The sequence below is a fragment of the Streptomyces sp. CBMA152 genome, from assembly GCF_014596475.1.
GTDB lineage: Bacteria > Actinomycetota > Actinomycetes > Streptomycetales > Streptomycetaceae > Streptomyces.
On record NZ_MECJ01000004.1, the window covers coordinates 1 to 113,831 of the forward strand.

The 113,831-nt window shown below is 71.8% G+C and carries 100 protein-coding genes, 1 tRNA gene and 2 pseudogenes; 56 read left to right on the top strand and 47 right to left on the bottom strand.

The features are described from left to right. The 7 genes and pseudogenes from BG418_RS04445 to BG418_RS04475 all read left to right on the top strand — a co-directional run. Window positions 1-523: pseudogene (locus BG418_RS04445) on the top strand (hypothetical protein); the annotation flags it as partial. A 46-nt stretch (window positions 524-569) separates the two neighbouring features. Further along, window positions 570-1,097: an HAD family phosphatase gene (locus BG418_RS04450; RefSeq protein WP_188272354.1), complete on the top strand. Its 528-nt coding sequence runs from the start codon at window positions 570-572 to the stop codon at window positions 1,095-1,097. 118 nt (window positions 1,098-1,215) lie between these two features. Then, window positions 1,216-2,058, top strand: coding sequence for a nitrilase-related carbon-nitrogen hydrolase (locus BG418_RS04455; protein WP_188272355.1), 843 nt, complete (start codon window positions 1,216-1,218; stop codon window positions 2,056-2,058). Then, window positions 2,055-3,335, top strand: a complete 1,281-nt coding sequence (locus BG418_RS04460) for an aspartate aminotransferase family protein (RefSeq protein ID WP_188272356.1) — start codon at window positions 2,055-2,057, stop codon at window positions 3,333-3,335. Before BG418_RS04455 ends, BG418_RS04460 begins: the two co-directional genes overlap by 4 nt. Before the next feature lie 136 nt (window positions 3,336-3,471). Further along, window positions 3,472-4,875, top strand: coding sequence for a dihydropyrimidinase (gene hydA, locus BG418_RS04465; protein WP_188272357.1), 1,404 nt, complete (start codon window positions 3,472-3,474; stop codon window positions 4,873-4,875). 19 nt (window positions 4,876-4,894) lie between these two features. Then, window positions 4,895-5,893 (top strand): TIGR03842 family LLM class F420-dependent oxidoreductase, encoded by a 999-nt coding sequence (locus BG418_RS04470; protein WP_188272358.1) that lies wholly within the window; start codon window positions 4,895-4,897, stop codon window positions 5,891-5,893. 131 nt (window positions 5,894-6,024) lie between these two features. Beyond that, complete coding sequence (locus tag BG418_RS04475) at window positions 6,025-7,545, top strand: NCS1 family nucleobase:cation symporter-1 (RefSeq protein WP_188272359.1); 1,521 nt, start codon at window positions 6,025-6,027, stop codon at window positions 7,543-7,545. Window positions 7,546-7,633: 88 nt separating this feature from the next. Here BG418_RS04475 and BG418_RS04480 read toward each other — a convergent pair whose 3' ends face one another. Next, the gene (locus tag BG418_RS04480) at window positions 7,634-8,689 is read right to left on the bottom strand and encodes a biotin/lipoate A/B protein ligase family protein (protein WP_188272360.1); all 1,056 of its coding nucleotides are present in this window, start codon (window positions 8,687-8,689) and stop codon (window positions 7,634-7,636) included. Between the two features lie 84 nt (window positions 8,690-8,773). Here BG418_RS04480 and BG418_RS04485 point away from each other — a divergent pair, with 84 nt between their 5' ends. From BG418_RS04485 to BG418_RS04510, 6 genes are all read left to right on the top strand, one after another. Further along, window positions 8,774-10,615: a gamma-glutamyltransferase family protein gene (locus BG418_RS04485; protein WP_188272361.1), complete on the top strand. Its 1,842-nt coding sequence runs from the start codon at window positions 8,774-8,776 to the stop codon at window positions 10,613-10,615. A gap of 136 nt (window positions 10,616-10,751) precedes the next feature. Then, window positions 10,752-11,588 (top strand): inositol monophosphatase family protein, encoded by an 837-nt coding sequence (locus BG418_RS04490; RefSeq protein WP_188272362.1) that lies wholly within the window; start codon window positions 10,752-10,754, stop codon window positions 11,586-11,588. Between the two features lie 242 nt (window positions 11,589-11,830). Then, window positions 11,831-13,255 (top strand): NAD(P)/FAD-dependent oxidoreductase, encoded by a 1,425-nt coding sequence (locus BG418_RS04495; RefSeq protein WP_188272363.1) that lies wholly within the window; start codon window positions 11,831-11,833, stop codon window positions 13,253-13,255. Then, window positions 13,252-13,782 carry an O-acetyl-ADP-ribose deacetylase gene (locus BG418_RS04500; RefSeq protein WP_188272364.1) on the top strand — a complete coding sequence of 177 codons (531 nt, stop codon included), beginning with the start codon at window positions 13,252-13,254 and terminating at the stop codon, window positions 13,780-13,782. The genes BG418_RS04495 and BG418_RS04500 overlap by 4 nt, the downstream gene beginning before the upstream one ends. Window positions 13,783-13,865: 83 nt before the next feature. Then, window positions 13,866-15,335, top strand: coding sequence for an AlkA N-terminal domain-containing protein (locus tag BG418_RS04505; RefSeq protein ID WP_188272502.1), 1,470 nt, complete (start codon window positions 13,866-13,868; stop codon window positions 15,333-15,335). A gap of 12 nt (window positions 15,336-15,347) precedes the next feature. After that, entirely contained in the window at window positions 15,348-15,845 is a 498-nt protein-coding gene (locus tag BG418_RS04510; RefSeq protein ID WP_188272365.1) for a methylated-DNA--[protein]-cysteine S-methyltransferase, read from the top strand. Window positions 15,846-15,935: 90 nt separating this feature from the next. Here the strand turns inward: BG418_RS04510 and BG418_RS04515 are convergent, their stop codons facing one another. The 4 genes from BG418_RS04515 to BG418_RS04530 form a co-directional block, all read right to left on the bottom strand. After that, window positions 15,936-17,111 (bottom strand): trypsin-like peptidase domain-containing protein, encoded by a 1,176-nt coding sequence (locus tag BG418_RS04515; RefSeq protein WP_188272366.1) that lies wholly within the window; start codon window positions 17,109-17,111, stop codon window positions 15,936-15,938. A 3-nt stretch (window positions 17,112-17,114) separates the two neighbouring features. Continuing rightward, a complete protein-coding gene (locus BG418_RS04520) occupies window positions 17,115-17,492 on the bottom strand; it encodes a CU044_2847 family protein (RefSeq protein WP_188272367.1) in 378 nt (125 codons plus the stop codon). A 55-nt stretch (window positions 17,493-17,547) separates the two neighbouring features. Beyond that, window positions 17,548-18,039 carry an NUDIX domain-containing protein gene (locus tag BG418_RS04525; RefSeq protein ID WP_188272368.1) on the bottom strand — a complete coding sequence of 164 codons (492 nt, stop codon included), beginning with the start codon at window positions 18,037-18,039 and terminating at the stop codon, window positions 17,548-17,550. A 174-nt stretch (window positions 18,040-18,213) separates the two neighbouring features. Further along, complete coding sequence (locus tag BG418_RS04530; RefSeq protein WP_188272369.1) at window positions 18,214-19,905, bottom strand: BCCT family transporter; 1,692 nt, start codon at window positions 19,903-19,905, stop codon at window positions 18,214-18,216. Window positions 19,906-20,048: 143 nt separating this feature from the next. On the opposite strand from BG418_RS04530, the gene BG418_RS04535 reads away from it, so the two are divergent. Continuing rightward, entirely contained in the window at window positions 20,049-21,203 is a 1,155-nt protein-coding gene (locus BG418_RS04535; RefSeq protein ID WP_188272370.1) for a glycerate kinase, read from the top strand. A gap of 213 nt (window positions 21,204-21,416) precedes the next feature. Here the strand turns inward: BG418_RS04535 and pssA are convergent, their stop codons facing one another. From pssA to BG418_RS04580, 9 genes are all read right to left on the bottom strand, one after another. Beyond that, window positions 21,417-22,271 (bottom strand): CDP-diacylglycerol--serine O-phosphatidyltransferase, encoded by an 855-nt coding sequence (gene pssA, locus BG418_RS04540; RefSeq protein ID WP_188272371.1) that lies wholly within the window; start codon window positions 22,269-22,271, stop codon window positions 21,417-21,419. Beyond that, on the bottom strand, window positions 22,258-22,914 hold the full coding sequence (locus BG418_RS04545) for a phosphatidylserine decarboxylase (RefSeq protein WP_188272372.1): 657 nt from the start codon (window positions 22,912-22,914) through the stop codon (window positions 22,258-22,260). Before BG418_RS04545 ends, pssA begins: the two co-directional genes overlap by 14 nt. A gap of 172 nt (window positions 22,915-23,086) precedes the next feature. Next, window positions 23,087-24,292 carry an acyl-CoA dehydrogenase family protein gene (locus tag BG418_RS04550; RefSeq protein WP_188272373.1) on the bottom strand — a complete coding sequence of 402 codons (1,206 nt, stop codon included), beginning with the start codon at window positions 24,290-24,292 and terminating at the stop codon, window positions 23,087-23,089. Between the two features lie 2 nt (window positions 24,293-24,294). Further along, a complete protein-coding gene (locus tag BG418_RS04555; RefSeq protein ID WP_188272374.1) occupies window positions 24,295-24,807 on the bottom strand; it encodes a MaoC family dehydratase in 513 nt (170 codons plus the stop codon). A gap of 4 nt (window positions 24,808-24,811) precedes the next feature. Further along, on the bottom strand, window positions 24,812-25,777 hold the full coding sequence (locus tag BG418_RS04560; protein WP_188272375.1) for a CoA ester lyase: 966 nt from the start codon (window positions 25,775-25,777) through the stop codon (window positions 24,812-24,814). After that, on the bottom strand, window positions 25,774-27,786 hold the full coding sequence (locus tag BG418_RS04565; RefSeq protein WP_188272376.1) for a protein meaA: 2,013 nt from the start codon (window positions 27,784-27,786) through the stop codon (window positions 25,774-25,776). The genes BG418_RS04560 and BG418_RS04565 overlap by 4 nt, the downstream gene beginning before the upstream one ends. Before the next feature lie 14 nt (window positions 27,787-27,800). Beyond that, complete coding sequence (gene ccrA / locus BG418_RS04570; RefSeq protein WP_188272377.1) at window positions 27,801-29,138, bottom strand: crotonyl-CoA carboxylase/reductase; 1,338 nt, start codon at window positions 29,136-29,138, stop codon at window positions 27,801-27,803. Between the two features lie 402 nt (window positions 29,139-29,540). Next, window positions 29,541-30,359 (bottom strand): TetR family transcriptional regulator, encoded by an 819-nt coding sequence (locus tag BG418_RS04575; protein WP_188272378.1) that lies wholly within the window; start codon window positions 30,357-30,359, stop codon window positions 29,541-29,543. Between the two features lie 115 nt (window positions 30,360-30,474). Continuing rightward, the gene (locus tag BG418_RS04580) at window positions 30,475-32,256 is read right to left on the bottom strand and encodes a 3-hydroxyacyl-CoA dehydrogenase family protein (protein WP_188272379.1); all 1,782 of its coding nucleotides are present in this window, start codon (window positions 32,254-32,256) and stop codon (window positions 30,475-30,477) included. A 360-nt stretch (window positions 32,257-32,616) separates the two neighbouring features. Between BG418_RS04580 and BG418_RS04585 the strand changes: the two genes are divergently transcribed. Then, window positions 32,617-33,192, top strand: coding sequence for an adenylosuccinate lyase (locus BG418_RS04585; RefSeq protein WP_188272380.1), 576 nt, complete (start codon window positions 32,617-32,619; stop codon window positions 33,190-33,192). Here BG418_RS04585 and BG418_RS04590 read toward each other — a convergent pair. Genes BG418_RS04590 through BG418_RS04600 form a run of 3 tightly spaced genes read right to left on the bottom strand, consistent with a single transcriptional unit; the run spans window position 33,141 to window position 35,199 of the window. Then, window positions 33,141-33,713: a GNAT family N-acetyltransferase gene (locus BG418_RS04590; protein WP_398997553.1), complete on the bottom strand. Its 573-nt coding sequence runs from the start codon at window positions 33,711-33,713 to the stop codon at window positions 33,141-33,143. The genes BG418_RS04585 and BG418_RS04590 overlap by 52 nt on opposite strands. After that, window positions 33,710-34,111, bottom strand: coding sequence for a RidA family protein (locus BG418_RS04595; protein ID WP_188272381.1), 402 nt, complete (start codon window positions 34,109-34,111; stop codon window positions 33,710-33,712). The genes BG418_RS04590 and BG418_RS04595 overlap by 4 nt, the downstream gene beginning before the upstream one ends. Before the next feature lie 47 nt (window positions 34,112-34,158). Beyond that, the gene (locus tag BG418_RS04600; protein ID WP_188272382.1) at window positions 34,159-35,199 is read right to left on the bottom strand and encodes an Rv2578c family radical SAM protein; all 1,041 of its coding nucleotides are present in this window, start codon (window positions 35,197-35,199) and stop codon (window positions 34,159-34,161) included. Between the two features lie 174 nt (window positions 35,200-35,373). On the opposite strand from BG418_RS04600, the gene BG418_RS04605 reads away from it, so the two are divergent. The 8 genes from BG418_RS04605 (at window position 35,374) to BG418_RS04640 (ending at window position 47,067) form a co-directional block, all read left to right on the top strand. Beyond that, window positions 35,374-35,817: an SRPBCC family protein gene (locus BG418_RS04605; protein ID WP_188272383.1), complete on the top strand. Its 444-nt coding sequence runs from the start codon at window positions 35,374-35,376 to the stop codon at window positions 35,815-35,817. 208 nt (window positions 35,818-36,025) lie between these two features. Then, window positions 36,026-38,497 carry an MFS transporter gene (locus BG418_RS04610; RefSeq protein ID WP_188272504.1) on the top strand — a complete coding sequence of 824 codons (2,472 nt, stop codon included), beginning with the start codon at window positions 36,026-36,028 and terminating at the stop codon, window positions 38,495-38,497. Window positions 38,498-38,630: 133 nt separating this feature from the next. Next, window positions 38,631-41,072 carry a SpoIIE family protein phosphatase gene (locus BG418_RS04615; protein WP_188272384.1) on the top strand — a complete coding sequence of 814 codons (2,442 nt, stop codon included), beginning with the start codon at window positions 38,631-38,633 and terminating at the stop codon, window positions 41,070-41,072. 104 nt (window positions 41,073-41,176) lie between these two features. Beyond that, window positions 41,177-41,902: a class I SAM-dependent methyltransferase gene (locus BG418_RS04620; protein WP_188272385.1), complete on the top strand. Its 726-nt coding sequence runs from the start codon at window positions 41,177-41,179 to the stop codon at window positions 41,900-41,902. Window positions 41,903-41,965: 63 nt separating this feature from the next. Continuing rightward, a complete protein-coding gene (locus BG418_RS04625) occupies window positions 41,966-42,799 on the top strand; it encodes a M55 family metallopeptidase (protein WP_188272386.1) in 834 nt (277 codons plus the stop codon). Next, window positions 42,792-44,117: a M20/M25/M40 family metallo-hydrolase gene (locus BG418_RS04630; protein ID WP_188272387.1), complete on the top strand. Its 1,326-nt coding sequence runs from the start codon at window positions 42,792-42,794 to the stop codon at window positions 44,115-44,117. Before BG418_RS04625 ends, BG418_RS04630 begins: the two co-directional genes overlap by 8 nt. Before the next feature lie 14 nt (window positions 44,118-44,131). Further along, window positions 44,132-46,114, top strand: coding sequence for a prolyl oligopeptidase family serine peptidase (locus BG418_RS04635; RefSeq protein WP_188272388.1), 1,983 nt, complete (start codon window positions 44,132-44,134; stop codon window positions 46,112-46,114). After that, on the top strand, window positions 46,111-47,067 hold the full coding sequence (locus BG418_RS04640) for an LD-carboxypeptidase (RefSeq protein ID WP_398997560.1): 957 nt from the start codon (window positions 46,111-46,113) through the stop codon (window positions 47,065-47,067). Before BG418_RS04635 ends, BG418_RS04640 begins: the two co-directional genes overlap by 4 nt. Window positions 47,068-47,088: 21 nt before the next feature. Here BG418_RS04640 and BG418_RS04645 read toward each other — a convergent pair whose 3' ends face one another. Next, the gene (locus BG418_RS04645; protein ID WP_188272389.1) at window positions 47,089-48,180 is read right to left on the bottom strand and encodes an adenosine deaminase; all 1,092 of its coding nucleotides are present in this window, start codon (window positions 48,178-48,180) and stop codon (window positions 47,089-47,091) included. Window positions 48,181-48,333: 153 nt separating this feature from the next. Next, window positions 48,334-49,074 (bottom strand): GntR family transcriptional regulator, encoded by a 741-nt coding sequence (locus BG418_RS04650; RefSeq protein WP_188272390.1) that lies wholly within the window; start codon window positions 49,072-49,074, stop codon window positions 48,334-48,336. A gap of 178 nt (window positions 49,075-49,252) precedes the next feature. Here BG418_RS04650 and BG418_RS04655 point away from each other — a divergent pair, with 178 nt between their 5' ends. The 4 genes from BG418_RS04655 to BG418_RS04670 all read left to right on the top strand — a co-directional run bounded on the left by BG418_RS04655 (window position 49,253) and on the right by BG418_RS04670 (window position 52,815). Then, window positions 49,253-49,501: a lipopolysaccharide assembly protein LapA domain-containing protein gene (locus tag BG418_RS04655; RefSeq protein WP_188272391.1), complete on the top strand. Its 249-nt coding sequence runs from the start codon at window positions 49,253-49,255 to the stop codon at window positions 49,499-49,501. 75 nt (window positions 49,502-49,576) lie between these two features. Beyond that, complete coding sequence (locus BG418_RS04660; RefSeq protein ID WP_188272392.1) at window positions 49,577-50,014, top strand: YdeI/OmpD-associated family protein; 438 nt, start codon at window positions 49,577-49,579, stop codon at window positions 50,012-50,014. A 124-nt stretch (window positions 50,015-50,138) separates the two neighbouring features. Continuing rightward, window positions 50,139-50,705: a GNAT family N-acetyltransferase gene (locus BG418_RS04665; protein ID WP_188272393.1), complete on the top strand. Its 567-nt coding sequence runs from the start codon at window positions 50,139-50,141 to the stop codon at window positions 50,703-50,705. A gap of 145 nt (window positions 50,706-50,850) precedes the next feature. After that, entirely contained in the window at window positions 50,851-52,815 is a 1,965-nt protein-coding gene (locus tag BG418_RS04670; protein WP_188272394.1) for a DUF5107 domain-containing protein, read from the top strand. Window positions 52,816-52,837: 22 nt separating this feature from the next. Here BG418_RS04670 and BG418_RS04675 read toward each other — a convergent pair whose 3' ends face one another. Both BG418_RS04675 and BG418_RS04680 read right to left on the bottom strand, forming a co-directional pair. Then, window positions 52,838-53,188 (bottom strand): VOC family protein, encoded by a 351-nt coding sequence (locus tag BG418_RS04675; RefSeq protein ID WP_188272395.1) that lies wholly within the window; start codon window positions 53,186-53,188, stop codon window positions 52,838-52,840. 115 nt (window positions 53,189-53,303) lie between these two features. Next, window positions 53,304-54,146: a methyltransferase domain-containing protein gene (locus tag BG418_RS04680; RefSeq protein WP_188272396.1), complete on the bottom strand. Its 843-nt coding sequence runs from the start codon at window positions 54,144-54,146 to the stop codon at window positions 53,304-53,306. 257 nt (window positions 54,147-54,403) lie between these two features. On the opposite strand from BG418_RS04680, the gene BG418_RS04685 reads away from it, so the two are divergent. Continuing rightward, window positions 54,404-55,165 carry an MBL fold metallo-hydrolase gene (locus BG418_RS04685; protein ID WP_188272397.1) on the top strand — a complete coding sequence of 254 codons (762 nt, stop codon included), beginning with the start codon at window positions 54,404-54,406 and terminating at the stop codon, window positions 55,163-55,165. 120 nt (window positions 55,166-55,285) lie between these two features. Here BG418_RS04685 and BG418_RS04690 read toward each other — a convergent pair whose 3' ends face one another. Beyond that, window positions 55,286-56,791 (bottom strand): bifunctional phosphatase PAP2/diacylglycerol kinase family protein, encoded by a 1,506-nt coding sequence (locus BG418_RS04690; RefSeq protein WP_188272398.1) that lies wholly within the window; start codon window positions 56,789-56,791, stop codon window positions 55,286-55,288. Window positions 56,792-57,020: 229 nt separating this feature from the next. On the opposite strand from BG418_RS04690, the gene BG418_RS04695 reads away from it, so the two are divergent. Next, window positions 57,021-57,608, top strand: coding sequence for a TIGR03086 family metal-binding protein (locus tag BG418_RS04695; protein ID WP_188272399.1), 588 nt, complete (start codon window positions 57,021-57,023; stop codon window positions 57,606-57,608). A 26-nt stretch (window positions 57,609-57,634) separates the two neighbouring features. Here BG418_RS04695 and BG418_RS04700 read toward each other — a convergent pair whose 3' ends face one another. Next, the gene (locus tag BG418_RS04700) at window positions 57,635-58,111 is read right to left on the bottom strand and encodes a CBS domain-containing protein (protein ID WP_188272400.1); all 477 of its coding nucleotides are present in this window, start codon (window positions 58,109-58,111) and stop codon (window positions 57,635-57,637) included. A gap of 259 nt (window positions 58,112-58,370) precedes the next feature. Here BG418_RS04700 and BG418_RS04705 point away from each other — a divergent pair, with 259 nt between their 5' ends. Continuing rightward, window positions 58,371-59,207 carry an RNA polymerase sigma factor SigF gene (locus BG418_RS04705; RefSeq protein ID WP_188272401.1) on the top strand — a complete coding sequence of 279 codons (837 nt, stop codon included), beginning with the start codon at window positions 58,371-58,373 and terminating at the stop codon, window positions 59,205-59,207. Here the strand turns inward: BG418_RS04705 and BG418_RS04710 are convergent. Next, window positions 59,116-60,318: a PAS domain-containing protein gene (locus BG418_RS04710; protein ID WP_188272402.1), complete on the bottom strand. Its 1,203-nt coding sequence runs from the start codon at window positions 60,316-60,318 to the stop codon at window positions 59,116-59,118. The genes BG418_RS04705 and BG418_RS04710 overlap by 92 nt on opposite strands. 71 nt (window positions 60,319-60,389) lie before the next feature. Here BG418_RS04710 and BG418_RS04715 point away from each other — a divergent pair, with 71 nt between their 5' ends. From BG418_RS04715 to BG418_RS04725, 3 genes are all read left to right on the top strand, one after another. After that, window positions 60,390-61,103: an ANTAR domain-containing response regulator gene (locus BG418_RS04715; RefSeq protein WP_188272403.1), complete on the top strand. Its 714-nt coding sequence runs from the start codon at window positions 60,390-60,392 to the stop codon at window positions 61,101-61,103. 114 nt (window positions 61,104-61,217) lie between these two features. Beyond that, window positions 61,218-62,432: an aminotransferase class I/II-fold pyridoxal phosphate-dependent enzyme gene (locus BG418_RS04720; RefSeq protein WP_188272404.1), complete on the top strand. Its 1,215-nt coding sequence runs from the start codon at window positions 61,218-61,220 to the stop codon at window positions 62,430-62,432. A 43-nt stretch (window positions 62,433-62,475) separates the two neighbouring features. Next, window positions 62,476-63,516: an MBL fold metallo-hydrolase gene (locus tag BG418_RS04725; RefSeq protein WP_188272405.1), complete on the top strand. Its 1,041-nt coding sequence runs from the start codon at window positions 62,476-62,478 to the stop codon at window positions 63,514-63,516. 72 nt (window positions 63,517-63,588) lie between these two features. On the opposite strand, the gene BG418_RS04730 is transcribed toward BG418_RS04725, so the two are convergent. Together BG418_RS04730 and BG418_RS04735 are read right to left on the bottom strand one after the other, a co-directional pair. Next, on the bottom strand, window positions 63,589-64,230 hold the full coding sequence (locus tag BG418_RS04730) for a DedA family protein (RefSeq protein ID WP_188272506.1): 642 nt from the start codon (window positions 64,228-64,230) through the stop codon (window positions 63,589-63,591). A gap of 11 nt (window positions 64,231-64,241) precedes the next feature. After that, window positions 64,242-65,012, bottom strand: a complete 771-nt coding sequence (locus BG418_RS04735) for an MBL fold metallo-hydrolase (RefSeq protein WP_188272406.1) — start codon at window positions 65,010-65,012, stop codon at window positions 64,242-64,244. A 268-nt stretch (window positions 65,013-65,280) separates the two neighbouring features. Between BG418_RS04735 and BG418_RS04740 the strand changes: the two genes are divergently transcribed. The 4 genes from BG418_RS04740 to BG418_RS04755 all read left to right on the top strand — a co-directional run bounded on the left by BG418_RS04740 (window position 65,281) and on the right by BG418_RS04755 (window position 71,093). Continuing rightward, window positions 65,281-65,685 carry a hypothetical protein gene (locus BG418_RS04740; protein ID WP_188272407.1) on the top strand — a complete coding sequence of 135 codons (405 nt, stop codon included), beginning with the start codon at window positions 65,281-65,283 and terminating at the stop codon, window positions 65,683-65,685. 160 nt (window positions 65,686-65,845) lie between these two features. Beyond that, the gene (locus BG418_RS04745) at window positions 65,846-67,957 is read left to right on the top strand and encodes a phage holin family protein (protein ID WP_188272507.1); all 2,112 of its coding nucleotides are present in this window, start codon (window positions 65,846-65,848) and stop codon (window positions 67,955-67,957) included. A gap of 66 nt (window positions 67,958-68,023) precedes the next feature. Then, on the top strand, window positions 68,024-69,409 hold the full coding sequence (locus BG418_RS04750; protein WP_188272408.1) for an amino acid permease: 1,386 nt from the start codon (window positions 68,024-68,026) through the stop codon (window positions 69,407-69,409). 91 nt (window positions 69,410-69,500) lie between these two features. Beyond that, window positions 69,501-71,093: an alpha/beta hydrolase gene (locus BG418_RS04755; RefSeq protein WP_188272409.1), complete on the top strand. Its 1,593-nt coding sequence runs from the start codon at window positions 69,501-69,503 to the stop codon at window positions 71,091-71,093. Window positions 71,094-71,108: 15 nt separating this feature from the next. On the opposite strand, the gene BG418_RS04760 is transcribed toward BG418_RS04755, so the two are convergent. Both BG418_RS04760 and BG418_RS04765 read right to left on the bottom strand, forming a co-directional pair. Next, the gene (locus BG418_RS04760; RefSeq protein WP_188272410.1) at window positions 71,109-72,182 is read right to left on the bottom strand and encodes a type III polyketide synthase; all 1,074 of its coding nucleotides are present in this window, start codon (window positions 72,180-72,182) and stop codon (window positions 71,109-71,111) included. 280 nt (window positions 72,183-72,462) lie between these two features. Beyond that, complete coding sequence (locus BG418_RS04765) at window positions 72,463-75,372, bottom strand: glycoside hydrolase family 2 TIM barrel-domain containing protein (RefSeq protein WP_188272411.1); 2,910 nt, start codon at window positions 75,370-75,372, stop codon at window positions 72,463-72,465. 207 nt (window positions 75,373-75,579) lie between these two features. On the opposite strand from BG418_RS04765, the gene BG418_RS04770 reads away from it, so the two are divergent. Beyond that, a complete protein-coding gene (locus BG418_RS04770) occupies window positions 75,580-75,960 on the top strand; it encodes a nuclear transport factor 2 family protein (RefSeq protein WP_188272412.1) in 381 nt (126 codons plus the stop codon). A gap of 37 nt (window positions 75,961-75,997) precedes the next feature. Here BG418_RS04770 and BG418_RS04775 read toward each other — a convergent pair whose 3' ends face one another. Together BG418_RS04775 and BG418_RS04780 are read right to left on the bottom strand one after the other, a co-directional pair. Continuing rightward, window positions 75,998-76,801 (bottom strand): helix-turn-helix domain-containing protein, encoded by an 804-nt coding sequence (locus BG418_RS04775; RefSeq protein ID WP_188272413.1) that lies wholly within the window; start codon window positions 76,799-76,801, stop codon window positions 75,998-76,000. A gap of 2 nt (window positions 76,802-76,803) precedes the next feature. Continuing rightward, window positions 76,804-78,273 carry a glycosyltransferase 87 family protein gene (locus BG418_RS04780; protein ID WP_398997577.1) on the bottom strand — a complete coding sequence of 490 codons (1,470 nt, stop codon included), beginning with the start codon at window positions 78,271-78,273 and terminating at the stop codon, window positions 76,804-76,806. A gap of 113 nt (window positions 78,274-78,386) precedes the next feature. Between BG418_RS04780 and BG418_RS04785 the strand changes: the two genes are divergently transcribed. Together BG418_RS04785 and BG418_RS04790 are read left to right on the top strand one after the other, a co-directional pair. Then, entirely contained in the window at window positions 78,387-79,547 is a 1,161-nt protein-coding gene (locus BG418_RS04785) for a molybdopterin-dependent oxidoreductase (RefSeq protein ID WP_188272414.1), read from the top strand. Continuing rightward, entirely contained in the window at window positions 79,547-80,101 is a 555-nt protein-coding gene (locus BG418_RS04790; protein WP_188272415.1) for a hypothetical protein, read from the top strand. The genes BG418_RS04785 and BG418_RS04790 overlap by 1 nt, the downstream gene beginning before the upstream one ends. On the opposite strand, the gene BG418_RS04795 is transcribed toward BG418_RS04790, so the two are convergent. Further along, window positions 80,098-80,931 carry a TrmB family transcriptional regulator gene (locus tag BG418_RS04795; RefSeq protein ID WP_188272416.1) on the bottom strand — a complete coding sequence of 278 codons (834 nt, stop codon included), beginning with the start codon at window positions 80,929-80,931 and terminating at the stop codon, window positions 80,098-80,100. The two genes, BG418_RS04790 and BG418_RS04795, sit on opposite strands and share 4 nt — an antisense overlap. Window positions 80,932-81,180: 249 nt before the next feature. Between BG418_RS04795 and BG418_RS04800 the strand changes: the two genes are divergently transcribed. Then, window positions 81,181-83,217 (top strand): putative Ig domain-containing protein, encoded by a 2,037-nt coding sequence (locus BG418_RS04800; RefSeq protein WP_188272417.1) that lies wholly within the window; start codon window positions 81,181-81,183, stop codon window positions 83,215-83,217. A 72-nt stretch (window positions 83,218-83,289) separates the two neighbouring features. On the opposite strand, the gene BG418_RS04805 is transcribed toward BG418_RS04800, so the two are convergent. Genes BG418_RS04805 through BG418_RS04815 form a run of 3 tightly spaced genes read right to left on the bottom strand, consistent with a single transcriptional unit; the run spans window position 83,290 to window position 85,336 of the window. Continuing rightward, the gene (locus BG418_RS04805) at window positions 83,290-83,967 is read right to left on the bottom strand and encodes a methyltransferase domain-containing protein (protein ID WP_188272418.1); all 678 of its coding nucleotides are present in this window, start codon (window positions 83,965-83,967) and stop codon (window positions 83,290-83,292) included. Further along, window positions 83,964-84,629, bottom strand: coding sequence for a DUF2064 domain-containing protein (locus BG418_RS04810; protein WP_317453504.1), 666 nt, complete (start codon window positions 84,627-84,629; stop codon window positions 83,964-83,966). The genes BG418_RS04805 and BG418_RS04810 overlap by 4 nt, the downstream gene beginning before the upstream one ends. Then, window positions 84,626-85,336, bottom strand: a complete 711-nt coding sequence (locus tag BG418_RS04815; RefSeq protein ID WP_188272419.1) for a glycosyltransferase family 2 protein — start codon at window positions 85,334-85,336, stop codon at window positions 84,626-84,628. Before BG418_RS04815 ends, BG418_RS04810 begins: the two co-directional genes overlap by 4 nt. A gap of 125 nt (window positions 85,337-85,461) precedes the next feature. Between BG418_RS04815 and BG418_RS04820 the strand changes: the two genes are divergently transcribed. Together BG418_RS04820 and BG418_RS04825 are read left to right on the top strand one after the other, a co-directional pair. Beyond that, window positions 85,462-86,226: a response regulator transcription factor gene (locus BG418_RS04820; RefSeq protein WP_188272420.1), complete on the top strand. Its 765-nt coding sequence runs from the start codon at window positions 85,462-85,464 to the stop codon at window positions 86,224-86,226. A gap of 1 nt (window position 86,227) precedes the next feature. Next, window positions 86,228-87,340, top strand: coding sequence for a sensor histidine kinase KdpD (locus BG418_RS04825; RefSeq protein ID WP_188272421.1), 1,113 nt, complete (start codon window positions 86,228-86,230; stop codon window positions 87,338-87,340). A gap of 36 nt (window positions 87,341-87,376) precedes the next feature. On the opposite strand, the gene BG418_RS04830 is transcribed toward BG418_RS04825, so the two are convergent. Continuing rightward, window positions 87,377-88,396 carry an NAD(P)-dependent oxidoreductase gene (locus tag BG418_RS04830; protein WP_188272422.1) on the bottom strand — a complete coding sequence of 340 codons (1,020 nt, stop codon included), beginning with the start codon at window positions 88,394-88,396 and terminating at the stop codon, window positions 87,377-87,379. A 78-nt stretch (window positions 88,397-88,474) separates the two neighbouring features. Between BG418_RS04830 and BG418_RS04835 the strand changes: the two genes are divergently transcribed. After that, window positions 88,475-88,786, top strand: a complete 312-nt coding sequence (locus tag BG418_RS04835) for a 4a-hydroxytetrahydrobiopterin dehydratase (protein ID WP_188272423.1) — start codon at window positions 88,475-88,477, stop codon at window positions 88,784-88,786. A 22-nt stretch (window positions 88,787-88,808) separates the two neighbouring features. Here BG418_RS04835 and BG418_RS04840 read toward each other — a convergent pair whose 3' ends face one another. Both BG418_RS04840 and BG418_RS04845 read right to left on the bottom strand, forming a co-directional pair. Continuing rightward, complete coding sequence (locus BG418_RS04840) at window positions 88,809-89,687, bottom strand: sigma-70 family RNA polymerase sigma factor (RefSeq protein ID WP_188272424.1); 879 nt, start codon at window positions 89,685-89,687, stop codon at window positions 88,809-88,811. A 203-nt stretch (window positions 89,688-89,890) separates the two neighbouring features. Continuing rightward, complete coding sequence (locus BG418_RS04845) at window positions 89,891-90,769, bottom strand: NmrA family NAD(P)-binding protein (RefSeq protein WP_188272425.1); 879 nt, start codon at window positions 90,767-90,769, stop codon at window positions 89,891-89,893. A gap of 97 nt (window positions 90,770-90,866) precedes the next feature. Between BG418_RS04845 and BG418_RS04850 the strand changes: the two genes are divergently transcribed. Then, window positions 90,867-91,853, top strand: a complete 987-nt coding sequence (locus BG418_RS04850) for an AraC family transcriptional regulator (RefSeq protein WP_188272426.1) — start codon at window positions 90,867-90,869, stop codon at window positions 91,851-91,853. Continuing rightward, on the top strand, window positions 91,850-92,794 hold the full coding sequence (locus tag BG418_RS04855) for a trans-aconitate 2-methyltransferase (RefSeq protein WP_188272427.1): 945 nt from the start codon (window positions 91,850-91,852) through the stop codon (window positions 92,792-92,794). Before BG418_RS04850 ends, BG418_RS04855 begins: the two co-directional genes overlap by 4 nt. An 83-nt stretch (window positions 92,795-92,877) precedes the next feature. Here the strand turns inward: BG418_RS04855 and BG418_RS04860 are convergent, their stop codons facing one another. Continuing rightward, window positions 92,878-93,720 carry an aldo/keto reductase gene (locus tag BG418_RS04860; RefSeq protein WP_188272428.1) on the bottom strand — a complete coding sequence of 281 codons (843 nt, stop codon included), beginning with the start codon at window positions 93,718-93,720 and terminating at the stop codon, window positions 92,878-92,880. A gap of 251 nt (window positions 93,721-93,971) precedes the next feature. Here BG418_RS04860 and BG418_RS04865 point away from each other — a divergent pair, with 251 nt between their 5' ends. The 3 genes from BG418_RS04865 to BG418_RS04875 all read left to right on the top strand — a co-directional run bounded on the left by BG418_RS04865 (window position 93,972) and on the right by BG418_RS04875 (window position 97,155). Next, window positions 93,972-95,213 (top strand): glycoside hydrolase family 105 protein, encoded by a 1,242-nt coding sequence (locus tag BG418_RS04865; protein ID WP_188272429.1) that lies wholly within the window; start codon window positions 93,972-93,974, stop codon window positions 95,211-95,213. Next, window positions 95,210-95,989: a Tat pathway signal sequence domain protein gene (locus BG418_RS04870; protein ID WP_188272430.1), complete on the top strand. Its 780-nt coding sequence runs from the start codon at window positions 95,210-95,212 to the stop codon at window positions 95,987-95,989. Before BG418_RS04865 ends, BG418_RS04870 begins: the two co-directional genes overlap by 4 nt. Before the next feature lie 164 nt (window positions 95,990-96,153). Continuing rightward, complete coding sequence (locus BG418_RS04875) at window positions 96,154-97,155, top strand: chitinase (RefSeq protein ID WP_188272431.1); 1,002 nt, start codon at window positions 96,154-96,156, stop codon at window positions 97,153-97,155. Window positions 97,156-97,198: 43 nt separating this feature from the next. Here BG418_RS04875 and BG418_RS04880 read toward each other — a convergent pair whose 3' ends face one another. Together BG418_RS04880 and BG418_RS04885 are read right to left on the bottom strand one after the other, a co-directional pair. Then, window positions 97,199-98,998, bottom strand: coding sequence for a long-chain fatty acid--CoA ligase (locus BG418_RS04880; RefSeq protein WP_188272432.1), 1,800 nt, complete (start codon window positions 98,996-98,998; stop codon window positions 97,199-97,201). A gap of 242 nt (window positions 98,999-99,240) precedes the next feature. Further along, window positions 99,241-100,725 carry a DHA2 family efflux MFS transporter permease subunit gene (locus tag BG418_RS04885; protein ID WP_188272433.1) on the bottom strand — a complete coding sequence of 495 codons (1,485 nt, stop codon included), beginning with the start codon at window positions 100,723-100,725 and terminating at the stop codon, window positions 99,241-99,243. A gap of 114 nt (window positions 100,726-100,839) precedes the next feature. Between BG418_RS04885 and BG418_RS04890 the strand changes: the two genes are divergently transcribed. Further along, window positions 100,840-101,817, top strand: coding sequence for an Lrp/AsnC family transcriptional regulator (locus BG418_RS04890; protein WP_188272434.1), 978 nt, complete (start codon window positions 100,840-100,842; stop codon window positions 101,815-101,817). On the opposite strand, the gene BG418_RS04895 is transcribed toward BG418_RS04890, so the two are convergent. Next, window positions 101,792-102,661, bottom strand: a complete 870-nt coding sequence (locus BG418_RS04895; protein WP_317453505.1) for a LysR substrate-binding domain-containing protein — start codon at window positions 102,659-102,661, stop codon at window positions 101,792-101,794. The genes BG418_RS04890 and BG418_RS04895 overlap by 26 nt on opposite strands. Before the next feature lie 169 nt (window positions 102,662-102,830). Between BG418_RS04895 and BG418_RS04900 the strand changes: the two genes are divergently transcribed. Continuing rightward, window positions 102,831-103,850 carry a bile acid:sodium symporter family protein gene (locus tag BG418_RS04900; protein ID WP_188272436.1) on the top strand — a complete coding sequence of 340 codons (1,020 nt, stop codon included), beginning with the start codon at window positions 102,831-102,833 and terminating at the stop codon, window positions 103,848-103,850. 4 nt (window positions 103,851-103,854) lie between these two features. Here BG418_RS04900 and BG418_RS04905 read toward each other — a convergent pair whose 3' ends face one another. Next, on the bottom strand, window positions 103,855-104,787 hold the full coding sequence (locus tag BG418_RS04905) for a zinc-binding dehydrogenase (RefSeq protein WP_188272437.1): 933 nt from the start codon (window positions 104,785-104,787) through the stop codon (window positions 103,855-103,857). A gap of 96 nt (window positions 104,788-104,883) precedes the next feature. Between BG418_RS04905 and BG418_RS04910 the strand changes: the two genes are divergently transcribed. Further along, a complete protein-coding gene (locus BG418_RS04910) occupies window positions 104,884-105,351 on the top strand; it encodes a MarR family winged helix-turn-helix transcriptional regulator (protein ID WP_188272438.1) in 468 nt (155 codons plus the stop codon). A 67-nt stretch (window positions 105,352-105,418) separates the two neighbouring features. Here BG418_RS04910 and fdhD read toward each other — a convergent pair whose 3' ends face one another. Together fdhD and BG418_RS04920 are read right to left on the bottom strand one after the other, a co-directional pair. Next, entirely contained in the window at window positions 105,419-106,267 is an 849-nt protein-coding gene (fdhD, locus tag BG418_RS04915; RefSeq protein WP_188272439.1) for a formate dehydrogenase accessory sulfurtransferase FdhD, read from the bottom strand. Between the two features lie 7 nt (window positions 106,268-106,274). Beyond that, a pseudogene (locus BG418_RS04920) lies at window positions 106,275-106,478 on the bottom strand (Fe-S-binding domain-containing protein); the annotation flags it as partial. A gap of 156 nt (window positions 106,479-106,634) precedes the next feature. On the opposite strand from BG418_RS04920, the gene BG418_RS04925 reads away from it, so the two are divergent. Continuing rightward, window positions 106,635-107,573, top strand: a complete 939-nt coding sequence (locus BG418_RS04925; protein WP_188272510.1) for a beta-ketoacyl-ACP synthase III — start codon at window positions 106,635-106,637, stop codon at window positions 107,571-107,573. 126 nt (window positions 107,574-107,699) lie between these two features. After that, window positions 107,700-108,377 carry a GntR family transcriptional regulator gene (locus BG418_RS04930; RefSeq protein ID WP_188272440.1) on the top strand — a complete coding sequence of 226 codons (678 nt, stop codon included), beginning with the start codon at window positions 107,700-107,702 and terminating at the stop codon, window positions 108,375-108,377. Between the two features lie 16 nt (window positions 108,378-108,393). On the opposite strand, the gene BG418_RS04935 is transcribed toward BG418_RS04930, so the two are convergent. Further along, entirely contained in the window at window positions 108,394-109,617 is a 1,224-nt protein-coding gene (locus BG418_RS04935; RefSeq protein WP_188272441.1) for a low temperature requirement protein A, read from the bottom strand. Between the two features lie 462 nt (window positions 109,618-110,079). Between BG418_RS04935 and BG418_RS04940 the strand changes: the two genes are divergently transcribed. Further along, window positions 110,080-111,615, top strand: coding sequence for an aldehyde dehydrogenase family protein (locus BG418_RS04940; protein ID WP_188272442.1), 1,536 nt, complete (start codon window positions 110,080-110,082; stop codon window positions 111,613-111,615). Between the two features lie 11 nt (window positions 111,616-111,626). On the opposite strand, the gene BG418_RS04945 is transcribed toward BG418_RS04940, so the two are convergent. After that, on the bottom strand, window positions 111,627-112,082 hold the full coding sequence (locus BG418_RS04945) for a peroxiredoxin (RefSeq protein WP_188272443.1): 456 nt from the start codon (window positions 112,080-112,082) through the stop codon (window positions 111,627-111,629). 118 nt (window positions 112,083-112,200) lie between these two features. Continuing rightward, window positions 112,201-113,472 carry a DUF2254 domain-containing protein gene (locus tag BG418_RS04950; RefSeq protein ID WP_188272511.1) on the bottom strand — a complete coding sequence of 424 codons (1,272 nt, stop codon included), beginning with the start codon at window positions 113,470-113,472 and terminating at the stop codon, window positions 112,201-112,203. A 246-nt stretch (window positions 113,473-113,718) separates the two neighbouring features. Here BG418_RS04950 and BG418_RS04955 point away from each other — a divergent pair. Continuing rightward, a tRNA-Leu gene (locus BG418_RS04955) sits at window positions 113,719-113,803 on the top strand. The last annotated feature ends 28 nt before the right edge of the window (window positions 113,804-113,831 follow it).

Sequence of the window (113,831 nt, forward strand, 5' to 3'; positions counted from 1 at the left end):
GTCGGTGGGCGCGGCCGTCGCCCGGCTGGTGCGGCTGCGACGCCAGGGCCGTACCGGCGAGGCGCACGCCGTGCTGTGCGAGGCCGCCGCCGGCCCCGCCGATCTGCTGCCGGTGTTCGCCACCGAGTTGCACCGCGCCGGACTCGCCGCCGACTGGGCCACCCTGCTGTGGGAGGCCGCCTCGCTGCCGCCGGACCGGCTGGCCGAGGCCGCCGGGACACTGGCGGCGGCCGGTCAGTCGGCCGACTGCCATCGGCTGCTGCGCCAGGGCGTGGCCCGGCCCGCCGAGCAGATCGCGGACGCGGTGCTCGCCCTGCGTGATGCCGGGCGGGGCGTGGAGGCGGACACGCTGCTGAGCGTCTTCGTCCGGGTGCGCACCCCCGAGGACGCGGCGCACTTGGCGGCGCACGCCCCCGACAAGCTCGCGCCGCTGCTGCTCGCGGCCGCCTCGGAGGTCTCGGACGGGCGGCGACGGGACGTGGTCCATGCGTTCCGGGTGGCCAGAATTGCAACAGAACGTTGAAATTCCGGGATTGAGGGGGGCGTGCGGCTGGGCAGGGTCCGTAGCAATGGACATAGGACCCCGCACACTTCAGCCGAGCACGCCTCCGTCGCCCGCGCCTCGGTCGCGTACGCCCACCGTCGCCGCGTTCTTCGACGTCGAGGGCACGTTACTGGCGCTGTCCGCGCTCGACCCGGACGGGAAGGGCCCGCCACTGGGCCGGCTCTGGCACGCGCCGGTCCTGGCCGCCCTGCACGACCACGCGGCCCGGGGCCACCTTCTCGTCCTGGTGACCCCGTCGCCCGCCGAGGCGGTGGCGCCGCTCGCCGGTCACCTAGGGGTGGACGCGGTGCTCTGTTCCCGGCCAAGAGCGCCGATGCGCGGGCAGGGCAAGGGGTACGCGGCGCGCGCCCTGTTGCGCGAGCGCGCCATCCTCGCCGCCGGCTGCTACGCGTACGCCGACGAGGCGGCCGACCTTCCGCTCCTCGCCGAGGTGGGCCATCCGGTGGTCGTCGGCGACGACCCGGTGCTGCTGAGGCACGCCCGGCGCGGCAACTGGGCCCGGCTGCCCGCCCCCGTACCGAGGGAAACGTGATCGACTTCGTGGCGTAACGGCGATGGTCTTGCCACGGTGCGTGACGGGCTTTACCGTCTCTCCACACGCAATCTACGCGTGTCGATGCCTGGCTGACGGCCCGTCTAAGGAGCAGCTCATGGCCACTGTTGTCCGCGCCGCACTGGTCCAGGCCAGTTGGACCGGCGATACCGAATCCATGATCGCCAAACATGAGGAACACGCCCGCGAGGCGGCTCGGCAGGGCGCGAAGATCATCGGTTTCCAAGAGGTCTTCAACGCCCCGTACTTCTGTCAGGTGCAGGAGCCCGAGCACTACCGCTGGGCGGAGGCGGTGCCGGACGGGCCGACCGTGCGGCGCATGCAGGAGCTGGCGCGCGAGACCGGGATGGTGATCGTCGTCCCCGTCTTCGAGATCGAGGACGCCGGTTTCTACTACAACACCGCCGCCGTGATCGACGCGGACGGCAGCTATCTCGGCAAGTACCGCAAGCACCACATCCCCCAGGTGAAGGGGTTCTGGGAGAAGTACTACTTCAAACCGGGCAACCTCGGATGGCCGGTCTTCGACACCGCCGTCGGCCGGGTCGGTGTCTACATCTGCTACGACCGTCACTTCCCGGAGGGCTGGCGGCAGTTGGGACTCAACGGTGCCCAGCTCGTCTACAACCCGTCGGCTACCTCGCGTGGACTTTCGGCCTATCTCTGGCAGCTGGAACAGCCCGCCTCGGCCGTCGCCAACGAGTACTTCGTCGCCGCGATCAACCGGGTCGGCCGCGAGGAGTACGGCGACAACGACTTCTACGGCACCAGCTACTTCGTCGACCCGCGTGGCCAGTTCGTCGGTGAGAAGGCCAGCGACAAGGAGGAGGAACTCCTGGTCAGGGACCTCGACTTCGGGCTGATCGACGAGGTCCGCCAGCAGTGGGCGTTCTACCGCGACCGGCGCCCCGACGCGTACGAAGGGCTGGTGAAGCCGTGACCGCGCTCTTCGACCGCCATCGCGCGGTCATGCCCGAGTGGCTGGCGCTCTACTACCGCCACCCGATCGAGATCACCCACGGCGAGGGCCGTCACGTCTGGGACTCCGCGGGCAACCGCTATCTGGACTTCTTCGGCGGCATCCTCACCACGATGACCGCCCACGCGCTCCCCGAGGTCACCAAGGCCGTCGCCGAGCAGGCCGGGCGGATCATCCACTCCTCCACGCTCTACCTCAACCGCCCGATGGTGGAGCTCGCCGAGCGGATCGCCCACCTCTCCGGCATCCCGGACGCGCGCGTCTTCTTCACCACGTCGGGCACCGAGGCCAACGACACCGCCCTGCTGCTCGCCACCGCCTATCGCGGCTCCAACCAGATCCTGGCGATGCGCAACAGCTACCACGGCCGCTCGTTCAGCGCGGTCGGCATCACCGGCAACCACTCCTGGTCGCCCACCAGCCTCTCACCGCTCCAGACCCTGTACGTGCACGGGGGAGTGCGATCGCGCGGCCCCTACGCGGAGTTGAGTGACCGTCAGTTCATCAACGCGTGCGTGGCCGACCTGGAGGACCTGCTCGGCCACACCCGCGACGTCGCCGCCCTCATCGCCGAACCCGTCCAGGGCGTCGGCGGCTTCACCTCACCGCCCGACGGGCTCTACGCCGCCTTCCGCGAAGTCCTCGACCGGCACGGCATCCTGTGGATCAGCGACGAGGTGCAGACCGGCTGGGGCCGTACCGGCGACCACTTCTGGGGCTGGCAGGCGCACGCGCAGAACGGCGCGCCGGACATCCTCACCTTCGCCAAGGGCATCGGCAACGGCATGTCCATCGGCGGTGTGGTGGCGAGTGCCCGCATCATGAACTGCCTGGACTCCAACTCCATTTCGACCTTCGGCGGCTCCCCGGTCACCATGGCCGCGGGCCTCGCCAACCTCTCCTACCTCCTCGAACACGACCTCCAGGGCAACGCCCGCCGGGTCGGCGGACTGCTCCTCGAACGCCTGCGGGCCGTCGGCGCCCAGCTCCCCCTCGTACGCGAGGTGCGCGGGCGGGGTCTGATGGCGGGCATCGAACTGGTCAAGCCCGGCACGGACGACGCCCACCCGGAGGCGGCGGCCGCCGTATTGGAAGCGGCCCGCGAGGGCGGCCTCCTCCTCGGCAAGGGCGGCGGCCACAACACCAGCGTGCTGCGCATCGCCCCACCGATGACGCTGACGGTGGCGGAGGCGGAGGAGGGCGCGGCGATCTTGGAAAGGGCGCTGCGAAGCGTGTAGGGCCTGCGGCTCCGTAGGTGCCCAGCCCCCTTTTTTTATAGGGGCGCGGGGAACTGCGCGACCAGCCACAGCGGATCCGCAGACGAAAACCGCGCCCCCGAGCGGAGCGCGTCGTACGTGTACGAAGGGACAGCCCATGAGTACCCGCACACTCATCCGCGGCGGCCTGGTGATCACCGCCGCCGACGAAACACACGCAGACGTACTGATCGAGGACGGCCGCATCGCGGCCCTCGCCGCGCACGGCTCAAGCCCGGCGCAGAGCTGGACCGCCGACCGTACGATCGACGCGACCGGCAAGTACGTCATCCCGGGCGGCGTCGACGCCCACACCCATATGGAGCTCCCCTTCGGCGGGACCTTCGCCTCCGACACCTTCGAGACCGGCACCCGGGCCGCGGCCTGGGGCGGCACCACCACGATCGTGGACTTCGCCGTGCAGTCGCCGGGCCACGCGCTGCGCGAGGGCCTGGACGCCTGGTACGCCAAGGCCGACGGCCAGTGCGCCATCGACTACGGCTTCCACATGATCCTCTCCGATGTGAACGAGCACTCGCTCAAGGAGATGGATCTGCTGGTGGAGGAGGGCATCACGTCCTTCAAGCTGTTCATGGCGTACCCCGGGGTCTTCTACAGCGACGACGGCCAGATCCTGCGGGCCATGCAGCGCTCGGCGTCCAACGGCGGGCTGATCATGATGCACGCCGAGAACGGCATCGCGATCGACGTACTGGTGGAGCAGGCGCTGGCGGCCGGCCACACCGATCCGCGCTACCACGGCGAGGTCCGCCGGGCCCTGCTCGAAGCCGAGGCCACTCATCGCGCGATCCAGCTGGCGCGGGTCGCCGGGGCGCCGCTGTACGTCGTCCACGTCTCGGCCCAGGAGGCGGTGGAGGAGCTGACCGCCGCGCGGGACAAGGGACTTCCGGTCTTCGGCGAGACCTGTCCGCAGTATCTGTTCCTGTCCACCGACAACCTGGCGGAGCCCGGCTTCGAGGGCGCCAAGTACGTCTGCTCGACTCCGCTGCGGCCCGAGGAACACCAGGCCGCGCTCTGGCGGGGGCTGCGGAGCAACGACCTCCAGGTGGTCTCCACCGACCACTGCCCGTTCTGCTTCGTCGGCCAGAAGGAGCTCGGCCGGGGCGACTTCTCCAAAATCCCCAATGGTCTGCCCGGCGTGGAGAACCGGATGGACCTGCTCCATCAGGCCGTGCTCGACGGCCACATCAGCCGGCGCCGCTGGATCGAGATCGCCTGCGCCAGCCCGGCCCGGATGTTCGGGCTCTACCCGAAGAAGGGCACCATCGCGCCGGGCGCCGACGCCGACGTCGTCATCTACGACCCGCACGCCGAGCAGACCATCTCCGCCGAGACCCACCACATGAACGTGGACTACTCGGCGTACGAGGGCAGGCGGATCACCGGCCGCGTCGAGACGGTCCTCTCGCGCGGTGAACCCGTCATCACCGAGCGGGAGTTCACCGGCCGCGCAGGCCACGGCAGCTACACCCCGCGCGCCACCACCCAGTACCTCGGCTAGTGAGCAGGAGCAGCACCACATGGACTTCGGACTCGTCCTGCAGACCGACCCGCCGGCCTCGACGGTCGTCGGCCTGATGCGACGCGCGGAACGCAACGGCTTCCACTACGGCTGGACCTTCGACTCGGCAGTGCTGTGGCAGGAGCCGTTCGTCATCTACAGCCGCATCCTGGAGCACACCGAGCGGCTGCACGTCGGCCCGATGGTCACCAACCCGGGCACCCGGACCTGGGAGGTCACCGCCTCCACCTTCGCCACCCTCAACGACATGTACGGCAACCGGACCGTGTGCGGCATCGGCCGCGGCGACTCGGCGATGCGGGTCGCCGGACGCAAACCCAACACCCTGGCCCGCCTCGGCGAGGCCATCGGCGTCATCCGCGACCTCGCGGAGGGCCGCGAGGCCGAGGTCGACGGCCAGACGCTGAAGCTGCCGTGGGTCAGGAACGGCAAACTTCCCGTCTGGATGGCGGCGTACGGGCCCAAGGCGCTGGCCCTGGCGGGGGAGAAGGCCGACGGCTTCATCCTCCAGCTCGCCGACCCGTTCCTCACCGAGTGGATGATCAAGGCCGTACGCAAGGCCGCCTCGGACGCCGGACGCGACCCGGCGTCCGTGACGATCTGCGTGGCCGCCCCCGCGTATGTGAGCGACGACCTCGACCACGCCCGCCAGCAGTGCCGCTGGTTCGGCGGGATGGTCGGCAACCACGTCGCCGACCTGGTGTCCCGCTACGGCGAGCACTCGGGCCTGGTCCCGGAGGCGCTCACCGAGTACATCAAGGCCCGCCAGGGCTACGACTACAGCCACCACGGCCGCGCCGACAACCCCGACACCGCCTTCGTCCCCGACGAGATCGTCGACCGCTTCTGCCTGCTCGGCCCGGTCGAGGCGCACATCGAGAAGCTCAAGGCGCTGCGGGACCTGGGCGTCGACCAGTTCGCGGTGTACGCGATGCACGACGCCCGGGAGGCGGTCATCGACGCGTACGGGGAGCGGGTGATCCCGGCGCTGGCCTGACGTTTGCCTTCGTGTCGCGCCCCGGGAGCCGCTGGGGCGCGGCGCCAGCTGCTCACGCGTACCGCTCGACGCGCGCCCCCGCACGGCCCGTTCGCCTCCCCCCTCGCCCCTCCCCGAACGAAGGCCCGCCCATGACCGACACCGCCATACCGACGGACACCGCCCCGCCGGACGGCCGCTTCGCCAACGAGGATCTGCGGCCGGTACCGCCGGAGGAACGGTGCTGGACGACGTACAACTTCGCCGCCCTCTGGGTCGGCATGGCCCACAACATCCCGTCCTGGACGCTCGCCTCGGGCCTGGTCGCCCTCGGGATGGACTGGAAGCAGGCCGTGTTCACCATCGCGGTCGCCAATGTGATCGTGCTCGTCCCGATGCTGCTCACCGGGCACGCGGGACCGAAGTACGGCATCCCGTTCCCGGTGCTCGCCCGCGCGTCCTTCGGGGTGCGCGGCGCCAATCTGCCCGCGCTGATCCGCGCGGCGGTCGCCTGCTGCTGGTTCGGCATCCAGACCTGGATCGGCGGCCAGGGCGTCTTCGTCCTGCTCGGCAAGATCTTCGGCGGCTGGGCGGACGCGTCGGAGATCGGCGGCGAACCCTGGACGCTCTGGCTCTGCTTCGTACTCTTCTGGGCCCTCGAACTCGCCATCATCTACCGGGGGATGGAGACCCTGCGCCGCTTCGAGAACTGGGCGGCGCCGTTCGTCCTGGTCGGCGCGCTGGTGCTGCTGATCTGGATCGCCCACAAGGCGGGCGGCTTCGGCCCACTGCTCGACCAGCCCTCCAAACACGGCTGGGGCCGCGACTTCTGGCCGGTCTTCTTCCCGTCCCTGATGGGCATGATCGGTTTCTGGGCGACGTTGTCGCTGAACATCCCGGACTTCACCCGCTTCGGCAAGGGCCAGCGCGCCCAGGTCTGGGGCCAGACACTGGGCCTGCCGACCACGATGACGGCGTTCGCCCTGCTCTCGGTGCTGGTCACCTCCGGCTCGGAGGCGGTGTACGGGACGCCGATCTGGAGCCCGGTGGACCTGGTGGCCAAGACGGACAACGTCTTCGGCCTGCTGTTCGCGCTGCTGACGGTCCTGGTCGCGACGATCTCGGTCAACATCGCGGCGAACGTGGTCTCCCCGGCGTACGACCTCGCCAACCTGGCGCCTCGCTTCATCACCTTCCGCAGGGGCGCGCTGATCACGGGCGTGGTGGGCGTGGTGATCTTCCCCTGGAAGCTGACGTCGACGCCCGAGCTGTACATCTTCACGTGGCTGGGCGTGGTCGGCGGCCTCCTGGGCACCGTCGCGGGCATCCTCATCGCCGACTACTGGATCATCCGCCGCACGGTCCTGGACGTCGCCGACCTCTACCGCCCGGGCGGCCGCTACTGGTACACCGCCGGCTGGAACTGGCGCGCGGTGGCCGCGTTCACGGTCGGCGGCGTGCTGGCGGTGGGCGGCTCGTACTCCACGGTCGACCCGAAGGGCACCAAACAGGGCCCGTTCCCGGTCGACGGCCTGATCCCGCCCCTGAAACCGCTCGCGGACTACGGGTGGGCGGTGGGCCTCGGTTCGGCCCTGCTGGTGTACGTCGGATTGGTCATCGCGTCAGGATCAGTCCACAGCTATACGCACGGGCGTGACCTAGGCCCTCGGTGAGCGTGGTCGCGCCCGTCCCCAAAATGGCCGCGCACCACTTCCGTATGCCGTCCGGCGTGGTGTGCGGTACCCGCCTGCCGCCCGAGCTCTACGGCACCCTCCCCGTCCACTCCTCCGTGGAGAACTTCGTCTCCGCCAACTCCCGGGCCCGGGCCATCTCCTCGTCTGTCACCCGGCCCTCGGCCAGCCCGTACCGCGAGCGGAACGAGGTGATCATGCGGTCGATGACCGCCTCGCGGGGCAGGCCCGTCTGGCGGCGCAGGGGGTCGACGCGCTTCTTGGCGCTCTTGGTGCCCTTGTCCGAGAGCTTCTCGCGGCCGATGCGCAGGACTTCCAGCATCTTGTCGGCGTCGATGTCGTACGCCATCGTCACGTGGTGCAGCACCGCGCCGTCGTCCGCCACCACGCGCTTCTGCGCGGCGCCCGCGATCTTGCCCGCGTCCGTCGCTATGTCGTTGAGCGGCTGGTACCACGCCTTGACGCCCATGTCGCCGAGCGCGCCCAGGACCCAGTCGTCGAGGTAGGCGTACGAGTCGGCGAAGGAGAGGCCGGAGACCAGAGCGTCGGGGACCGACAGGGAGTACGTGATCGTGTTGCCCGGCTCGATGAACATCGCGCCGCCGCCCGACACCCGGCGCACCACCGTGATGCCATGGCGCTCGGCGGCCTCCGGGTCGACCTCGTTGCGCAGGGACTGGAAGCTGCCGATGACGACGGCGGGCGCGCCCCACTCCCAGACGCGCAGCGTCGGCGGGCGGCGGCCGGCCGCGACCTCGGCGGTGATGACCTCGTCGAGCGCCATGTGCAGGGCGGGCGACTGGGGGCCGTCGTGGATCAGCTGCCAGTCGTAGTCGGTCCAGTCCGTGGCATGCGCCAGCGCACGGCGGACCGCGACGCCGACCCCCTCCGCCGTCAGTCCGTACATCGTCGTGCCCGGTGGCAGTGCCGCCTCGATACGGGCCGCGAGCCCGGCGGCGTCCGTGTCGGCCGGGGCGCCCTCCAGCGCGCTGTTGATGGAGAGGATCGCCTCGTCCGGTTCCAGGAAGAAGTCGCCCGCGACCCGCACGCCGCTCAGGACCCCGTCCTCGACGTCCAGGTCCACCACCACGAGCTTGCCGCCGGGGACCTTGTACTCACCGTGCACCGTTGCGCCTCCATCCGTTCCGAGCGGAATCAACGTTACGGGCGGGGTCTGACATTCCGAGCCGGGCCTGTCTAGCCTGCTGGCATGTTCACCACCCGGCCCACCCTCCAGGGCACCTACGGCATGGTGTCCTCCACCCACTGGCTCGCCTCGCAGTGCGCGATGGCCGTTCTTGAGGACGGCGGGAACGCGTTCGACGCGGCCGTCGCCGCCGGCTTCGTCCTGCATGTCGTCGAGCCGCATCTCAACGGTCCGGCGGGCGAAGTACCGATCCTGCTGGCGCCCACCGGAGGCCCGGTACGGGTGCTGTGCGGGCAGGGGCCCGCGCCCGCCGGGGCCACCGTCGCGCACTACCGTGCGCTCGGCCTCGACCTGGTGCCCGGCACCGGGCCGCTGGCCGCCGCCGTGCCCGGCGCCTTCGACGCCTGGATGGTGCTGCTGCGCGACCACGGTACGAAGTCCCTCGCCGACGTCCTGAAGTACGCCATCGGGTACGCCGAGGACGGGCACCCGCCGGTCGAGCGGGTCGGCGAGACCGTGGAGAGCGTGCGCGCGTTGTTCGAGAGCGACTGGCAGTCGTCCGCCGAGATCTATCTGCCGGGTGGCCGGGCTCCGCGGCCCGGACAGCTGCTGCGCAATCCGGCCCTCGCGCACACCTGGCGGCGACTCCTCGCCGAGTCCGAGTCCGAGTGCGACTGCGAGTCCGCGTCCGAGTCGGCCGCCACGCGCGCGTCCGCCTCCGGTGACGCCCGGGTCCGCCAGATCGAGGCGGCCCGCCGCATCTGGCGCGAGGGGTTCGTTGCCCAGGCCCTGCTCGCGCAGTCCGCCCGCCCCACCCTGGACACCAGCGGCGAGCGTCACACCGGCACGCTGACCGCCGCCGACCTCGCCGACTGGTCCGCGTCGTACGAGGCGCCGGTGACGTACGACTGGAACGGCTGGACCGTCTGCAAGGCGGGCGGCTGGAGTCAGGGACCGGCGTTCCTTCAGCAACTGGCGCTGCTTCCAGGCGAGTTGCCGCCTTACGGCTCCGACGAGTACGTCCACCTTCTCGTCGAGGGGTGCAAGCTCGCCATGGCGGACCGGGAGGCCTGGTACGGGGACGCGGCCGAGGTGCCGCTCACTGACCTGCTCTCGGACGGCTACAACACGGCCCGGCGCGCGCTCGTCGGCCCGGCGGCCTCGTACGAGCTGCGGCCCGGCAGCCCCGGCGGCCGCATACCCCGTGTCGCCGAGCACGCCCTACGCGCGCGTGGCGCCGACTTCGCGTACGCACGCATGCCCGGCGCGGGAGAGCCCACCGTGGGGCCGGACGGGGCGACCCGGGGCGACACCTGTCATCTGGACGTCGTCGACCGCTGGGGCAACATGGTCGCCGCGACCCCGAGCGGCGGCTGGCTCCAGTCGAATCCGGTCGTGCCCGAGCTGGGCTTCCCGCTCGGCACCCGGCTCCAGATGACGTGGCTGGAGGAGGGCCTGCCGAACTCGCTGACCCCGGGCCGCCGTCCCCGTACGACCCTGTCGCCCTCGCTGGCGCTGCGCGGCGGTGTGCCGGTGCTGGCGTTCGGGACGCCGGGCGGGGACCAGCAGGACCAGTGGCAGCTGCACTTCTTCCTCGCGGTCGCGCTGGGCGCGCGCGTACGCGGCGGGCTCGACCTCCAGGGCGCGGTCGACGCCCCGAACTGGCACAACGACTCCTTCCCGAGCTCCTTCCACCCGAGGGTGACGCTGCCCGGCAGTGTCACCGTGGAGTCGCGGATCGGCGCGGCCGTGATCGACGGGCTGCGGCGGCGCGGACACCGCGTCACGGTGGGCGACGCCTGGTCGGAGGGGCGGCTGTGCGCGGTCGCGCGGGACCCGGACACCGGTGTGCTGTCCGCCGCCGCGAACCCGCGCGGGATGCAGGGGTACGCGGTGGGGCGCTGACCCGGGAGGTGGCGGAATAGAGTGGCCGCATCGCCCCGGCGCGGCAAATCAGCCAGATCTGCCGAGGTCACCTCGATGTCGGGCGTGGTTCAGATCACGTTCGCCGATTGTCAGTGGGGCATGTTTTGCTGGACGCATGATCGAAGGATTTCTCGCAGAGTTTCTGGAAGACCGGTCGTCCGACGTCGAAGAGGCGGTCCGCAAGGCGGCGGCCGTCGAGATCATGCCGCGCTTCCGCCAGCTCGCCGCGCATGAAGTCCTGGAGAAGAGCGGCCCGCACGACCTGGTGACGGTCGCGGACCGCCGGGCCGAGGAGTTTCTGACGCAGGCGCTGCCCGCGCTGCTGCCAGGGTCGGTCGTCGTCGGCGAGGAGGCCGTCGCGGCCGACCCGTCGTCGTACGACGCGCTCGGCGGCGACGCGCCGGTGTGGATCGTCGACCCGGTCGACGGGACGCGGCAGTTCGTGCGCGGCGAGGATGGCTTCTGCACCCTGGTGGCGCTGGCCCACCACGGCGAGGTGCTCGCCTCCTGGACGTACGCGGCGGCGCTCGACCTCATGGCGGTCGCGATACGGGGCCGGGGCGCGACGTGCAACGGTGTGCCGATCCGGTCCGGGGCGCCCGAGCCGGGCGCGGTGCTCGAAGTGGCCACGTCCCACCCGGACTACACGACGGACGACCAGAAGCGGGCCCTGCTCGGGCTGCGCGTGGCGGGCGTCGACCCGCGCCCGTGCGGCTCGGCCGGACTTGAGTACCTGGCCGTCGCGCGCGGTGAGCTCGACGCGGTCGCGTTCTCCTGGGAGTTGGCCTGGGACCACGCGGCGGGGCTGCTCCTGGTGGCGGAGGCAGGCGGGGCGGACGTGACCGTCGCGGGCGAGCCGTTCCGGATAACCGGTGGGAACGCGCTGCCGTTCACGGCGGCGCGGGACGCGGCGACGGCCGAGCGGGTGCGGGGGTTGCTGGCGGGGGAGTGAGCGGTCCCGCCCGGCCGGCGGCCACGTACGCCTCCGGCCGGGAAGGCGCCGGTTCAGGGCGGCGCTGCCGTGCACGAGGCGGTCCCGTATGCCCTCGGCCGGGCGGGGCACCCTCGCGCCCACCACGGCTGCCGCAGCCGCGCCCGCCCCACGGCGCCCGCAACCGCACCCACCCCCAAACGGATTGTCCGCGGCCCGGAATATGCTGGGTGTCTTGGCCACAAGGGCGTGAGGAGTCCAAGGTGCCGTCGATGCTGGATGCCGTCGTCGTGGGGGCGGGGCCCAATGGACTGACCGCCGCGGTCGAACTGGCCAGGCGCGGTCTGTCCGTTGAGGTCTTCGAGGCCAAGGACACCATCGGCGGCGGCGCCAGGACCCAGGAGCTGACCCTCCCCGGCTTCCGCCACGACCCCTGCTCCGCCGTGCACCCGCTGGGCATCGGCTCCCCGGCCTTCCGCCGGATGCCGCTCGACCGGTACGGCCTGGAGTGGCTGCACCCCGAGCTGCCCATGGCGCACCCGTTCGACGACGGCACGGCCGCCGTGCTCTCCCGCTCGGTCTCCGAGACTGCCGCCTCGTTCGGGCCGCGCGACGCGGGCACGTATCGCCGACTCGTGGCGCCGTACCGGGGCAAGTGGGATGTGCTGGCGCGCGACTTCATGTCGCTGCCGCTCACCGCGCTGCCCCGCGACCCCATCGGTCTCGCCCGTTTCGGCATCGACGGCCTCCCGCCGTACTCATGGCTGATGCGCCGCTTCCGCGACGACCGGGCGCGGGCGCTGATGGCCGGGCTGGTGGGCCATGTCATCGCCCCGCTGAACGGGGTGGCGACCTCCGCCGTCGGCCTGGTCTTCGCGCTCGCCGCGCACGAGAACGGCTGGCCGCTGCCGCGCGGCGGATCGCAGTCGATCTCGGACGCGCTCGCCGCGTATCTGCGTGACCTGGGCGGTTCCGTCCACACCGGCTTCGAGGTGAAGCGGCTGGACGACCTGCCGCCCGCGCGCGCGTACGTCTTCGACACCTCCCCGACCGCGCTCGCCCGGATCGCGGGCCTGGGCCGCGCGTACGCGGGGTACCGGTACGGGGCGAGCGTCTTCAAGATCGATTACGCCCTGGACGGCCCGGTCCCGTGGACCGCGGAAGAGCCGCGTCGGGCGGGCACCGTGCAGATCGGCCCGTCCAGCCGGGAGATCGGCGCCGCGCTCAGCCAGGCGTCCGGCGGCACCGCGCCCGAGACGCCGTTCCTGATCACCGCCCAGCCGAGCCTCGTCGACCCGTCCCGGGCGCCCGAGGGCAAGCACGTCTTCTGGGCGTACGGCCATGTCCCGAACGGCTGGGACGGCGACCTCACCGACGCCATAGAGCGGCAGATCGAGCGCTTCGCGCCGGGCTTCCGCGACCGGGTCCTCGCGCGTGCCACCGCGGGACCTCCGCAGCTCGCGGCGCACAACGCCAACTATGTGGGCGGCGACATCGCGTGCGGCGCGGCGAGCGGCCTTCAACTGCTGCTGCGGCCCACACTGTCCCTGTTCCCGTACACGACCAGGCACCCCTCGGTGTTCCTCTGCTCCTCCGCCACCCCGCCGGGCCCCGGCGTGCACGGCATGTCCGGGCACAACGCGGCGAAAGCGGTGTGGCGCGCCCTGCGAAAGGCGGACCAGAAGTGACGAGCCCCCTCTCGATCGTCCTGGTCCGGGGCGACATCACCGACCAGTCCGTCGACGTGATCGTGAACGCGGCCAACTCCTCGCTGCTCGGCGGTGGCGGGGTCGACGGCGCCATCCACCGCAGGGGCGGCCCCCAGATCCTGGCCGACTGCCGCAGGCTGCGCGCCTCGCAGTACGGCAAGGGCCTGCCGACCGGGAAGGCCGTCGCCACCACGGCAGGCCTCCTCGACGCCGACTGGGTGGTCCACACCGTGGGCCCGGTCTGGCAGCGAGACGAGGACCGCTCCGCCCTGCTCGCCTCCTGCTACCGGGAGTCCCTGCGGGTGGCGGGCGAGCTCGGCGCGCGGAGCGTGGCGTTCCCGGCGATCTCCACCGGGGTCTACGGCTGGCCGATGGACGACGGCGCCCGCATCGCGGTGCGTACCGTACGGCAGGCGGCCGCGGCTCCCGTCGAAGAGGTCCGGTTCGTCCTGTTCGACGAGACGGCGTACAGGGCATTTGAAGAGGCGCTGGCCACGCAAGGTTGATGTCGTATTTCTGCCAGCGCCGGGCGCTCGCTCTGCCCGATGCTTGAGCCATGAACCCCGCCGCCCCGGCCGCGACCGCGGCCATGCACACCGACACCGAGCGCTGCGTACGGGCCGTGCAATCCAAGGACGCCCGTTTCGACGGCTGGTTCTTCACGGCCGTCCTGACCACCCGCATCTACTGCCGTCCCAGCTGCCCGGTGGTGCCGCCGAAGGTCGAGAACATGACCTTCTACCCGAGCGCCGCCGCCTGTCAGCAGGCCGGATTCCGGGCCTGCAAGCGGTGCCGCCCGGACACCACGCCCGGCTCGCCGGAGTGGAACGCCCGGGCCGACTCCGTCGCCCGCGCCATGCGGCTGATCCGCGACGGCGTCGTCGACCGCGAGGGCGTGCCCGGGCTCGCCGCCCGGCTCGGCTACAGCGCCCGCCAGATCGAGCGCCAGCTGCTCGCCGAGCTCGGTGCCGGGCCGCTCGCGCTCGCCCGCGCCCAGCGGGCCCAGACCGCCCGGATCCTCATCGAGACCACGGCGCTGCCGATGGCCGACGTCGCCTTCGCGGCGGGCTTCGCGTCCGTGCGCACCTTCAACGACACCGTGCGCGAGGTCTTCGCGCTCGCCCCGACCGAGCTGCGCGCCCGCGCCGCCCGGGGCATCGCCCGCCAGGCCCCCGGCTCGATCGCGCTGCGCCTTCCGTACCGCGCCCCGCTCACCCCCGACAACCTCTTCGGGCATCTGGCCGCGACCGCCGTGCCGGGTGTGGAGGAGTGGCGCGGCGGCGCGTACCGCCGCACGCTCTCGCTCCCGTACGGCCATGGCATCGTCGAACTCAGCCCGCAGCCCGACCACATCGGCGCCCTGCTCTCGCTGACCGATCTGCGCGACCTGACCATCGCCATCAGCCGCTGCCGCTGGATGCTCGACCTCGACGCCGACCCGGTCGCCGTCGACGACCGGCTGCGGGCCGACCCGCTCCTCGCCCCGCTGGTCGACAAGTCCCCGGGACGCCGGGTGCCGCGTACCGTCGACGCCGCGGAGTTCGCGGTACGGGCGGTGCTCGGCCAGCAGGTCTCCACCGCCGCCGCGCGCACCCACGCGGCCCGGCTCGTGACCGCGTACGGCGAGCCGGTCGAGGATCCTGGCGGCGGTCTCACCCATCTCTTCCCTACCTCCGAGGCGCTGGCCGCGCTCGACCCGGAGAAGCTGGCGCTGCCGCGCAGCCGCCGCACCACGCTCACCACCCTGGTCGCCGCGCTGGCCGACGGCACGCTCAAGCTCGGCATCGACACCGACTGGGAGCGGGCGCGGGCGCAGCTGCTCGCGCTGCCCGGCTTCGGTCCCTGGACGGTGGAGGTGATCGCGATGCGGGCGCTCGGCGACCCGGACGCGTTCCTGGCCTCCGACCTGGGCGTGCGCCGCGCGGCCGAGGGGCTGGGCCTGCCGTCGTCCCCCGCGGCCCTCACCGCGCGCGCCGCCGCCTGGCGCCCCTGGCGGGCGTACGCCGTCCAGTACCTCTGGGCGACGGACGACCACCCCATCAACATCCTTCCGGCATAAGGGAGTTACGCCATGACCGCCACCCACACCGTGATGGACAGCCCGTACGGGACGCTCACCCTCGTCGCCGAGGACGGGGTGCTCAGCCGCCTCCATATGGAGGGGCAGCGCCACCGGCCTGCCGAGGAGACGTTCGGCGAGCGGGACGACGGCGGCCCGTTCCCTGAGGTGATCCGCCAGCTGAACGCCTACTTCGCGGGTGAACTCACCCACTTCGACCTGGAGTTGGACCTGCGCGGCACGGACTTCCAGCGTTCTGTCTGGGAGCAGCTGTGCCGTATCCCGTACGGCGAGACGCGTTCCTACGGCGAGCTCGCCGAGGCCCTGGGCAACCCCAACGCCTCCCGCGCGGTGGGACTGGCCAACGGCAAGAACCCGGTGGGGATCATCGTCCCCTGCCACCGGGTGATCGGCTCGTCCGGCAGCCTGACGGGCTACGGCGGCGGCCTCGACCGCAAGCAGCGGCTGCTTGCGTTCGAGAAGGGGACGGGCGAGGACGCACTGTTCTAGCTCAGTCAGCCACGACCCGCGCTCCGAGCCGCAGGAACGCCTTGTACGTCTCGGGGGCCAGCCAGGACAGTTCGACCGTGCTGCCGGTCGTCAGATGGCCGTCGCGGGGGACCATGAGGACGCCACGGCAGCGGGAGCCCAGGCCGCGGATGGCCGCCGCGCCCAGGGCAGCAGCCCCGGATCACGCCGGGTGAGATGGTCCAACTTGCCGGTCAGTACGCGGTGTTCGGCGATCGACAGCAGCATGGCCGCGTCGGTGAGGCGGCCCAGTGCGAGCAGCCGGTCGAGCTGGGAGCGGCCCCGGGCGTCGCTCAGCGACGGGGCCAGCGACTCGGCGAGCGTGGGCAGCGCGCGCTCGGCGGTGCACAGCAGCTGCGCCAGCTCCTCTGCCGGCGGCGCGGTCCCGTCCGCCCGCGTGGTCAGGCCGAGCGCGGCGCCGAGCTGGGTGGCGTGCGCGGCCCGTACGGTCGGATCGCCGAGCAGGATGTGCAGCGGGCCGACCATCATGTCCCGTACGGACTCGTCGCCTTGAGGCCCCGAGGCCCGCGCACCCGGCGGCACCGGATCGGGGGCCGCGCCGACCCGTGACAGCTCCTGGTGGATCGACTGCCAGGTGGCGCCCCAGCTGCGGCGCACGGTGTGCTGGGCGTCGAACGGGCCGCCTGGCGGGGTGATCCGACCCATCACCAGCCCCACGGCGGCGCCGTCCGCCGGAGACCACAGCAGCCCGCCGCTGTACCCCTCGTCGACGGCGGCGCCCGACAACTGCCCGTCCAGATAGCCGATCCGCCCGTCGCAGGCACCGACCTGGACGTCCGCGTACGAGAACGGCTGGCCGCCGCCGTACCACGCGCGCACCAGCTGTCCGGCCCGCATGTCGAGCCAGCGCACCGGGGCGAGCGGGGGCGGCGGCTCCTCGTCGAGCTCCAGTACGGCGAGGTCCCCGCCCCATTCGAGGGAGCCGTCGGCGACCGGGCCCTGGTGGTGGGGTGCGCGCGGCGCCACCCAGGCGACGAGGCGGGCCTGGCGGGCGTCGGCGGCGAGTGCGGGGAAGGCGACGTCGAGGGTGACCGCGCCCGGGTCACGCGGGCTCAGCATCCGTACGCCCAGCGCGGCATTGACGACATGTGCGCAGGTCAGAAGTCTGCGGGCGGACAGCAGGACACCGGCCCCGGCGGTCCGGCCCCGGTCGGCCGAAAGCACCCGTACGAGCGCGCCCCGCGCGTCCGCCGACGGGTCCTCGCCCGGTGCCTTGAACCAGCCCACGGTTCAGTTGCCGCCGGGCCGCAGCTGCCAGGTCGCCGAGACGGTCAGACTGGCCTGCCCGTGGGCCCCCACGATCCCGATCGTGAGGTCCTGGCCGATCTGGACCCCGAAGTCCACGGTGATCGAGTCGGGCGGGTCGGGAACGTTCCGCACGGAGTCGTGCACCTGTTGCAGTACGGGCCCGAGCGGGCGCAGCACGGAGTGCAGCGCGTCCGTGGCCAGCGAGGAGACCCTCGCCCCGAGCCCGACGGGCACGACCCCGCCGACCCCGCTGGGCAGTTCGGTCTCCGTTTCCGCCTCGGGACCGCCGACGGGCGCGAGCTCGACTCTGACCCGGGAGCCGTCGGCGAGGGTGAATTCCATGAAGTCGTATGGCGGCACGGGGACATTGTGGGGGCAACTGGGTCTGGGGTCAGCCGAGTTGACGGAATGACCGTCAGCCTGTCATCCGCCCGTTCTCCAGTTCGGCCGTGCCTGCCCCTGACGTCAGTGCGTCCAGCGCCGCGAGGACGCGTAGTCCCAGCTCGCCGAGGAGGTACGCGGGGAGCTCGTCGCGTGCGACCAGGCGCCAGGAGAGCAGTTCCTCCTCCTGGAGGCGGACCTTTTTGAGGTGGTCGTCGGTGAGGACGCCTCCGTCGTAGACGTACGCGACGATGGGCGGCCTTGCCGCCCCCGGTACCCAGTCGATCGCGAGGAGTCGGCCCGGTTCGATGTCGAGGCCGATCTCCTCCAGGGTCTCGCGGCGGGCCGCCTGGCGGGGGGTTTCGCCGTGGTCGGACTCGATGGTGCCGCCGGGTAGGGCCCAGCCCTCACGGTAGTTCGGCTCCACCAGCAGCACGCGGCCTTCGGCGTCGCGGAGAAGGGTGGCTGCGCCGGCCAGTACGCGGGGGAGTTCCGCGATGTACTTTGCGTAGTCATCGGCTGTCACGCGCGTCAGCGTATGCGGTGTGTGGGGGCGCGATTTTCGGGTGCGGATCGTGCTGGGTTGCTCGCGCAGTTCCCCGCGCCCCTAGGTAGTCAGGGGCGCGGAGAACTGCGCGACCAGCCCAAGACGGCCCGCAGACGAAAAAGGGGGGCGGGGCGGAGTCCCGACGGCGTGTCGTCAACTGTCCTCCCCGGTACGGGACTTGGCGGCCCTCCGCAGGCGGTAGTGGCGGGACGGGCCCTGTTCCGTCAGCGCGTCGCCGACAACGGCCCGGATCGCGTCGCGCATCCCGTGCAGCGCGTGCTGGCGGGCAGGACCCGCGCCGGGGTCCTCGCGCAGCTCCTTCAGGAGCGACCAGCACAGCCCGAGCATCACGAGGACGAACGGCAGCGCCACCAGGATCGTGGCCGTCTGGAGCGACTTGAGGCCGCCCGCGACGAGCAGCACCGCCGCGACCGCCGCCATCAGCACGCCCCACAGCACCACCAGCCAGGTCGGTGGATGCAGCGCGCCCCGGCTGGTCAGCGACCCCATCACCAGCGAGGCCGAGTCGGCGCTGGTGATGAAGTACGTCATGACGAGCACCATCGCCAGGTACGAGGTCACCGTGCCGATCGGCAGCGCGTCCAGCATCGCGAACAGCGACGCCTCCGCGCCGTCCTTCACCTTGCCCGCCAGATCGGCCGCGCCGGTCGAGTCCAGGCGGATCGCGGTACCGCCCATCACGCAGAACCACAGGACGGTCGCGCCGCTCGGCACCAGGAGCACCCCGATCAGGAACTCGCGGATGGTCCGGCCGTGCGAGATCCGGGCGATGAAGGTCCCGACGAACGGGGCCCAGGACAGCCACCAGGCCCAGTAGAAGATCGTCCAGGTTCCCAGCCAGACGCGGTCCGTGAAGGCGCCGGTGCGGCTCGCCATCGGCAGCAGCTCGTGCAGATAGCCGCCGACGGACGCGGGGATGGTGTCGAGTACGTACACCGTCGGTCCGAGCAGGAACACGAAGAGCATCAGGGCGGCGGCGAGGACGATGTTGAGCGTGGACAGCCACTTCACGCCCTTGTGCAGCCCGGAGAACGCCGACAGGACGAACGCGGCGGAGAGCGAGGCGATGATGATCAGCTGGGTGGCGGTGGAGTCGTCGACGCTCGCCGTGATGTTCAGGCCCTTGGAGACCTGGAGCGCGCCGAGGCCCAGGCTCGTCGCCGTGCCGAAGACGGTCGCGAAGACCGCGAGCAGGTCGATGCACCGGCCCGGCCAGCCGTCCGCCCGCCGGGCGCCGATCAGCGGGACGAAGGCCGCGGAGAGCCGGTTGCCGCGCGCCTTGCGGAAACCGGCGTACGCGAGGGCGAGCCCCGCGATGCCGTAGATCGCCCACGGGGTGAGCGTCCAGTGGAAGAACGAGTACTCCAGGGCCGTGCGCGCCGCGTCGCCGGTGCGGGGGGCCGCGCCGCTGGCCGGGGGCGGGGCGAGGTAGTGCGTGAGCGGCTCGCCCACGCCGTAGAACATCAGCCCGATGCCCATCCCGGCGCTGAACATCATCGCGATCCACGCGAGATTGGTGAACTCGGGCTCGGAGTCGTCGGCGCCGAGCCGGATCCGCCCGTACCGGCTGATCGCGAGCACCACGCACAGCACCAGGAACGTGTCGGCGGCGATCACGAACAGCCAGGCGAAGTTCTTGAGCACCCAGGCCAGCGCGGTCGAGGAGGCGCTGTCGAAGGAGTGCTTGCCGAGTGCGGCCCAGGCGACCGCCGCCGCCACCGCGACCACCCCGATCACGACGACGGTGAGGTCGGGGGCCGGGTTCGCGGACTGCGGGGGCGGGCCGCCGGGCGGGCCCGGATGATCGATCGAATCCTCGCTCATGCCGCCCCACTATGGTCCGCGATATGGAGGTTTCGTGGGGTGGCACGCCGTCCCGCCGTGCATGACACCTATGGGCAGGGCCGCGACGGGCGGATAGGGTCGCAGTGGCGCGACTGCCTGTTCGAAAGCAAGGGATTAGCAAGGTGACGGACGGAGCAGTTTTCGAAACCGCCCGCGTGCTTGTCGCGGCGGACAAGTTCAAGGGCTCGCTCACGGCCGTACAGGTCGCGGAGCGGGTGACGGCCGGGCTCCGGCGCGTCCTGCCCGGTCTGCCGGTGGAGACCCTGCCGGTCGCCGACGGCGGCGACGGCACGGTCGCGGCGGCGATCGCGGCCGGCTTCGAACGCCGGGAGGCCCGGGTCACCGGCCCGCTCGGCACCCAGGTGACCGCGGCCTTCGCGGTACGGGACGGGGTGGCCGTGGTGGAGATGGCGGAGGCGTCCGGCCTCCAGCACCTCCCGAGCGGCGTCTTCGCCCCGCTCACCGCCACCACGTACGGCTCCGGCGAGCTGCTGCTCGCCGCGCTCGACGCGGGCGCGCGCACCATCGTGTTCGGCGTGGGCGGCAGCGCCACGACGGACGGCGGCGCGGGCATGCTGGCCGCGCTGGGCGCCCGCTTCCTGGACGCGGAGGGCGACCCGGTGGCCCCGGGCGGCGGCCCCCTCGCCACGCTGGCGACGGCGGACCTCTCGGCCCTAGACCCCCGTTTCGCCTCGGTCGACCTCGTGCTTGCCAGCGACGTGGACAACCCGCTGACGGGCCCCAAGGGCGCGCCCGCGGTGTACGGCCCGCAGAAGGGCGCGAACCCGGAGGACGTGGCGGCCCTGGACGCGGCCCTCGGCCACTTCGCCAAGGTCCTGGAGGCGTCCGTGGGCGCCCGTGCGGCCGAGGCGGCCCTCGCCCCGGGGGCGGGCGCGGCGGGCGGTATCGGGTACGGGGCCCTTGTCGCCCTGGGCGCGAGGTTCCGGCCCGGCATCGAGGTCATGCTCGACGTCCTGGGCTTCGCCCCGGCGCTGGCCCGGGCCACGCTGGTGATCACGGGTGAGGGCTCGCTCGACGAGCAGACCCTGCACGGCAAGGCTCCGGCGGGCGTGGCGGCGGCGGCGCGTGCGGCGGGCATCGAGGTCGTGGCGGTCTGCGGCCGCCTGGCCCTGCCGCCCGAGGCCCTGGGCAGGGCGGGCATCCGGCGCGCCTACGCCCTCACGGACCTGGAGCCGGACCCTGCGCGCTGCATGGCGGAAGCGGGTCCTTTGCTTGAGCGCACGGCGGAACGTATTGCCCAGGACTTCCTGGCCTGACCTGTTTCGGTCCGTTTTCGTCTGCGGGCCGTCGTGGGCCGCTCGCGCAGTTCCCCGCGCCCCTAGGGTCGGCCAGCACCTTAAGGGGCGCGGGGAACTGCGCGACCAGCCACGGCGGACCCGCAGACGAACCGACCGCACCTCCAGCGCGCAGCAAGAAGGCCCCGGACCGAAGTGGTCCGGGGCCTTCGTACGCAGGCACAGCGCGCAGCGCTAAGGCAACTGCGTAGCCCGAGCCTCGCGGCGGTTGTCGCGGATCGAGTTCACCCGGCGAGCCGTGGCGAACAGCGGAATCACCGCGCCGAGCACGACCTGGAGCACGCAGCCGGTCTGGAGCAGCAGCTGACCGCCCGGCGCGTCGAACGCCCAGGCCGCCAGCATCCCCATCGCGCCCACGATCCAGCTGAGCATCGCCACCGCGAGGATCCCGCGCGGCTTGGGGTACTCGACCCGGCTGACCATCAGCCACGCCACCCCTATGACGGCGAGCAGCGTCGGCACGAACGGCATCTCAAGGAGCACGATCGAGACGACGGTGAGCGCGCCGAACGGGCTCGGCATGCCCTGGAACATGCCGTCCTTCATCGTCACGCAGGAGAACCGCGCGAGTCTGAGCACGACCGCCAGCAGCACCGTGATCGCCGCCACCGCCGCCACCCGCTGGTGCGCGTCGTCGGCGACCATGCCGTACACGAGGACGAAGTACGCCGGGGCGAGCCCGAAGCTGATCAGGTCCGAGAGGTTGTCCAGCTCGGCGCCCATCGGCGAGCTCCGCAGCTTCCGCGCGACCAGGCCGTCGCAGAGGTCGAAGATCGCCGCGAGCAGCATCAGGATGACGGCGGTCGCGGCGGAGTGCCGCGCCATGCCCGTCTCCTGGCTGCCCGAGAGGTGCGGGATGAGGATTCCGGTGGTGGTGAAGTACACCGCCATGAATCCGCAGGTCGCGTTGCCGAGCGTCAGGGTGTCCGCTATCGACAGGCGCAGGGAGAGGGGCATCTCCTCCGCGTCGTCCTCCGCGTCCGCCCCGGGGACCCAGCCGGTCTGGGTGTCCGGATCAATCACGGTCAATTCGAGTCACCCCCGCAGTGGTCGCCTGGCCCACCTCGACCGCGACCTCGACGCCCTCGGGGAGGTAGATGTCGACCCGCGAGCCGAACCGGATGAGACCGATCCGCTCGCCCTGCTCCACCTTGGTGCCCTGCGGGATGTAGGGGACGATCCGCCGCGCCACCGCACCCGCGATCTGCACCATCTCGATGTCGCCGAGCTCGGTGTCGAAGTGCCAGACAACGCGCTCGTTGTTCTCGCTCTCCTTGTTGAACGCCGGAACGAAACCGCCGGGGACGTGTTCCACGGAAGTCACCGTGCCCGCGAGGGGCGCGCGGTTGACGTGGACGTTCAGCGGGCTCATGAAGATCGCGACGCGGGTGCGCCCGTCCTTCCACGGCATGATGCTCTGCACCACACCGTCGGCCGGGGAGATCACGCGGCCGGGCGCGATCTCGCGCTCGGGGTCGCGGAAGAACCACAGCATGCCCGCCGCCAGAGCGGTGGTGGGCACGGCGACGATCGCGGCGGCCTTGGAACGGCGCGCGCGGACGAGGCTCACTGCTGCGGTGGCGACGGTCGGCAGAAGCCACGGCGATGCTCCGCGAGCAAGACGTCCCGAGAGGAAACCGTCGCGAGGTGCAGAGGTTTGGCTGTGGGGCATGGATGACCTTCGTAGCGGATGATGCCGCGCTGGCAAGGGGGACGGCGGCTGGTTTACCAGCGATGCTATCGGTTGCGAGCCGCAACTGGGAAAGCAAGAAGCCGAGTCGGCGGCCGGAAGGCGATGACAGGGTGTGATCTCCTTCGCGGCCAAACCGACCGAAAAGCGACAATCAACCCTGGAATCGGTACTCTTCGAGAAGCCGACGCCCAATGATCATTTTCTGGATCTCGGCGGTACCTTCACCGATGAGCAGCATCGGCGCCTCGCGGTACAGGCGCTCGATCTCGTACTCCTTCGAGAAGCCGTAGCCACCGTGGATACGGAAGGCATCCTCCACGACCTCCTTGCAGTATTCGGAGGCGAGGTACTTCGCCATCCCTGCCTCAAGGTCGTTTCGTTCCCCGGAGTCCTTTTTGCGTGCTGCGTTGACCATCATGGCATGAGCGGCCTCGACCTTGGTAGCCATCTCGGCCAGCTTGAACTGAATCGCCTGGTGCTGGGCGATCGCCTTGCCGAAAGTGTGACGTTGCTGGGCATACGAGACACCCAGCTCAAATGCACGCTGAGCGACGCCGCAACCACGCGCCGCGACGTTGACGCGGCCGACCTCGACGCCGTCCATCATTTGGTAAAACCCTCGGCCGGTGACCCCGCCGAGGACACGATTGGCCGGAATGCGCAGTCCGTCCATGATGAGTTCGGTCGTGTCGACGCCCTTGTAACCCATCTTGTCGATCTTGCCGGGGATGGTCAGACCGGGCCGGACCTCGCCGAAGCCGGGCTCCTTCTCCACCAGGAAGGTCGTCATGGACTTGTGGGGGGCGGTCCCCTCGGGGTGTCCTTCGTCACTCCGGCACAGAACGGCCACCAGCGATGACGTTCCGCCATTGGTCAGCCACATCTTCTGGCCGTTCAGGACGTACTCGTCGCCGTCCCTGACGCCCTTGGACGTGATCGCCGACACATCCGAGCCGAGCGCCGGCTCCGACATCGAGAACGCGCCGCGCACCTCGCCGAGCGCCATCCGGGGCAGGAAGGTGTCCTTCTGCTCCTGGGTGCCGTGCTGCTTGAGCATGTACGCCACGATGAAGTGCGTGTTGATGATGCCGGAGACCGACATCCAGCCACGCGCTATCTCCTCGACGCACAGCGCGTACGTGAGCAGCGACTCACCGAGACCGCCGTACTCCTCGGGGATCATCAGCCCGAACAGGCCGAGCTCCTTGAGGCCCTCGACGATCTGCGTCGGGTACTCGTCCTTGTGCTCCAGCTGGGTCGCGACCGGGATGATCTCCTTGTCGACGAAGTCCCGGACGGTGGCCAGGATTTCCTGCTGGACGTCGGTCAGACCGGCGGTCTGCGCGAGACGGGCCATGGCTACTTCTCCTGCGACTTGAGCTGCGGGCGCCCGGGCTGCTCGCCGCCGCGCTCCTTGATGTACGTCTCGGTGGGGACCATCACCTTGCGGCGGAACACGCAGACCAGCGTGCCGTCCTGCTTGTAGCCCTTGGTCTCGACGTACACGATGCCGCGGTCGGACTTGGACTTCGACGGGGTCTTGTCGAGGACCGTCGTCTCGCCGTAGATCGTGTCGCCGTGGAAGGTCGGCGCCACGTGCTTGAGCGACTCGATCTCCAGGTTGGCGATCGCCTTCCCGGACACGTCCGGGACGCTCATGCCGAGCAGCAGCGAGTAGATGTAGTTGCCCACCACGACGTTCTTGCCGAAGTCGGTGGTGTTCTCGGCGTAGTTGACGTCCATGTGGAGCGGGTGGTGGTTCATGGTGAGCAGACAGAACAGGTGGTCGTCGTACTCGGTGACCGTCTTTCCGGGCCAGTGCTTGTACACGTCCCCGACGGTGAACTCTTCGTAGGTGCGGCCGAACTGCATGGTGTCACGCCTCCGGGATCTCGAACTTCGACGTGCGCTGCATACCGGCCGCCCGGCCCTTGCCCGAGATGACCAGCGCCATCTTGCGGCTGGCCTCGTCGATCATCTCGTCGCCGAGCATCGCCGAGCCCTTCTTGCCGCCGGCCTCGGAGGTGAAGTACTCGTACGCGTCGAGGATGAGCTCGGCGTGGTCGTAGTCCTCCTGCGAGGGCGAGAAGACCTCGTTGGCCGCCTCGACCTGGCCGGGGTGCAGCACCCACTTGCCGTCGAAGCCGAGGGCGGCGGCGCGCTGCGCGACCGCCTTGTAGCCGTCGACGTTCTTGATCTGGAGGTAGGGGCCGTCGATCGCCTGGAGGTTGTTGGCGCGGGCGGCCATCAGGATCTTCATCAGGATGAAGTGGTACGCGTCCGCCGGGTACCCGGGCGGCTGCTCGCCGACGACCAGGGACTTCATGTTGATGGAGGCCATGAAGTCGGCCGGGCCGAAGATGATCGTCTCCACGCGCGGGGAAGCCTGCGCGATGGCGTTGACGTTGTTGAGGCCCTGGGCGTTCTCGATCTGCGCCTCGATGCCGATCCTGCCGACCTCGAAGCCCATCGTCTTCTCGATCTGGGTGAGCAGCAGGTCGAGCGCGACGATCTGCTCGGCGCTCTGGACCTTCGGCAGCATGATGCAGTCGAGGTTGGGGCCCGCGCCCTCGACGACGGTGACGACATCGCGGTACGTCCACTCGGTCGTCCAGTCGTTGACCCGCACGACCCGGGTCTTGCCGGTCCAGTCGCCCTCGTTGAGGAACTTCACGATGGTGTGCCGGGCCTCCGGCTTGGCGAGCGGCGCACAGGCGTCCTCCAGGTCCAGGAAGACCTGGTCGGCGGGGAGGCCCTGCGCCTTCTCCAGGAAGCGCGGGTTCGAGCCCGGAACGGCCAGGCACGAGCGGCGCGGCCGGAGACGGTTGACAGAGCTGGTCATGCGGAGACCTCCAGAGGGTCGAGCTTGTTCGCTTTCCGGATCTCGTCGACGATACGTCCGATGATCTCCGTGATACCGAAGTCTTTAGGGGTGAATACCGCGGCGACACCCGCTCGGCACAGCTCCTCGGCGTCCGCGGGCGGGATGATCCCGCCGACGATCACCGGGATGTCGGGTGCGCCGGCCTCGCGGAGCCGCATGAGGACGTCCGGCACCAGCTCGGCGTGCGAGCCGGACAGGATCGACAGACCCACGCAGTGCACGTCCTCGGCGAGCGCCGCGTTGACGATCTGCTCGGGGGTCAGCCGGATCCCCTGGTAGACCACCTCGAAACCGGCGTCACGCGCGCGTACCGCGATCTGCTCGGCGCCGTTGGAGTGGCCGTCTAGGCCCGGCTTGCCGACGAGCAGCCGCAGCCGTCCGGCGCCCAGCTCGTCGGCCGTACGGGTCACCTTCTCGCGGACGAGGGCGAGCGGTGTGCCCGCCTCGGCGGGGACGGCGACCGGGGCGGACGACACACCGGTGGGAGCGCGGAACTCGCCGAACACATCGCGCAGCGCCCAGGACCACTCGCCCGTGGTGACGCCCGCGCGGACGCACTCCAGGGTCGCGGCCATCAGGTTCTCGGTCCCGGCCGCGGCCTTCTTCAGCGCGGCCAGCGCCTCGGACGCCCGGGTCTCGTCCCGGTTGTCGCGCCACTGGTGCAGCTTGGCGACGACCCGGGCCTCGTTGGCCGGGTCGACCGTCATGATCGCGGTGTCCAGATCCGAGGTGAGCGGGCTGGGCTCGGTCGACTCGTAGCAGTTGACGCCGACGATCAATTCCTCGCCGCCCTCGATGCGCGCGCGGCGCTCGGCGTGCGAGGAGACCAGCTGCGACTTGAGGTAGCCCGACTCGACGGCCGCCATCGCGCCGCCCATCTGCTGGATCCGCTCGATCTCGGCCAGGCACTCCTCGACCAGCGAGTCGACCTTGGCCTCGATGACGTGCGACCCGGCGAAGATGTCCTCGTACTCCAGGAGATCGCTCTCATGGGCGAGGACCTGCTGGATGCGCAGCGACCACTGCTGGTCCCAGGGGCGGGGCAGGCCCAGCGCCTCGTTCCAGGCGGGCAGCTGCACGGCACGCGCGCGTGCGTCCTTGGAGAGCGTCACGGCCAGCATTTCGAGGACGATCCGCTGGACGTTGTTCTCCGGCTGCGCCTCGGTCAGGCCCAGGGAGTTGACCTGGACGCCGTAGCGGAAGCGGCGCTGCTTGGCGTTCTCGATGCCGTACCGCTCGCGCGTCACCTGGTCCCAGATGCGGCCGAACGCCCGCATCTTGCACATCTCCTCGACGAACCGCACACCCGCGTTCACGAAGAACGAGATCCGCGCGACCACCTCGCCCTTGCGCTCGTCCGGGATCTGCCCGGACGCGAACACCGCGTCGAGGACGGCGATCGCGGTGGACATCGCGTACGAGATCTCCTGGACCGGGGTGGCCCCGGCCTCCTGGAGGTGGTAGCTGCAGATGTTGATGGGGTTCCACTTGGGGATGTTGTTCACCGTGTAGGTGATCATGTCGGTGGTCAGCCGCAGCGACGGACCGGGCGGGAAGACATGCGTCCCGCGCGACAGGTACTCCTTGACGATGTCGTTCTGCGTCGTCCCCTGGAGCAGGGTGATGTCCACACCCTGCTCCTCGGCGACCACCTGATACATGGCGAGCAGCCACATCGCGGTCGCGTTGATCGTCATGGACGTGTTCATCTGCTCCAGCGGGATCTCCTGGAACAGCCGCCGCATGTCGCCCAGATGCGAGACCGGGACCCCGACCCGGCCCACCTCGCCGCGGGCGAGGATGTGGTCCGGGTCGTAGCCGGTCTGCGTCGGCAGGTCGAACGCGACCGAGAGGCCGGTCTGGCCCTTGGCCAGGTTGCGGCGGTAGAGCTCGTTGGACGCCTCGGCCGTGGAGTGGCCGGCGTACGTCCGCATGAGCCAGGGCCGGTCCTTGTGACGCTCAGTCATGTATCGCTCCGTGCTCAGATGTTGCGGAAGCGGTTGATGGCGTCGATGTGCTTCTCGCGCAGCTCGTGGTCGCGCACACCCAGGCCCTCGCGGGGGGACAGGGCCAGCACGCCGACCTTGCCCTGGTGCAGGTTGCGGTGCACGTCGTAGGCGGCCTGCCCGGTCTCCTCCAGGGAGTACACCTTGGACAGCGTCGGGTGGATCTTGCCCTTGGCGACCAGCCGGTTGGCCTCCCACGCCTCGCGGTAGTTGGCGAAGTGCGAGCCGATGATGCGCTTCAGGGACATCCACAGGTAGCGGTTGTCGTACTCGTGCATGTAGCCCGAGGTGGAGGCGCAGGTGGTGATGGTGCCGCCCTTGCGCGTGACGTAGACGCTCGCGCCGAAGGTCTCGCGGCCGGGGTGCTCGAAGACGATGTCGATGTCCTCGCCGCCGGTGAACTCGCGGATGCGCTTGCCGAAGCGCTTCCACTCCTTCGGGTCCTGGGTCCGCTCGTCCTTCCAGAACTTGTAGCCCTCGGCGTTGCGGTCGATGATCGCCTCGGCGCCCATCGAGCGGCAGATGTCCGCCTTCTGGTCGCTGGAGACGACACAGATGGGGTTGGCGCCGCCGGCGAGCGCGAACTGCGTGGCGTAGGAGCCGAGTCCGCCGCTGGCGCCCCAGATCAGCACGTTGTCGCCCTGCTTCATGCCGGCGCCGTTGCGCGAGACCAGCTGGCGGTACGCGGTGGAGTTGACCAGACCGGGCGCGGCCGCCTCCTCCCAGCTGAGGTGCTGGGGCTTGGGCATCAACTGGTTGGACTTGACGAGCGCGATCTCGGCGAGCCCGCCGAAGTTGGTCTCGAAGCCCCAGATGCGCTGCTCGGGGTCGAGCATCGTGTCGTTGTGGCCGTCCGAGGACTCCAGCTCGACGGAGAGGCAGTGCGCGACGACCTCGTCGCCGGGCCGCCAGGCGTTGACGCCGGGGCCGGTGCGCAGCACGACGCCCGCGAGGTCGGAGCCGATGACGTGGTACGGCAGGTCATGGCGCTTGGTGAGCTCGCTGAGCTTGCCGTAGCGCTCCAGGAACCCGAAGGTGGACATCGGCTCGAAGATCGAGGTCCAGACCGAGTTGTAGTTGACCGAGGAGGCCATGACGGCCACCAGGGCCTCGCCGGGCCCGAGTTCGGGCACCGGCACCTCGTCGAGGTGCAGCGACTTGCGGGGGTCCTTGTCGCGGGTGGTGAGCCCGGCGAACATCTCCGTCTCGTCCTTGTGCACGGTGATCGCGCGGTACGAGTCGGGGAGCGGCAGGGCGGCGAAGTCGGCGGACGTACTGTCCGGCGACTGAATCGCGTCCAGAATTTCCTTCACGGTGATGCCTCCGGCGAAGCACGTTTTTTCGGGGGAACGCTGAGGGACTGCTGCTGTGGAGGTGTGCCGTCGGTTCGGCGGTACTTCGGCGATACGGCGGCGCCTGGTGGGCGCGGAGGGGTGCCTGTGACGCAGGCGTCCGGGCGCGCTCGCCATTGGCTTGCGGGGACAGCCGGCGTACGAAAGGTCTCTGCACGCCGGCCGCCCGGACAACATCAACGTATGGCACGCGGTGCCAGTGGGCAAGACACTGCGTGCCAACAATTTCTCTCAATTGCGTAATGACCTGCACGGATGAGCGATGATCGATCGATTCCGCTTCTGTCCGGGGCCGGAAAACACGAAAGCCGCCCTGGTGTGGGCGGCTTTCGGGTGCTCTGTCGGGGTCCGGTGGTGCCGGGGTCAGCGCTGTTTGAGCGCCTTCTTGATCGACTGCATGATCTCGTCCAGCGAGGCGTCGGTACGGGCCACCGCCACCAGCACCTCGTCACCGGTGGAGACGGACGCGGCGGCGGGCTTGGGCTTCGCCGTGCGGCCCGCGCCGATCCCGCTGCCGAAGGTGTCCCGGACGATCGCGAACGCGTGGTCCAGCTGGGTCTCCACATCGCCCTGGCCGCCGGCCCGCAGCCAGCGCCGCAGCACATGGTTGTGGGCGGTGACGACGGCGGACGCGGCGACCTCCGCGAGCAGCGGGTCGTCGTTGCCGGCCTGGTGGTCGTGCTCGTCGAAGTGGCCCAGCAGATAACGCGTGAACAGCCGCTCGTAGCGGGCCACCGAGGCGATCTCCGCCTCCCGCAGGGTGGGCACCTCACGGGTCAGCTTGTAGCGCGCGACCGACACCGAGGGGGAGGCCGCGTACATCTTCATGACCTCCTTGATGCCCCGGCACACCGTGTCCAGCGGATGCTCGTGCGGGGGAGCGGCGTTGAGCACCGCCTCGGCCCGTACGAGGGTGTCGTCGTGGTCGGGGAAGATCGCCTCTTCCTTGGAGCGGAAGTGACGGAAGAAGGTGCGGCGGGCGACCCCGGCGCGGGCCGCGATCTCGTCGACCGTCGTGGCCTCGTACCCCTTGGCCGAGAACAGCTCCATTGCCGCGGCCGCCAGTTCGCGGCGCATTTTGAGCCGCTGGGCGGCCGCGCGGCTGCCGGCGGCACTTTCCGGGGCGTCGGGCGTGGCGGACGTGCGGGACGGCCGTTTCGATGAGGCAGCGGGCTGGGGCATGGACCGAACGTACTGCATATGTGCAGGAAGTCGCGCTCGCGGGGGCGGGCCGCCCGAGGGTTCGAGCAGCCCGCCCCAGCCCTCCCCCGGCCGGTGGTCGGGGGAAGCCCACGGCTCAGCGCCGGGCATACTCGCGGAATCCACGGCCCGTCTTGCGGCCCAGGCACCCGGCGGCGACCAGGTGCTCCAGGAGGGGCGCGGGTGCGAGGCCCGGGTCGCGGAACTCGGCGTGCAGGACCTTCTCGATGGCGAGCGAGACGTCCAGGCCGACCACGTCGAGGAGTTCGAACGGGCCCATGGGGTAGCCGCCGCCGAGCTTCATCGCCGCGTCGATGTCGTCCAGGGAGGCGTAGTGCTCCTGGACCATCTTGATCGCGTTGTTGAGGTACGGGAAGAGCAGCGCGTTGACGATGAACCCGGCCCGGTCGCCGCAGTCCACCGGGTGCTTGCGGATCTTCGTGGTGACCTCGCGGACGGTGGCGTGGACCTCGTCCGAGGTCAGGACCGTGCGGACCACCTCGACCAGCTTCATCGCCGGGGCCGGGTTGAAGAAGTGCATCCCGATGACGTCCTGCGGGCGCGAGGTGGCGCGGGCGCAGGCGACGACCGGCAGCGAGGACGTGGTGGTGGCGAGCACCGCGCCCGGCTTGCAGATCTTGTCCAGGGAGGCGAACAGCTGCTGCTTGACCTCCAGGTCCTCGGCGACCGCCTCGACGGCGAGATCGACCTCGGCGAAGGATTCGAGGGCACCTGCGGGAGAGATCCGCGCCAGCGTCTCGTCGCGGGCCTCGGCGGTCATCCGGCCCTTGTCGACCGAGCGCGAAAGCGACTTGGCGATACGGGACTTCGCGGTCTCGGCCTTCTCCAGGCCGCGGGCGGCGAGCACCACGTCGTAACCGGCCTTGGCGAAGACCTCGGCGATGCCGGACGCCATGGTCCCGGAACCGGCGACGCCCACCGAGCGGATGGGGCGGCCGACGGTGGTGCCCTCGGCGGTGGACCGTGTCTGCGCGTCCGCCACCACGGCCGCGCTGCCCGGAGCCTCGTACGCGTAGAAGCCGCGGCCCGACTTGCGGCCGGTCAGACCGGCCTCGGTGAGCTGGCCGAGGATCGGCGCGGGGGCGTGCAGACGGTCGTGGGACGCGGTGTACATCGCCTCCAGGACCGTGCGGGCGGTGTCGATGCCGATCAGGTCGAGCAGTTCGAGCGGGCCCATCGGCAGACCGCAGCCCAGCTTCATGGCGGCGTCGATGTCCTCGCGGGAGGCGTACTTCGCCTCGTACATCGCGGCGGCCTGGTTGAGGTAGCCGAAGAGCAGCCCGTCGGCGACGAAGCCCGGCCGGTCGCCGACCGCCACCGGCTCCTTGCCGAGCTCCAGGGCGAGCCGGGTGACCGCGTCCACGGCGGGCGGCGCGGTCAGCACCGAGGAGACCACCTCGACGAGCTTCATGGCCGGGGCCGGGTTGAAGAAGTGCAGCCCGAGGACGCGCTCGGGGTGCGACGACTCGGCGGCGAGCCGGGTCACCGACAGGGCGTTGGTGCCGGTCGCCAGGATCGCGGTGGGCGAGACGATCGCGTCGAGCGCGGCGAACACCTGCTGCTTGAGCTCGTACGACTCCGGCACGACCTCGATGACCAGGTCGGCGTCGGCCGCGGCCTGGAGGTCGGTGAAGGTGCGGAACCGGGCGAGGACGTCGCGCCGCTCCTCCTCGGTGATGCGCTCACGGGCCACGCCGCGGGCGGTGGACGCCTCCAGACAGGCCACGGCTTGGCGGGCGGCGTGCTCGCTGATGTCGATGCCGATGACCTCGCGGCCCGCGCGGGCCAGCACTTCGGCGATGCCGGTGCCCATGGTGCCGAGACCGACCACGGCGACGGTGTTCAGGGGGGTGTCCATCACGGGACTCCTGGGTGAGTGACGACTGAGGAGAGGGCGCACGCGGCCGGTGGATACGGCTGTCGCGAGGAAGACGTACGGGTGCGTCGGCGGTGTGCGGAGCTGCCGACGGGCGCACGGCGTGCGGGAGTTGTGAGTCGTGGTGCTGAGAGCCGACGGACCCTGTCCCGGGGCCACGTCGTGTGAACTGCCGAACCGACAACACTCGCGGCGGCTGCGTCACCAGGCCGCCGGAGTTCGCGGGGGGTACCCGCTCACTTGAGATTAACTGGCGAGTAACGAGCGCGCCAGTCCCCGGACAAGCGGAACCGATGTGATCTGGCTCGCCCTGTGTCCTCGCCGGGCCACTACCCTTCCCCCATGGACGAGGAGCTCCGGTCCCTTGCCGACCGGGTGCGGGACGAGGCCAGGGCGTCGGATGCGACGGCTGCGTACGAGCGACTGCTCTCGACCCGGGACCACGACGAACTGGCGGCCGTGCTCACCGAGCGCGAACGGCCGCTCTGGGCGCGGGAGATCGCCGCCTTCCGCCTCGGCTGCGCCGGGGACCGCCGGGCGTTCGAGTCGCTGGTGCTGCTGCTCAACCACCGCGACGCGGCGCGGTGCGTCGCGGCCGCCTACGCCCTGGCACGGCTCGGCGATCCCCGGACGGCCCGGGCGGCCGCGGCCCTCGCCACCAACGAGCTGCGCACCGCGTACGCCCTGCATCCGGTGCGGCTGCTGACGACGCTGCGCGCCCCGGAGGCCGTGCCGGCGCTGATCGCGACCCTGCGACCGCTGCTCTCGCCCGACACCCCTTACTGGCGGGTGGCGCTGGCCTGTGTGGAGGGCCTGGGGGAGCTGGGCGACAAACGAGCGGTGGAGGTACTGGAGACGGCGCTGGCTCAGCCCCGCCTGGCGTCGGCCGCCGCGGTGGCACTGAGGCGCATCGCATAACGCACCTCGGGCACCGCGACCCCGGCCACGTCGAAGTCCTCCTTGCCACCGTCGGGCGCGAACCCGGCGCGCTCGTAGAACCGCCGGGCCCGCTCGTTGCGCTCCAGGACCCACAGCAGCAGTCCGGGACGGCCGTCGGCGACCGCGCGGGCGGTCAGCTCGGCCATCAGCAGCCGCCCCGCGCCCGTCGACCAGTGGTCGGGGTGCACATACAGCGCGTACACCTCACCGTCGGCGCTCCGCCCGTCCTCGTCGTCCCGGTACGGCCCGTAGCACCCCCAGCCGATCACTTCGCCGCCGCGTTCCGCGACCACGTTGAGCACCGAGGTATCGCCGCGCGCCAGATACTCCCGGCGCCACGCGGCGTCCCGCTCCTCGCTCAGGCCGTCCAGATACGTCTGCGGCATCAGGCCCCGGTAGGCGGTGCGCCAGCCGTTGATGCGTACGGTCGCGACCGCCGCGCAGTCCGCGGTGGTCATCTCGCGTACGCGTACGTCCAGGGTCAACGGATCCAGGGTCAACGGTCGGACACCACGGCGTACGCCTCGATCTCCATCAGGAGGTCGGGGCGGAAGAGCGCCGAGACCTGGACCGCCGAACTGGCGGGCAGGCGGCCGCTGTTGATGTGGGCGTCGCGGGCCTCGCGTATCGCGGGCAGATACGCGACATCGGTGACGAAGACGGTGAGCTTGACGACGTCGTCGAAGGTCGCGCCCGCGGCTTCCAGGCAGCGGCGCAGATTCTCGAAGATCTGCCGCGCCTGCGCCGCCGGGTCGCCCTCGCCGACCACGTTCCCCTTCTCGTCGAACGCGCACTGGCCGGATATCGCGATGAACCGGCCGGTGCCCCACACCACATGGCTGTAGTTGACACCGGGCGCGACGCCGTCCGGGGTGGCGATATGCGTAAGCGAAGTCATGGGCCCATCCTGACCCATGCCACTGACAATCGGGCACCGGGTTTCGGTCAGAGCAGGGTGAGCTGGGTCGGGCCGACCGGCTCCGCTTCCACGCGCTGCGGAATGCGCCGGGCCGCGCCCCGGTGCGCCGGGCCGATGCCGAACTCCGCCGCCAGATCGTGCACTTGCCGGGTGATCCGGCGCTGGTACCACTTCGGCGCGTACGCACCCTCCGCGTACAACCGCTCGTAGCGCCGCACCAGATGCGGATGGTGCTCGCCGAGCCACTGCATGAACCACTCGCGCGCACCCGGCCGCAGATGCAGGACGAGCGGGGTGACCGAGGTCGCGCCGGACGCGGCGATCGCGCGGACCGTGGCGCGCAGCTGGTCGGGGTGGTCGCCGAGGAACGGGATCACCGGCGCCATCAGCACCCCGCAGTCGATGCCGTGCTCGGTCAGGGTCCGTACGACGTCGAGGCGGCGCTCGGGCGCGGGCGTGCCCGGCTCGACCGTGCGCCACAGCTCGTGGTCCACGAAGCCCACCGAGACCGAGATGCCGACATGGGTGACCTCGGCCGCCTGCCGCAGCAGTTCGAGATCGCGCAGGATCAGCGTGCCCTTGGTGAGGATCGAGAACGGGTTGGCGTGGTCGCGCAGGGCCTCGATGATGCCCGGCATCAAGCGGTAGCGGCCCTCGGCCCGCTGGTAGCAGTCGACATTGGTGCCCATCGCGATGTGCGCGCCCTGCCAGCGCGCCGACGCCAGATGGCGGCGCAGCAGCTCGGGCGCGTTGACCTTCACCACGATCTGCGAGTCGAAGCCGAGCCCGGTGTCGAGGTCGAGATAGCTGTGCGTCTTGCGGGCGAAGCAGTACACGCACGCGTGCGTGCAGCCCCGGTAGGGGTTGACCGTCCACTCGAACGGCATCTGCGACGCCCCGGGCACCCGGTTCACGATCGAACGCGCGCGGACCTCGTGGAAGGTGACCCCGCGGAACTCGGGGGTGTCAAACGTACGGGTGACCACCGCGTCCGCGTCGAACAGCGCGGCCGTGCGGCCCGCTCCCGGTGGCACCGGGTCATTCTCGGCCAGATTGTCCCAGCGCATGAACGCCTCCTCGGGCCTCTTCCGTAACACTTCGCAGCACTGAGCTCAGAATAGAACACCTGTTCCCATGATCGCAGCAACCCCGATTTTGGGGCCCGCCCCCGAGGTGATTGGCTTTGACCACCCCGAATCCGGGCGCACCCCCCGGATGTCACGAGTGCTGGAGGAAGAGCCATGGCGCAGGTCGAGGCCACCACGGAGCGGATCATCGCGGCGAGCCCGGAGACGGTGTTCGACACCGTGGCCGACTACAAGGACAGCCGCCCCAAGCTCCTGTCCGAGCACTTCAGCGAGTACCAGGTGCGCGAGGGCGGCGACGGCGAGGGCACCCTCGTCCACTGGAAGCTCCAGGCCACCAGCAAGCGCGTGCGCGACTGCCTCCTGGAGGTCGCCGAGCCGACCGAGGGCCAGCTCGTCGAGAAGGACCGCAACTCGTCCATGGTCACCACCTGGACGGTCACCCCGGCCGGTGAGGGCCGGTCGAAGGTCGTCGTGACCACGGTCTGGAACGGCGCGGGCGGCATCGGCGGCTTCTTCGAGAAGACCTTCGCCCCCAAGGGCCTCGCCCGTATCTACGACGCGGTGCTCGCCAAGCTGGCGGCCGAGGTCGAGAAGTAGCCCTCCAGGCCGAGGAGTTACTCCCACTCGAATCCGGTCGACGTCACCGGTTCGAGTGGTTTTCGCGGTGGCCCGGTGGTGCGCCCGCGCACTCCGGGCTGCGTGAAAGACCCTGATGGGGCGGTCGACAGGTGCCTGTTCAGGGCGAGTTGTGCGCCCGCGCCCACTCCTTTTCGCGTTTGCTCCCCATTAGCGCCCAATGCGCAGTATGTACGCCGCGCACCGAACCGGCGGCGCGACGAGGGGAGCAGACGTGGGCGGGATCACTCTGGTCAAGGACCGGGCGCGGGACGGGTCTTCGGGGGAGCGTCGGCGGGCCGGGGAGCCCGTTCTGGACCTCGCCGAGGCGACAGCACCACACGAGTACGTCATCGGGGCGCCGGTCGCCCTGAGTCCGCGCCGGGTGCGGCTGGTCTTCCTCGGGCTGATGCTCACCCTGCTGCTCGCGGCGCTCGACCAGATGATCGTGGCGACCGCGCTGCCCAAGATCGTCGGCGATCTGCACGGCCTGGACAAGGTCTCCTGGGCCGTCACCGCGTATCTGCTCGCCTCCACGATCGGGCTGCCCATCTACGGCAAGCTCGGCGACCTCTTCGGCCGCAAACCCGTCTTCCAGTTCGCGATCGTCGTCTTCGTCATCGGCTCGGCGCTGGCCGGCTGGTCCCGGAACATGGACGAGCTGATCGCCTTCCGGGCGGTCCAGGGCGTCGGCGGCGGCGGGCTCATGATCGGCGTGCAGGCGATCATCGCGGACATCGTGCCGCCCCGCGAGCGCGGCCGCTTCATGGGGCTCATCGGCGCCGTCTTCGGCCTCGCGTCGGTCGCCGGACCCCTGCTCGGCGGCTTCTTCACCGACCACACCTCCTGGCGCTGGTGCTTCTACATCAACGTCCCGTTCGGCCTGGTCACGCTCGCCGTCATCGCGGTCGTCCTGAAACTGCCCAAGCCCACCGCCCGCCCGCGCCTCGACGTCCTCGGCGCCCTGCTCCTGGTCGCCGCGTCGACATGCGTGGTGCTGCTCACCAGTTGGGGCGGTACGGAGTACGCCTGGGGCTCGCGCACCATCCTGGGGCTCGCGGCAGGCGCCCTCGGCACGACCCTGCTGTTCGTCGTCGTCGAGAACTACGCGCGCGAACCGGTCATCCCGCTGCGGCTGTTCCGCGACTCGATCTTCACCCTCTCGGGCCTCGTCGGCGCGGTCATCGGCGTGGCGCTCTTCGGCGCCGCGAGCTATCTGCCGACGTTTCTGCAGATGGTCGACGGGGCCAGTGCCACCGAGTCCGGACTGCTCGTGCTGCCCATGATGGGCGGCATCGTCGGCGCCTCGATCGTCTCCGGCCAGCTCATCAGCCGCACCGGCCACTACAAGATCTACCCCGTGCTCGGCAGCGCGATCTCGGCCGTCGGCATGTGGCTGCTGTCCCGCCTCAAGGTCGACACCCCCCGGCTCGACTACAGCATCTGGATGGCCGTGCTCGGCATCGGCATCGGCCTGGTCATGCCGGTCCTGATCCTCGCCGTGCAGAACGCCGCGGACCCCGCCGACCTCGGCACCGCCACCAGCGCCAACAACTACTTCCGGCAGATCGGCGGCAGCGTCGGCGCCGCGGTCTTCGGCACCCTGTTCACCAACCGCCTCGCCCATGCCCTCACCGAGCAGTTCCCGGCGGGTGCGCATCTGCCCGACCCCGAGTCGATCACCCCGCAGCTGGTGCACGCCATGCCGCCCGCGCTGCGCGACGGCTATGTCCGGGCGTACGCGGAGGCGATGCCGCGGATCTTCCTGTATCTGGTGCCGGTGCTAGCGCTCGGCCTCCTGCTCGCCTTCTTCCTCAAGGAGAAACCGCTGGTGTCCCAGAACGCCCCCACCATCGAAACGCCACCCGTACCCCACGCGCGTATCCCCAACACCCCCTGTTCGAGCGGCGTTCCGATCTGCGGAACGGTTCAGCACCCCGACGGCTCCATCGTGCCGCGCGCCGCCCTCACCCTCCTGGACGTACGGGGGCAGCAGGTCGGGCGAGGGGCCAGCGGCGAGGACGGGCGCTACGCCCTGAGCGTGCCCGGCTCCGGCAGCTACGTACTGATCGCGGCCGCCGGAGGTCACCAGCCGCAGGCCGTCTCGGTCACCGTCGGCGAACGGCCGGTCGACCTCGACGTGGTGCTCGGCGGCGCGGGCCGCCTCGCGGGTTCGGTGGTCACCGCCGACGGCACCCCGGTCCGGGACGCCGCCGTCACCCTCACCGATGTACGCGGCGAGGTCGTCGCCACCACACGCAGCGGGCGCGAAGGCACCTATGTGATCAGCGAGTTGGTGGCGGGCGAGTACACCCTGGCCGCCAGCGCCCCCGCCTTCCGGCCTGCCGCTCTGCCGGTGAGCGTGCAGGCCGCGCGCGAGACCCGGCAGGACATCGAGCTCGCCGGGGGCGCGGTGCTGCGCGGCACGGTGCGGGCCAGTGGCGGGCGTCCCGTCGAGGACGCGCGCGTGACGCTGCTCGACGCCGCGGGCAACGTGGTGGACACCCTCACCACCGGGCCCGACGGCACCTTCCGGTTCATCGACCTCTCCTCCGGCGAGTACACGGTGATCGCGGCCGGGTATCCGCCGGTGGCGACGGTGCTGCAGGTCGCGGGCGGTGGCCGCACCGAGCGCGATCTCCAGCTGGGACACGAGGACTGACTATTTTTCAGCAGCTCGCGCGGGGCGCGCGGGCGTGCGCCCGATTCCGGCGTTGCCCCGCGCGCGGCCCGCGAATGGCCGTACGGTGGGGGCACAGCCGCAGATCCTTGCGGCCGGGAAGGAGCCTCCACCCATGGACAGTGGCACTCCGCCGACACCGCCACGGCAGTCAGCCGTGGCCGGCCGGATCCCGCTTGCCGTGATCGTCGTGGACGGCGACGGGCTGGTGTCGCACTGGTCGACCGGTGCGCGACGGCTGTTCGGCCCCGCCCGGGAAGAGGCCGTCGGCCGCTCGGCGCTCGATCTGCTGCCGGTCTCCGGTGCCCTGGACCCGGACCGCCCCGTCGACATCCTCCAGGAGTTCGACGGGTACGGCGCGTTCGGCCCCGGCCTCGACGCCCCGCTGCACGGCCTCACCTCGTACCCGACGGCCGGCCGCGCCACCCTCTCCGACCTGGGACGGGACCGCGTCGACGTGCTGTGGTGGGCGTATCCCCTGGTCGGGCCCGGACCCGAGCGACTGCTCGTACTGGCGGCGGACGCGGCGCAGCTGCACGCCGAGCACGAGACCCCGGACCGGGGCAGCGTGGAGCGGATAGCACCCGGCTTCGCGCTGCACACCGAGTTCCAGGGCGCCGACGAGCTCGCCGGGCGGCTGCCCGAGATCTTGCCCAGCATGAGCGTCGGCGAGAGCTCCCGGATCGTCTCGCAGGTGCTTGAACTCGGCTATCCCATCCTGGAGTTCAGCCAGCACGACCGCGTGCCGGTGACACCCGACTGGGGCGTGCCCCGCCGCGCCGAACGCCGGGCCGCGCGGTACGACGATCACGCACGGGCCTTCGAACCACCGCTCCCCGCCCCGGAGTTCGCCCAGGACCTCGAATACGCGGCGGTGCGCGAGCGGCTGGAATTCCTCAACGAGGTCAGTGGCCGAATCGGTTCGTCGCTCGACCTCGCCCAGACCATCCATGAAGTCAGCGCCGCCGTGGTGCCCCGCTTCACCGATGTCGCGGGCACCTATCTGCGCGAACAGGTCATCGCGGGCGAAGGGTTCCCCGACGGGCCGCCGGACGAGACCACGCTGTGGCACCGGGTCGCCGTCGAACACGTCGACGAGCCGGGGCGCTGGGACGATGTCGTCCCCGTCGGCGAGTCCATGCCGTTCCCCGCGCACACCCCCTTCTTCCAGTGCATGACCTCCGGCGAGCCCGTGCTCGTCCCGCGCATCAGCGAGCAGATGGGCACCGCCATCGCCTCGCAGTTCGAAAAGCGCGACATCCGGCCTCTGATCAACGGCCGGTCGATGCTGGTGGTTCCCCTCAAGGCCCGCAATGTGGTGCTCGGCTTCATGATCCTGCTGCGCCACGCCGAGCGGGCGATGTTCAACGACATGGACCGGGTGACCGGCGCCGAACTGGCCGCCCGCGCGGGCCTCGTCCTCGACAACGCGCGGATGTACACCTACCAGGAGAGCGTCGCCGAGACCCTCCAGGACTCGATGCTTCCGCAGGTCACCCCGCAGATGACCGGCTGCGACACGGCGACCCGCTATCTGCCGGGCACGCTGCTCGGCCGGGTCGGCGGCGACTGGTTCGACTCGGTGAAGCTGCCCGGGTCGCGCATCGCGCTCGTCGTCGGCGACGTGATGGGCCATGGCCTCAACTCGGCCGCGATGATGGGCCAGTTGCGTACCGCCGTACAGACCATGGCGGCCCTCGACCTGCCGCCCGCACAGCTGCTGCGCAACCTCGACGACCTGGCCCAGCGGCTCGGCGAGCACTATCTGGCGACCTGCCTCTACGTGGTGTACGACCCCATCAAGGGCGAGCTCCTGATGGCCAACGCGGGCCATGTGCCGCCGGTGCTGGTGCGGGCCGCCGACGGGCACAGCGAACTCATCGACCTGCCCACCGGGGCTCCCATCGGCGTCGGCGGCGTGCCGTTCGAGACCGCGCGCGTGCCCGTCGACCCCGGTGACCGCCTCGTCATGTGCACGGACGGGCTGGTGGAAGTGCGGGGCGAGGACATCGGTGTGGGGCTCGCGACGCTCTGCGAGTCCGCCGCGCACCCGGCCGCCTCCATGGACGACGCCTGCGACACCATCATCCGCGCCCTCAACACCCGGGGCGGCCGCAAGGACGACGTCGCCCTGCTCATGGCCCGGCTCAACGGCATCGCGCGCGAGGACGTCGCCGAATGGCGGCTCGCCATAGACGCGCGCGAGGTGGCCCGCGCCCGGCGCCTGGTGGCCGGACAGCTGAGCGCCTGGGACCTCGAAGAGGTCGCCGAGACCGTCGAGTTGCTGGTCAGCGAGGTCGTCACCAACGCCGTACGGCATGCGCACAGCCACCAGTTGGAGCTGCGCCTGGTGCGGGCCGAGACGCTGCGCTGCGAGGTCGTCGACGACGACCACACGCTTCCGATGCTGCTGCACGCGGGCCCGCTCGACGAGTCCGGACGCGGCCTTCGGGTGGTGAGCCGGCTGGCCAGGGAGTGGGGCACCAGCCGGACCGGCGACGGCAAGACCGTGTGGTTCGAGGTGCCGCTGGCGCGCAGGGGGCGCACGAGGCGCTGAACCGGCTCGAACGCGGAGTGAAGGTACGCGCCGGGTGCTTGTCGGCGTGCTCCCGGCGCGATAGACCGATCTTGACACTGTGCGTGCTGCCTGGGGAGTCGGTCATGAGCGTGACGAGTCGGTACAGGGATGCCTGGGAAGGCTTCTGGCGCGAGGCGCCCGACGAGCCGGGCGCGGTCTTCTGGGACGCCGAACCGGCCCTGACGGCGGGACCCCATCTCGCCCTGTTCGAGCCGCATCTGGCCCATCTCTCGCTGCCCGTGATCGACCTGGGCTGCGGCAACGGCACCCAGACCCGCTTCCTCGCCGACCGCTACGACAGCGTCACCGGAGTCGACCTCTCGCCCGCCGCCGTCGAGCACGCCAGAGCGCAGGACCCGGACGGGCGCGCCCAGTTCGCCCAGTTGGACGCGACCGACGAGAAGGCCGTCCAGGCCCTGCACGACCGTCTGGGCGACGCCAATGTGTATGTACGCGGTGTGCTCCACCAGTGCGAACCGGATGACCGGCGCCCGCTGGCCCGGGCCGTCGCGACCCTGGTCGGCGAGCGCGGCCGGGCGTTCCTGGTGGAACTGGCCGAGTCGGCCAAGCCCGTCATCATGGGCCTCGCGCAGAGCCCGGCGGGCCCGCCGGCGAAGCTCCGGCCGGTCTTCGAGCACGGCCTGACTCCCGGTGAGGTCACCGACGCGGCTCTGCCCGAACTCGTCGAGTCGGCGGGTCTCACGGTGCTCGCCCGGGGCGAACTGCCGCTGACCACCACCGAGTACCGGCCCGACGGCACCCGCATCGAGCTGCCCTCGACGTGGCTGGTCGTGGGGCGGGCCGGGTGATACCGGCCGACGGTTGTCCACAGGGCTGGTGAGGGTGCGCGGCGGCGCGTACGGTTTCGAGGCATGAAGATCCTGATCAGCGCCGACATGGAGGGCGCCACCGGTGTGACCTGGCCCGCCGATGTGCTGCCGGGCACCCCGCAGTGGGAGCGCTGCCGCGCCCTGTTCACCTCGGATGTGAACGCGGCGGCGCTGGGCTTCTTCGACGGCGGCGCCGACCAGGTCCTCGTCAACGAGGCGCACTGGTCCATGCGCAACCTGCTCCTGGAGCGGCTGGACGAGCGGGTGGAAATGCTCACCGGCCGGCACAAGTCGCTGTCGATGGTGGAGGGCGTCCAGCACGGCGACGTGGACGGCATCGCGTTCGTCGGGTACCACACGGGCGCGGGCACCGAAGGCGTGCTGGCGCACACCTATCTCGCCAATTCCATCACCGGCGTCTGGCTCAACGGGGTCCGCGCGAGCGAGGGCCTGCTCAACGCCCATGTGGTCGCGGAGTACGGCGTGCCGGTGGTCCTGGTCACCGGCGACGACCTGACCTGCGCGGACGCCGAGGGGTACGCGCGGGACGCGCACAAGGTCGCGGTCAAGGACCACGTCTCGCGGTACGCGGCGGTGTGCCGCACCCCGTCGCGGACGGCGGCCGAGGTCAGGGCGGCGGCCAAGGAGGCCGCCGCGCTCGCGGTGCGCCACGATCCGGTGCGCTCCGGGCCGTTCACCGTGGAGCTCGAATTCGACGCGGAACACCTGGCGATGGCGGCGACGGTGGTCCCGGGCGTGGCGCGCACCGGCGAGCGCCGGGTCGCGTACACCAGCGACACCATGTACGACGGCATCCGCACCTTCAAGGCGGTCACCACGATCGTCTCGGCCGCGGTGGAGGAGCAGTATGGCTGAGCACATCGACGACCGGGCACTCGACGAGGTGGTGACGTTCACCTCGGAGCTCATCCGTATCGACACCACCAACCGCGGCGGCGGCGACTGCCGCGAGCGGCCCGCCGCCGAGTACGTGGCGGAGCGCCTGGCCGCCACCGGCCTGGAGCCCACGCTCCTGGAGCGGACCCGGGGGCGCACCAATGTGGTGGCGCGGATCGAGGGCACCGACCCGTCGGCCGACGCGCTGCTGGTCCACGGCCATCTCGACGTGGTGCCCGCCGAGCCGGCCGACTGGAGCGTGCACCCGTTCTCCGGCGAGGTCAGCGACGGTGTGGTGTGGGGGCGCGGCGCCGTCGACATGAAGAACATGGACGCGATGGTCCTCGCGGTCGTACGGGCCTGGGCGCGCGCGGGGATCCGCCCGCGCCGCGACATCGTCATCGCCTACACCGCCGACGAGGAGGCCAGCGCGATCGACGGCTCCGGCTTCCTCGCCGACCACCACCCCGGCCTGTTCCGGGGGTGCACCGAAGGCATCAGCGAATCGGGCGCGTTCACCTTCCACGCGGGCCCCGGCCTGGAGATCTACCCGATCGCGGCGGGCGAGCGCGGCACCGGCTGGCTGAAGCTGACCGCGCACGGCCGGGCCGGACACGGCTCCAAGGTGAACCGGGCCAACGCGGTCAGCCGCCTCGCCGCCGCGATCGCCCGGATCGGGGAGCACGAGTGGCCGGTCCGGCTCACCGCGACCGTGCGGGCCGCCCTGACCGAGCTCGCCGCCGTGTGCGGGGTGGAGGCCGACCCCCAGGCGCCCGACTTCGACGTGGACGAACTGCTCGACAAGTTGGGACCTGCCGCCGCGCTGGTCGAGGCGACCGTCCGCAACAGCGCCAACCCGACCATGCTGGACGCCGGTTACAAGATCAATGTGATTCCGGGGCACGCCACCGCGTATGTGGACGGCCGGGTGCTGCCGGGCGGCGAGGAGGAGTTCCGCGCGACCCTCGACCGGCTCACCGGAGCGGACGTGGACTGGGAGTTCCACCACAGAGAGGTGGCCCTCGAAGCGCCCGTCGACTCGCCGACGTACGCGAAGCTGCGCGCCTCAGTGGAGAAGTTCGCGCCCGAGGGCAGGGTCGTGCCGTACTGCATGTCCGGCGGCACCGACGCCAAGCAGTTCTCCCGCCTCGGCATCACCGGATACGGGTTCTCGCCGCTGAAGCTGCCGCCCGGCCTCGACTACCAGGCCCTGTTCCACGGCGTCGACGAACGGGTGCCGGTGGACGCGCTGCACTTCGGGGTGCGCGTCCTGGACGACTATCTGCGGTCCGCATAGGGGGAGTTGACGACATGGTGCCCATGGGGGCCTACGGAACCTGGCCGTCGCCCATCGACGCCCGGCTCGCCGCCGCGCACGACGGCATGCCCGAGTGGGTCGGGGTGGTCGGCGACGAGGTGTGGTGGACCGAGCCGCGTCCCGTCGAGGGCGGCCGCCGCGCCCTGATGCGGCGCAGACCGGACGGCGAGGCGGAGTCGGTACTGCCGGCGCCGTGGAACGTACGGTCGCGGGTGATCGAATACGGCGGCCGCCCCTGGGCCGGGGCCGAGCGCGGCGCCGAGGGACCACTGGTGGTCTTCGCCCACTTCACCGACCAGCGCCTCTACGCGTACGAGCCGAACAGCACCGCCGCGCCCCGGCCGCTCACCCCGCTCTCGGCGGTCGGCGAAGGGCTGCGCTGGGCCGACCCCGTCGTCCTCGTGGACCGGGGCGAAGTGTGGTGCGTCCTGGAGGAGTTCACGGGCGAGGCGCCGACGGACGTACGGCGGGTGATCGCGGCCGTGCCCCTGGACGGCTCGGCCGCCGAGGACCGGAGCCGGGTGCGGGAACTGTCCGACGGGCGGCACCAGTTCGTCACCGGCCCCCGGCTCTCGCCGGACGGGCGGCAGGCGGCCTGGCTCGCCTGGGACCACCCGAGCATGCCGTGGGACGGCACCGAGGCCCTCGTGGCCGACGTGGACGGCGACGGGGTGTTCCGGCGGGCACGGGCCATCGCCGGTGGGCCCGAGGAGTCCGTGGCCCAGGTCGAGTGGACCGCCGACGGACGGCTGCTCTTCGCCTCCGACCGCTCCGGCTGGTGGAACCTCTACCAGGCCGGACCCGACGGGGAAGCGATCGCGCTCTGCGCGCGCGAGGAGGAGTTCGCCGGGCCGCTCTGGCAGATCGGCCGCTGCTGGTTCCACCCGCTGGAGAACGGACTGATCGCGGTCGTCCACGGCAAGGGCGCGACCGCCCTCGGCATCCTGGACCCGGAGACCGGTGAAGTGGTCGACGCGGCCGGGCCCTGGACGGCCTGGCACTGCACGCTGGCCGTGCACGGCAGCCGGGTCGTCGGCGTCGCCGCCAGCCCGCGCACCGCGCCCGAAGTGGTCGAGCTGGACACCCGCTCGGGCCGCACCCGGGTCATCGGGTGCGGGCACGACGACCCGGTGGACCCGGCGTACTACCCGGAACCCCAGATCCGCACCTTCGCCGGGCCCGGCGGCCGGGAGGTCCACGCGCTGCTCTACCCGCCGCACCACCCCGGCCGGGCGGCGCCCGCCGACGAGCTGCCGCCGTATGTGATCCGGGTCCACGGCGGCCCGACCGGCCAGGCCCAGCTCGTCCTCGACCTGGAGATCGCCTACTTCACCTCGCGGGGCATCGGCGTCGTCGAGGTCAACTACGGCGGCTCCACCGGCTACGGACGGGAGTACCGCGACCGGCTGCGCGAGCAGTGGGGCGTCGTCGACGTCGAGGACTGCGCGGCGGTCGCGAAGGCGCTCGCCGACGAGGGCACCGCCGACCCCCGGCGGCTCGCGATCCGCGGCGGCAGCGCGGGCGGCTGGACCTCCGCCGCCTCGCTCGCCACCACCGACGTCTACGCCTGCGCCACGGTGATCTACCCGGTCCTCGACCTCACGGACTGGTCCTCGGACACCGGTACGCACGACTTCGAGTCGCAGTACATGGAGTCGCTGATCGGGCCCGCCGCCGAATACCCCGGCCGGTACGCCGACCGCTCGCCGATCACCCACGCCCATCGGATCAGCGCGCCGTTCCTGCTGCTCCAGGGGCTCGACGACGTGATCTGCCGACCCGTCCAGAGCGAGCGGTTCCTGGCGGCGATGGCGGGGCGCGGCATACCGCACGCGTTCATCGCCTTCGAGGGCGAGGGCCATGGCTTCCGCCGGGCCGACACCATGATCCGCGCCCTGGAGGCCGAACTGTCCCTGTACGCCCAGACGTTCGGGATCGACCGACCCGACGTACCCCTTCTGGAGCTCAAGAAGTGACCCTGACGCACGACCCCCTGAACCCGCTCACGCCACTCACCCGGCCCGCGCGGCTGCGCCCGGGCGCCCGGGTCGCCGTGGTCGCGCCCAGCGGACCGGTGGTGGACGAGCGCCTGGACGCCGGGCTCGACATCCTGCGGGGCTGGGACCTGGACCCGGTCGTGATGCCCCATGTGCGCGGCCGGCACCCGGAGTTCAGGTATCTCGCGAGCGGTGACGAGGACCGGGCGCGGGACTTCCAGGAGGCGTGGTGCGACCCGGGCATCGACGCGGTGCTCTGCGCGCGCGGTGGCTACGGGGCCCAGCGCATGGTGGATCTGCTCGACTGGACGGCGATACGCGCGGCCGGGCCCAAGGTGTTCGTCGGCTACAGCGACGCGACCGTACTGCACGAGGCGTTCGCTGTACGGATGGGGCTCGCCACGCTCTACGGGCCACTGGTGTCGGCCGCCACGTTCCTCAAGGACGACGACACGCAGCGGCATCTGCGCACCACCCTGTTCGAGCCCGAGGCGGCGATGGTGATCGGCGCGGGGACGGCAGGTCCGCTGATACCCGGCCGGGCGCGCGGGGTCACCCTCGGCGGCTGCCTCGCCCTGCTCGCCTCCGACCTCGCGACCCCGTTCGCCCGGGCGTCGGCGCGCGGCGGGCTGCTGCTGATCGAGGACGTCGGCGAGGACGACTACCGGATCGACCGGCTGCTCACCCAGCTGCTGCGCTCGGGGTGGCTGGACTGTGTCGCTGGGGTCGCGCTCGGCTCCTGGGAGGAGTGCGGGCCGTACGAGCGGGTGCGGGCCGTGCTGTACGAGCGGCTGGCCGGGCTGGGCGTCCCGGTCGTCGAGCACTTCGGCTTCGGGCACTGCGCCACGTCGCTCACCATGCCGCTCGGCGTGCCCGCGCTGCTGGACGCCGACGCGGGCACGCTCACTCTGGAGGTGCCCGCGCTGGCGTAGCTGTTACGGGGTGCTACCGGCTCAGAGAGCGGCGTACCCCGGGCGGATCAGCTCGTCGATGATGCGGCGGCGCTCCGGCAGCGGCAGGAACGCGGCCTCGACGGCGGCGACGGTGAACTGCTCGAACACCTCGGGGCCGTAGCCGAAGGCGTCCACCATGTGCTGGAACTCCTCGCTCATGGTGGTGCCGGAGACCAGACGGTTGTCGGTGTTCAGGGTGACCCGGAAGCCGAGGCGGCGCAGCAGGTCGATGGGGTGCGAGGCGTAGTCCTTCGCGGCGCCCGTCTGGAGGTTGGAGGTCGGGCAGACCTCCAGCGCGATGGCGTTGTCGCGCAGGTACGAGGCGAGGTGGCCGAGGTCGGCCGTGCCGTCGTCGTGCACCGTGATGTCGTCGGTGATCCGCACACCGTGGCCGACGCGCTCGGCGCCGCAGATCTGCACGGCCTCGTGGATCGACTCGGCGCCGACGGCCTCGCCCGCGTGGATGGTGAAGTGGCAGTTCGACCGCTTCAGGTGCTGGAAGGCCGGGAGGTGGCGGGCCGGCGGGTTGCCGATCTCGCCGCCCGCGATGTCGAAGCCCGCCACGCCACGGTCGCGGTGGGCGACGGTCAGTTCGGCGATCTCCAGCGAGCGGTCGGTGTGGCGCATGCCGGTGAGCAGGGCGCGGACGGTGATCCGGCCGCCGGTGCGGCGCTCGCCCTCGCGGAATCCGGCGTTCACCGCGTCGACGACCTCGTCGAGGGTGAGCCCGCGCTCCAGGTGCTGCTCGGGGGCGTACCGCACCTCCGCGTAGACGACACCGTCCGCCGCCAGGTCCTCGGCGCACTCCGCCGCGATCCGCTCCAGCGCCTCGCGGGTCTGCATCACCGCGCAGGTGTGGGCGAAGGTCTCCAGGTAGCGCTCCAGGGAGCCCGAGTCGGCGGCGTCGCGGAACCAGACGGCGAGGGCGGCCGGGTCCTCGGTCGGCAGACCCTCGTACCCGCACGCGCGGGCCAGTTCGACGATCGTCGCGGGCCGCAGCCCACCGTCGAGGTGGTCGTGGAGGACGGCCTTGGGCGCGCGGCGTATCCAGTCGGCGACGGGGGCGGCGGCGGGGTTGTCAGACAAGTGCATGACGGAGGAGTGTACAGCCCCTTTTGGCCGCGGCTGTGCGGCCTCCGCTTGTGCGGGGTGCGGTGCGTGTCGGCTGCGGACCGTGCTGGGTTGCTCGCGCAGTTCCCCGCGCCCCTTGACGGGCCCTTCGGGCCCTCCCAGGGGCGCGGGGAATCAGTTGCTCTGCAGCACAGGCAGCGCCGGTGCACCCGTAGGGAGCATGTGTTTGGCCGCCAGGATCGGGGTGCCGTCCAGGCGGACGACCTGGGTGATCAGGACCGCCGGGGTGTCCGCCGGGCGGGAGAGTTGGTCGCCCCGGCGACGGCCGAGCAGCGTCGCCGTGATCCCACTGTGCGCGCTCAGCGGCACACCCCGCGACGCACCCGCCAGTACCGCCAGCATGGACGACGGCGCCCCGTCCCCGAGCGCGGTCAGGAACGCCGGATGCGTGCGTTCCAGTACGGACTCCGGGGCGGCCCACTCATGGCTGAGCGCGACCGGCGTACCGTCCGCCACCAGCACCGACTCCCAGAACCGCAGCTCGGCCCCGGCCGTCGGCAGCAGATGCTGGGTGCTGAAGTCGGTCGGTTCCTCGACACTGCGCAGCAGCGCCCGTACGTGTACGACGCCGCCCCCGCCGACCAGTTCCTCCAACGGCTGGAGCTGCTCGAAGCCGCGCCGGGGCGGCCGGTCGTTCACGGTCCGCCCCACACCCCGGCGCACCGTGAGCAGCCCGTCCTCCTGGAGCAGCAGCAGCGCCTCGCGCAGCGCGGGGCGGCTCACTCCCAGCTCGGCCGCGAGCCGGGGCTCGGAGGGGAGGGTGGAGCCGGGCGGGTACGTACCGTCGTGAATCGCGTCGGCGATCCGCTCGTACAGGACGACGACCGGCCTGCGCTGCTGTCCGCTGACTGCCATGGGGCAAGCATGGCGTGATGGCCACTTGTCTGACAAGGCGGGTGGCGGGCGACCCGGCCTCACCCCAGGCCCCGCCCTGTGCGACTCACCCGTCCGGCCCGCCCCGCCGGTCGTCCCGCCGCCCTTGCGCTCATCCTGGCCGGAAGGGGGTGACGCCATCCCCAGAAAGGGCCGGGTCATGAGCCCCAAGGACGCGTCGGGCGGCACGAAGGCCGGTACACGGTTCGGCGGTGCCCTCACCCCGGCCCGCATCACGGTCATCGTGATCGGGGTGCTCGCCCTGATCTTCATCTTCGAGAACACCCGGCAGGTCAAGATCCGCCTGCTGATCCCCGAAGTCTCCATGCCGCTCTATCTGGCCCTGCTCGCCGTTTTCGTGGTGGGGGTCATCTGCGGCGGCTACTTCATGAGACGGCGGGCCAAGTGATCGTCAACGTCCGGTATATCGTGGCCAGTTGACACGGCACGGCCACCACGCGGCACAGTGACGAGGAGAGCGAGCATGAAGTTCAAGGCCACGGTCATCCCGTCCGGGAACGCCCTGGGGGTCGAGGTGCCGCAGCAGGTCATCGACGACCTCGGGCAGGGCAAGCGGCCGCCGGTCGTGGTCGCGATCAACGGCCACTCCTGGCGCACCCGGGTCGCCGCGATGCGCGGCCAGATCCTCATCGGCATCAGCGCGGCCAACCGCGAGGCCAGCGGCGTCGACCTCGGCGAGGAGATCGAGGTCGACCTCCAGCTCGACGACGAGCCGCGCGTCGTGGAGGCACCGGCGGACCTCGCCGCCGCGCTGGACGCCGAGCCCGGGCTGCGCGGGGCGTACGACCGTATGGCCTTCAGTCTCAAGCGCAAGCAGGTGGGCGAGATCGAGAGCGCCAAGAGCCCGGAGACGCGGCAGCGGCGCATCGACAAGATGGTCGAGTCGCTCCGGGGCAAGTGATCAGCGGCGGGCGACGGCCGGGCGGCCTTCGCCGTCAGTAGCAGGTGAACCCGGGCGGCGTTCCCGAAATCCGCCGCCCCGAATCCCGTGCCCGATTGCCCCACCCGGCCAGTACCCTGACCCGATGCCTGACAAGATCACGTATCTCGCCGAAGGGCCCCGCGTCGGGATCCGGTACTTCGCCTACGACGACGCGGCGGAGTTCACCGCGCTCGCGCGGGAGAGCCGGAGTCTGCACGCGCCCTGGCTCTTTCCGCCGGCCGACCCCGAGGCGTACGCCACGTATGCGGGGCGGTTGATAGAGGACCCGACGAAGCAGGGGTTCCTGGTCTGTTCGCGGGACGACGGCCGGATCGCCGGGTTCATCAACATCAACAACATCGTCCAAGGCGCCTTCCTGTGCGGGGCGTTGGGGTACGGCGCGTTCGCGCACGCCGCCGGGCGCGGGCTGATGAGCGAGGGGCTCGACCTGGTCACCCGGTACGCGTTCGGCACGCTCGGTCTGCACCGGCTCGAAGTGAACATCCAGCCCGCCAACGTGGCCTCGGTCGGCCTGGTCCGGCGCGCCGGCTACCGCCTGGAGGGCTTCTCGCCGGACTTCCTCTTCATCGACGGCGCCTGGCGCGACCATGAACGCTGGGCGATCACAGCGGAGATGGTCCGCCCGCAGTCCGAAGCCGGTAACCCCTGACCCGTAACCCATGACCCGGAGTCGTGGCGCCTTTGCGCAATCCTGACCAGGGCGTCCTCTGGTCACCGCACCGGCCGCCGTGTTCCATGGTCACGGGGGCGGCTGCAGGACGGGTGGCCGTTCCGCGCGAGGGAATGAGGTTGCCTTGGCCACGACCGTGCGACGCGCCGTACTGACCCTGCCCGCCGCCCCGTTGGGGCAGCCCAACCCCCTGCCCCCGCTGCGGCCACTGGACGAGGTCCACACTCTCGACGACAGAGCGCGCGCCGATCTGCCGCGCGACATGGCGCGGCAGATCGGGTACGAGCCGCTGCGCACGGTCCTGCCGGTGCGGATCCTCGACGGATACGGGCGGGAGCGCACCGACACGGCCCTGGACACCCTCGTCGTCGAGAACGAGCGGCTGCGCGTCACCGTGCTGCCGGGGTTCGGCGGGCGGATCCACTCCCTCTTCCACAAGCCGACCGGACGCGAACTCCTCTACCGCAACCCGGTGTTGCAGCCCGCAGACTTCGCGCTCAACGGCGCCTGGTTCTCCGGCGGCATCGAGTGGAACATCGGCGCCACCGGCCACACCACCCTGGCCTGCGCGCCCGTGCACGCGGCCGTCGTCACCGCCCCGGACGGCGGCGAGATGCTGCGCCTGTGGGAGTGGGAGCGTCTGCGCGACGTGCCGTTCCAGGTGGACCTCTGGCTCCCCGAGGACTCCGACTTCCTCTACGTGGGCGTACGGCTGCGCAATCCGCACGAGCGGACCGTGCCCGTTTACTGGTGGTCCAACATCGCCGTGCCGGAGGACGAGCACGGCCGCGTCCTCGTCCCCGCCGACGAGGCCTGGCACTTCGGATACGCGCGCACCCTGCGGCGGGTCCCGGTGCCGCACTGGGAGGGCGCCGACCGTACGTATCCGCTGCGCGGCGAGTACCCCGCCGACTACTTCTACGAAGTGCCGGACACCGAACGCCGCTGGATCGCCGCGCTCGACGGCGCCGGACGCGGTCTCGTCCAGACGTCGACCGATCTGCTGCGCGGCCGCAAGCTGTTCCTGTGGGGGTCGGGCCGGGGCGGGCGGCGCTGGCAGCAGTGGCTGACCGAGCCCGGCACGCCCGGTTACGCGGAGATCCAGGCGGGCCTGGCGCGCACGCAGCTGGAGCATGTTCCGCTGGACGCCGGCGGGGAGTTCGCCTGGCTGGAGGCGTACGGGCCGCTCGCCGCCGACCCCGCGCTGGTGCACGGCGACGACTGGACTGCGGCCCGTACCGAGGTCGCCGACCGGCTCGCGGCGGTGCTGCCGCGAGCGGCGGTCGAGGAGGCGTACGCGGCCTGGCGTCCGTACGCCGACACCGAGCCCGGCGAACCGCTGGCCACCGGGTCGGGCTGGGGCGCGCTCGAAGTGGTACGGGGCGGTCTGAAGCTGCCGGGGACGCCGTTCGCCGAGTCGACGCTCGGCGAGGAGCAGGCGCCCTGGCTGGAGTTGCTGCACGCGGGCGCGCTGCCCGAGCCGCGCCGGGTGACCCCGCCCGGGCCGACCCTGGTGGCCCCGCACTGGCGGGACATGCTGGAGACGGCGCCCGCGTCGCCGCTCACCGAGTACCACCTCGGGGTCGCGCAGTGGCACGCGGGCGACCGCGCCCAGGCGGTGCGCAGCTGGGAGCGCGGACTCCAACTCGCGCCGTCGCGCTGGCCGTTGCTGCGCTGCCTGGCCGTCGCCGACCAGCTGACGGGCAACCCGGACCGGGCCGCCGACCAGTACGCCGAGGCGTTCGACGACCTCTGCGAGGAGCGGCGCGACGGTGACCACTGGACCGCCGCCACCGCCGCGCTCGGCCGCGAGGCGATCACGGCGCTGCTCGCGGTGGACCGCCCGGCCGACGCCCGCGCGATCTGGGACCGGTTGCGTCCGCCCGTACGAGCGCGTGGCGCGTTCCGGCTCCTCGAAGCGCGCCTGTTGCTCGCGGAGGGTGACCCGGCGGCCGCCCGCGCGATCTTCGACGAGGGCTTCGAGGTGGCGGACCTGCGGGAGGGTGCCGAGATCCTGGACGAGGTGTGGTCCCGGCTCACGGACGAGCCACTGCCGGACCGGTACGCGTACCGGATGCGGCCTCAGTAACGGCCCAGCAACTGGGGTGCCATTACACCGACTTGCGGTCCACGTACTCGAAGACCGACCCGTCCGGGTGCACGGCGATCAGGTTGCGGCCCACCGGGGTGGGGACCGGGCCCGCGATGACCCGGGCGCCCACCGACGTGAGCGTGCGGTGTGCGTCGTCCACGTCCTTCACGGCGATCGTCGCGGCCACCTTGCGCAGGATCTCCAGCTCCGACTCCGGACCGCTCATCAGCAGGAAGCAGCCGACCGCGGCGACCGAGACGCCGCCGCGCTCGAACCGGAGGGCTTTGCTCGCCGTGAGCCGTTCGTAGAAGACCACCGAGGTCTCCAGGTCGTCGACGCAGATGCGCAGTGTGGTTCCGAGGATCTCCATACGTACGAGCGTAGGCGCTCCGCTGGAAGTGCGGTGGGGAGTGCGGTCATTCACGTGCGGGCCGTCTTGGGCCGGTCGCGCAGTTCCCCGCGCCTCTTTGGGGCGCGGGGAACCGTCATACGCGGCAGAGGATCTCGCCGTGCGGGACCATGAACCAGGCGTCGTCGGCGCGGGCCCACTCCCGCCAGCCGTGCGCGATCGCGGCCAGCTCGGCCTCGGTGGCGTGGCCGCCCTCGACCGCGAGGCGCGCGTACGAGGAGGCCACCGTGCGCTCGGCCCACAGCTCGCTCCACCAAGTGCGTTCGTCGTCGGTGGCGTAACACCAGGTGGCCGCCGTCGAGGTGATGTCGGTGAACCCGGCCTGCTTGGCCCAGGACCGCAGCCGTCGTCCGGCGTCGGGCTCGCCGCCACTCGTACGGGCGACCCGGTGGTACAGGTCCAGCCACTCGTCCAGGACCGGTACTTCGGGGAACCAGGTGAAGGCGCCGTAGTCGGCGTCTCGGGCCGCGACGATGCCGCCGGGCTTGGTGACGCGCCGCATCTCGCGCAGCGCCTGGACGGGGTCGCCCACGTGTTGCAGCACCTGGTGGGCGTGGACGACGCAGAACGTGTCGTCCGGGTAGTCCAGCGCGTGGACGTCGGCGACGCCGAACGACATGTTCGTACGCCCCGCTTCGGCGGCGTGCGCACGCGCCTGCTCGACGATGTCCGGCGCCGCGTCGACGGCGGTGACATGGCCGTCGGGGACCAGCGCGGCCAGGTCGGCGGAGATGGTGCCGGGGCCGCAGCCGATGTCCAGGACCTGCATGTGAGGCTTGAGTTCGCCGATCAGATACGCGGCGGAGTTGACGGCGGTGCGCCAGCGGTGCGAGCGCAGCACGGACTCGTGATGGCCGTGGGTGTAGACGGCGGTCTCTTTGGACGACGTGGACGACGTGGGCGATGTGGACGACGGCATGGCCGGCTCCCTCTCTCGACGTTCTCTCGGTCGGTGTGCGGTGACGTGAACGCTACGTGCTCGTGTCGGATCGTGAGACCTGTGTTTCGCCATATGGACAACGCTCGTTGATGCGCGGGATGGGCGCGGGTGTTCGAGCCCGGCGCGCTCCGGGGCGGCCGTGGGTGAACCAGTGGGCACTACCGCTGGTCCGGAACAACCCGTAGCGTCTGGGGCGTTACCCCTGCCGAGCCGGAATGATCACTTGGGAGGGCATGATGAGCGTTGTTTCGATCAGATACGTGGGCGGACCCACCGCCGTCGTGGACATCGACGGCATACGACTGGTCACCGATCCGACCTTCGACACTCCGGGGGACTATCCGATCGGCCCCGACCGCAAGCTGGTCAAGACGGCCGGACCGGCGATCGAGGCGGACGAGACGGGCGCGGTGGACGCCGTTCTGCTCTCGCACGACCAGCATCCCGACAACCTGGACGAGTCCGGGCGGGCGTATCTGAGCCGGGTGCCGGTGGTTCTGTCGACGGCCGCCGCGCACTCGCGGCTCGGGGACGCCGTGACGCCGCTGGCCAATTGGGAGACGTACTCGCTCGGTGAGCGGCTGTTGATCACCGGGGTGCCCGCGCTGCACGGGCCCGAGGGGGCGGAGGCGTTGGCGGGGGAGGTCACCGGGTTTGTGCTGCACGGTGACGCGTTGCCGACGGTGTATGTCAGCGGGGACAACGCCTCGCTCGACCATGTGCGTGCCGTTGCCGAGCGGTTCGGGCCGATTGATGTGGCCGTGCTTTTTGCCGGGGCCGCGCGTACTCCGCTCTTTGACGGTGCGCCTCTTACGCTGACCAGCGAGGCTGCCGCCGAGGCCGCGCAGATCCTTGGGGCTCGGCATGTGGTGCCGCTCCACTTCGAGCACTGGGGGCACTTCAGCGAAGGGGCGGATTCTTTGGCGGAGGCGTTCGCCGGCGCGGGGCTGGGGGACCGGTTGCGGCTGCTGAAGCCGGGTGAGGTGTTCACCGGGTAGCGGGTGCGTTTTCAACTGCGGGTCGTCGTGGGCTGGTCGCGCAGTTCCCCGCGCCCCTGTAGGTGCGGGGGGACCGCATTGGATTGCCGCGAGCCCGCTCGGCGGCGACAAAAGGCACTGTCAGGGACGTGTCAGCGGGCGGTACACCGTAAGGGCCTCCGGGAGTTTGTCCACCAGCAACTCGCCCTGTACGTGCGTCACTTCGCCGTCGTACGCCACCGGCGTGTCCGGGGAGAGGCCCTCGATGTGGAGGCGGCGCAGGCGTTCCGCCGCGTGGGCGGGGGAGCGGCTGAGGGGGCCCGCCAGCGCGGCCGCGAGGAGGCGCAGGCCGGGCAGTCGGCCGCCGTGCACCACGCGGACGTCCAGCAGTCCGTCCGCCAGGTCGAAGCGGCGGGCCGGGGCCGGGCCGAGGCGCTGGTAGAGGCAGTTGCCCGCGAACAGGAGCCACAACGCGCGCCTGCTGCCGTGCAGTTCGGCCTCCAGTGGGCGTTCGCCGCCGAGGACCCGGTACGCCGCGAGCACCCCGGCCGCCCAGCTGCCGATGCGGGGCGACCAGTGCTCGCGCAGCCGTACCAGCTCCGGGTACACGCCCAGGCTGAACGTGTTGACGAAGTATCCGGCGGCGGCGCCGTCCGGGCCGGGGGTGAACCGGCCGAGGTCCACCTTCACGGCATCGCCCGAGGCCAGCGCCCGCGCGGTGTCCTGGACCTCGTCGATGCCCAGGTCCTTGGCGAAGTGGTTGAGAGTGCCGCCGGGGAAGACGGCGAGCGGCACGCCGTGCTGGGCGGCGGCCGCGGCGGCCCGGTTCACCGTTCCGTCGCCGCCGCAGACCCCGAGCGCGCGGCCGCGTCGGGCCGCCTTCTCCAAGGTCGCCGTCACGTCCTGCGGCGCGCACTCCATCACCTCGGCCAGCGGCAGTGCGTCGCGTACGGCGGCGGCCTGGGCGGCGGCCGTGCCGGAGGCTTCGTTGACCACGACCACCAGGTGCTTGCCGCCGGGCAGTGCCGGTGCGTCCGCGTGCGGGCGGCCCGGGGTGGGCAACTGGCGCCGGGTGGGGACGAGGCCGCGCACCGCGAAGGCCGCGCCGACGCCGAGGGCCGCGCCCACCAGGACGTCACCCGGATAGTGCACGCCCGTGTACACCCGGGAGGCGGCCACCGAGAACGCGACCGGCGCCATCACCGCGCCCCAGCCCCGGGACTCAAGCGCGACGCCCGTCGCGAAGGCGGCCGCCGAGGCGGAGTGCCCGGACGGGAAGGACGTGGTGATCGGCTGCCGCTTCAACTGGCGTACCAGCGGCACCAGTTCCAGTATCGGCCGGGGCCGTCGTACCGACCGCTTGGCCACCGTGTTGACGGTTGCCGAGGCGAGTGCGAGGGAGGCCACCCCGCGCAGCGCGGCCCGGCGCGCCCGGGGCGAGCGGGTGGCTGCCATCGCGGCGGCCACGCCGAACCACAGCAGCCCGTGGTCGGCGGACCGGCTCAGCCTCGGCAGCACCGCCCGCGCCCCCGGCCAGCGCCGGTCCGCGGCCAGCCGGAACAGCGCCAGGTCATGGGCGTCGAGACGGCGGGGGAGGCCGGTGGGCCAGGCGGACGGGGGGTGCGGCACGGAATCCGGAAACGACATGGCGCATGGGTACCCGTCCGCGGCCGACACAATCAGCGCGTCATCCGTGCGCCCGGGGCGCTGTCGGTGCTTGAGCCGCGCGCCTGGGGCGCAACAAGCCCGTGAGCCGCGCGCCCGCGACACGGTCGGTGTTCGAGCCGCGCACCCGGAGCGCGATCAGCCCCTGAGCCGCGCCCCCGCGACGCAATCAGTGCTTGAGCCGCGCGGCCGCGTTCGCGAGAGTGGCCCCATGGATTCCCACGCAGCCGCGGACCGCGATCCGCTCCTCGACCGCCACCGCGAAGCCCTCACCCTCTTCGGGGCCCGCGTCCACGCCGTCCGGCCCGACCAGTGGGACCTCCCCACGCCCTGCACCGACTGGACCGTAAGGGACCTCGTCAACCATCTGGTCGTCGAGCAGCTGTGGGTGGTGCCGTTGGTCGACGGCCGCTCCCTCGCCGACGTGGGTGACGCGTTCGACGGCGATGTGCTCGGCAGCGCCCCGGTCGCGGCCTGGGACACGGCCAAGGACGCCGCGCTCGCCGCGTTCGCGGGGCCCGGCGCGCTCGACGGCACGGTCCACCTCTCGTACGGAAAGACGCCCACCACCGCGTACTGCTCGCAGATGGTGGCGGACGCGGTGGTGCACGCCTGGGACCTGTCCCGGGCGATCGGTGCCGACGAGCGGCTGCCGGACGCCCTGGTGGACGCGGCGGCGCGCGAGTTCGGCCAGTACGCCGACGAACTGCCCAGGAGCATGTTCCACGCGCCGGTGAAGGTGTCCGCAGCGGCCGACGCGCAGACCCGGCTCCTGGCCATGCTCGGCCGGGAGGTCTGACGAATCTGACGTTCCCTCAGATCTCTTCAGTCGAGCGGGGGTTCCAGGCGCTGCGGCCGGAACCCCGGCGAGGGCCGCTCCGGCCAGGTCTGCGGAGCGGCCCGGCTGATCGCGGCGAGCGTGGAGCGCGGGGACTGGGCCTCGGCCACGTCGCCGAGGCTCACCATGCCCAGCGGGCACCCGTCGCGCACCACCGGCAGCCGGCGCACCGCGTGCCGCCGCATCAGCCGTGCCGCCGTGTCCAAGTCGTCGTCGGGCCCCACGCACACCGGTGAGGGTGTGCACACCGACTGGACGTTGACGGTCAGCGGGTCCACCCCGTCGGCCACCGCGCGCAGGGTGATGTCCCGGTCCGTGAGCACCCCGATCAGTTTGTCGCCCTTGGCGACGAGCACATCGCCGATGTCCTGGGCGCGCATCAGCTGGGCCGCCTCCACCAGCGAGGCGTCGGGGCGTACCGCCGTGACGCCGGCCGTCATGACCTCCCGGACGTACTGTGCCATCGCTGTCCGCCTCGTCTCCGTCTCGCCGCGTCCTTTTGGCCTGTCGCGGCGCAGTACCCCTCCCGTGGCGAACCATGCGCGTACACAAGGGTGTTTGGAGCCGGTGGCGCCGGGCATGCGCTTACCGTGCTTCGGACCGGAGGCACGTCCGTGGGAGCGGCTGTCCGCTCCGGACGTGACCGAGCCCCGGCCGCACACCCGGTTCGGGCCTTCCCACGGTGACAACCATCCGATTCCACCGTTCGAGGGACTGTTCCGCATGCGTACTCACGCACACGCCACAGCGAAGCACCCGCACGACGACGCCCCCGACACCGCGGCCGCCTTCGCCCGCCTCATCGCCCTGCCCGACGGGCCCGAACGCGAGGCACTGCGGCAGGAGCTGATCCGGGCCTGGCTGCCGATGGCCGAGCGGCTGGCCGGTCGGTTCCGCAACCGGGGCGAGTCCATCGAGGACCTGCGCCAGGTCGCGGCGCTCGGCCTGGTGAAGGCCGTCGACCGCTACGACCCGGAGCGCGGGGCCGCGTTCGAGAGCTTCGCCGTGCCGACCATCACCGGTGAGCTCAAACGGCACTTCCGCGACCACATGTGGACCCTGCACGTGCCGCGCCGGGTGCAGGACCTGCGCGGCCGGGTCCGCGCCGCCCGCCAGGAGCTCGCCCAGACCGTCGGCGGCCACAGCCCTTCGGTCGCCGAGCTCGCCGCGCACACCGGGATGACCGAGGACGAGGTCAAGGCCGGCCTCGAAGCCCTCGACAGCTACTCCGCGCTTTCCCTGGACGCCGAACTGCCGGGCGCACAGGACGGGTTCAGCCTCGGCGACTCGCTGGGCGCGCCCGATCCGGCGCTCGACGTCGTCGTCGACCGCGAGGCGGTCAAGCCGGGGCTGCGCCGACTGCCGCCCAGGGAGCAGCAGATCCTCTACATGCGGTTCTTCCGCGACATGACACAGAGCCGGATCGCCGAGGACCTGGGCATCTCCCAGATGCACGTCTCCCGGCTGATCACCCGCTGCTGCACTCGGCTGCGGGACCAGGCTCTTCGGGACCAGGCTCCGCGCGATCGTCGTCGCCCGCCCCGGCGGGACGCCGCATAGCAAGGGCGGTATGGCGGGACATCACGTCCATCGCCTGCCCCTCCGCCATCGAGAACGGCCGCGCCGCGCCCGTACGGAACAGCGTCAGCACTGCTTGTACGGGGCCGGGCGCCCCCAGCGGTACGCACAGCAGTGACGTCACATCGGCGAGCGCGAGGACGGGTGCCCCGGCCGGGTCGTGGCCGAAGCCGTCGGTGTCCTCGGGCTGCACCTGGAGCGAGGTCGTCCCGGCCCGGGCCGCCTCCGCGACGAGCGGGCAGGAGGCCGGGTCCTGGGCGGCGACCATCTGCCGCAGGGCGGTGGACTCGCGGGCGGCCGGGCCGAGCACACTGGTCCGGCGCAGCCCGCCGTCCACCAGGTCGGCGACCACCCACTGGGCGAAGCGCCCGCAGAGCACCCGGGCGGCCGTGTCCAGGATCTCGCCGCGCTCGCCGGGCGCCAGCCGCAGCAGCGCCCCCGCCATCGTGTCGATGAGGTCCATGAGTTCGGCGTGCCGGGTCGACTCGGCGAGATCGGGCAGCTCGGGCGGCGGCGCGGCGGCCGTCGCCCGGGATATCCCCGGCTGGAGCACCACGAGCACCGCCGGGTGCGGCTCGTCCGGCGGGCGCAACGCGGTCAGTGTGGCCAACAGCGGCTCCTCGGGCCGCTGTTGGAGCCGTACGGTCAGGCCGCGGTCGCCGTCGCCGCGCGCCACGGCGGCGGCCTGCGAGCGGAACGCGCCCCGGTCGCCCGGCATCAGCAGCGCGGCGAGCGGCCGCCCGGTCGCGTATCCGGCCCGGGTGCCGGTGAGGCCGGTCGCCGCGAAGTTCAGCCTGCGGACCACCGTTTCGCGGTCGACCAGGAGGACCGGCAGCGGCAGCCGCTGGAAGAGCGCCTTGAGGAGCAGCCGTTCCTGCCGGTCGCCGGGTGAGCCGGACGCGGCGCCCGCGCCGGTGACGAACTGCTCGTAGCGGGGCCACAACTGCTCGGCCACATGCTGGAGTTCGAACAGGGCCGCGTCCAGGACCGTCAGATGCTCCCCGGCCCCTTGCGAGCGCGCGGTGCGCAGCTCGCCGACCCGTCTGACGAAGTCCGCCAGTTCCTCGCCGAATTCGTCCGCCGTCTGCGTCATACCAGCAAGTTAGCCGGTGCCGCCGTTTCCCGGGCCCGCCAGCGGGAAGGCGCCGTACAGGAGGTTCTTCCATGCTGTACGAGACGGAACGCCAACGACCGGAATCCGCATCCGCCACCCCCGTACGCATGCTGTCCCGACTCGCCGAGCAGTCGGTGCGCTGCGCGCCCGCCACGTGCGGGGCCGTCGCGACCATCGCCGACAGCGGACCCGAGCGCCGGGTCACCGCCACCCACCCCGACCTCGCGCCGCTCGTCTCCGTCCAGCTCGCCTGCGGCGACGGGCCCATCCCGACCGCGCTGGACGTCGGCGCGCCGGTGGACAGCGAGGACCTGCTGACCGAGGACCGCTGGCCCGGATACCGCGCGCTGGCCCTCGAATCGGGCGTACGGGCCTGTGTCACCCTCCCCTTCCGCCGCTCCGGCATCGAGGTCACCCTCAGCCTCTACAGTTTCCGCCCCGGCCCCCTCGACGAGGCCGCCCGCTCGGTCATCGGCATCCTCGGCGAGGAGACCACGGCCCGCCTGGTGCGCGAGCGCCGCTACCACGCGGCTCTCGCCGAGGTCGAACAACTGGAGACGGCACTGCGCTCGCGCCCGGTCATCGACCAGGCCAGCGGCATCGTGATGCATGTCCTGGGCTGTGGCGCCGAGGACGCGTTCGGCGTGCTGCGCAGCCTGTCGCAGCGCGCCAACCGCAAGCTGTCCGAGGTCGCCGAGGGCGTCGTCCGCACCAAGGGCCGCGGCCTTGAGGACGAGCTGGCCGCCCTGCACCCGTCCGCCTGACCCCGCGCGTCCCGCCCGCCCCACTTCCGTACGCATGCGGAGCGGCGCCGCCGAGCAAACCTCCGTATAAAGGGCTCAGGGGCCCGAGACGGCGGGGCGCGAAGGAGGCGGCGCATGCACGGGACGGTGGCGGAAGGCCGTGGACCCGTCCGCTACGGGCCGCCCGCGCCGGGCCCAGGGCTGCCCGTCCTGCCCGAACTGGCCGACGTTCTCGCGGGCGCCGTCGGCCGCACCGACCCCGAACCGCCCGGCGGCGGCGCCGAACTGCGTGCGGCCGCCTGCGGCTACTGGCTGCGGCGCGGACTGCGCGCCGACCCCGACCTGGTGGCCGCCGCGCCCGGCGCCCAGCCGCTCCTGTTCGCGCTGCTCGCGGCGTACGGGGGCGACATCCTGCTGCCGCGCCCGTGCCCGGCGTGGTGGACACCGCAGGCCCGGCTGCTCGGCCGGCCCGCCTACCATGTGCCCACCCCGGCCGAATGCGGCGGCGTGCCCGATCCGTACGCGCTCCTGGAGACCGTGCGCCGGGTGCGTGCGGAGGGCGGGCTGCCCAGGATCCTGGTGCTCTCGGTCGCCGACGACCCGACCGCGACGGTCGCGCCGCCCGAGACCATGCGGGAGGCGTGCGAGGCGGCCGTCGGCGAGGGGCTGCACATCATCAGCGACGAGACCTGGCGCGACACCCTGCACCGGCCGCACGACACGGTCCTGTTCAGCCCGGCCGAGATGTGCCCCGACGACGTCACCGTCCTCAGCGATCTGGCGGGCGCGCTCACCCCGTCCGGCTGGCCCGCCGCCGTCGCCCGCTTCCCGGCCACCGAGCGCGGCGTCCAGCGCCGCGCCCGCGCCCTCGACGTCCTCACCGCACTCGGCTCGGTCATGGCGGGCCCGGTCGCCGAGGCCGCCGCGTACGCCCTGAACGAGCCGGATCCCGTCGCCGTACGCACCCGGCGGGCCGCCGCCGTACACGGCGCGGTCGCTGCGGCCGCCCATCGCGCGGTCCTCGCGGCCGGGGCCTTCGCCCGGCCCCCGCAGGCGGGCCGCCACCTCTACGCCGACCTCGGCCCGCTGCGGGCCCGGCTCGCCGCGCGCGGGGTCACCGACTCGATGGAGCTGGAGGAGTACCTGACCGCCCGGCTCGGCGCCCCCGCCCCCGGCGGCCACCGCTTCGGCGACGAACTGGGCGCGCTGCGCGTCCGGCTCGCCACGGGCCCACTGCTCGGATCGACTCCGGAGCAGCGCGCCCAGGTGCTGGACGCGCCGGACCCGCTGGCCCTGGCGCATGTGGCCGAGGCGCTGGAGGCGTTCGGGTCCGCGCTCGACGCGCTGTGACGACCCCCGTGACGACCCCGTCCCCTCGAATGGAGCCGCCCGGATGACGGAACAGACGGAACAGGCCGAGTTCACGGCACCGGCACCGGCCCCACCGCTCACCGCACAGCCCCCGCGCCCCCTCGGCGAGCTCCGCCACTGGCCCCGGTCGTTCGCCGACCGGCTCGTCCACCCGCTGCCCGGGGTCCGCGCGCTGGCCCGCCTCGCCCGGGAAGGTGCGCTGCGCCCGTCCCCGGCGGGGCTGCGGGGCATCGCCGAGCTGCCGTTCGCGCCCGGGCCGCTGCCCGCCGTGGACACCGCCACGGTCGCGGTCACCTGGGCCGGGCACGCCAGCTGGGTGGTGCGGATCGGCGGGCTCACGGTCCTGACCGACCCCGTCTGGTCCCGCCGCATCCTGGGCACCCCGCCCCGGCTCACCCCCGTGGGCGTCCGCTGGGAGGACCTGCCGCCCGTCGACGCCGTCGTCATCAGCCACAACCACTACGACCACCTGGACGCGCCCACCCTGCGCCGACTCCCGCGCCACACCCCGCTGTTCGTCCCGGCCGGCCTGGCCCGCTGGTGCCGGCGGCGCCGGTTCACCCGGGTCACCGAGCTCGACTGGTGGGAGGCGGCCGAACTCGACGTGCCGGGCCGGGAACCCGTCCGGTTCGAGTTCGTCCCGGCCCATCACTGGTCCAAGCGCTCGCTGACCGACACCTGCCGCTCGCTGTGGGGCGGCTGGGTCCTGGGGGACCGCAGGGGCAGACGCGTCTACTTCGCGGGCGACACCGGATACGGCCACTGGTTCAAGGAGATCGGCCGCCGCCACCCCGCGCTGGACCTGGCGCTGCTTCCGATCGGGGCGTACGCGCCGCGCTGGTGGCTGCGGGACGTGCACGCCGACCCGGAGGAGGCGGTGCAGGCGTGCGAGGACCTGGGCGCGCGGCGGATGGCGCCGATGCACTGGGGCACGTTCGTCCTCTCCGCCGAGCCGGTCCTCGAACCACTGGCCCGGGTGAGGGCGGCCTGGGCGCGCACGGGCAGACCGCGCGACGGCCTGTGGGACCTGCCGGTGGGCTCGTCACGGGTCCTGGCCGCTTGACCAGGCCGTACGCGAACTCCTTCGCGGGGCGCTCAACTGCCCCTGTTTACGGGGGTGTTCAGCGACCCCGCCCTAGCGTGGTGCCTGCTCGGCTGTTTCGTCCCGCGACCGCCCCCGCATCCGCCGCCACACCGCAGGCCCCCCACTGATCAGCAGCGTCAGGGCGACCGCGGCGACCACGCCCTGCCACGGCTCGGGGAAGAGCGAGCCGCCCAGGATGCCGATCAGGCCGTACGCACCGGCCCAGGCCAGGCACGCGGGCACATCGCCCCGTACGAACGTCCGCAGCGGCATGCCGCCGAGCAGGCACGCCAGCATCACCGGGATCCGGCCGGCCGGTACCAGCCGGGACAGGATCAGGACGGGCACCCCGTGCTCGTCGAGCTTGCGCCGGGCCTGCTCCAGGCGGTCCGGCGCCGCCCGGTCGCGCAGCGCGGCCAGCCAGCGCGACCCGTTGCGCGAACGCACCCCGCGCTGCCCCAGCCAGTACAGGCCGATGTCCCCGAGGAACGCGGCGAAGGCGCCCACCGCGAAGACGAGCAGCAGCGAGAACCAGGCCGTCTGGTGGAAGGCGACCACCGCGGCCGTCGACACCAGCGCCCCCGTCGGTACCACGGGCACCAGTGAGCCGAGCACGACCAGGATGAACAGGGACGGATAGCCGAGCGCCTGCTGGGTCGACTCCGGCGGCACCTGGCCCGCCGCCCGGGCCATGAACGCGGCGATCACCGGGCGACCTCGGGCCGTACGCTCTCGCCGTGCAGCAGCCGGTGCACCGCCACGCCGGGCGCGAGCTGTGCCGCGTGGCGTACGAAGTCGTCGCCGGGCGCGTGGAATTCATGCGGGCGGACCCCGTCGAGCCCGATCGGCCAGTACGTGCCGTAGTGCACCGGCACCGCCGAGCGCGGCGCGAGCCGGGCGAGGGCCTGGGCGGCGCGGCCCGGGTCCAGATGGCCGGGGCCGAGGAACGGGCCCCAGCCGCCGACCGGCAGCAGCGCCACGTCGACCGGGCCGACCTCGTCCGCCATCTCGTCGAAGAGCCCGGTGTCCCCGGCGAAGTAGGTGCGGGCCCGGCCCTCGATGACATAGCCGAGCGCGGGTGAGCGGTGCGGTCCGAACGGGAGGCGCCGCCCGTCGTGGTGCGCGCTCACCACCCGTATCCGCAGGTCACCGGCCTCGACCAGATCCCCGGGCCGCACCTCGGTGAGCCGTAGGCCGAGCCTCGTCAGACCCGGCACGGCCCGCACCGCGCCGCGCGGCACGACCAGGCGGGTGCCGGGCGCCAGGCGTGCGAGGGAGGGCAGATGCAGATGGTCGGAGTGCAGATGCGAGACGAGGACGATCTCGGCGGCGGCCGCCTCGGGCGGCGGCACCGCGCCCCGGCGGCGGCGCAGATGCGCGAGCCGCCGTGCGAAGAGCGGATCCGTGAGCACCCGTACGCCGGAGTCCTCGACCGTGCAGGTGGCATGACCCCACCAGGTGATCTCCACCGGCACCGGGAAAACTCCTCCGCTCGAAACCCACCACGCGCGCTGTTGGGTACGAGCCTAAGTGTCGTGGGGCGCAATGGAGGGGACCCGGGGTAGGCCTTGGGTTCACGAAGGGACGGCCCGGCATGATCATGCACTCCGAGCAGTGTCCGCGCTGCGGCGGGATTCTCGCGGTGACCCAGGACGGCTGGAAGATCTGCCACTCGTGCGGATACTCCTCGCCACCCTGATCCAGGAGTAGGGTCACCACCACGACCAAGCTTGGGGGACGGCCATGGGTGACGTGCGAGTGGCGGCGATCGCCAGTCTGACCCCACTTGAGGAACTGGACCTGGACCCCTTCCTGGTCGACACCCGCAGCCAGCACGAGATGTGCGCGCGCTGGGCCGCCGACAAGGGGTACGTCGTCACCCGGCAGTTGCTCTTCTACGGTCTGCGGCCCGACCACGTGGGGCTGTGGGCGGACGTGGACGCGGGCCAGGTGGACGTCTTCGTCGCGCCCAACGAGCGCGTCCTCGCCCGGGCGTTGACGTCGGTGCCGGCGTTCTCCGCCGAGTGCGAGCGCCGTGGGGTCCGGCTGGAGACGGCCGGGCTCGACGAACCGTCCTACGACGCCGCCAAGAAGGCGCACATCCACCGCAGGCTCTCGATGCCGACCGCGGGGTACGACGGCTGCTGAGCCGCACCCCGCCGCGTAAGTCTCCAGGTACACCGCCGCGCGGAAACAATGCCCCTGGCCGGTTTCCGTCCCTGTGACACGCTGGGAGGGAACGGCTAGGCGAGAGGCAGTGACGAGCGGCGTGAGCACAGGGCGATGGCGGCAGGCGGGCAGCGCCCTGATGCGGGTGGTCGTGGTGTGGGCGGTCTCCACCCTCACCATGATGGCGCTGGCCGGGATCCTGCCCGACTTCCAGCTCAAGTCCGCAGGTGGCGACAGCGTCACCCGGGTCGCGCTCACCGCCGCCTGGGGCGCGGGCGCGTTCGGTCTGCTGAGCGCGCTGGTGTGGCCGCTGGTCGTACGGGCGTTCCTGCTGGTCCCGGCGCTGGTGCTGGGCCTGTTGGTGTTCTTCCTCAACGGCTCGCTGCTGCTGATCGCGCTGAGCCTGATCCCCAGCGGGCGCGGCGCGGCCAAGCCCGAGACCGCGGTCGTGGTGGCCGCGGTGATGTCGGCGGTCGCCTCCGCCACCTCGACGGCGCTCGCCGTCCGGGACGACAACGCCTACCGGCGCAGGCTCTCGCGCCTCGCCGACCGGCGCAGACGCAGGCGCGGCGACGACGACCGGGGCTCGGAACCGCCCGGCACGGTCTTCCTCCAGCTCGACGGCGTCGGCCACGACGTGCTGTGCCACGCGGTCGGCGCGGGCCTGATGCCGACAGTCGAGGGCTGGCTGAAGGAGACGCACCTGCTCACCCCCTGGCGTACCGACTGGTCCAGCCAGACCGGCGCCAGCCAGCTCGGCATCCTGCACGGCTGCACCTTCGACGTGCCCGCCTTCCGGTGGTACGAGAAGGACACCGGCGAGCTGATGGTCTCCAACCGGCCCGCCAGCGCCGTGGAGCTCCAGCGACGGGCGATCGAGCGCACCGGCGACGGCGGCCTGCTCACCGTCGACGGCGCCAGCCGGGGCAACCTCTTCTCCGGCGGCGCCGACCAGCTCGCCCTGGTCCTGTCGATGGCCGCCCGGCGCGGCCGCCGCAACCGCTCCCGGGCGGGCTACTTCGCGTACTTCTCGGACCCCGCCAACTCCGTGCGCACCGCGCTCTCCTTCGTCGCCGAGGTCGGCCGCGAGATCGGCCAGTCGACCCGGGCGCGGCTGCGCGGGGACACGCCGCGCGTGCGGCGCGGCGGGCTCTACCCGTTCATCCGGGCGTTCGCGACCGTCGTCGAGCGCGATGTGGTGGTCGCGGCGGTCATAGGGGACATGCTCGCCGGGCGCACCGCCGTCTACGCCGACCTCGTGGCGTACGACGAGGTGGCGCACCACTCCGGGCCGCGCAGCCGGGACGCCGACAAGGTCCTGGACCGCCTCGACCGGTCCCTCGCGCTGATCGCCAAGGTCGCCGAGCACGCGCCGCGCGCGTACCGGATCGTGCTGCTCTCCGACCACGGGCAGAGCCCGGGGGAGACCTTCGCGGGGGCGTACGGGCTGACCCTGAAGGACCTGGTGCGGGCCGGGTGCGGGCTGTCGGTGCCGCGTGGCGCCGAGCGCACCAAGAGCGGCGCGGAGGCGCGTGACGCGGTCCGGGTCGCGCTGCACCGGCCGGTCATGGAGAACGGGGAGCCGGGGCCCGCCTCCGACCCGATCGTGCTCGCCTCCGGCAACCTCGGGCTCGTCTCCTTCCCGGACACCGAGGGGCGGCTCGCCCGCGAGGAGATCGACCGCCGCCACCCCGCGCTGCTGCGCACCCTCGCCGGGCACCCCGGCATCGGCTTCCTGCTGGTGCGCAGCGAGGAGCACGGCGCGGTGGTCATCGGCGGCGCGGGCACGGACCGGATCCATGAGGTCCCGCTCGCCGAACTGGCCGACGGCAAGGGCCCGTTGACCGGTTTCGCGCCGGGCGCCGCCGACGCCGTACGGCGCACCGACACCTTTCCGCACACCGCCGACATCATGGTCAACTCGATGTACGACCCGGTGACCGGCGAGGTGCACGCCTTCGAGGAGCAGATCGGCTCGCACGGCGGCCTCGGCGGCGAGCAGGGTCATCCGTTCCTGCTGTGGCCGCGCGATCTGTCGGCGCCGGTGGCTGACGGGACGGAGCTGGTCGGCGCCGAGCAGGTGCACCGGGTGCTGCGGCGCTGGCTGCGCGAGTGCGCGGGGCCCGAGGTGCCGCTGGAGATCTCCCGGCACCAGGCGGAATCGCGGCTTCAGGAGGAATCCCGGCGCCGACAGGAAGCGGAAGGATCATTTCCGGTAGACGACCGGGCCGTGCAGGACAAATCCGCCTGATTTTGCGCCGCGTTCGCCGTACCCGACCATGGTCAGGTTTTGGCACGGAGAGAGGCGCACCACCCCATGACCACGCAAGATTCCCAGAGCAAGCATGCCCGGCAATTCGGATTGCCGGTGGCGACCGCTCTGGTCATGGGCAACATCATCGGCGGTGGGATCTTCCTGCTGCCGGCGTCGGTCGCCCCGTTCGGCACCATCAGCCTGCTCGCCTTCGTCGTCCTGACGGTCGGCGCGATCGCGCTGGCGCTCGTCTTCGGCCGGCTCGCCGAGCGGCTGCCACAGACTGGCGGCCCGTACGTCTACACCCGCGCGGCGTTCGGCGACTTCGCCGGCTTCCTCGCCGCCTGGTCGTACTGGATCACCACCTGGGTCTCCAACGCGGCGCTCGCCGTGGCGGCGGTGGGCTACCTCGACGTCCTCATACCGATCCACGACTCCAAGGCGGCGACGATCGCTGCGGCCTTGGCGCTCCAGTGGCTCCCGGCGCTCGCCAACTTCGCGGGCACCCGGTATGTGGGCGCGGTCCAACTGGTCTCCACCGTCCTGAAGTTCGCGCCCCTGCTGCTCGTCGCGGTCGGCGGTCTGTTCTTCTTCGACCCGGCCAACCTCGGCCCGTTCCAGGCCGACGACCACAGCCCGATGGGCGCGGTCTCCGCCTCGGCGGCGATCCTGCTCTTCAGCTACCTCGGCGTCGAGTCGGCCGCGGTCAGCGCGGGCGAGGTCCGCGACCCGCGCCGCAACGTCGGCCGCGCCACCATCCTCGGCACCATCGGCGCCGCCCTGATCTACCTCCTGGGCACCCTCTCGGTGTTCGGCACCGTCCCGCACAACAAGCTCGTGGACTCCACCGCACCCTTCACGGACGCCGTGAACGCGATGTTCGGCGGCTCCTGGGGCGGCACCGCCGTGGCCCTCGCCGCTCTGGTCTCCATGGTCGGCGCCCTCAACGGCTGGACCCTGCTCAGCGCCCAGACCCCGTACGCGGCGGCCAAGGACGGACTGTTCCCGCAGGTCTTCGCCCGTAAGAACCGCGGTGTGCCGACGGCCGGCGTCATCGTCACGGTCGTCCTCGCCTCGTCGCTGACCGTCTACAACTACACGGTCGGCTCGACGGGCGTCTTCGAGATGCTGGTCCTGGTCACCACCTTCACGGCCACCGTCCCCTACCTCCTGTCGACCGCCGCGCAGCTGTACTTCCTCGCGTCCGGCCAGTCCCACCGCGTCCACCGCGCCCGCCTGGTCCGGGACTTCGTCCTCGCCTCCCTCGCCGCCGGGTTCTCCCTGTGGCTGGTCGCGGGCTCCGGTTACGAGGCGGTCTACCAGGGCGTGCTGTTCCTCTTCGCGGGCGTCCTCGTATACGCGCTCCTCGCGGCCCGCAAGCAGCGCCCGGAGGCGGCCGCGGAAGCCGAGCCGGTGGCCGCCAAGGAAGCCGCTGACCTGCGGGTCTGACAGTCGGTGACGGCAGCCCGCGATCTGTCGTGCGGTACTCCGTTCGGCGGCTTACGTTTGCTGCGGGGGCTCCCCGACCGAAAGGTCTGCCATGCGCGGACGTACGACAGTGGGCGCAGCCGGTGCCGCTATGGCGCTGCTCGCCCTCGCGGTCCCGGCCCTGGCGGACGGTGCGAAGCCCGATCTGACCCGCTTCTACACCCAGCGACCGGTCTGGGGCGCCTGCACGGTCAAGGGCGCCCCCCAGGGCATGGAGTGCGCCAAGCTCACCGTGCCCGTCGACTACGCCCACCCCGCCGACGGCACGATCGAGCTGGCGGTGGCCCGTATACGGGCGAGCGGTTCAGGCTCGGAGTCAGGCGGTACGGGGACGGACGCGGGCCCGAGTGGTGCCGCACCCGCCGCCACCGCGCCCAAGGGTTCGCTCGTCTTCAACTTCGGCGGCCCCGGCGAATCCGGTCTCAAGGACCTCGGCGGCTTCCTGAGCGACACCGAGGGCCTCGCCGACCAGTACGACCTGGTGAGCTTCGACCCCCGGGGCGTCGGCCGCAGCGCCCCCGTGCGCTGCGGGACCGCGGCGGAGAAGGAGATCGAGAGCTCCGACGACACCGCCCCGGCGAACGACGCCGAGGGCCGCAAGCAGCTCGTCGCCGAGCTCAGGTCGGTCGCCGAGGAGTGCCGCAGGACGACCGGCAAGCTGCTGCCGCACGTCGGCACCATCAACGCCTCGCGCGACCTGGACGTCCTGCGCCAAGCGCTCGGCGACAAGTCGCTGAACTACTTCGGCATCTCGTACGGCACCCGGCTGGGCGCGGTCTACGCGGCCCAGTTCCCCCAGCGGACCGGGCGGATGGTGCTCGACGCCGTGGACTCGCTGACGGCCGACGCCGAACAGTCGGCGCTCGCCCAGGCCACCGCGTTCCAGCGCGGCCTGGACACCTTCCTGTCCGACTGCGCCCACCAGGGCGCCGGCTGCCCGCTCGGCGCGACGACCGCGGCCGCGACGAAGACGCTGGACGCGACCGTCACCCAGCTGGACAAGCAGCCCGCGAAGACCGCGTCCGGGGCCGAGTTCACCTCGGCCGACCTGCGCACCGCCATCACCGACTCGCTCTACGCCGAGCAGCTGTGGCCGACCCTCGCGTACGGCATCTCGACCCTGCACGACAAGGGCGACCCGGCCGCCCTCGACCAGATCAACAAGTCGTTCGCGGGCGAGGACGCGCAGGGCAAGCGCGCGGCGGACGACAACAGCAAGGAGGCGCTGCTCGCGATCAACTGCGCCGACGAGCCCAAGCGCCCCAAGGACCCGGCCGCCGAACTCGCCTCGCTGGAGGACAAGTTCGCCAAGGCGTCCCCGATGTTCGGCCCGGAGCAGGTGGGCGCGGCCGTCTCCTGCACCGGCTGGCCCGCCGGTACGGACTACATCCGCCGCATCGACCGCACCGGCGCGCAGCCCGTCCTGCTGATCGGCACCCGGGGCGACCCCGCCACGCCGTACCAGTGGGCGGCGGAGACCGCCCGCCGCCTCGGCAAGGGCGTGGTCCTCACGTACGAGGGCGAGGGGCACGGCGGGTACACGGCGTCCCGCTGCGTACGGGAGCACGCGGACGCGTTCCTGCTGGAGGGGACCCTGCCCGCCGCGGGGACGTCGTGCCCCCGGGAGACGCCCCCGGCGCATTGAGCCGACTGCCGCGGATCAGTTGCTCATCGCCGCGACCGGGGCCGCGCAGGACCAGCGTCCGATCGCCGTCTCGGCCGTGATGCCCGGGCCGAACCCGGCGATCATCCCGCCCGCGCCGTCCGCCGCGCCGCCGTCCGCGAAGAGCCGGGCCAGCGCGTCGAAGACCACGGAGCTGGCGATGTTGCCGCGCTCGGTGAGGGTGGCGCGGCTGAAGCGGAACATCTCCGGCGGCAGGTCCAGGAAGTGGCACAGGTCGTCCAGGATGCGCGGCCCGCCCGCGTGGATGATGAAGAAATCCATCTGCGGGATCTCCCAACTGTGCTGCGCCACCAGCGTCTTGAGCGCGGGCGCCAGCATCTCCATCGTGCCCGGGACGCGCTTGTCGAGCAGGAAGTGGAAGCCGGTGTCGCGGACGGCGTAGGAGATCCAGTCCTCGGTGTGCGGGACCAGATGCGAGCCGTTGCGCTCGATCCGCATCCCGGTGCCGCCCTCGCCGCGTACCACCGCCGCCGAGATCGCGTCGCCGAAGAGACCGTTGGAGAGCAGCGAGCCGACGCCGATGTCGGTCGGCTGGTAGCAGAGCGAGCAGAACTCGCACGACACGATCAGCACATTGGAGCGCGGATACGCCGTGCAGAAGTCGTGCGCCCGGTTGATCGCCGCACCCCCGGCCGCGCAGCCGAGCTGGGCGATCGGCAGCTGCCGGGTCTCGGTCCTGAACCCCATGGTGTTGATCAGCCAGGCGGTCAGCGACGGCATCATGAAACCGGTGCACGAGACGTAGACGATCAGGTCGATGTCGGCGGGCTCCACCTCGGCATGGGCCAGCGCCTGCCGTACGACATCGGGCACGCGTGCCTTGGCCTCCGCCTCGTACAGCAGGTTCCGTTCCTCGAAGCCGGGATGGCGCAGGGTGGCCTCGATCGGCTGGACGATATGGCGGGTGCGGACCCCGGTGTTCTTGATGAGCCGCAGTACGAGGTCGCGCTGCGGATGGTCGGCATGCGTCTCGCGGGCCAGCGCGAGCGTCTCCTCCTGCGTGATCACATGGTCGGGTACGGCTACTGCGGGGCGGCACAGGGTGGCCATGGGACTTCCTTGTCTCCTGCCGGGCAGTCGCCCGCGGTTCCCCCGCGGGTGCCCCAGGGTGTGCGGTCGTGTCCGTGTCAGGTATCCCCGAGCGTTATCGGCAACATGTCCCCGAACGGGGCATTTAACCGATTAGGGGGATATTCCGATGCGGGTAGCTCACCCGGGCGTGAGGGGACCCGGTGGTGACGGTCCGAGGACCCCGGAGACGGGGGCCCGCGCCCGGTTGCGGGATGCGGCCGAACGGGGTAGGGGCATGGACTGCCCGCGCACCCTGCTTTCAGTGTGGGCGTTGCGTGAACGTGAACGCGAACTCCACTGCCTCCGCGTGCAGTTGGTACTGCGGTAGTGTGCCCGGGCCGCAGGACTGTGAGCCGATGCCCTGCTGGCCGTGGTCGAGGTTGAGCCAGACCGTGTCGCCGGGCACGAGGTCGGTCAAGTGCCGTGCGGCGTCGAGCTGTTCGGTCGTCCAGCGCCGGGCCGTGAACCAGAACGGTGGCTCGCCTTCGATGCGCAGCCCGCCCACCTCCGCCCAGCGGACGTCGGCGCGGGCGCCGTTCTCCTGCGGCCGGACGTACGGAGTCTGGAGCGCGTCGACGTCCGAGTGCCACAGCCCGATCGCCGAGGCCGTCGCGGTGTCGGGGTACGCCTCGCCCGGGCCGCCGCCGAACCACGTCACCGGTACGGGCCCACGGTCGCCGGACGCGGCGCCCGGCAGGCCGAGCCGGATGCCGAGCCGGGGCAGCGGCACCTTCCAGTCGCCCTCCGGGACGACCGCGACCGTCAGCCGCAGCCGGGTTCCGTCCGACGTCCAGCGGTACGTGGTGGCGAGCCCCACCTCACGGGCGGCGGGCGCGACCCGGGTACGTACGACAAGAGAGCCGTCCGTCAACTCCACCGCATCCAGGCGGTGTTGCATCCGATGCAGCCCCAGCTCGCGCCAGAGCAGCCCGTACCGCGCATCGGGCTGCCAGGCCGCGCCGTTGTCGTTGTCGGTGGGCGCGCGCCACACATCGAGGCGCGGGTCGGTGACCGCCACCTCGCCGATGGACCCGAGCGCACCGGTACGGGCGTCGAACACGGCCGGGCCGAGGGTGATCAGCCCGCCGGAGCGGATGGGGTGGGCGCCGGTGGCCGGTGGCATCAACTGCACTTGGGATACGGGTAGTTGAGCCCACGCCATCAGATGCTCCTGTGGGGCCCACGCCGTCTCCTCGGCGAGGACCGCTCGTATCGTCCAGCGGGTCTCGGCGGTCCTGGCCGCCCCGGTCGGCTGCTCGGGCAGCTTCACCTGGGCCCACTCGCCCGGCCCGAGCGTGGGCACCGCCAGGTCGCCGGTCGCCACGGGCTCGCCGTCCGCCTCGTACGACCAGGTGAAGGCGAGGCCGCGCAGGTCCGCGAAGTCGTACAGGTTGGTGACGCGGACCGTGCCTTCCCCGGCATCGCCCTCGATGCGTACCGGCTCGATCACCTTCTTGTACTCGATCAGCCCGGGGGACGGTGTCCGGTCCGCGAAAAGAAGCCCGTCGCAGACGAAGTTGCCGTCGTGCAGCTCCTCGCCGAAGTCGCCGCCGTAGGCATAGCCGTACGCCGGGTGGGCGAGGGCGTGGTCGATCCACTCCCAGACGAAGCCGCCCTGGCAGCGCTCGTACGCGTCGAAGAGCCGCTGGTAGTCGGCGAGACCGCCGGGGCCGTTGCCCATGGCGTGGGCGTACTCGCAGAGGACGAAGGGGAGTTGACGGCGTTTCAGAGTGCCGCCGTCCAGGTGGCGGCCGATGCGTTCGACCTCGGCGTGCGAGGCGTACATCCGGGAGTACAGGTCGGTGTCGCGGCAGTCGGAGTCGCCCTCGTAGTGCAGCGGGCGGGAGGTGTCGCGGGCGCGGATCCGGGTGGCCATGGCGGTCAGACCGCGTCCGGTGCCGCACTCGTTGCCCAGCGACCAGACGACGACCGCGGGGTGGTTCTTGTCGCGGTCGACCATCCGGGCGGCGCGGTCGAGCAGGGCCGGGGTCCAGTGGTCGTCGTCGACCGGGTTGTCGCGCCACCCCTGCTCGACGAAACCGTGCGTCTCCAGATCGCACTCGTCGACGACCCACAGCCCCAGCTCGTCGCAGAGGTCGAGGAAGGCGGGGTGCGGCGGATAGTGGCTGGTGCGCACGGCGTTGATGTGGTGACGCTTCATCAGGACCACATCGCGGCGCATGGTCTCCAGATCGAGGGCGCGGCCCGAAGTGGGGTGGAACTCATGCCGGTTGACGCCTCTGAAGAGCAGCGGCCGTCCGTTGACCCTGAGCAGACCGTCCTCGACGGCGACCGTACGGAAGCCGATGCGCAGCGGGACGTGCTCGCCCGCCGTGGCCAGCACCCCGTCGTACAGGCGCGGTGTCTCGGCCGTCCACGGCTTCACCGGCAGGCTCACCGCGTCCCCGGTCGCGATGTCGATGCCGAGCTCCGCCACCGTGACGCGCCCGGGGACCTCGGAGTCGACCCGCAGCGTGCCCTCGCCGGTGCGGTGGTCGTACGCGGTGTGCACGAAGAAGTCCGCGACACAGCCCTCGGGTCGGTGCAGCAGGGTGACGTCCCGGAAGATGCCGGGCAGCCACCACTGGTCCTGGTCCTCCAGATACGAGCCCGCCGACCACTGGTGCACCCGCACCGCCAGTACATTCCCGCGCGCCCTGAGCAGCGGCCCGACCGCGAACTCGTGCGCGAGCCTGCTGCCCTTGAAGTGGCCCAGCTCCTGGCCGTTCAGCCACACCCGCGCGCATGACTCGACACCGTCGAAGCGCAGCACGGCGTCGCCGTTGGGCGGCCAGTCGTCCGGCAGGTCGAAGACCCGCAGATGGTCACCGGTCGGGTTCTCGGTCGGTACGCGGGGCGGGTCGACCGGGAACGGATAGAGGTGGTTGGTGTAGATCGGCCCGCCGAACGCCCCGTCGCCCTGGAGCACCCAGTGCCCGGGCACCCGGACCTCGTCCCACTCCCCGGCGTCGTACCCGGGAGCGGCGAAGGCGTCGTCGTGCGCGTCGGCGGTCGCCGCGAGCCGGAAGCGCCACCGGCCGTTCAGCGAGAGCCGCGCGGCATCCGAGGCGGCGTACCAGGCGCGGGGCGGCAGCAGCGCGGTTCCGTCGCCGGGGGAGAGGGACTCGACGTAGTGGACGTCCGTGACGTCCGAGGCGCGGAGGGACACGGTCCGGAGGCTAGGGCCGTGGTCGTGCCCGCGACAAGGGGTGGGCGGTGTACGGGCTTTGGGCGGCGTACGGCATTACCTCGGCGGTAATCGACCCCGGGCAGGCCCCGAAGGCAAGGTTGAGCCATCGGGTCCCGGGCGGCGCACTCCGGCCGGGGCCCGGTTCGACCGATGTTGACTCCCGTCCTTGATGGAGGCTGATTCCCCATGTCCGAGAACCGTTACGAGACCGCCGTCGCCCGCTACTTCGAGGCGTGGAACGCCACCGGCTCCGCCGAGGAGCTGGCCAAGGCCGTCGGCGCAGCCTGGAGCGAGGACGGCGGCTACACCGACCCGCTCGCCGACGTCACCGGCCACGAGGGCATAGCGGCCCTCATCGCCGGGGCCCACCAGCAGTTCCCCGGCTTCGAGTTCCGCCTCGACGGGCCGGTGGACGGGCACCACGACGTCGCCCGGTTCCGCTGGGAGCTGGTGGCGGTCGCGGACGGGTCGGCGCCCGTCGCCGGGTCCGATGTGATCACGCTCGCGGCGGACGGCCGCATCCGCACCGTCGTCGGCTTCCTGGACCGGGTGCCGTCCGGCGCCTGAGCGGGCGCGCGTACCGTCCACGCGCGACCGGGGCGCGTCAGGCCAGGGCCGACTGCAGATAGGCCGCCGTCTCCTTGTCGGCCGGCAGGAACGTCTCGATGGCCAGCTCCGACACGGTCACGTCCATCGGGGTGTTGAACGTGGCGATCGTCGAGATGAACGACAGGACCGTTCCCCGGTGCTCGACGCGCAGCGGCAGCGCGAAGGGGAACAGGGCGTGGTCCGGGGCGTCGTCGTCCGCCGTGTCCGGCACGGGGTGCGCGGCGACCTCCTCGTACAGCGAACGGAGCGCGTCCGAGCGCATCAGGGCTATCTGGCGCTCCATCTGTGCCAGCAGATGTCCGCGCCACTGGCGGATGTTGCGGATGCGCGGCGCCAGGCCCTCCGGGTGGAGGGTCAGGCGCATCGCGTTCAGCGGGGGAGCGAGCAGCCGTTCCGGGATGCCTTCAAGGAGCATGGCGATGCCCCGGTTGGCGGCCAGGACGGTGTACGTCCCGTCGACTATCAGCGCCGGGAACGGCTCGTACCCCCGCAACAACCGCTCCATGCCGTCGCGCAGGGCGTCCATCGACGGGTCGTCCAGCGGTGTCTCGGTGAACTGCGGGGCGTAACCGGCCGCGAGAAGCAGGGCGTTGCGCTCGCGCACCGGGACCTCCAGGTGCTCGGCGAGGCGCAGGATCATCTCCTCGCTCGGCCGTGACCTGCCCGTCTCTATGAAACTGATGTGCCGCGCCGACGAGTCCGCGCGCAGGGCCAGCTCCAGCTGGCTGATCCTGCGCTGCTCGCGCCAGCCGCGCAGCATCGGGCCGACTCCGGTGTCGATCACGGCAGTTGTGGTCATACTCAGACAGTAACCCGGGCCACTGACAACGCCCGGCGCCGTACCACCCACCCGGCCAGCGCGATGGCCCCCGCGACCGCGTAGGCCGAGGTGCGCACGAGGTCGAAGGAGTGCGGCATCGCCCACGCGGTGACGTAGCAGACGGCGCCCGCCGCCGCGACCGCCAGCCATTCCCACCGGCCGTCCAGGGCCACCAGGGCGACCAGCAGCAGCGCGTACCACGAGTAGCCCGGCGTCATCATCAGGAAGGCCCAGCCGAGCACCAACAGGGCACCGCGCCAAGGGCGTTGCGGGTCGCCCCGGCGCAGCACGTACAGCAGGACCAGCGCCACCACGACGAGCGCTCCGGGCAGCGCCCAGTCGTCGGGCAGCACCAGGCGGACCAGCCCGTACCGGCTGCGGGCCGAGGCGTCGTCGTACCCCTCCTCCTCCGCGTAGCCGCCGAGATAGCCGAAGACGGACGCGTGCGAGACCAGGACGTACGGGAGGTAGGAGAGCGCGACGAAACCGGCGGTCGGGACGAGGACGCTCGCGGCGCGCCGCCAGTCCGGGCGCCGCCCGGCGAGCACCCCCGAGAGCGCGCCGGGCAGCACCACGGCCGGGAGCATCTTGGCGGCGACCCCGGCCCCGATGAGCACACCCCCGACGACGTTGCCGCGCACCCCCGGGAACCCCCGCCACGCTCCCGCCACCGCCCCCAACCCCGCCACCGTGAACAGCACCGCAAGACCGTCCACATGCGCGTTGTTCACCGCCTCGATCGGCACCGCCGGGCACCACGCCCAGTACGCCGCCCCGCGTACGTCCCCGCGTCGGCGCAGGATCAGCAGCAGGACGCCCGTGGTGGCCACGGCCAGCAGTGCGCCGCCCACCTGGAGCGGTTTGTGGCGGGCGCCGGGGGGCGAGAGCTCATGGACGCCGAGGAAGTACACCTCGGCCACCGGCGGGTAAATGGTGTGCACTTTGGGGCGGTTGAGGCGGGTGCAGCGACCCGCCTCGCCGTCGATCCTGGCGCGGTCCGGGCCCTTGCACGCCGCGCCCGACGGGAACAGCCAGGAGTCGCGCAGCCCCGCCAGCTCCCGGTCCGCCGGGACATGGTCGTACGGCGAGATCCCGGCGGCCTGCACCCGGCCGTCCCAGGCGTAGCGGAACATGTCCGTACTGGTGGTCGGCGGCGCGGCCAGGCCCGTCGCCGCGACCAGCACACCCCCCGCCAGGATCAGGCCGGTCCGGTGCTTGGCCGGAACCCGCCGCAGCGACCACGCGGCGGCCGCGAACAGCAGCCAGCAGGCCAGGTACCACCACGACAGCGCGCCGGGATGGCCGTAGTAGCCGTCCTCGACGAACGTGGTGGCGAGGACGGCGGCCAGCGCCAACAGCAGCACGGCGGTCAGCGCGGTGCGGCGGACGGCGGACGGTGCGGCCGTCGGGGTGTCGGCGGCCGGGGCGGTGGCGGTACGCGGTGCGATCACCCGTCCACATTCGCAGCCCGGGGCGCGTCCGGACGGCCCAGCGCACCACGCGTCCGAGAACCGTAAGGTGTCGGGAGCCCTGTTCAGAGCCCTGCAGGGGATGTCATGGAGCCATGAAGTCACGACTCCCGCTTCCCCCGCCGCCGACGGCGCTGCTGCCGACCTTCCGCGGCAGGCTGCACGACAAGCGCACCGCGACGGCGATCGGCCGGCTGCTCGGCGTGGCCATGCTCGTCTGCATGGTCACCGGTGTGATCAGCCACTACCTCCAGCATCCGCCGAGCTGGCTGGCCGATGTGCTGCCCAGCGAGCCGAGCTGGGGGTACCGGCTCAACCAGGGGCTGCACGTCGGCGTGGGGATCGCGGCGATCCCGCTGCTCTTCGGCAAGCTGTGGACGGTCTACCCGAGGCTGTTCGTGTGGCCCGCGCTGCGGAACGTACGCCACGCCCTGGAGCGGCTGTCGGTGGCCGTGCTGGTGGCGGGCGCGGTGTTCGAGCTGCTGACGGGGCTGCTGAACACGGTGCAGTGGTATCCCTGGCCGTTCAGCTTCGTGCCGGTGCACTTCGCCGTGGCGTGGGTGCTCACCGGGGCGCTGCTGCTGCATCTGGCGGTCAAGTGGCCCGACATCAAGGCGTACTGGTGGCAGCGGTCGGCCGCCACGCGCGCGTTGCCGGCCGAACCGGAGAACGCGCCCGACCGGCGCTCGCTGCTCACCGGGCTCGCGGTGGCGGTGGGCGCGGTGACGGTGACGACGGTGGGCCAGAGTTTCACCCCGCTCAAGGACGTCGACCTGCTGGCGCCCCGCCACCCCGACCACGGCCCGCTGGGCGTGCCGGTCAACCGCACGGCGATGCAGGCGGGCCTGACCCATGTGGACTCGGTCGCCTGGCGCCTGACGGTGGTCGGGCCGCGTCCGTACGAGCTGACCCTCGACGAGCTGGCCGCGATGGAGCAGTCCGAGGTGGAGCTGCCGATCGCGTGCGTGGAGGGGTGGAGCAAGAACGCGCACTGGACCGGCGTACGCATCAAGGACCTCACCGAGCGCGCCGGGGCGCCCGGGGCCGCGCTGCGGGTGATCTCGCTGGAGCAGCACGGGGCGTACCGCGTGATGGACATGGGCCGCACCTACGCGCGCGACCCGCGCACCCTGCTGGCCCTGCGGCTCAACGGCCACACCCTCACCGCCGACCACGGCTACCCCGCCCGCATCATCGCCCCGAACCGCCCCGGGGTGCTCCAGACCAAGTGGGTCACGCGACTGGAGGTGCGGTGATGGTGACGCGGTACGCGGTGGGCGCGCTCGGGGTCGGCCTGATGGGTCTGGGGGCGTTTCTCGCCTGGTCGCAGCGGCCGTGGGACGTGGTGGTGTGGCTGGTCGGCGCGGTGGTGCTGCACGACGGTCTGATCGCCCCGCTGGTGCTGCTCGTGGGTCTCGGGGTGGCGGCGACACGGCCCGGGGTGCGCGGCCCGCTGCGCGCGGCGCTGCTCACCGCCGGCTGCCTCACGGTGATCGCCCTCCCGGACATCCTGCGCCCGGGCCCGGTGGTCAATGTGACGGTATTGCCGCTGGATTACGTACGGAACTGGCTGGTGCTGCTGGGAGTGGTGGTGCTTGCGACTGTGGTGGTGCTGGTGGGCAAGCGGGGGCGGGGTGGGCACGGGGGGCGCGTGCGCAGGCCCGAGCCCGCGCCGGTGGCGCCGAAGCCCGGCCCCGCACCCGTGGCTCCACAGCCGGGACCCGCGCCCGTGACCCCGTCGCCGGGACCCACGCCGACGGCCCCGAAGCCCGGCCCCACCCCACCCCCCAAGACCCCGCCGTCCTCCTAGGCCCGCCGCGCGCCCCCCTCCCGTACGCGCTGAATCGACTCCGCGTTCTCCCACAGCGTCTGGAAGGCGAGGCGCAGGCAGGCCGCGAGGGCCGGGTGTTCGATGTAGAGCGCGGTCGTGGCGCCGGTGCCCGCGACCGGGTCCGGCATGTCGCAGAGCACCAACGACGCGTCCGCTATGACCAGTTTGAGGGGAAGTTCCTCGGTGAACCGGGCCTCCTCGCCCGCCTCGCCGAAGCGAGCGACGTTCTCCAGCACCTCGTCGTCGCTCAGCGCGTCGTACGTGTACAGCGCGCGCACTGTGCCGCCGCCCCGCCGCAGCCGCCGGGCGGCCTTGAGGCCCGGGAGGTTGGCGGCGGGGGCCACGAACGGCGGGCGGCAGAACGTGAGGAGTTCGGCGTCGGCCTGGTCCTGGATGTCCGCGAAGCGCTCGGCGATGGTCTTGGGGTCGCGCAGCACCTCGATGTAGTCGAGCGGGTCGGTGTGCGAGCGCCCGGCCGACCAGAGCGGCAGCAGCGCCGCCGTGAGCCCGGTGGAGACATGTTCCAGCCGTTCGAGCGACTCGCGCTGCCGGGCCATCAGCCGGGCCAGGGCGAGCTCCGGGGCCACCGCCCCGAACGTGGCGACCTTCCCTCCGTGCGACACGGCCAGCTGGGCGCGGACAAGACCGTCCAGCACGTCGTAGACGCGCTGCCGCGGCACCTCCGCCTCCCTGGCGACCTGCGCCGCCGTATACGAGTCGCGCCGCACCAGCGCGAGATAGACCCGCGCCTCGTAGCGCGACAGTCCGAGGGCGACGAGGTCGTTGACCGACTCCTGTTCCGGCTCCATGGTCAACCACGGTATAGCGCGATCAGCGAAGCGTGATCCAGCCGAATCCCATGAGAATCCTTGCCTTTTGCTTTGCCCGTCTGACAGTTGTGGGTGACGGGCGGGTGTCCTACGTTCAACGACGCCACCACTCAGCAGGGTGGCACTTTCTCAGAGGCGATCTTGTCATGCACGCGACATTGATCCCCGGGCAGTCGCCTCCGCTCGCCCTCATCCCGGCGAGCCAACCCCCCCATGGAGGGCAGTTCCATGTACGCGAAGAGACCCTTCGGATTCAGAAGACCGACAGGCCGAGCCACCACCGCGCTGCTGTCCCTCGCCGCGTTCGCCACCGGTGGGCTCATCGCCGCCGCCCCGTCCGTCTCCGCCGCCCCGTCGGCGCCCGCGCACAGTGCCGCCACCACGACCGCCGCCACCTCGACCGCCACCCAGACCGGCGCCGCCCCCACCCAGCGGCTCTGCGCCCAGGCCACCAAGCCGGGCCGGATGTCCTGCCTGGCCCTGGCCCGTACCGATGTGAAGCAGCACCTCGGCATCAACCCGAACGCCGCGCCGTCCGGCTACGGCCCCACCGACCTCCAGAGCGCCTACGCCCTGCCGTCGGGCGGCTCCGGTGCCACGGTAGCGATCGTCGACGCCTATGACGACCCCAACGCCGAGTCGGACCTGGCCACTTACCGATCGCAGTACGGTCTGCCCGCCTGCACCACGGCCAACGGCTGCTTCAAGAAGGTGGACGAGAACGGCGGCACCAGCTACCCCACGGCCGACTCCGGCTGGGCCGGTGAGATCTCCCTCGACGTCGACATGGTCAGCGCCGTCTGCCCCTCCTGCCACATCCTGCTCGTCGAGGCCAGCCAGCCGTCGATGGCCGACCTGGGCACCGCGGTGAACCGCGCGGTCACCATGGGCGCCAAGTACGTCTCCAACAGCTACGGCGGCAACGAGGACGCCACCGACCCGTCGTCGGACTCCTCGTACTTCAACCACCCCGGTGTCGCCATCACCGTCTCCTCCGGTGACAGCGGCTACGGCGTCGAGTACCCGGCCGCCTCCCAGTACGTGACCTCGGTCGGCGGCACGTCACTGCGTCGCGACAGCAGCGCGCGCGGCTGGTCCGAGTCCGTCTGGGGCACCAGCGCCGGCGGCCAGGGCGCGGGCTCCGGCTGCTCCGCCTACGACCCGAAGCCCTCCTGGCAGAAGGACACCGGCTGCTCGATGCGGTCCGTCGCCGACGTCTCCGCGGTCGCCGACCCGGCCACCGGCCTCGCGGTGTACGACAGTTACCAGGCCAGCGGCTGGAACGTGTACGGCGGCACCAGCGCCTCCTCGCCGATCATCGCGGGCGTCTACGCCCTGGCGGGCACCCCGGCCGCGGGCACCTACCCGGCCTCCTACCCGTACGCCCACCCGTCCGCGCTCAACGACGTGACGTCCGGCGCCAACGGCTCCTGCGGCAACTACCTCTGCCAGGCGGGCCCCGGCTACGACGGCCCGACGGGTCTCGGCACCCCGAACGGCGTCGCGGCCTTCACCGGCGGCACCAGCACCGGCAACACCATCACGGTGAGCAACCCGGGCAACCAGAGCACCCAGATCAACACGGCCGCCTCGCTCCAGATCAAGGCCACGGACTCGGACACCAGCCAGACCCTGACCTATAGCGCCTCGGGTCTGCCGGCCGGTCTGTCCATCAACTCCTCGACCGGTCTGATCTCCGGCACCCCGACGGCCGCCGGCACCTCCAACGTCAGCGTCACCGTCAAGGACGCCACCCAGGCCTCCGGCAGCACCTCGTTCACCTGGACCGTCACCCAGCCCGGCGGCGGCTGCCAGCCCGCCCAACTGCTCGGCAACCCCGGCTTCGAGACCGGTTCCGCCGCGCCCTGGTCCGCCACGGCCGGTGTGATCGACAACAGCAGCAGCGAGCCCGCGCACTCCGGCTCGTGGAAGGCGTGGCTGGACGGCTACGGCACCACCCACACCGACTCGCTCTCGCAGACCGTGACCATCCCGGCCGGCTGCCACGCGAGCCTCAGCTTCTACCTGCACATCGACACCAGCGAGACGACCGCCTCCACCGCCTACGACAAGCTGACGGTGACGGCCGGCTCGACCACCCTGGCGACCTACTCCAACCTCAACAAGAACTCCGGTTACGCGCTGAAGACGTTCGACCTGTCCTCGCTCGCGGGCTCTACGGTGACCATCAAGTTCAACGGCACCGAGGACGTCAGCCTGCAGACGTCGTTCGTCGTCGACGACACGGCACTGAACATCAGCTGATGGACCCCACTGCGGGGTGACGGGGGTGGGCCCGGACTTGGCGGCGCCAAGTCCGGGCCCTTTCCGGTGCGTTCACCGTCTGCGCAGCGCGACGAAGGGGCGCCCGGACGACGTCCAGCGCTGCGCCGCGTACCAGCCGGTGGCGTGCGCGTAGCGGAGCAGCGCGGCGGTGCCGAGCCGGGACCAGGGGAAGCCGGAGCCGAAGGCGCCCCGGCCGTCGGCGACCCGCACCTCGACGCTCTCGTCCACGTCGAACGGCGCCGCCTCCACGATCAACTGGCCCGTGTCATCCACCAGTTGGGCCGCGCGGGCGAGCAGCGCCACCGGGTCGCCGCCGATGCCGACATTGCCGTCGAGGAGCAGCGCGGTCTGCCAGCGGCCCTCGCCCGGCAGCGGGTCGAACACCGAGCGGCACAGCGCGCTGCCGCCCGAGCGCTGGGTGCGCCGGACGGCCTCGGGGCTCACGTCGACGCCGAGGGCGGCCGTGCCGAGCGCCGCGAGTGCCACCACCAGACGCCCCGGCCCGCACCCGATGTCGAGCACGGCGCCGCGACATCGCCGCAGCACGGTCAGATCGGCCGCGTCCGGCGCGGCGCACCACCGCTCCACCTCCAGCGGCAGCAGCCAGCCGTCGTGCCGGTGCAGGAACAGCGGCCCGCGCCCACTGCGGATCGCGTCCGTGTACGGGTCGGCCCGCCAGGCGAGCGCTGCGGGCGTCGGGGCCGCGGTGGTCGCGGCGGTCGTGGTCATCGGGCGGCGCCCTGCCGACCGGCGGCGACCCCGACCCCGGTCCCGGCCGCCACCCGCGCGAACCGTCCGTGCGGTGCCTGGGCCGTCACCTCCCGTACGTCGTCCGCCGTGTCCACGTCCCGCAGCGGCGGGAGTTCACGGACCGTCAGACCCGCGTCGAGCAGCCGCCGCCGCTGGACGGCCCCCGTCTCCGGTACGGACATGGGCACCCCGCGCAGCAGCGCCGGGTCGGGGGCGGTCAGACCCAGCGACCAGAAGCCGCCGTCGGCCGCCGGGCCGAACCACGCCTCGCCCGGCGGCCAGCCGGACAGCGCCGGGGCGAGCAGGGCCGGGGTCACCTGCGGGGTGTCCATCCCGATCAGCAGGGCCGGGCCCGGGTCCAGGCCGAAGGCCGCCGCCAGCCGTTCGTCCAGGCCGCCCGCGCACTGCGGGACGACCTCGATGCCCGGGGGGAGCCAGGGGCCGGGGGCGCCGTCGAGGACCAGGATCCGGCGGCGCGCCGGGGCCGCGAGCACCACGTCGAGCGTGTCGGCGAGCGCCGCCTCGGCGAGCCGGGCGGCCTCCTCGGGCGAGTACGGCGGGGTGAGCCGCGTCTTGACCCGGCCGGGCACCGGCGCCTTGGCGATCACCAGCAGGGCGACCGGCGCACTGCGGGCCGTCACCGGGCGCTCGCCGCGGTGGCCGTCCGGCCGGGCGCGGGCGGCAGGGCCAGCACCGCCCGCATGTCCCGCACGGCGTGCCAGGTGCCCCGCCAGGTACCGGTCACCTTCGACTTCCCCGTACGCGGCAGATACGGCACATCCCGCTCGCGCACCCGCCATCCGGCATCGGAGGCGCGCACCACCATCTCCAGCGGATAGCCGCTGCGCCGGTCGGCGATGCCCAGGTCGAGCAGGGGAGCGCGGCGGGCCGCCCGCAGCGGGCCGAGGTCGTGCAGACGCAGCCCGGTGCGGCGGCGCAGCATCCGGGACAGCGCCAGGTTCCCGGCCCGCGCGTGCGGCGGCCAGGCCCCGCGTGCAGTGGGCCTGCGCCGGCCGAGGACGAGGTCGGCGTCACCGCGGGCCACTTCCCGTACGAAGGAATCCAGGAGAGCGGGCTCGAGCGAGCCGTCGCAGTCGCAGAAGCACACGTACTCGGCCTCGGCCGCGAGCAGCCCGGCGTGGCAGGCCGCGCCGAAGCCGCGCCGGGCCTCGTGCACCACGGTCGCGCCGAGCGCGCGGGCGATGTCGGCCGAGCCGTCGGTCGAGCCGTTGTCGACGACCAGGGCCCGCCAGCCGTCGGGGATCCGGGCCAGCACCCAGGGCAGCGCCTCGGCTTCGTCGAGGCAGGGGAGTACGACGTCCACCGTCGTGGGGATCGAGTCGGTCACGCCCCTCACGGTACGAAGTCGAAGCGGACAAATCGGGACTTCGGCTTCTTACGAAACACGGACGTCCGTGTCGGTCCGCCATCCGGGCACAGACACCGCCTCCGCGCGGGTGCGACGCTTGGCGCATGCAGAACGCTCAGCACCGCATCCTCGTCGTCGACGACGACCCGACCGTGGCCGAGGTCGTCACCGGCTATCTGGAACGCGCCGGGTACCTGGTCGACCATGCCGCCGACGGGCCCGCCGCCCTGCGCACGGCCGGTGCGCGCTGGCCCGACCTGGTCGTCCTCGACCTGATGCTGCCCGGCATGGACGGTCTGGAGGTCTGCCGTACGCTCCGGGGCACCGGACCCGTACCGGTGATCATGCTCACCGCGCGCGGCGACGAGGACGACCGGGTGCTCGGTCTGGAGATAGGGGCGGACGACTACGTGACCAAGCCGTTCAGCCCGCGCGAGCTGGTGCTGCGCGTCGACTCCGTGCTGCGCCGCAGCCGCGCCGTCGCGCCGCCGGGGCCGCGGATCAGCCGCGCGGGCATCGCACTCGACCCGGCCGCCCGCCGCGCGTCCAAGCAGGGCCGCGAACTCGCCCTGACGCTGCGGGAGTTCGACCTCCTGGCCTATCTCATCGGCCACCCGGGCGAGGCCATCACCCGCGAACGCCTGATGCACGACGTGTGGGGCTGGGAGTTCGGCGACCTGTCGACCGTCACGGTCCATGTGCGACGACTGCGCGGCAAGATCGAGGACGACCCGGCCAAGCCTCGGCTGATCCAGACGGTGTGGGGGGTGGGATACCGGTTCGAGGAGGAGCCGGAGCGCGAGGCACTGCCGGAGCAGGGTCCGGCCGGAACGGAATCCTCCGACCCGGTCGCCGGGACGGAAGGCTGACATGCGCGACATCCTCCTCATCGCCGTCTACGCCTTCCTCGGCGCCGGGGCCGCCGGGCTGCTCGGGGCGCTCGCGCTGCGGCTGCTGCGGCACCGGTCCGTCACCGCGTCCCTCGCCGTGGTGGCGGCCGTCGCCGTCACCGCGATGCTCGCCGGGACGCTCGCCGTGGCCTGGGAGATGTTCCTGTCCTCGCACGACCTGAAGGTCGTCACGCTCGTCATCGCCATGGCCGCGGCCGTCTCGCTCGCCACCGCGCTCATCCTGGGCCGTCGGGTCGTCGCCAGCAGCCGTCAACTCGCCCTGGCCGCGCGCTCGTTCGGCGACGGCGGCAGCTTCGCCGAGCCCGAGGGGCCGGCCACCGCCGAACTCGCCGCGCTCAGCCGGGAGCTCGCCGCCACCAGCGCCAAACTGTCCGCGTCCCGCGAGCGCGAACGCGCCCTGGAGACCTCCCGCCGCGAGCTGGTCGCCTGGATCTCGCACGATCTGCGTACCCCGCTCGCGGGGCTCAGAGCCATGGCCGAGGCCCTGGAGGACGGCATGGCCAAGGACCCCGACCGCTACTTCCGCCAGATCCGCACCGAGGTCGAACGCCTCAACGGCATGGTCGGCGACCTCTTCGAGCTCTCCCGCATCCACGCGGGTGCCCTCGCCCTCAACCCGGCCCGGATGTCCGTCCACGACCTGGTCGGCGACGCGCTGGCGGGCGCCGACCCGCTCGCCCGCGAGCACGGCGTACGGCTGGTCGGCGAGCGGGTCGAGCCCGTCCCGGTCGAGGTCGACGGCAAGGAGATGACCCGGGTCCTGGCCAACCTGCTGGTCAACGCGATCCGGCACACCCCGGCCGACGGCACGGTCGCGGTCGCGGCCGAGGCGCGCGCGGAGTCGGTGGTGCTCTCGGTGACGGACGGCTGCGGCGGCATCCCGGACGACGATCTGACCCGCGTCTTCGACACCGGCTGGCGCGGCACCGAGGCCCGCACCCCACCGGGCGGCGCGGGCCTGGGCCTGGCGATCGTGCGCGGCATCGTCGAGGCCCACGCGGGCAGCGCCGCCGTCCACAACGTGCACGGCGGCTGCCGCTTCGAGCTGATACTCCCGGCGGCGCGATCCTGACGAGCCGTCAGGTCTGGGTCACGACAGGTCACACGGTCAGCCGAGAGGTGCCACCGGCCGCAGCTCCGCCCGGGCGAACTCCGTCATCCCCTCCGCGAAGCCCACCGCCGGGCGCCAGCCCAGCTCCTCGCGCAGGCGGGCCGAGTCGGCCGTGATGTGGCGGACGTCGCCGAGCCGGTACTCGCCGGTCACCACCGGCGCCGGGCCGCCGTACGCGTCGGCCAGCGCCCGGGCCATCTCGCCGACCGTGTGCGGGGTCCCGCTGCCCGTGTTGTACGCGGTGAGCGTGCCCGGGGCCCGGTCGCGGACGGCCTCCAGGGCCACCGCGTCCGCCCCGGCCACATCCCGTACATGCACGAAGTCCCGGCGCTGACAGCCGTCCTCGAAGACCCGGGGCGCCTCCCCGCGCGCGAGCGCCGAGCGGAAGAAGGACGCGACACCGGCGTACGGCGTGTCGCGCGGCATCCCCGGCCCGTACACGTTGTGGTAGCGCAGCGACACCGCCCGGCCCCCGGTGGCCCGCGCCCACGCGGCCGCCAGGTGCTCCTGCGCGAGCTTGGTCGTCGCGTACACGTTGCGCGGGTCGACGGGCGCGTTCTCCGTGACCAGACCCGGGGTCAGCGGCGCGTCGCAGTGCGGGCACAGTGGCTCGAACCGGCCCGCCGCCAGCTCCTCGTACGGCCGGGGCCCGGGGCGTACGGGACCGTGGCGCACGCAGTCGTAGCGCCCCTCCCCGTAGACCACCATCGACCCGGCGAGGACCAGGTCCCGCACCTGCGCCTCGGCCATCGCGGCGAGCAGCACCGCCGTGCCCAGGTCGTTGTGGGACACGTAGTCGGGCGCGTCGGCGAAGTCGGTGCCCAGGCCCACCATGGCGGCCTGGTGGCAGACGGCGTCGACGCCGTGCAGCGCCCGGGCGACCGCCGCCGGGTCGCGGACGTCGTCGGCGGGGTCGTCGGCGCGGTCGAGGACGACCGGTTCATGGCCCCGGGAGGAGAGGGCCGAGACGATCTGCGAGCCGATGAAGCCCGCGCCTCCCGTGACAAGTACACGCATAGGGGCGACGCTACGGAGACGGAGTCGCGGATACCGCACTCCACACCGCACCGTCACCGCCTCGTAAGGAGTCCGGTCATGCCCGTTGAGCCGCTGTCGCAGAAGGACATCGAGGACCGCCTGCGTGAACTGCCGGGCTGGTCGCTCTCGGACGGCCAGGACCGCATCGGCCGCACCTACGCACTCGCCTCGCACTTCGCGGCCACCGCGATGGTGATCCATATCGCCCAGATCCAGGACGAGCTGAACCACCACTCGGATCTGACCCTCGGCTACAACACGGTGGCCCTCACGGTGAACTCGCACGACGCGGGCGGCGCGGTCACCGAGAAGGACTTCGAGCTGGCGCACCGGGTGGAGGCGATCGCCTCCGGCCACGGCGCGGGCTGAACCGTCGTGCGGCTGGGTCCGGTCAGGCGTCGAGCATCGAGATGTCGACCCGGCGCAGCCGCTCCAGGTCGGCGAGGATGTTGATCTCGACGATCCTGTCGTCCTGCACGGTGAAGCCGAGCACTGCCATGGCCGTGCCCTGCGGTGCGTTGACCACGCCCATCGCGCCGTTGACCAGCGCCAGCTGGGCGAACTGGGAGTACTGTTTGAAGGACAGCGCGTTCTGGACCACCGCGTGCGCGCCCAGCACCGTCTTGTTCGGGGTGAGCGAGCCGCGCCCGTAGTCGGCGCGCAGCACGATGTCCGGGTCGAGCGTGGCGAGCAGCGCGTCGAAGTCGCCGCCGCGCGCGGCCGTGAGGAACGCGTCGACCACCTTGCGCTGCCGGTTGAGATCCGGGTCCGGGGCGGCCGTGCCCTGGACGCGGCGGCGCGCCCGGCTCGCCAGCTGCCGGGTCGCCGCCGGCGTGCGGTCGACGATCGTCGCGATCTCCTCGAACGGGACGCCGAACATGTCGTGCAGCACGAACGCCAGCCGCTCGGCCGGAGCCAGTGTGTCGAGCACGACCAGCAGCGCGAGCCCGACCGAGTCGGCGAGCAGCGCCTCGTGCTCGGGGTCTATCCGGTCGGGCCGGCTGACGATCGGGTCGGGCACATGGATGTCCAGCGGGTCCTCGCGCCGGGACTGGCGCGAGCGCAGCATGTCCAGGCAGACCCGGGAGACGACCGTCGTCAGCCAGCCGTTGAGGTTCTCCACGCCCGCGCTGGAACTGTCGGCCCGCAACCAGGCTTCCTGGACGGCGTCCTCGGCTTCGCTCAGTGAGCCGAGCATCCGGTAGGCGACCGCCCGCAGGCGCGGCCGGTTCTCCTCGAATCGCTCTGCCAGGGATTCGTTATCGTCCATCGGTCAGATCCTTTGTAGCGCGCGTCGTCAAAAATGCAGTGACAGACAAGAACCTAGTCCGAAGGAATGACTTGGGGACCAACGACAGGCCCCTTATGCCGTAATCAGGTGCTCACTATGGGTGTGGTTTTGATCACGGCTGGTTTCGGTCATCTGGCCGGAGAGCCACTGTCCAGGGGGTTTTCCGCCGGTCTTTGTCCCCTTTAGAGATGCCAGTCGCCGGCCGCCGCCGCGTCCCGCGCGAAGTCAGCGAACGCCTTGGGCTCGCGGCCGAGGACGCGCTTCACACCGTCCGTGGTCGAGGAGTTGTGGCCGTCGAGCAGCGTGGTGAAAAGCCCTGCCAGCCACTCGGCCTCCGGCTCGGCGAGTCCGTACGTCACGAGCAGGCGCGCGTACTCGGCGCCGGAGACCGGAACGTAGCGCACCGCGCGGCCGGTCGCGGCCGAGATCTCCTGGACCACTTCGGTGAACGTGAGCAGCTGAGGTCCCGTCAGCTCGTGGACGGCGCCCGCGTGACCGTCCTCGGTCAGGGCCTTCACGACCACGTCGGCGATGTCGTCCGCGTCCACCCACGGCTCGGCCGTCCCACCCGCCGGGAACGGGATCTCGCCGTACAGCACGCCGTCGGCCATCGCGCCCTCGCTGAAGTTCTGCGCGAAGAACGCGCCGCGGACGACCGTGAAGTCTGTACCTGGCGTGAAAGCCTCGCGCAGCGCGTTCTCCGCGCGCACCGCCTCCGGCTCGCCGCGCCCGGAGAGCAGGACCAGTCGCCGTACCCCGTGCCGCGTGGCCAGGGCGCCGAAGGTGCGCATCGCCTCGACGGCGCCGGGTGCGGCGAGATCCGGGTAGTACGCCACATACGCGGCGTCCGCGCCCGCGAGGGCCGGGCCCCACGTCGACTCGTCCGCCCAGTCGAACCGCACCTCGCCCCGCCGCGACCCGGACCGGACCCGCACGCCGAGCGCGGTCAGCCGCTCGACGACGCGGTGTCCGGTCTTGCCGGTGCCGCTGGTCACCAACACGGTCCGGTCGAGGGCGACTTCGGCCGTGTTCTCCTGAGTGTTCCGCTCGTTGTTCGTCATGCGTCCAGCCTCGCGGGCGGCCGTCGCACTCTCCATGCGTCAGGAACTCAGCCGCATACGTCTGCGTCCACAGGCTTCCGTTTATACGCTGGCCGTCATGGACGCACTGGCCGGACTGCTCGACGGGCCACGGGCCCGCGGGGCCTTTCTGCTGCGGATGGTGATGGAGCCGCCCTGGTCCGTACGGATCGAGGACCGGGCGCCGATCTGCCTGATGTCGATGACCCGGGGCGAGGCGTGGATCGTCCCGGACAGCGGCGAGCCGGTGCTCGCCCGCCCCGGCGAGATCGTCCTCGTGCGCGGCCCCGATCCGTACACCGTCTCGTACGCACCGGACGCCGAGCCGTTCGCCCGGATCGGGCCGGGCGAGGTCTGCACCACGCTGCGCGGCGAGCCGCTGGCGCAGTCGATGGAGCTGGGCGTACGCACCTGGGGCAACGCGCCGGACGGCTCGGCGACGATGCTGATCGGCACGTATCTGATGGAGGGTGAGATCAGCGGGCGGCTGCTCGGCGCGCTGCCGCCGGTGCTGCGGCTGAGCGCCGAGGAGTGGAACTGCTCGCTGATGTCGCTGCTCGACGCGGAGATCTCCAAGGACGAGCCCGGCCAGAGCGTCGTCCTGGACCGGCTGCTCGACCTGCTGTTGATCGCGGTGCTGCGCGCCTGGTTCAACCGTCCGGGCGCCGACGCGCCGGGCTGGTACCGGGCGCTTGGCGACCCGGTGGTCGGGCCCGCGTTGCGGCTGCTCCAGAACGAGCCCGCGCATCCATGGACGGTCGCGGCGCTGGCCGCGCGGTGCGGGGTCTCCCGGGCCGGGCTCGCGCGGCGGTTCGGGGAGCTGGTGGGGGAGCCGCCGATGGCGTACCTCACGGGGTGGCGCCTCGCGCTGGCGGCCGATCTGCTGCGCGAGACGGACGCCACCGTCGAGGCGATCGCCCGCCGGGTCGGCTACGGCGGCGCGTTCGCGCTGAGCGCCGCGTTCAAGCGGGTACGGGGGATCAGTCCCCAGGACCACCGCGCGATTTGCCGGAACGGCAAGGAATCTCCCGGATCGGTGGCCTACGGGGGCAGGGTGGAGCCATGAGCGACATTCACGGCCGCGACGGCCATGACAGCGATGCGAACGGCGGCCACGGTGCGAAGCGCCACGGCCATACGCATGGTCACCACCACGGCACCGGCGATCTCGACTGGGCGACCATGGCGGCGTTCCTGGTGCGCAGCGGCGAGCTGTACTCGTCCATCTACCGCCAGGCCGCGACCTGGATCGGCGAGCAGCGGCCGCTGGGCGAGGTACGCCGCGTCCTCGACATCGGCAGCGGCCCGGGCGTGGTGACCTGCCTGCTCGCCGAGGTGTTCCCGGCCGCTGAGGTCGTCGCCGTCGACGCGAGCCGCGGGCTCTTGGACCATGCGCAGGCGCGCGCGGAACGCCTCGGCCTGGCGGACCGCTTCCATGCGATCGAGGCCGAACTCCCGGACGACATCGACAAGTTGGGCGAGGCCGATCTCATCTGGGCGGGCAACTCGCTGCACCACATCGGCGACCAGCGCGCGGCGCTCGCGCGGTTCGCGGAGCTGCTGCGGCCGGGCGGCACGGTGGCGCTCGTCGAGGGCGGCCTGCCGAGCCGGCATCTGCCGCGCGACATCGGGTTGGGGCAGCCCGGACTCCAGGCGCGCTTCGACGTGGTGGTGGACGAGTGGTTCACCCGGATGCGGGCGGAGCTGCCCGGGGCCAAGGAGGAGACCGAGGACTGGTCGGCGCTGCTCGCGTCCGTCGGCCTCACGCCGACCGGCACCCGCAGCTTCCTGCTCGACCGCCCGGCGCCGCTGGATCCGCAGGTGCGGGAGCAGGTCGTGGCCGACTTCAGCTGGGCGTGGGAGGCGGTCGGGGAGGAGCTGTCGCAGGAGGACCAGGCGGTGGTGCGGCGCCTGCTCGACCCGGCGGACGAGGCGGGTCTGGCGCGGCGCCAGGATGTCTACATGCTGGCCGCGCGCTCGATCCACACGGCGAGGCGGGACGGATAAGGGGTCACTCCTGACGCACGGATGCCGCCGCTCGGGACATCCCGGGCGGCGGCATCGGCGTACTGCTGTACTTCTACCTGAACTCAGTTCCAGTCGAAGTCGTCCGGGTCCGGACCGAGCCGCTGGGACTCGTCGAGCGCGGCGATCGCCGTCATGTCCTCCGTGTCGAGCTCGAAGCCGAACACGTCGAAGTTCTCGGCGATGCGCGAGGGCGTCACCGACTTGGGGATGGCGATGTTGCCGAGCTGGAGGTGCCAGCGCAGCACGACCTGGGCCGGGGTCTTCCCGTACTTCTGTGCGATCGCAACGATCGTCGGGACCTCAAGGAGGCCCTTGCCCTGGCCCAGCGGCGACCAGGCCTCGGTCGCGATGCCGTGCTCGGCGTGGAAGGCGCGGAGCTCGTCCTGGGCGAGCTGCGGGTGCAGCTCGACCTGGTTGACGGCCGGGACGACGCCCGACTCGTCGATGACGCGGCGCAGCTGCGGCTCCTTGAAGTTGGAGACGCCGACCGCCTTGGCGCGGCCGCTCTTGGCGATCTCGCCGAACGCGTTCCAGATCGTCACGTAGTCCTCGCGCATCGCGCGCGGCCAGTGGATCAGATACAGGTCGACGTAGTCGAGGCCGAGCTTCGACAGGGACGCGTCGAACTCGCGCAGCACGCTGTCGCGCGTCCACGTCTCGCGCGCGCTGTTCCACAGCTTCGTGGTGACGAACAGCTCCTCGCGGGCCACCCCGGCCGACGCGATCGCCTTGCCGGTGCCCACTTCGTTCTCGTAGATGGCGGCGGTGTCGATGGACCGGTAACCGGCCTCGATCGCGGTCGTGACCGCCTGCGCGGCCTCGTCGTCCGGCACCTGCCAGACACCGAAACCGAGCTGCGGCATCTCGACGCCGTTGTTGAGGGTGATGGAGGGGACCTTGCTCACGAGCGGTCGATCCTTACGTCGTCGGTCTGGTACTCCCCCCGTCAACGATCACGGCCATCAAACCATTCCCGATCGCGATGCCGCTCGAATTGGCGCGATACGGAGACCTTCTCGGTCCGGACCATTGACCGCGCTCCAACAAGCCGCAACTCTATGGCAGATAGCTGAACGCGGTACACCCTTGTGAACGGCGCACCCAGTCCGGCGCGCGCATGTGCCACATATGGGTCATAAGTCCCCGTGAGGTGACCATGAAGAGAGTCCGCGCCCCCCACGGCGCCCCCCACCGAACTCCCCGCCGGGCCTCTCGGCTGCTCACCGCCGTGGTCGCCGCCACGCTCACGGCGGGCGGCCTCGGCGCGGCCACCGGACCGGCCGCAGCCGTCCAGCCCCGGGCGACCGGGAACCACGACGTACAAACCACCGACTGGTCCGTCGCCATGACGCGCTCGACCATGGCCCGCTACACCCCGTCGTCCATCGGCGGCTGGTCCTACCCCGTCGGCCTCTACCTCTTCGGGCAGTACCAGGTCTATCAGCGCACCCACGACCCCAAGTTGCTCTCGTTCATCAGGAGTTACGTGGACCGGTTCGTGGACGCGTCCGGCGCGATCGGCCAGAGCTTCGACAGCCTCGACAGCATGCAGGCGGGCCGACTCCTGGTGATCCTCCACCACGAGACCGGCCAGGACCGCTACCGCGTCGCCGCCAAGAAGATCCGCGACCGCCTCACCACCTACCCCCGCACCGCCGACGGTGGCTTCTGGCACGCCGACAACAGCAGCCGCGCGCACCAACTCTGGTCGGACGGGGTGTACATGGTGAACCCGTTCCTCGTCGAGTACGGGAAGGAGTTCGGCGACTCCGCGTACACCGACGACGAGGCCGCGAAGCAACTCGCCGTCTACGGCGGTCACTTGCAGGTCTCCAACGGCCTGCTGAGGCATGCGTACGACGAGTCGCGCACCGCGAGCTGGGCCGACAGGAGCACCGGGCTCGCGCCCGAGCACTGGTGCCGGGCGGTCGGGTGGTACGCGATGGCGGTGGTCGAAGTGCTGGACGGGTTACCGGCCGACCACCCCCGGCGCGCGCAGCTGCTCACCTACCTTCGCCACCTCGCCGGTGGTCTGGAGCGCTTCCAGGACCCGAAGACCGGCCGCTGGTTCCAGGTGGTCGACAAGGGGTCCAAGCCCGACAACTGGACCGAGACGTCCTGCTCCAGCATGTTCACGTACGCCCTGGACCGCTCGGTGCGGCAGGGATACATCGACCCGCGCTTCGAGGCGGTCGCCCGGCGCGGCTACCGGGGCGTCCTCGCCAAGGTCTCCCTCGGCCCGGACGGGCGGACCGACCTCACCGACATCTCCATCGGGACCGGGGTGGGGGAGTACGCGTACTACGTCGCGCGCCCCCGGGCGACCAACGACTTCCACGGTCTGGGCGCCTTCCTGATCATGAACGAACAGCTCACCGCGAGGGGGACAGGACGATGACCGCGTCCAGAAGAGCTGTACTCGGCGCCGCGCTCGGCGGCGCGGCCGCCGTCACCACCGGACTGTCCCTGCCCGCCCGGGCCGCGTCCTGGCAGCGGAAGTGGGCGCCGTCCGCCGCCGTCGACGGGCTCAGGGCGTTCGAGACCGTCGAGGACGACCGGGCGAACTCGCACCCGGCCGGGCATCCGCACATCGTCCCCGAGGGCGACAACTTCCGCTTCACCATGCACACCGTCGACCGCGACACCATGACCGACCGACAGCGCCAGGAGGTCACGGGGCTGCGGACCGGCGACACGTATCTGAAGTGGCTGCCCGGCCAGACATGGCGGGTGACGTACTCGATGTACATCCCGAGCTCGCTCAAGGCGACCACCACCTTCACGCACATCATGCAGATGAAGCAGCCCGGCGACGGCAGTTCGCCGATCGTCGTGCAGTCGCTGCGCCGGGTGAACGGGGTCCAGACGATCGAGCTGAACCTGCCGATCTCCGGCACCCTGATCGGGCGCACCGCCCTCGATCCGCTGCACGACACCTGGACCGACGTCGACTTCCAGATCAAGGTCGGTGACGGGACGGCGGGTTCGGTCCGCTGGATCCTCAGCCGGGGCGGCACCACCGTGATCGACAAGGCCAGGTCCGGCGTCGACACGTTCCTGGCCGACCGCGTCCGCCCCAAGTGGGGCATCTACCGCTCGCTCGGCGACACCTCGGGCTCGCTGCAGAACACCTACCTCCTGCTCACGAACCTGCGCGGTTACCAACTCGTCTGAGCCCGGCCTCGGTGTACAACACCCCGTAAGCACACGGGAGTTGAGCGACGCGAGGGATTGACATCGCGCGCTTGAGGCACTGCTATGCCTCGTGGTGGTTAGGAACCTTTCCTAACCACGCATCTCGTCCCCCGAACCTCTCGCCCCCCACGAAAGGACCCCTCATGCACGTCGCCGTATCGCGACGCGGTGCCACGGCCGCCGTCGCCGGTCTCAGTGCTCTGCTCCTCCCGCTCATCGGCGCCCCGGGCAGCAGTGCCGCGCCCCAAACCGGCGCCGCCGCCGGGTCGATGGCCGTCGCCCCGTACGAGTACCTCGGCTGGGGCAACCCGCAGAAGCCCACCGACGTCATGGCGGCCACCGGGGTCAAGTGGTTCACCCTCGCCTTCGTCCTCTCCGACGGCGGCTGCAACCCCAAGTGGGACGGGACGCGGTCGCTCACCGGTGGTTCGGACCAGGCGGCCGTCAACTCCATCCGGGGCGCGGGCGGCGACGTCGTCGTCTCGGTCGGCGGCTGGAGCGGCAACAAGCTCGGCGAGAAGTGTTCCAGCGCGTCCGCGCTGGCCGGCGCCTACCAGAAGGTGATCGGCGCGTACCACCTCAAGGCGCTCGACATCGACATCGAGAACACCGAGTTCTCCAACGCGACCGTGCGCAAGCGGGTCGTGGACGCGCTGAAGATCGTCAAGACGGACAACCCCGGGCTCGTCACCTACGTGACCATGGGCACCACGCCGAACGGGCCCGACGCCAACGGCAAGGACCTCATCAGGAAGGGCGCGGCGGCCGGGTTCGCCAACGACGGCTGGGTGATCATGCCGTTCGACTTCAACGGCCACAGCGGCTCGATGGGTTCGGCGACCGTCAGCGCCCTCGAAGGGCTCAAGGCCGCGGTGAAGAGCGCGTACGGCTATCCCGACGACACCGCGTACCGGCACATCGGTGTGTCGTCGATGAACGGGAAGACGGACGAGGCCGACGAGACCGTCACGACCGGGGACTTCCAGACCATCCTCAATTACGCGCGCCAGCACCACATAGCGCGGTACGCGTTCTGGTCCGTCAACCGGGACCGCCAGTGCGGCTCGGGCGGCTCCGGCGACTCGTGCAGCGGGGTCGCACAGGCGCCGTACGCCTTCACGAAGATCGTCGTCCAGTACATGTGACCGAACAGCGAGGGGGTAGTGGGACGCCCTGTACCGCGACGGCTCAGCGGTACAAGGCGTCCACCTCCACCGTGTAGGCCTCCTCGATCGCGCGTCGCTTGAGTTTCAGCGACGGGGTGAGCAGACCGTGCTCCTCGGTGAACTGATGGGCGAGGATCCGGAACGTACGGATCGACTCCGCTTGCGAGACGAGTGTGTTGGCGGCCACCACCGCGCGCCGCACCTCCATCTCCAGATCCGGGTCCCGGACCAGCTCGGAGGCGGTGAGCGACGGCTTGCCGCGCAGCGAGAGCCAGTGGTCGACGCCCTCCTGGTCGAGGGTGACCAGGGCCGCGATGTACGGGCGGTCGTTGCCGACGACGATGCACTGGGCCACCAGCGGATGCGCCCGGACCCGCTCCTCCAGGGCCACCGGCGAGACGCTCTTGCCGCCGGAGGTCACCAGGATCTCCTTCTTGCGGCCGGTGATGGTCAGATAGCCGTCCTCGTCGAGGGCGCCGATGTCGCCGGTGGCCAGCCAGCCGTCCTTGAGCACGTTCTCGGTCGCCTTGGGCTCGTTGAGGTACCCGGAGAAGATCTGGCCGCCGTGCAGCCACACCTCTCCGTCCTCGGCGATGTGCACGGTGGTGCCCGGCACCGGCTGGCCCACGGTGCCGAACCGGGTGCGCTCGGGCGGGTTGGCGGTGGCGGCGGCTGTGGACTCGGTCAGCCCGTACCCCTCGTAGATCGTGACGCCCGCGCCGGCGAAGAACAGGCCGAGCCGGCGGCCCATGCTGGAGCCGCCGGACATCGCGTGTCGCACCCGCCCGCCCATCGCCTCGCGGACCCTGCCGTACACGACCTTCTCGAAGAACTGGTGCTGCATCCGCAGCGCGGCCGACGGCCCGGGCCCCAGGCCGAACGCCTTCTGCTCCATCGCCTCCGCGTACTTCACGGCGATGTCGACGGCCTTGTCGAACGGGCCGGTCCGCCCCTCCGCCTCGGCTTTCCTGCGGGCCGCGTTGAAGACCTTCTCGAAGATGTACGGGACCGCGAGGATGAAGGTGGGGCGCAGCGACTGGAGGTCGGGGATCAGCGCGGTCGCGGAGAGCGCGGGCTGGTGGCCGAGTTTGACCCGGCCGCGGATCGCCGCGATCTCCACCATCCGCCCGAAGACGTGCGCAAGGGGCAGGAACAGCAGGGTCGTGGCCTCGTCGCCGGGCCGGGAGTGGAAGACCGGCTCCCAGCGGGCCACCATCGTGTCCGCCTCGAACATGAAGTTGGCGTGGGTGATCACACAGCCCTTGGGGCGGCCGGTCGTGCCGGAGGTGTAGATGACGGTCGCGGTCGACTCGGGCGTCACCGCGCGCCGGTGGCGATGGACCACGTCGTCCTCGATCTGCGCGCCCAGCGCGAGGAGTTCGGGCAGCGCGCCCGCGTCCAGCTGCCACAGCCGTTTGAGGTGGGGGAGCCGGTCGATCACCGAGCCGATGGTCATGGCGTGGTCCTCGTGCTCCACCACGCACGCCGTGACCTCGGAGTCATGGAGCATCCAGAAGACCTGCTCGGCGGAGGAGGTCGGATAGATGGGCACCGGCTGGGCGCCGATGGACCACAGCGCGAAGTCGAACAGCGTCCACTCGTACCGTGTACGGGCCATGATCGCGACCCGGTCGGCGAACCGCACCCCGTCCGCGATCAGGCCCTTGGCGAGCGCGAACACCTCGTCGCGGAACTGTCCGGAGGTCACGTCCTGCCACTGGCCCGAGGCGTCCTTGCGCGCCAGCGCGACCCGGTGCGGGTCGTCCAGGGCATGGTCGTACACGACATCCGCCAGCCCGCCGACGTGAGGCGCCGTCGCCATGGGTGGGACAGTGAACTCGCGCAATACCTTGCTCCTTGTGGCGCTCCGCACAGCGCCGGTGACGGTACCCCACCCGGGGTGGAGACGGGAGGGGCGTCGAGGAATGCGCGCAAGTGCGAGTGTGTCCGGTATCACCACAGGTCAACACAGGGAGCGGGCCCATGTCGGGGCCGCTCCGGCCCTTTTCTGACCCTGGGGTCAGGTTCGGGCGAGTTTTTCTCCACCGAATCTGTACGAGCTGGTCACGCCCGCTCTACCGGGACCGGAGCATTGGTACGGACTTGCACGGGCGGCGCCGACGGGGTGCGCACCAGGGCGAACACCGCGAGGGCGGCCACCACGGCGAGCGAGCCCGCCGCCACCGCGCCCCAGTTCAGGCCGGTCGCGAACGCGGAGTGCAGCGCCTCGTCCGGGACCCTGCCGCGCAGTGCGCCCGCCGCGCCGCCCGCGAGCGCGCGGGCCTGCTCGTCGCTGTGCAGCGAGTCGGTCATGCGGCTGGTGACGAGGGTGCCGAACACCGCGATGCTCACCGCGTAGCCGAGCTGGCGCACCGAGTTCATCGCGCCGGTCGCCATCCCGCTGCTGCGCTGCGGCACCGAGGCGAGCGCGGCGGAGGCCAGCGCGGGACTGACCAGGCCGACGCCGATGCCGGTCACGATGAGACCGGCCACCAGGGACTTCCAGTCGGAGCCCGAGTCGAGCAGCGCCTGGCCGAACATGCCGAGGCCGATGAGCAGCAGCCCGAGGCAGAGCAGCAGCCGCTGCGAGACACCGTGCAGGAACCGCCCGCCGAGCGCCGAGGTCGCGAACGACGCGAGCGCCAGCGGCACCAGCGCCAGACCACCGGTCACCGGGCTCATCCCGAGCAGCGTCTGGAGCCAGATCGAGGTGTACGGGAGCACACCGAACGCCGCCGCGTTCAGGGCGACGGCCGCCACCAGGACGCCCACGAACGCCGGGCGCCGCAGCAGCGACAGATCCATCAGCGGCCGGGCCGCGCGACGCTCGGCGACGACGAAGACGAGCAGCGCGAGCGCCGACACCGCGAAGGACACCAGCGTGCGCGTGGCTCCCCAGCCGTCGGTTCCCGCGTTGACCGCCCCGTACGTGAGCGATCCGGCGAACAGCGCGAAGAGCACCGTGCCCGCCCAGTCGATGCGGCCGCCCGCCGGGTTCTTCGACTCCGGTACCACCCGGATCGTCAGCCACACCGCGGCCGCGCTCACCGGAAGGTTGACGAAGAATATCCAGCGCCAGCCGAACCCCTCGGTGAGCAGCCCGCCCAGGATCGGGCCGAGCGCCGCCGCCGCGCCGTTGACCGCGCCCCACACACCGAGCGCGACCGAGCGGTCGCGGCCCTGGTAGGCGGCGCCGAGCAGCGGCAGCGTGGTGGCGAACATCGCGGCCGCGCCGACGCCCTGGAGCGCCCGCATGGTGATCAGTACCCCGGAGCTGTCGGCGAGGCCGCAGGCGAGCGAGGAGAGCGCGAACAGGACCGTGCCCGCCGCGTAGAACTTCCGCCGTCCGGCCACATCGGCGCCCGCGCCCGCACCGAGCAGCAGCGCGGCGAGCGCCAGCGCGTACACGTCGATCACCCACTGCAGGCTCGACAGCGAGGCGTCCAGCGAACTCGCCATGTCCGGCAGTGCCACCGTCACGATGGTGACGTCCAGGAGAAGCATGAACGTTCCCAGACAGACCGCGACCAGCGGCCCCCACTTGCGCATTTCCAGACCCTCCGACTCTTTCGTTGACGTCCCGTACGATCGGTTCCGTACGGAAGGAATTGCCACCCAATTCGTCCGTCGCGCAGGAATCCGACATCGAAAGGGCCAGGACCGGTGGATTCACCCGAGTTCGACGAGCTGGATCTACGGCTGGTCAACGCGCTGCAACTGGACGGCCGGGCCCCTTTCAGCCGGATCGCGGCCGTGCTCGGCGTCTCCGACCAGACCGTGGCCCGCCGCTACCGGCGGCTGTACGCCGAGGGCGAGCTGCGGGTCGTCGCGGTCCGCGACCTCGAACGGTTCGGCCACGACCACTGGATGCTGCGATTGCGCTGCACCCCGGACGCGTCCGTCTCCATCGCCACGGCGCTGGCGCGGCGCCCCGACACCAAGTGGATCGGGCTCACCTCCGGCGGCACCGAAGTGGTCTGCACGACCGAGTCCCGCAGGCCCGAGGACCATGAGGCGCTGCTGCTCGGCAAGCTGCCGCGGACCCCGAGCATCGTCGAGATCGGCGCCCACCAGCTGCTCCACACCTTCTACGGCGGCCCGCTCGGCTGGTTCGCCAAGGGCCCGGCACTGACGGCCGAGGAGAGCGCGGCGCTGCGGCCCGCGCCCGTGGAACCGGCCGAGGGGCCGCCCGAGCCACTCCGGCTCGACGCGGCGGACGAGGCGCTGATCGCGGCCCTGGAGCAGAACGGCCGCGCGGGCTACCCCGAGCTCCAGAAGGCCACCGGCCGCTCCGAGTCGGCCGTCAAGCGCCGCCTTGACCAACTGCTGCGCTCCGGCGCCCTGTTCATCGACGTCGAGTTCGACTCGGTCCGGTTCGGCTACCGCAGCAAGGCGATGCTGTGGATCACGGTCGCTCCCTCGGCGCTCGCCTCGGTGGGCGCGGCCCTCGCCTCCCACTCCGAGATCCCCTTCGCCGCCGCGACCTCGGGTCCCTCCAACATCGTCGCCGTCGTCATCTGCCGCGAACCCGCCGAGCTCTACACGTATCTCAGCGAGAAGCTCGGCACCCTGGAGGGCGTCCAGCACGTCGAGACCTCGCCACTGCTGCGCCAGGTCAAGCGGCTGACGTACGCGGGCTGACCCCGCCCGCCAGGATCGCCGCCGCCAGCGCGTCCGCCGCTTCCTGCGCCTGCGGGCGCCGCCTGCCGTGCAGCAGCACGAAGTCCACCCCGCCGAGCTCCGGCAGCCCCGACCTCGGCGGCAGCGGCGCCAGACCCGGCGGGACCAGGCCGCGTGTGTGGGCCATGACGCCGAGCCCCGCGCGGGCCGCCGCGACGAGTCCGCTGAGGCTGCCGCTCGTACAGGCGATGCGCCAGGCGCGACCGTGCTCCTCCAGGACCTCAAGGGCGCGGGCCCGGGTGATGCCCGGCGGCGGGAAGAGGATCAGCGGCACCGGACGGTCGGGGTCCAGGCGCAGCCCGGGCGCGCCGATCCAGCACAGCGTGTCCTGCCAGACCAGTTCGCCGTGGGTGTCGCCCGGGCGGCGCTTGGCCAGGACGAGGTCGAGGCGGCCCGCCTCCAGGCGGCGGTGCAGGGTGCCGGAGAGCTCGACCGTCAGCTCCAGGTCGACCTCCGGGTGCTCGCGGCGGAACGCCTCCAGGATCTCGGGGAGCCGGGTGAGCACGAAGTCCTCGGACGCGCCGAACCGCAGTCGGCCGCGCAGCCGGGTGCCGGTGAAGTAGGCGGCCGCCCGCTCGTGGGCGGCCAGGATCGTCCGGGCGAAGCCGAGCATCGCCTCGCCGTCCTCGGTCAGCCGCACGCTGTGGGTGTCCCGGCTGAACAGCGGCCGCCCGGTCGCGTCCTCCAGACGCCGTACGTGCTGGCTGACGGTGGACTGGCGCAGCCCGAGCCGCCGCGCGGCCTGCGTGAAGCTCAGGGTCTGCGCGACGGCCAGAAAGGTCCGCAGCTGCTGGGGCTCATACACGTACAAGACGTTATCGCGGAACGTGATGACAGTCAGAGTGGTGTACGGGATTCCCGATTGCCCCGGGGAGATGAATGATCGAGAGGTCACGATCCGACCGCACGCCGCACGCCGCACGCCGTACGCATCACGCCCTGAGCCGACACTCGGCCCGACCCGAAGTGGAGCCATGAACCGCCGCATCCCGCAGTTGCCGTCCTGGCTGCCGATCGATCCGTTCATCCTGACGCTGATCGCCACCGTGGCCCTGGCGGCGCTGCTGCCCGTCTCCGGCGGGGCCGCACATGTGGCGAGCGGCGCCTCCACCGGGGCGGTCTCGCTGCTCTTCTTCCTGTACGGGGCCCGGCTCTCCACCCGGGAGGCGATGGACGGCCTGCGCCACTGGCGGCTCCATGTGACCGTACTGGCCTGTACGTTCGTGCTCTTCCCGCTGCTCGGGCTCGCCGCGCGCGGGCTGGTGCCGGGGGTGCTGACCCCGGACCTCTACCACGGGTTCCTGTTCCTGTGCCTGGTCCCGTCGACCATCCAGTCGTCGATCGCCTTCACCTCGATCGCGGGCGGAAACGTGCCCGCCGCGATCTGCGCCGGATCCTTCTCCAGCCTCGCCGGGATCTTCGTGACCCCGCTGCTCGCGGCGCTGCTCCTTGGCGGCAGCGGGGGCGGCGTCTCGGCCGACTCGATGGTGAAGATCGCGCTCCAGCTGCTCGTGCCGTTCGTGGCGGGCCAGCTGCTGCGCCCGTGGGTGGGTGGTTTTCTCACCCGGCACAAGAAGGTCCTGGGCCTGGTGGACCGGGGCTCGATCCTGCTCGTCGTCTACACCGCGTTCAGCGAGGGCATGGTCCGGGGCATCTGGCACCAGGTGAGCCCGGCCCGCCTGGGCGCGCTGCTCCTCGCCGAGGCGGTGCTGCTCGCCGTGATGCTGGCGGCCAGCTGGTACGGGGCGAAGCGGCTCGGCTTCGAGCGGGGCGACCGGATCGCGATCCAGTTCGCCGGTTCGAAGAAGAGCCTGGCGTCGGGGCTGCCCATGGCCAGCGTCCTGTTCGGCGCCCAGGCCTCGCTCGCGGTGCTGCCGCTGATGCTCTTCCATCAGATGCAGCTGATGGTGTGCGCGGTCCTCGCGAAGCGGCGCGCGGCCGAGCGGACCGCGCAACCGGTGCGCCCCGCGCCGGTCCTCGCGCCCCGCCGCTGACCGGTCACGCCGTGCCGGTGACGAGCACCACCTTGCCCAAGTTCCGCCGGGAGTCGATGAGTTCATGCGCCCGGGCGGCCTCCTCCAGCGGCAGCTCGGCGTGGACGGCCGCGCGGATCGTGCCCGCGCGGTGCAGGGCCCACAGCTCGTCGCGCCATGTGGCGTACAACTCGGGCTGGTTGCGGGCGATCAGCGCCATCTGGAACCCGATGACCGACTTGGCGCCGACCAGCAGGTCATAGGCCGCGACCGTGCCGCCGCCCGAGCTGAAGGCGACCAGCCGGCCGCCGGGCGCGAGTGCTTTCACCGCAGGGGTGAGAAGGTCGCCGCCGACGCCGTCGAGGACGATGTCGACCGGCTCGCCCCAGGACTCGTCGCCGTACACCACGACTTCGTCGGCGCCCATCTGCCGTACGAAGTCCGCCTTGTCGGCGGAGCTCACGGCGGCGACGACCCGGCGTGCGCCGCCCGCCTTCGCCAGCTGGAGCGCGATCTGGCCGACCGCGCTCGCCGCCGCCGTCACCAGGACGGACTCGCCCGGCCGCGGCCGCGCCGCCTCGTACGCACCCCGCGCCACCAGCCCGCTGCGCACCAGCGCGACCGCTTCGACGGCGGACGCGTGGTCCGGGATGTGCGAGGCCATGGACTCGTGGAGGACGGCGATGTCGGCGTACCCGTGCGAGAAGCAGAGGCCGGTCACCCGGTCGCCGGGGGTGAAGGCGGTGACGCCCTCGCCGACCGCCGTCACCGTCCCGGCGAGCTCGCCGCCGAGCGGGACGGGCGCGCTGCCCTCGCGGACCTTGCGGACGACGGGCAGGGTGACGCCGACGGCGTCGACACGGACGAGGAGTTCGCCGGGGCCGGGCGCGGGGGCCGCGACATCCTCGACGAACAGGACCTCGGGACCGCCGTTGACCTCGAAGCGAACACGACGCATGGACCCTCCCAGGGTGGATGGAGAACTCGTTGGGAGTCCCAACGGTATACGCGAAGTCGTTGGGAAGTCCAATGGTTTCTGGGTAAGGTCGGCACCGTGACCCGACGTGCTGACTCCGCCGAAACCGACTCGCTCCCCGCGCTCCAGCGCATCCAGACCCTGCCGAGCTGGCTGCTCGGCCGCGTCGCCACCCGGGGCCGCGCCCTGGTCGCCGATGCCATCGCCGTCGAGGGCGCCAAGATGTGGCACCACGCGGTGCTCGCCGCCGTCTGCGAGTACGGGCCCATCGCGCAGGCCGAGCTCGGGCGGCGGATCTCGCTCGACCCCAAGGACCTGGTCGGCTTCCTCAACGACCTTCAGGCCGAGGGATACGTGATGCGTAAGCCGGACCCGGACGACCGCCGCAAGAACGCGGTGTCGGTGACGAAGGCGGGGGAGCGGATGCTGGCGCGGTGCGCGGCGGCGGCGGACCGGGCCAACGAGGAACTGCTCGCGCCGTTGAGCGCGGCCGAGCGCAAGCAACTGATGGAGCTGTTGCGCAGGATCGGCGGTACGGAGGTCTAGGGCCGCTACCGGCGACAGGGGCGCACCCCGCCGGTCAGGCCCAGTAACCGTGCCGCGCGCGGGCCCGTCAGTCCTGTGCGGCCGGCTCCGACAGGGCCACGCGGTGCTCGCCCGCGTACACGTTCATGGACGCGCCCCGTAGGAAGCCGACCAGCGTCAGACCGCTCTCGGCGGCCAGGTCGACCGCGAGCGAGGAGGGCGCCGAGACCGCCGCGAGCACCGGGATCCCGGCCATGACCGCCTTCTGGGCCAGTTCGAACGAGGCCCGGCCCGACACCAGCAGGATCGCCCGCGACAGCGGCAGTCCCCCGGCCTGCACGGCGCGTCCCACCAGCTTGTCCACCGCGTTGTGGCGGCCGACGTCCTCGCGGATGTCGAGCAGTTCGCCCTCGTCCGAGAAGAGCGCGGCCGCGTGCAGCCCGCCGGTCCGCTCGAAGACCCGCTGCGAGGCCCGCAGCCGCTCGGGCAGGCTCGCCAGGAGCTCGGGCGTGACACGGACCGGGGGAGTGTCGGCGATCGGGAAGCGCGCGTGGGTGCGGACGGCGTCGAGGCTGGCCTTGCCGCACAGTCCGCACGACGACGTCGTGTAGACGTTGCGCTCCAGGGTGATGTCGGGGACCTCGACGCCCGGCGCGAGCTGGACGTCCACCACGTTGTACGTGTTGACGCCCTCCGCCGTCGCCCCCGCGCAGTAGACGATCGACCGTATGTCGTCGGCGGCCGCGACCACGCCCTCGCTGACCAGGAACCCGGCCGCGAGCGCGAAGTCGTCGCCCGGGGTGCGCATGGTGATGGCGAGCGGTTTGCCGTTCAGCCGGATCTCCAGTGGCTCCTCGGCCACCAGCGTGTCCGGCCGGGCGGAGACCGCGCCGTCCCGGATGCGGATGACGCGGCGGCTCTCGGTGACCCGTCCCATGCGACTGTTCCCGATTCTGTACGTGCTGGAAGCCGAAGCGGCCCTTGATGCAGAGGGTGCCGTGGGTCACCGGGTCGTCGTGCGGCGAGGTGACCTCGACGATCTCATTGTCCTGCACCGGGAGCGTGAGGTTGCAGCCGACGCCGCAGTACGCGCAGACGGCCGTCGTCTCCGTCTGCGCCCCCTCGTCCCAGGTGCCCGCCGCCCGCATGTGGCCGCGAAGCACACGGCAGCCGCCCCGGAGCTGACACAAGGCTCCAAAGGCTCGGCGGGAAGCCTGTTGGATCTCTTGCCCCTGTACCGGTCGGTAGCCACGAAGACTGGATGGCTCCTGATGTCCTACGAGGGGAATCGAGGCATGACCGGCATGCGAGGCTCACGCGTCGTCGCGCTCGGGCACTACCAGCCCGCGAAGGTGCTCACCAACGACGACCTTGCCGCCATGGTCGAGACCAGCGACGAGTGGATCAGCAGCCGCGTCGGCATCCGCACCCGCCATGTGGCCGGGCCCGACGAGCCCGTCGACGAACTGGCCGCACACGCCGGCGCCAAGGCGCTGGCCGCCGCCGGGCTCACCCCCGCCGACATCGACCTCGTCCTGGTCGCCACCTCCACCGCGGTCGACCGTTCCCCGAACACCGCGGCCCGGGTCGCCGCCCGCCTCGGTATGGGCTCGCCCGCCGTGATGGACCTCAACGTCGTCTGCGCCGGGTTCACCCACGCCCTGGCCACCGCCGACCACGCCGTACGGGCCGGATCCTCGAAGCGGGCCCTGGTCATCGGCGCGGACAAGATGACCGCCATCGCCGACTGGACCGACCGCACCACCTGCGTCCTGGTCGGCGACGGCGCGGGCGCCGCCGTGGTCGAGGCGTTCGACGAGGAGCTGATCGGCCCGGTGCTGTGGGGCTCGGTCCCCGAGATGGGCCATGCCGTACGCATCGAGGGCACCCCGCCGGTCTTCGCGCAGGAGGGCCAGGCCGTCTACCGCTGGGCCACCACCCAACTCCCGCCGATCGCCCGCCAGGTGTGCGAGCGGGCCGGGCTCACCCCCGAGGACCTGGCCGCCGTCGTCCTGCACCAGGCCAATCTCCGCATCATCGAGCCGGTCGCCCGCAAGATCGGCGCGGTCAACGCGGTCATCGCGCGCGATGTCGTCGACTCCGGCAACACCTCGGCCGCGAGCATCCCGATGGCCCTGTCCAAGCTGGTGGAACGCGGCGAGATCGGCACCGGCGACCCGGTCCTGCTCTTCGGCTTCGGCGGCAACCTCTCGTACGCGGGCCAGGTCATCCGCTGCCCGTGACCGGACTTCTTCCGGTGCCCCTGACCGGATGTCGTCCCCTTCTCCCGGCCGGTCGGCCGCTCCTGGCCTGACATCGCGATCGGTAGCCTGTAGACGATAGCCAATCGCGCTTGAGGGGGCCCCAAGTTGTCCGCAGGACTGCCGCAGGGAACCGTGCCCAGGCTGGAGCGCCCGGGGCCGCTGCGCGAGCGGGTGTACGAGGCGCTGCTCGAACTCATCACGACGCGCGCGCTGCGGCCCGGCCAGCACCTGGTCGAGAGCGAACTGGCGGGACACCTCGGGGTGTCGCGGCAGCCGGTGCGCGAGGCGCTGCAGCGTCTGAACACCGAGGGCTGGGTCGATCTGCGCCCCGCGCAGGGCGCGTTCGTGCACGAGCCGACCGAGCAGGAGGCCGACCAGCTCCTCTCGGTGCGCACCCTCCTGGAGTCCGAGGCCGCCCGCCTCGTCGCCGCCCACTCCGGCTCCGCCGGGATCGCCGCTCTTGAGGCCCTGTGCGCCAAGGGCGAGCAGGCGGTCGCGGACGACGACATGGATCTCGCGGTGGCGACCAACGCCGAGTTCCACGCCAAGGTGATGGAGCTCGCCGGCAACCTCGTCCTCGCCGAACTCGCCGCCCAGGTGGACCGGCGGGTGCGCTGGTACTACACCCCGGTCGCCCGGCGCCGCGGCACCCAGTCCTGGGTCGAGCACCGCGAAATCGTCGCGGCGATCTCCGCACGCGACGAGGAGGGCGCGACGGCGGTGATGCGCGCCCATACGGAACGCACCCGCGCCACGCACCACGAGCGCGCGGACAAGGACTGATCGAACTGGCGTGGATTCAGGCCGAGTTGGCTGCCTGACCCGCCGCGCTTTCGGCTTCCGTATCCGCGCACTCACCCCACCGCGCCTCCGCGAGCAGCATCGCGACCAGGACGAGCACCAGCGCGAACAGCTCGGCGAGCGCGTCCACATGGATGCCCAGCAGCGCGGTGGCGAGCGCGGCTGCGGTGGCCGCCGCGCGATAGCCCAGCGGCGCGATCCGCAGCGACGCGCGGAAGGCGACGTTGCCCGCGAGGAAGAGTGCCACACCGCCCGCGAGCGCCACGGCGGGCGCGGTCGGCAGGTGGTCCGGCAGATGCCCGATGGACTTCTTCACCCCGGCCGCGAGCACGGCGACCCCGAGCAGCATCGGGATGAAGCAGTAGAAGTACGCGCGCATGGTGGTCCGGAAGCGGGTGATCCCGGTGACCCTGCGCAGCGCCGCCTCGGCCGCCGCCTCGTCCCGGATGAAGTACGTCCACCACAGTGCGGTCGCCAGTGCGAGGGCGAGCACCACCCCGCCGAACAGGCCGAGATCCAGGTGGAGATTGCCGGAGCCGACGCCGATCGCGATGACGGACTCGCCGAACGCGACGATCAGCAGCAGCCCGTGGCGCTCCACGAAGTGCGCCGGGTCCAGCGCCCCGACCCGGCTGGTCACCGGCTCGCTGATGTCGGTGTAACGGCCGGTGATCCGGCCCGAGATGACCGGGGTGGCCGTCTGGATCACGATCGCCGCCAGCCACCACGCCTCGGCGGCGCGGCCGCCGACCGTACCGGCGGCGGTGACACAGAGCGCGGCCGCCACATTGGGCAGCGCGAAACTGAGCACGTACCGGCCGTGGATCAGCGCGTACAACGCGCTGTGCACCACGGTGACCAGCAGAAGGCCGAGGCCGAACGCCACGCCGTCGTCCTTGAACACCCCCGGGATCGCCAGCGCGCAGGTCAGGAAACCGCTCATGCCGAGGACGAGCGGGAGCCGCCGGGCGTTGGTCTCGGGCGGCACCTGGTTGGTGAGATACGCGTACGCCCCGTACATCCAGAACAGCACCACGAAGATCAGCAGTACGCGTCCGGCCTGGGCGAACGACAGGTCCTGGGTGAGCAGTACGGTCAGCTGGGTCAGGGTGAAGACGAAGACCAGATCGAAGAAGAGCTCCAGCGTGGAGACCCGCCGGTCCTCACCGCCGGACGCCGGTGCCTCCTGCGGTGCTCCGGTGGCGCCGCCCGCGTCCGCCATGTGGTCCCCCTGCCTCGTATGACTGTGCCGTTCGTGCGGCGCACACCATAACCGAGGCGGGGGAGGCCACTTGCGGGTGCGGCAGCAGTGCGACCGGCCCGATCGGCCTGGTCCCCGAGTCCGGCACCCTCACGTATCAACTCGTATACGAACTACGGGAGACGGGGATTCTCCACGGCGGTCGGAACCGGCGGTGCTCCCGTCGCCGGAACCAGCCACGTCGACTGCCCCGCGGCCTCGAAGCCATGGGCGTACGGGGCGGATCGACCCCGACCGGGACGGCCCGGCCGGTCCTCGGCCGTCTCGACATGCGGACTGAACTCACGTGATGTCACTCATAGTTGGCCGTGGGTGCGTACCGCCGCCGGTCCCGTGTCACTACCTTCGCCGTACGGCCGCCCCGTGCGAAGGCGGCCCGTAGCGCCACCTCCTGCCCCGCCCGACCTGAGCGGAGACCCACAGATGGCACCCACCCTCACCCTCAAGCCCGGCACCGCCTGGACCGACGCCTGGCAGCGCTGCCGGGCGATCGCGCCCGAGGCGTTCCGGGACGACCGCGTCCTCAACCTCTGGGCCGCGCAGTGGCGGCCCGACGGCCGCGCCCTGCCCGCCACCAGCCCCATTGACGGCACTCCCATCGCGGGCCCACCGCGCCTGGACGCGCCCACCGCCCAACAGGCGGTCCGCGCCTCGCTCGACCAGCACCGCGCCTGGCGGCACACCCCGCTCGCCGAGCGCCGGGCCCGCGTCGGCGCCACCCTCGACGCGCTCACCGAACACCGAGAACTGCTCGCCCTGCTGCTCGTCTGGGAGATCGGCAAGCCCTGGCGGCTGGCCCAGGCGGACGTCGACCGCGCGATCGACGGCGTGCGCTGGTACGTGGAGAACATCGACGCGATGGTCGACGGCCGCACCCCGCTGGCCGGTCCCGTCTCCAACATCGCGAGCTGGAACTATCCGATGAGCGTGCTCGTTCACGCAATGCTGGTACAGGCACTGGCCGGCAACGCCGTCATCGCCAAGACCCCGACGGACGGCGGCGTCGCCTGTCTCACCCTGGCCAGTGCGCTGGCCGCGCGCGAGGGCATTCCCGTCACCCTCGTCAGCGGCAGCGGCGGCGAGCTCTCCGAGGCCTTGGTGCGCTCGCCGGAGATCGGCTGTGTTTCGTTCGTCGGCGGCCGCGACACCGGCGCGCGCATCGCCACGGCCGTCACCGACATCGGCAAGCGGCACATCCTCGAACAGGAAGGGCTCAACACCTGGGGAATCTGGAACTATTCGGACTGGGACGCCCTGTCCACCGTCATTCCCAAGCTGTACGACTACGGCAAGCAGCGATGCACCGCGTACCCGAGGTTCGTCGTCCAACGTGCGCTCTTCGACCAGTTCCTCGCCGCGTACCTCCCGGCGGTCCGCAAGGTCCGCACCGGTCACCCGCTCGCGGTCGAGCACCCCGAAGACGCCCTGCCCGAGCTGGACTTCGGGCCGCTCATCAACGCGGCCAAGGCCAAGGAGCTCGGTGACCAGGTAGCCGAGGCGATCGACCGCGGCGCCGTCCCGCTGCACCGGGGCAGCCTCGCCGAAGGACGCTTCCTGGCGGGCCAGGACACCGGCGCGTATCTGCCGCCGGTGACGCTGCTCAACCCGCCGCCGTCGTCACCGCTGTTCCACGCGGAGCCGTTCGGCCCGGTCGACACCATCGTCCTGGTCGACACGGAGGCGGAGCTCCTGGCCGCCATGAACGCCTCGAACGGGGCGCTGGTCGCCAGCCTGTCGACCGACGACCCGGAGACCTACGCCCGCCTCGCCCCGCAGATACGGGCCTTCAAGGTCGGCCGCGGCAAGGCGCGTTCACGCGGTGACCGCGAGGAGCTGTTCGGCGGCTTCGGCGCGTCCTGGCGCGGCGCGTTCGTCGGCGGCGAGCTGCTGGTCCGGGCGGTCACGGAGGGGCCGACGGGGGAGCGGCTGCCGGGGAACTTCCCGGAGTCGTACGCGTAGGGGTTCGCTTCTTACGTGGTGCGCTTGCGGAGGACGTCGAGGGCGCGGTCGGCATGCACGTTCATGCGGATCTCGCTCTTGACGATCTCCAGGACGCGGCGGTCGGTGTCTATGACGAACGTGCCGCGCTTGGTCGGGGCCATGCTGAACCCCCGCTTGACGCCGAACCGTTCGCGTACGGCACCGTCCGGGTCCGAGAGCAGCGGATAGCCGAACGAGTGCTTCTCGGTGAACTCGGCCTGCCGCTCGACGGAATCGGCGCTGATCCCGACCGGCTGCGCCCCGAGGGCCCGGAACTCCCCGGCGATGTCGCGGAAGTGGCACGCCTGCGCGGTGCAGCCGGGGGTGAAGGCCGCGGGGTAGAAGAACAGCACGGCAGGGCCCTGGGCCAGCAGCCCGGAGAGGCTGCGCGGGGTGCCGGTCTCGTCGGGGAGCTCGAAGTCGTCGACCGTGTCGCCAATTCTCATGGGGGCAGTCAATCACTGCCGAGGTGGGGTCCTTCGGGTGCGGGCCGTCCTGGGCTGGTCGCGCAGTTCCCCGCGCCCCCGAGTGGCGCGGGAACGCATCGGACTTCCACAAGTCCGCTCAGCCGATCCCCTGCCTGTCCCCCTCCAGCGCGAACGCCCGTTCCGCCGATTCCGGGACGCTTCGTTCCACCGCCTGCACGAGCAGGGCCCGATGGCGGAGCAGTGGCTCGGCGCGTTCCGGGGGAGCCAGCCGCAGGAGCTCGTCCAGGGCGGCCATCAGACGGCGGGTGACCTGGGGGCTGCCGATCGCGTACGTACGGATCTCGGCGAAGCCGAGGTCCACGAAGTCGCCCCACGACGGTACGGGCTGGACGAGACGCACGGTGCCCTGCCGGTCCCGGTGGCCCACGCTGCCGAGCGGGAGGTGGGCGAGCGCGGCGAGGAGCTGCTCGATCCGGTCCAGGCACTGCACCGCCGTCGTCGGATCGTTCACGGCCGGGGACAGCGCCCGCAGCGCGATGTCGCCGAGCTGGCGCAGCCCGAAGCCGAGGTCCTGGTGGAAGGTGCGCTCCACCCCCACCGACACCGTGTACCCGAGCGCCCCGCGCGACGGCGCCCGCCCGCCGTGCACCGCGAGCACGGGGGTGCCGGGCACCACGAAGTCCCCGATACGGGGGATCAGCCGCAGCACCACGTCCTGGCGGCGGGCGGCCCGTACGAGCCGCGCGATGTTCACGTCCCGCAGCAGCCCGGCCCGCCCGCTGTGGCCGACCTGACCGCTCTCCCCGGGCAGCTCGTCCCCGTCGACCCCGCCCCGGGGCATCTTGTGCAGCACCTGGAACGCCTCGGCGGTGATCCGCTCGACGACGTGCCCGACGCGCATCAGCCGCAGCGTCGCGTTCACGTACGCGATGAAGAGGAGCAGGCTCAGGGCGACCATCACGATGGTCAGCACGCTCTGGGTGACGGGCACGCTGTCCACGCGCCGGGGATCGGTCTCGCCGCTGTACGAGGTGAGGACGAGCAGCGAGAGCGCGAAGGTGGAGAGGAAGACGGCGAAGGTCAGCTTGGTGATCCGGGAGCGTACGAAGATCCGCACCACACGCGGCGTGAGCCCGCTCGCCATCTGCACGGCGACCAGCGAGATGCTGAAGACCACACCGATGAAGGTCATCATCGCCGAGCTGACGGTGGTGACCACGGTCTTCAGGTCGTCGACGAGCCCGATGAGATCGGTGATCGCCTCGTACTCCTGCTGCCGGTGCAGCTCGTCGACGATCGCCGTGTCCAGCCAGTGCGCCAGCAGCCACAGCACACACACCAGCGCCAGCGCCGCACTCGGCGCGAACCAGAAGGTGTCCCGCAGATGCTCCCGCAGCGGCGACAGCATCCGAGGCCGCCGATAACGCTCGCCGTCGTTGCCCACCTGCCGAGGCTAGGGGGTGTCCGGCGGATCTCGCCGAGGACGCGCGGGCCGACGTGCTCTCCCCCAAGGACTGAAAGTCCAGGGGGGACCCCAGTGTCGCGGCCCGCCCGCGCTCGCCTGACCACGCGATATGTGGGTGAACGGCGCCTCAAACCCCTGGTAGAGTTATCTCTGTCGCCGCGGGGAGCAAGCCCGCGAGACACACACCTAGTCCGGGTGGCGGAATGGCAGACGCGCTAGCTTGAGGTGCTAGTGCCCTTTATCGGGCGTGGGGGTTCAAGTCCCCCCTCGGACACTTTCTTTTCACCAACCAAGTGCTGGCC

Coding starts and splice junctions, on each gene's coding strand:
- BG418_RS04450 (WP_188272354.1), top strand. CDS start 570: ATGGACATAGGACCCCGCACACTTCAGCCGAGCACGCCTCCGTCGCCC.
- BG418_RS04455 (WP_188272355.1), top strand. CDS start 1,216: ATGGCCACTGTTGTCCGCGCCGCACTGGTCCAGGCCAGTTGGACCGGC.
- hydA (WP_188272357.1), top strand. CDS start 3,472: ATGAGTACCCGCACACTCATCCGCGGCGGCCTGGTGATCACCGCCGCC.
- BG418_RS04470 (WP_188272358.1), top strand. CDS start 4,895: ATGGACTTCGGACTCGTCCTGCAGACCGACCCGCCGGCCTCGACGGTC.
- BG418_RS04475 (WP_188272359.1), top strand. CDS start 6,025: ATGACCGACACCGCCATACCGACGGACACCGCCCCGCCGGACGGCCGC.
- BG418_RS04485 (WP_188272361.1), top strand. CDS start 8,774: ATGTTCACCACCCGGCCCACCCTCCAGGGCACCTACGGCATGGTGTCC.
- BG418_RS04490 (WP_188272362.1), top strand. CDS start 10,752: ATGATCGAAGGATTTCTCGCAGAGTTTCTGGAAGACCGGTCGTCCGAC.
- BG418_RS04505 (WP_188272502.1), top strand. CDS start 13,866: ATGCACACCGACACCGAGCGCTGCGTACGGGCCGTGCAATCCAAGGAC.
- BG418_RS04510 (WP_188272365.1), top strand. CDS start 15,348: ATGACCGCCACCCACACCGTGATGGACAGCCCGTACGGGACGCTCACC.
- BG418_RS04530 (WP_188272369.1), bottom strand. CDS start 19,905: ATGAGCGAGGATTCGATCGATCATCCGGGCCCGCCCGGCGGCCCGCCC.
- BG418_RS04545 (WP_188272372.1), bottom strand. CDS start 22,914: ATGCCCCACAGCCAAACCTCTGCACCTCGCGACGGTTTCCTCTCGGGA.
- BG418_RS04550 (WP_188272373.1), bottom strand. CDS start 24,292: ATGGCCCGTCTCGCGCAGACCGCCGGTCTGACCGACGTCCAGCAGGAA.
- BG418_RS04555 (WP_188272374.1), bottom strand. CDS start 24,807: ATGCAGTTCGGCCGCACCTACGAAGAGTTCACCGTCGGGGACGTGTAC.
- BG418_RS04560 (WP_188272375.1), bottom strand. CDS start 25,777: ATGACCAGCTCTGTCAACCGTCTCCGGCCGCGCCGCTCGTGCCTGGCC.
- BG418_RS04565 (WP_188272376.1), bottom strand. CDS start 27,786: ATGACTGAGCGTCACAAGGACCGGCCCTGGCTCATGCGGACGTACGCC.
- BG418_RS04575 (WP_188272378.1), bottom strand. CDS start 30,359: ATGCCCCAGCCCGCTGCCTCATCGAAACGGCCGTCCCGCACGTCCGCC.
- BG418_RS04580 (WP_188272379.1), bottom strand. CDS start 32,256: ATGGACACCCCCCTGAACACCGTCGCCGTGGTCGGTCTCGGCACCATG.
- BG418_RS04585 (WP_188272380.1), top strand. CDS start 32,617: ATGGACGAGGAGCTCCGGTCCCTTGCCGACCGGGTGCGGGACGAGGCC.
- BG418_RS04595 (WP_188272381.1), bottom strand. CDS start 34,111: ATGACTTCGCTTACGCATATCGCCACCCCGGACGGCGTCGCGCCCGGT.
- BG418_RS04600 (WP_188272382.1), bottom strand. CDS start 35,199: ATGCGCTGGGACAATCTGGCCGAGAATGACCCGGTGCCACCGGGAGCG.
- BG418_RS04605 (WP_188272383.1), top strand. CDS start 35,374: ATGGCGCAGGTCGAGGCCACCACGGAGCGGATCATCGCGGCGAGCCCG.
- BG418_RS04610 (WP_188272504.1), top strand. CDS start 36,026: ATGTACGCCGCGCACCGAACCGGCGGCGCGACGAGGGGAGCAGACGTG.
- BG418_RS04615 (WP_188272384.1), top strand. CDS start 38,631: ATGGACAGTGGCACTCCGCCGACACCGCCACGGCAGTCAGCCGTGGCC.
- BG418_RS04620 (WP_188272385.1), top strand. CDS start 41,177: ATGAGCGTGACGAGTCGGTACAGGGATGCCTGGGAAGGCTTCTGGCGC.
- BG418_RS04625 (WP_188272386.1), top strand. CDS start 41,966: ATGAAGATCCTGATCAGCGCCGACATGGAGGGCGCCACCGGTGTGACC.
- BG418_RS04630 (WP_188272387.1), top strand. CDS start 42,792: ATGGCTGAGCACATCGACGACCGGGCACTCGACGAGGTGGTGACGTTC.
- BG418_RS04635 (WP_188272388.1), top strand. CDS start 44,132: ATGGTGCCCATGGGGGCCTACGGAACCTGGCCGTCGCCCATCGACGCC.
- BG418_RS04645 (WP_188272389.1), bottom strand. CDS start 48,180: ATGCACTTGTCTGACAACCCCGCCGCCGCCCCCGTCGCCGACTGGATA.
- BG418_RS04650 (WP_188272390.1), bottom strand. CDS start 49,074: ATGGCAGTCAGCGGACAGCAGCGCAGGCCGGTCGTCGTCCTGTACGAG.
- BG418_RS04655 (WP_188272391.1), top strand. CDS start 49,253: ATGAGCCCCAAGGACGCGTCGGGCGGCACGAAGGCCGGTACACGGTTC.
- BG418_RS04660 (WP_188272392.1), top strand. CDS start 49,577: ATGAAGTTCAAGGCCACGGTCATCCCGTCCGGGAACGCCCTGGGGGTC.
- BG418_RS04665 (WP_188272393.1), top strand. CDS start 50,139: ATGCCTGACAAGATCACGTATCTCGCCGAAGGGCCCCGCGTCGGGATC.
- BG418_RS04675 (WP_188272395.1), bottom strand. CDS start 53,188: ATGGAGATCCTCGGAACCACACTGCGCATCTGCGTCGACGACCTGGAG.
- BG418_RS04680 (WP_188272396.1), bottom strand. CDS start 54,146: ATGCCGTCGTCCACATCGCCCACGTCGTCCACGTCGTCCAAAGAGACC.
- BG418_RS04685 (WP_188272397.1), top strand. CDS start 54,404: ATGAGCGTTGTTTCGATCAGATACGTGGGCGGACCCACCGCCGTCGTG.
- BG418_RS04690 (WP_188272398.1), bottom strand. CDS start 56,791: ATGTCGTTTCCGGATTCCGTGCCGCACCCCCCGTCCGCCTGGCCCACC.
- BG418_RS04695 (WP_188272399.1), top strand. CDS start 57,021: ATGGATTCCCACGCAGCCGCGGACCGCGATCCGCTCCTCGACCGCCAC.
- BG418_RS04700 (WP_188272400.1), bottom strand. CDS start 58,111: ATGGCACAGTACGTCCGGGAGGTCATGACGGCCGGCGTCACGGCGGTA.
- BG418_RS04705 (WP_188272401.1), top strand. CDS start 58,371: ATGCGTACTCACGCACACGCCACAGCGAAGCACCCGCACGACGACGCC.
- BG418_RS04710 (WP_188272402.1), bottom strand. CDS start 60,318: ATGACGCAGACGGCGGACGAATTCGGCGAGGAACTGGCGGACTTCGTC.
- BG418_RS04715 (WP_188272403.1), top strand. CDS start 60,390: ATGCTGTACGAGACGGAACGCCAACGACCGGAATCCGCATCCGCCACC.
- BG418_RS04720 (WP_188272404.1), top strand. CDS start 61,218: ATGCACGGGACGGTGGCGGAAGGCCGTGGACCCGTCCGCTACGGGCCG.
- BG418_RS04725 (WP_188272405.1), top strand. CDS start 62,476: ATGACGGAACAGACGGAACAGGCCGAGTTCACGGCACCGGCACCGGCC.
- BG418_RS04730 (WP_188272506.1), bottom strand. CDS start 64,230: ATGGCCCGGGCGGCGGGCCAGGTGCCGCCGGAGTCGACCCAGCAGGCG.
- BG418_RS04740 (WP_188272407.1), top strand. CDS start 65,281: ATGGGTGACGTGCGAGTGGCGGCGATCGCCAGTCTGACCCCACTTGAG.
- BG418_RS04745 (WP_188272507.1), top strand. CDS start 65,846: ATGCGGGTGGTCGTGGTGTGGGCGGTCTCCACCCTCACCATGATGGCG.
- BG418_RS04750 (WP_188272408.1), top strand. CDS start 68,024: ATGACCACGCAAGATTCCCAGAGCAAGCATGCCCGGCAATTCGGATTG.
- BG418_RS04755 (WP_188272409.1), top strand. CDS start 69,501: ATGCGCGGACGTACGACAGTGGGCGCAGCCGGTGCCGCTATGGCGCTG.
- BG418_RS04760 (WP_188272410.1), bottom strand. CDS start 72,182: ATGGCCACCCTGTGCCGCCCCGCAGTAGCCGTACCCGACCATGTGATC.
- BG418_RS04770 (WP_188272412.1), top strand. CDS start 75,580: ATGTCCGAGAACCGTTACGAGACCGCCGTCGCCCGCTACTTCGAGGCG.
- BG418_RS04775 (WP_188272413.1), bottom strand. CDS start 76,801: ATGACCACAACTGCCGTGATCGACACCGGAGTCGGCCCGATGCTGCGC.
- BG418_RS04785 (WP_188272414.1), top strand. CDS start 78,387: ATGAAGTCACGACTCCCGCTTCCCCCGCCGCCGACGGCGCTGCTGCCG.
- BG418_RS04790 (WP_188272415.1), top strand. CDS start 79,547: ATGGTGACGCGGTACGCGGTGGGCGCGCTCGGGGTCGGCCTGATGGGT.
- BG418_RS04795 (WP_188272416.1), bottom strand. CDS start 80,931: ATGGAGCCGGAACAGGAGTCGGTCAACGACCTCGTCGCCCTCGGACTG.
- BG418_RS04800 (WP_188272417.1), top strand. CDS start 81,181: ATGTACGCGAAGAGACCCTTCGGATTCAGAAGACCGACAGGCCGAGCC.
- BG418_RS04805 (WP_188272418.1), bottom strand. CDS start 83,967: ATGACCACGACCGCCGCGACCACCGCGGCCCCGACGCCCGCAGCGCTC.
- BG418_RS04820 (WP_188272420.1), top strand. CDS start 85,462: ATGCAGAACGCTCAGCACCGCATCCTCGTCGTCGACGACGACCCGACC.
- BG418_RS04825 (WP_188272421.1), top strand. CDS start 86,228: ATGCGCGACATCCTCCTCATCGCCGTCTACGCCTTCCTCGGCGCCGGG.
- BG418_RS04830 (WP_188272422.1), bottom strand. CDS start 88,396: ATGCGTGTACTTGTCACGGGAGGCGCGGGCTTCATCGGCTCGCAGATC.
- BG418_RS04835 (WP_188272423.1), top strand. CDS start 88,475: ATGCCCGTTGAGCCGCTGTCGCAGAAGGACATCGAGGACCGCCTGCGT.
- BG418_RS04840 (WP_188272424.1), bottom strand. CDS start 89,687: ATGGACGATAACGAATCCCTGGCAGAGCGATTCGAGGAGAACCGGCCG.
- BG418_RS04845 (WP_188272425.1), bottom strand. CDS start 90,769: ATGACGAACAACGAGCGGAACACTCAGGAGAACACGGCCGAAGTCGCC.
- BG418_RS04850 (WP_188272426.1), top strand. CDS start 90,867: ATGGACGCACTGGCCGGACTGCTCGACGGGCCACGGGCCCGCGGGGCC.
- BG418_RS04855 (WP_188272427.1), top strand. CDS start 91,850: ATGAGCGACATTCACGGCCGCGACGGCCATGACAGCGATGCGAACGGC.
- BG418_RS04865 (WP_188272429.1), top strand. CDS start 93,972: ATGAAGAGAGTCCGCGCCCCCCACGGCGCCCCCCACCGAACTCCCCGC.
- BG418_RS04870 (WP_188272430.1), top strand. CDS start 95,210: ATGACCGCGTCCAGAAGAGCTGTACTCGGCGCCGCGCTCGGCGGCGCG.
- BG418_RS04875 (WP_188272431.1), top strand. CDS start 96,154: ATGCACGTCGCCGTATCGCGACGCGGTGCCACGGCCGCCGTCGCCGGT.
- BG418_RS04880 (WP_188272432.1), bottom strand. CDS start 98,998: ATGGCGACGGCGCCTCACGTCGGCGGGCTGGCGGATGTCGTGTACGAC.
- BG418_RS04885 (WP_188272433.1), bottom strand. CDS start 100,725: ATGCGCAAGTGGGGGCCGCTGGTCGCGGTCTGTCTGGGAACGTTCATG.
- BG418_RS04900 (WP_188272436.1), top strand. CDS start 102,831: ATGAACCGCCGCATCCCGCAGTTGCCGTCCTGGCTGCCGATCGATCCG.
- BG418_RS04905 (WP_188272437.1), bottom strand. CDS start 104,787: ATGCGTCGTGTTCGCTTCGAGGTCAACGGCGGTCCCGAGGTCCTGTTC.
- fdhD (WP_188272439.1), bottom strand. CDS start 106,267: ATGGGACGGGTCACCGAGAGCCGCCGCGTCATCCGCATCCGGGACGGC.
- BG418_RS04925 (WP_188272510.1), top strand. CDS start 106,635: ATGCGAGGCTCACGCGTCGTCGCGCTCGGGCACTACCAGCCCGCGAAG.
- BG418_RS04935 (WP_188272441.1), bottom strand. CDS start 109,617: ATGGCGGACGCGGGCGGCGCCACCGGAGCACCGCAGGAGGCACCGGCG.
- BG418_RS04940 (WP_188272442.1), top strand. CDS start 110,080: ATGGCACCCACCCTCACCCTCAAGCCCGGCACCGCCTGGACCGACGCC.
- BG418_RS04945 (WP_188272443.1), bottom strand. CDS start 112,082: ATGAGAATTGGCGACACGGTCGACGACTTCGAGCTCCCCGACGAGACC.
- BG418_RS04950 (WP_188272511.1), bottom strand. CDS start 113,472: ATGCTGTCGCCGCTGCGGGAGCATCTGCGGGACACCTTCTGGTTCGCG.